Raw genomic sequence first — 95,434 nt, 5'->3', positions numbered from 1 at the left:
GCCGCCTGGGAAGCCGAGCGCAATCGCAACAGAGCCAAGGCGCATTGGCATTTCACCACCACGCAGGCTCGCTCCAAACTACGGCGGCTCTATCCTGCATGATCCCTGTGGCAAAGGACTAGGTCCACTGCCGCCGCCTGCGCGGTGCTTCTGCCGATACTCGCTCTCGGTGCCTGTGCGGATTACGTGAAGCGCAGCGACACGGTCACAGCGGCGGCCGGAGATGGATTGGCGCACAACAAGGTGGTGCAGATCGATGACCCCTGGCCTCCGAATTCGAGCAACACCCGCATTGCCGGGCACGGCCCGCGCGTGGACAAAGTGACGAAGCGTTATCTCAGCGGTGGCGCAGGCGCAGGCTCCTCGGCAGGCTCGATATCCATTGCTCCTCAGATTGCGCCGCCCGGTTCAGGAGATCCGCGCTCGGCGCAGTAGCAGGAACACGCGATGCAGGCGGCAGAGGCGTGAAGCCTCTGCCGGACCTGAAACTATCGTCTGGGCGATCGACTGACCCGGTCGGCATATGCAGCGGCAAGTCCAAGACGACCGACGAGTCGGCATGATTCATCGGAAAACCCGCGAGCACAGATAGCAAGCACAACGGAGCGAGCCAAAGCGGCCGCAAGCCGCGGAAGCACGGCCCCGCACAGGAAAGCGTTAGTGTTGCACGCTCAAGCCTAGCTACCCCGGTGGGCATGCGTATGATCGGCCGCGTCAGACAGGGTCAGGTATGCGGATCGGAATTGCACTCGGCTTGGGAGCTTTGCTCGCCACAGGAACAGCATGGGAAGCGGTGGATGCTGTTGCCCGCCCCCTCACAGCCATGTGTTCGGCCGTTTCCCACCCGGACCACCTCGAGGCCATCACCTCCGAGGGCGACCTTGTGTTGGCCTCCGAGGGCCACAGTCGGCTGGCCGGAATCAGGCTCCCGGACGACCCTACCTACCGGCAGCAGGCGCTCAACCATTTACGGGGACAGGCTGTTTACTCCGCACTGGTCGTTCCCCTCGGAAGCCGTGACCGGTGGGGTCGAAATCCTGTCCGCATCTTCGTCGCCAACAAGTCGGCTCCCATGGATCTCATCTCCGATCTGGTGGGTAAAGGGCTCGCCATCGTCGATCCCGGTGTCGATCCCGTCCTCTGCCAACCTGAATTGCTCGCTGTCGAGGCAACGGCGCGTGAACGACGCCTTGGTCTTTGGGCCGATGGCCGCTATAACCCCGTTCCTGTGGACCAGGCCGAGCGCTTGAAAGAGCGAATCGGCCGTTTCGTCATCGTCGAGGGGCGGGTTCGCAGCGTCGGCGAACGCAAACAGAGAACCTATTTGAATTTCGGGGGGCACTGGGCAGAAGACTTCACGATCATCATTCCTCGGAAAGCATGGACGCGAATGGCGGAGAGGGGCATTTCGGCGGCTTCGCTGAAAGGCAGAACCCTCAGGGCCCGAGGCGTTTTGCAGTCTTGGCAGGGCACCGCCCTTACCATTGATCTACCGGAGATGATCGAGCGCCTTGAGGACGGGCGTCCTTAAGGCGACAAGGAAGATGATGAACGCTTGGCCCGATGAGCAAGCATGCACGATAGACGTCACAGAGGTATGATCCGGATCGCTGCCGGCCTGATGCTCGCGGGCCTGGTCTCGGGCTGCTCGAGCTTCGGCGGAAACGGCTCCCTGCCGGCCAATGCGCCGCGGGTGCTCGGACCGGATCGGGACCGCGACCATATCCGCCTCGTAGCGGCCTTCGGCGGCGAAGGGCGGGCGCCTCAGCTGCAGCGCCTCCTGACTGATGCCGTGAACCGGCTCGTCATGGCGACCGACCGGCCGGACGAGTCGTATCAGGTCACGATCCTCAATTCGCCCGTGGTGAACGCCTTCGCCCTGCCGAACGGACGGCTCTATGTCACGCGGGGGCTGCTCGCCCTGGCGAACGATACGTCGGAGGTCGCGGCCGTGCTCTCGCACGAGATCGCCCATGTCACGCTCCGCCATGCCTCCCAGCGCAGCGAGCTGCAGGCCCGCTCGGAACTGATCGAGCGCGTGGCGGAGAACGTCCTGAACAACTCCCAGGAAGCGGCCGTGGTGCAGGACCAAGCCCGCTCGACGCTCGCGAGCTTCTCCCGCTCGCAGGAGCTCGAGGCGGATCAGACGGGTATCACCGTGCTCACCCGGGCAGGGTTCGACCCCTATGGCGCCCCCCGCTTCCTCACGGCTCTCGGCCGCTCGGCGAGCAGCAACAGCAATGCGGGGACGGATCTGGTGGCCTCCCATCCCAGCACCGCCGCGCGCGTCGCGAAGGCTCTCCAGGCCGCCCGGCGCGCCGGATCTCCGGGCATGGGCGAGACCGGGAGGCTCGAATACCTGACGGCGCTCGATGGCCTGGCCTACGGGGACGATCCTAGCGACGGCGTCGTGAAGGGCCGCCGCTTCATTCACGCCCGCCTCGGTGTCGCCTTCGAGGCGCCGGCTGGCTTCACCCTGGAGAACACCTCTCAGGCCGTTCTCGGCTCCTCGTCCGACGGCGAGCGCCGCCTGCTCTTCGATGCGGCGGACACGCCGGCCGGGCAGAGCCTGGAGGAGGTCCTGCGCTCCACCTGGACCGACACCATCGAGCCGGGCAGCCTGGTTACGAGCACCTTCAACGACCTCCCCGTCGTGACCGCCCTCTCCAACGGCAAGGAATGGACCTTCCGCCTGTCGGCCATTCGCATCGGCAACACGACCTACCGCCTCATCATGGCGGCCCGCAGCGGCGGCTCTGACCTGGAGGATATGTTCCAGCGGACCCTCCACAGCGTGCGCCAGGTGCAGCCGGAGGAAGCGCGCCGCATCCGCCCCCTCAAGCTCCAGATCGTCATGGCCCAGCGTGGCGACACGGCCCAGTCACTCGCCGCCCGCATGCCCGTCGATAAGGCCCTGGACCGTTTCCTGCTGCTCAACGGGCTTGATCGCAACGGTCCCCTGAAGGCCGGTGAGCGATACAAGATCGTCGTGGAATAGCCCGGTTTCATGAGAGCCGATTCCCTCAGGTGGAATCGGCTCTGTTCTTTGCCCGCTGCAGATTTCAGAGCACCAGATGCCAGAGTGGACACCGGTTTAGCCTGGGAAGATGGGCATCAATCGGCAGCTTAAAATGTCGGGCGTGGGGATGATTTCCCATCCGATGTTGAGGCGGTGAACCACATCCATTTCCCTGAAACATTCCTTAAAAGCAGTCAGGCGAGCCGGAGGCCGGCTCGCCTGACTGGATTCTCTAAGGGTCTCGAATTCCTTAGACGAAAGCGCCCGAGGCCTGAGGGTATTTATCCATCAGGGCCCGTTTGAGCTTCTCCAGGGCCCGGTTCTCGATCTGCCGAACGCGCTCCTTGGAGATCCCCAGGCGGTCGCCCAGGAATTCAAGGGTCACCTGCTCGTCGTCGAGACGGCGCGCCTGAAGGATGCGCAGCTCACGTTCATTGAGCACTTCGAGCGCCTGCTTGAGCCAGCGCACGCGACGCTCAGTGTCGATCACATCGCTCACGCTCTCATCCGGCAGCGGGCTCGTATCCACGAGGAACTCCATGCGCTCGGCCGAATTCGAAGGGTCGGCATCGAGCACCGGAGCGTTGAGAGACGTGTCGGGGGCCGAGAGGCGGGCATCCATGAGGGCCACGTCGGCCTTGGACACCCCGATGGCCTCCGCGATCTTCTCGTGCACGTCGGCGGAAATGCGCTCCTCCCCGCCACGGGTCAGGCGGGCGCGCAGTCGGCGCAGATTGAAGAAGAGGGCCTTCTGAGCGGAACTTGTTCCGCCGCGGACGATTGACCAGTTACGAAGGATATAGTCCTGGACGGACGCGCGGATCCACCACGTCGCGTAGGTCGAGAAACGGACTTCCCGCTCCGGCTCGAACCGGGCGGCGGCCTCCAGAAGGCCCACGTGCCCCTCTTGGACGAGATCCGCCATCGGCAGGCCATAATGGCGAAAACGGGCCGCCAGAGCGATGACGAGGCGCATATGCGCAGCGGTCAGTTGGTGAAGAGCGGTTTCATCGCCGTTGTCTTTCCAGCGCACGGCAAGAGCATGCTCCTCTTCCCTTTCGAGAAAAGGCGCATTCATGGCAGCGCGAACGAAACGACGACGAACGCCTGAGATTTCTCCCATTGTGTCCTCCCTTGGCACAGACACAACGGTCGAGGCGGGAAAAAGTTCACGCTCAACAGCCAAGTTTTGCGAAATAGATTCCAAAGCCGGGAAAACAAGGGCTTGCGGCCAAGAAAAAAGCCTGGCGCAAGGCCAGGCTTTTCAATGAGACTGAGGGGGCCGGACAGCCGGATCAGGCTGCCTCTTCCTGCATGTCGTCACCCTCGGCATCGGCATCCGCCTCGGCGCCCTTGGCGCGGCGGGGAGACTTGGCGAGGCTCTGCTCGATGAGCTTGAGGGCTTCCGTATCCGTAATCTTGTTCACCGCGGAGATCTCGCGCACGACGCGGTCGAGGGCGGATTCGTAGAGCTGACGCTCGCTGTAGGACTGCTCGGGCTGCGCCTCGGAGCGGTACAGATCGCGCACGACCTCGGTGACGGCGAGAAGGTCACCGGAATTGATCTTCGCCTCGTATTCCTGAGCGCGGCGCGACCACATGGTGCGCTTCACGCGGGCACGACCCGTCAGAACGTCCAGAGCCTTTTGAACCACTGCCGGTTCGGCGAGCTTACGCATCCCGACGCTGGCGGCCTTCGCGGTCGGCACGCGCAGGACCATCTTGTCCTTGTCGAAGGAGACCACGTAAAGCTCCAGCTTGAAGCCGGCGATTTCCTGCTCTTCGATGGCCGTGATGCGGCCGACGCCGTGAGCGGGATAAACAATGGCTTCACCGGATTTGAAACCCAGGCGCTGGGCGGACTTCTTAGCGGTTGTCATGCGAGAGAGGCCTCCTTGCATGGTCCCCTGCCCGGCTGGACACGGGGGCGGTGGCTCCACTGAGCAGGGACCCAGGGGAACAGGAATGAGTTGAGCGAGGACGGAACTTGACTATTCCGCTCGGCTCCCTGATGTAAGCCAGCAGCTAGAACACGCTCGTCCCGGACCCAAGGAAGTGTTGTCTCCCTCCGGTCAGGTTTCGTGCATCATTGCTTCAGTGTGTGAACCGACGCCCTGCTGGGACGGTGCACGGCTTGAGCGCAAGCGACGGCATTGGCAGACCCTATCACAGTCTGGCCCAAAAAGCAAAAATATTTCAAAGCGTAGCGTAAAGAAGCTCGACTTATGTCCCGGCTTTGGGCCTACCCCTTCGGCAGCTTTGCCTAGGAAAAGCGAGAATCTCAGACGTCAAAAAGCGGACCTCTTCGGTTCGTGAGGCCGCCCTGCTCCATCAATCGCCTTCGCCGGGATTGGGCGAGAAATACTGCTCGAACTTGCCGGCCACGCCGTCGAATTCCTTGGCGTCGGCCGGAGGATCCTTCTTCTGCGTGATGTTGGGCCAGCTCTTGGCCATATCGGCGTTGAGCTTCAGCCATTGCTCAAGACCGGGCTCCGCGTCGGGCTTGATCGCCTCCGCAGGGCATTCCGGCTCGCAGACGCCGCAATCGATGCACTCGTCCGGGTGAATGACGAGCATATTCTCGCCCTCGTAGAAACAATCCACCGGACACACCTCGACGCAGTCCATGTATTTGCACTTGATGCAATTTTCAGTGACGACGTAGGTCATGACGGTCCTTCGAGGGTCTATTCCAAAAAGCGCGAGACTGTCGCCGCTCTAGCTCTTGTCGCCTTCGCTGACAAGCACTCCGTCACCTTCATTGAGGTTGGCGTAGAGCTGCCTTGCTTCCGGCGCAGGCCCACGGCGCTCGCCGAGGCCTTCGACCCGCACCACCAGGGTCGTGCGGGCCAAGGCGATGGTGACCACGTCACCGATGGATAACGCCTTGGCGGCGTTGTCGATGCGCTGGCCGTTCACCCGGACGAACCCGCTCATCACGAGCTTGGCGGCCAGCGTCCGGGTTTTGGCAAAACGTGCGAACCAGAGCCACTTATCGAGCCGCTGCCGGTCCTCACGCATGGGCAAGCCTCACTTCTTGCTGTCTTCCAGCTGAGCCTTGAGGGCCATGAGCTTGGCGAACGGCGAATTCGGATCGGGCTGCTTCTCACGGCGCTCCTGCCCGCCGTCGCGGCGGTTCTCGGCGCGCTTGTCGGGACGCGGGCCGCGACGGTCGTCGGGCCGGGGTCCGCGCGGCGGACGGTTCTGCGGACGTCCACCCTCCCCTTGGGCCTCCCGGCGCGGACGCTCGCCCTTGCCTTCGCCATGGCGCGGGCGGCGCTCGCCGCGCTCGCCGCGGTTCCCGCGAGCCTCGCGGCCCTGACGGGCCTGACCGCCTTCGTGATGACGGCGATGCTGGCGCCAGACCTCGATCATCTCGGGCTCGGCCGGAGCCTGAGCCGTCTCTTCCGCAGCTCCCTCCGCCGGAGCCATCGCCTGCCCTTCGGGCGAAGCCACGGCCTCGGCTGCGCTGGCCTCGACGACCTCGGACGGGACAGATGCGTCGGGCGCCTCCACGGTCACGGCGCCGGCTTCCTCGGCCATGACCGGCGCTGCTTCCGTGGAAACCTCACCGCCCTCTGCGGCCTGCGGCATCGCAGCCGGCGCCACCAGCGGCACCGTGATGGCCGGGCCGGGGCGGCGCTCCATGGCATAGCCGAGCGACTTCAGGATCGTCGCGAAATCCTCGCCGGCGCAGCCGACCAGGGAGGTCATGGCCACGGTCGGGACGAAGCCTTCCCCATCGGCGGCGCCAGCAGGGGGCTCGCCAGGCGTGATGCCGGGACGATAGGCGATCGCCGGACGGATCAGGTCCGCCAGACGCTCAAGGATGTCGACGCGCACGGCGCGGCCGCCACAGACGCGGAACCCCGCGGCGCGGTAGAGACCGGGCGCGATCTCGGGATCGACCGGGATCGAAGTGCGGCCGGACTGGGCGAGATGGGCGATCTCGTCGATGCCCTTCTGGTCCAGGCCGCCGTTCTGGAGCGCCCAGAGCTGCGTCGCGAGAACCCGCGGGGCCGGCTTCAGAAGGGCCGGGAGATAAAGGTGATAGGCGCCGAAGCGAATGCCGGCCTTGCGCAGGGCGGCGCGGGCATCCTGATCGAGGCCACGCACCTCGTTGAGGACCTTGGCACGCTCCAGCACGCCGAGCGCCTCGCCGACCTGGAAGGCAATGCCCCGGGCGATCCCGTTCAGCTCGGCATTGGTTTCGAGATCGATCACCGGGCCGAGCAGGCGCACCACATAGGCCTTGAGCCAGGCGCGCAGGCGGGTGTCCACCTTGTCGCGGGCAGGCCCGGTGAGATGCTCGTCCGACAGGATCCGCACGCGCGGCTCGAACAGCTTGTCGCCGGTTTCCAGCTTGGCCACGGGATCGCCCATCCACCGGATCGTGCCGTCATTGGACAGCACGAGGGTGGTGTCGGGCGCCTCGGCGAACCGATCGGCCCGCGCCTCGATTTCGCCGGCCAGGGCCTTGCTGGCGGCATTGCGCAGGGTCTTGGCCTCCGTGGTATCGGCCTGGGGATCAGGCACGAAATGGAAGCCATGCAGATGGCCGATATGTTGCCCCTCGACAGTAACGTCGCCGGTGGTCGTGATTTCCGCTTCGAGCATCGTGTTCTCTCTCAAGCGCCGCATGAGAACGCTCGTCCGCCGGTCGATGAATCTTTGGGCGAGACGTTCATGAAGCGCATCCGATAGCTTGTCCTCTACCTGACGCGCAACACCCTGCCAATGCTCCGGATCCTTCAACCAGTCGGGACGGTTTGCGACGAAAGACCAAGTTCGCACCTGCGCGATGCGGTTGGACAGGGTGTCGATATCGCCATCCGTGCGGTCGGAAGCCGACAAATGACGGGCGAACCAGTCCGCCGGGACCGCCCCCTCCTTCATGAGGAATCGGTAGAGCTGGCCGACCAGATCCGCATGGGTCTGGGGCGAAACTTTTCGATAATCCGGCACCTGGCAGATCTGCCAGAGGCGCTCGACGGCATATTTCGTGCGGGCGAAGGCCTGAATGTCGTCGTCCCGGGCCAACAATTCGAGGGCCGCCAGGTCCTCGCCCATCGGGGCCCGCACGAGACCGTGCTCCCGCGGCTGCTGGCCGAGGGAATCCCGCAGACGCCCGAGGGTCGAGAAGTCGAGATCAGGATTGCGCCATTGCAGGATCCGGACCGGGTCGAAGGTGTGATTCTCCAAGGCCTCCACCGTCTCCGCATCGAAAGGAGGACAGCGGCCCGTGGAGCCGAAGGTGCCGTCGCGCATATAGCGCCCCGCGCGGCCGGCGATCTGGGCGAGCTCCGGGTTATAGAGCTTGCGGAAGCGGAAGCCGTCGAATTTCTTGTCGGACGCGAAGGCCACATGGTCCACGTCGAGGTTGAGCCCCATGCCGATGGCGTCCGTGGCGATCAGGTAATCCACATCGCCGTTCTGGTAGAGCTCGACCTGCGCGTTGCGGGTGCGGGGCGAAAGCGCCCCCAGGACCACCGCCGCGCCGCCGCTCTGGCGGCGGATCAGCTCCGCGATTCCGTAGACCTCCTCCGCCGAGAAGGCCACGATGGCGGAGCGGCGGGGCAGGCGCGAAACCTTCTTCTCGCCGGCGAAGGTGAGCTTCGAAAGGCGCGGGCGCGTGACCACGTGGACGCCTGGGATCAGCGTCTCGATGAGCGGGCGCATGGTCGAGGAGCCGATCAGCATCGTCTCCTCCCGCCCGCGCTGATTCAGGAGCCGGTCGGTGAACACATGGCCGCGGTCGAGGTCGGCGGCGAGCTGGATCTCGTCGATCGCCACGAAAGCCGCGTCGATGTCGCGGGGCATGGCCTCCACGGTGGAAATCCAGTAACGGGGCCGGTCCGGCTTGATCTTTTCCTCGCCGGTGATGAGGGCGACGTTGTGCGGACCGGCCTTCTCGACGACCCGGCCGTAGACCTCGCGCGCAAGCAGGCGCAGCGGCAGGCCGATCATGCCGCTGTCGTGCCCGAGCATGCGCTCGATGGCGAGATGGGTCTTGCCGGTATTGGTGGGCCCGAGCACGGCGGTGACGCCGCGCGCGCGCACTTGCGGAGGAAGGGAACGACGAACCATGCCTGAATGCGGGGTAATGTCGGATACGATCCCGAGTGAGAGGGACGAGACGCTCCCGCATCACGAGATGCAGGCAGCCTTCTCACGAAGCGGGCCTGGCCCGAGCGTCCGGCGGCAGGCTTCTCCTTATATGGGGCCCAGAGCCGGTTTCGCTACCGGCTTTTTCTGGAATTCTCCAGGATTCTTGAGAGCTTATTGACCGGCTCCGGCCCTGATGGGCTCCCGCCCCTTGGCCCCGCGCCTGGCCGCGGTCGCCGTGCCGTCGCCCTCCACCGACCAGCTCGCGGCCTCGAGCTCGCCCATGCCGAGCATGGTGCGAACGGCCACCTTGATCGGGAAGAGCACGCGGGGGCCCTCCACAGGCGCCAGCCACACGCTCATGTCCTTGTTCTCCTGCATGAACTTGATGGTGGAGCGCTGCGGACGATGGCCGGAGATCGGAACCCAGCGGGCATTGCAGACAAGGACCGGCCCCGAATAACCCGGGACATTGACGGCCTTCGTCCCCGAATAGGAGAGCACGATGTTCTGGCGCGAGGCCCCGTCGAAAACCGGGATGGTGCGGTTGCAATTGGCCTGATCGGTGAGGCTTTTTGACGCCACGGCGGGCATGATGAGGGCGCTCAGGGGATCGATGACCCCCTTCTTGTCGGCCTCTTTGACCGGGATCCGGTCCTCCTTCGGCTCCAGGGGCGGGACGATTTCGACCTCGGCAACATCGCCGCCGTCGAGCGCCATGCGCACGGTGCGCTGCTCGCCCGAGGACTTGGTGTTGACCGCGAAGCCGCGCGACTGAAGCTGAGATCCCGCGATCGTGCCGGAGGCCGTCCCCGCCCCCTTGCCGCCGGTGACCATCTTCACGAGCCCCGAGAGCTTCACGCTGCCCTGCACCTCGTATTTCGGCCCGGTGAAGGTCGACGAGAAGTCTGCCTTCCCTAGCGGCAGGCCCGCCAGGGAGAGATTGTAGTTCACCCTGAGCGTCTGGGCAGGCTGAGCCTCCGCCTGAGAGCCGATGAGGGTCAGACTCAAGGTCAACAGAGCTGAAGCGGTAAGGCGCATTGAGGTTTTCCCGGGGCTATCCCGTTAGTCTATTCTGTTGCATCGCATGAGATTCCGAATAAATCATGACCGCGGGCGCGCAAAAAAACGATCTGCGCTGCCGCACTATTCTTGACGCGGGGCCAGTTTTCGGCCTATAGCCCTGCACCTTCCAAGGACTTCTGGTGTCCGGCGGCGTGGGATCTGCGATGAGGCAAACCCGCGAATCGAAGCCGCGACCCTTATGACGATAGGATTGAACCCATGTCGCGCCGTTGCGAACTGACCGGCAAGGCCGTGCTGAGTGGCCATCTGGTGAGCCACTCGAACCGCAAGACGAAGCGGAAGTTCCTGCCGAACCTCTGCAACGTCACGCTCCAGTCTGAGACCCTGCAGCGCTCCGTGCGCCTGCGCGTGTCCGCCCATGCTCTGCGTTCCGTCGAGCATCGCGGCGGCCTCGACGCCTTTCTGGCGAAGGCCTCGGCCAACGAGCTGTCGACCACCGCCCTCGCTGTGAAGCGTGAGATCGAGAAGAAGCTCGCCGCTGCGAGCTGATTTCGACCTCTCCCCGTTTTCGACGCTGCGGGCGGCCTCACGGCCGCCCGTTTTGCGTTGCATTCGACGGGCCCAGCCTCGTTCCTCCACAAGGCCCTCTTCCCTTGTGAGACAGAAGACCAGGACCCTCAGGAGCCGGATGTCATGACCGCCCTCGACCGCCGTGACTTCACGATCGCCCTCGTTGCGATGACCATTGTCGTGCTGTCATCGAACATCCTCGTCCAGTATCCCTTCGAAGCCTGGGGACTGCAGGATTATTTCACCTGGGGTGCGTTTACCTATCCCTTCTCCTTCCTGGTGACGGAGCTGGCCAACCGCCGCTTCGGTCCGAAGGGGGCCCGGAAGGTCGTCTATGTGGGCTTCATTCTGGCGGTCTTGCTCTCGGTCATCCTGGCGACCCCGCGCATCGCCATTGCTTCGGGCAGCGCCTTCCTGACGGCGCAGTTGCTCGATATCAGCATCTTCTCGCGTCTGAGGAACAAGGCCTGGTGGCTGCCGCCCTTCGCCTCCTCCACGATCTCGGCGGCCGTCGACACGACGATCTTCTTCTCCTTCGCCTTCTATTGCGGCGCGGTGCCGGGCATCGGCCTGACGATCGATCAGATGCTGGCCCAGGTGGGCATCGCCGACCAGTGCATCGCACTTCCCTGGGTAACGCTGGGCCTTGCGGATTACGGCGTGAAGCTCGCGCTCTCGGTCTTCTCCATCCTGCCCTATGGCGTGGTGCTGCGCCTCATGAGCCCGGCCCTGGCGCAGCGCGCCCCGGCTTAGGCTCTTGTCCCGCCAGGGGGAGACGAGGGATGGCAGGGGCGCCGTCCCTCACGCCGTGAGGGAGAATTCCAGCAGCAGAGTTCGCTGCAGATTGGCGTTGAAGTTGTTGTCCGAGATCATCGAAACGACGGTCTCGCGCCCCTCCTGGTGAACCGCGAGCCCTTCCATGTTGTCGATCTGGTGCGACGCCTCGCTTTGATAGATCACCTCGCCATCCACACTCGCATCCGGTCTCAGGGCGGACGAGGCGACACGGCGCAGGCGGCACCCGAAGCCGCCGAACAGCGAGAAGCGGCGCTCCAGGACGAGCGCGTCGCCGGAATCGAGGAACGCCAGATCCGTCACGTCGTAACCGTCGCGGCGCGCCACCTCGAACGTGCCCTGCCGCGCGCCCGTGAGGATGAAGCCCCGGCCGCCTTCCGCGATGCCGACCAGAGCGCCGGCGAGGCCTGAACGCTGCGGCGCCACCGCGAGCGCTTCCAGCCCCCCATTGCTCGGAAGATCCTTGAGGTCCTTCGGCACCGCAACCGGAACCCCTTGCACGAGCGCACCGTCCCGATGGCGCTGGAAGCGAAGGACGGCGTGATGGCGCTCGACCCCGACGAACGCCACGTTGCCGGAGATCGCGAGGCTTTCCGTATCGTAGTAGCGGGAACGGCGCGCAGGCGTTCCGTCGCTGAGCAGCAAGGGCGCCATCGCCGCCTGGGAAAGGCCCGAGAGCCGCCCATCCGAGGTTTCGACGCGTGCTTTCAGGATCTGCGCGTTATCGGCCAGCGCCATGATCTCCTCGCCCTTCGGCGAACGCCACAGGCCGGAGAAGCCGCCGAACGCGGACACGTCCGATTTCAGGCTGAGCCCGGAGCGGAAGACCAGCGATCCGAACCGCGCACGGTCCGGATCGGTGTTGGACAGATGGCTGATCGGCTGCGCTGAGACCCTGATCGGGGTCACACTGCGAAATGCCTGCGGGCGCTGCGCAAGGGCTCCGCCCGCAGCCGTCGCTGCAGCCAAGGCGCCGCCGCCCACAAGCAGATTTCTGCGGGTGAGAAGCCTCACGCGTGGGTCCGACGACGGGGCGCTCCGCGCTGGGGCTGTGCATTTTCCTCGAACAGCTCCGCGAGCTTCTCGGTCATTACGCCGCCGAGTTCCTCCGCGTCGACGATGGTCACGGCGCGGCGGTAGTAGCGCGTCACGTCGTGGCCAATGCCAATGGCGATGAGCTCGACGGGCGAGCGGGTCTCGATCTCCTCGATGATGTAGCGCAGATGCCGCTCGAGGTAGTTGCCGGGATTGACCGAAAGCGTCGAGTCGTCCACGGGCGCGCCGTCGGAGATCACCATCAGGATGCGCCGCTGCTCGGGCCGGCCGAGCAGGCGCTTATGCGCCCAATCGAGCGCCTCGCCGTCGATGTTTTCCTTCAGCAGGCCCTCGCGCATCATCAGGCCCAGATTCTTGCGCGCACGCCGCCAGGGCGCATCCGCGGACTTGTAGATGATGTGGCGCAGATCGTTGAGGCGGCCGGGATTGGCGGGCTTGCCGCTCTGCAGCCACATCTCGCGGGACTGTCCGCCCTTCCAGGCGCGGGTGGTGAAGCCGAGGATTTCCACCTTGACGCCGCAGCGCTCGAGGGTGCGCGCGAGAATGTCGGCGCAGGTCGCGGCTACCGTGATCGGGCGTCCGCGCATAGAGCCTGAATTGTCGAGCAGCAGGGTCACTACCGTATCGCGGAAATTGGTGTCCTGCTCCTGCTTGAAGCTCAAAGGCTGGAACGGATCCATGATGATGCGCGGCAGGCGCACCGGATCAAGCGTCCCCTCCTCCAGGTCGAACTCCCAGGAGCGGTTCTGCTGCGCCATCAGGCGGCGCTGCAGGCGGTTGGCGAGACGCCCCACCACGCCCTGGAGATGCGCGAGCTGCTTGTCGAGATAGGCGCGAAGGCGCGTCAGCTCATCCGCGTCGCAGAGATCCTCTGCATGGATGACCTCATCGAACTTGTTCGTATAGGCCTTGTAGTCGGGCCCGCGCGCCTCGTTGGAGCGGGACGGCGGACGCCAGGACTCGCCGGCCTCGTCCGAATCCGCCTCGTCCGCTTCCTCGGGCAGTTCGCCGGACGGGCCGTCGGCCTCCTCGGTCGCGCCCTCCTCGATCTCGTCGCTCGAATCCTCGCTGACCTCGACCTCGGCGCGGTCGCCTTGGGATTCCTGCTCGGATTCGCCCTCGCCCTGCTGCTCCTGCTGCTCGGAATCGTTGTCTTCCTCGTTCTCCTCGTCCTCCTGATCGAGGGCTGCATCGTCGGCCATGTCGAGGGAGGAGAGCATCTCGCGGATGCCGCGCCCGAAATCGCGCTGGCTGTCGATGTTCTTCAAGAGCCCGTCGAGGTTCTTGCCCGCCCGCTCTTCGATGAAGCCGCGCCAGAGATCGACGATCTTGGCAGCGGCCGCGGGCGGCTTCTGGCCGGTTAGCCGCTCGCGCACCATGAGCGCCAGCGCATCCTCGATGGGCGCATCGGCGCGGTCGGTGATCTCTTCGTATTTGCCGCCGCGATGATACCGGTCCTCCAGCATCGCCGTGATGTTGGAGGAAATGCCGGCCATGCGGCGCGAGCCGATGGATTCCACGCGGGCCTGCTCCACCGCGTCGAATACGGCGCGGGCAGCCTGGCCCTCCGGGGCGAGCCGCCGGTGAAGAACGGAGTCGTGACAGGCAAGCCGCAGGGCCATGGAATCCGCGTTGCCGCGCAGAATGGCGACATCCTGCGGCGTGAGCCGCCGGGGCGGTTCCGGCAGGCGGGCCTTCTCCTGCCCCATGAGCATCGGGCGGTCGGACGCGAAGGCGACCTCCAGATCGGGCTTGCGGGCGATGGCCTTCATGGCCCCGGCGATGGAGCGCTTCAGCGGCTCCGCCGGCGCTTCCTTCTTCTCACCCGGCTTGCGGTTCGAGATGGACATCGCTTTCCTTCATCTGTCATCCCGGCCGGAGCATCGCGAAGAGCCGGGATCGCTAAAACCAGCGAAGCTCCCAAACGATCCCGGATCACGCAAGGCGCACCCGGGATGACGCATTACATTACGACAGCACCATGTTCACGGCGCTCTCCGGCAGTTCCTTGCCGAAGGAGCGCTGGTAGAATTCGGCCACGAGGGCGCGCTCCAGCTCGTCGCACTTGTTGAGGAAGGTGACGCGGAAGGCAAAGCCCGTATCGCCGAAGATCTCGGCGTTCTCGGCCCAGGTGATCACCGTGCGCGGGCTCATGACGGTGGAGAGATCCCCGTTCATGAAGGCGCTGCGGGTGAGGTCAGCCACGCGCACCATCTTGTTGACGACATCGCGCCCTTCCGGGCTGTCCTGGTAGTGCTTCGCCTTGGAGAGGACGATGTCCACCTCTTTGTCGTGAGGCAGGTAGTTGAGCGTGGTGACGATGGACCAGCGGTCCATCTGGCCCTGATTGATCTGCTGCGTGCCGTGATAGAGGCCCGACGTATCGCCCAGGCCTACCGTGTTGGCGGTGGCGAACAGGCGGAACGCGGGGTGAGGACGGATCACGCGCTTCTGGTCGAGCAGCGTGAGCTTGCCGGACTGCTCCAGCACGCGCTGGATCACGAACATCACGTCCGGGCGACCGGCGTCGTACTCGTCGAACACGAGGGCCACGTTGTGCTGAAGCGCCCAGGGGAGAATGCCGTCCTGGAAGGCGGTCACCTGCTTGCCGTCCTGGAGAACGATGGCGTCCTTGCCGACCAGGTCGATGCGGGAGACGTGGCTGTCCAGGTTCACGCGCACGCAAGGCCAGTTGAGGCGGGCGGCCACCTGCTCGATATGGGTGGACTTACCGGTGCCGTGATAGCCGGTGATCATCACGCGGCGGTTGCGCGCGAAGCCCGCCAGAATGGCCAGCGTCGTCTCCCGGTCGAAGAGGTAATCAGGATCGAGATCGGGCACATGCTCTTCCGCCTGGGAGAAGGCCGGCACTTCCAGATCCGAGTCGATGCCGAAGACCTGTCGCACGGATACTTTCATATCCGGCAGTAGGGTCGTTGTATCGGTTTGTGCCGTCATAGGGGCCTCTCGATCGGATAGGGGTTTCAGATACGTGCCATGGCTTCTTAAACTCCATGGCGATGCGGTGCAATTTCCTAAACGCCTAATGGGGCTGCGTGAAACGACAGCGTTTCAGCACAGACCGGCGCTTTTGAGGGTGTCATGCGCCTTGATGATGTCGCGAAGCCGCTCCTCGAAGGAGCGGTCCCCGCCATTGGCATCCGGATGGAAGCGTTTCACCAGGGACTTGTACTGGGCCTTGATGGCGGGTCCATCGGCCGTTTCGTCCAACCCTAAGATGTCCAGCGCGCGGCGGACCGCGCCCGTATAACGGGGGCGCCGAGGCTCGGATTGGGCTTTGCGGGTGCGCGCCTGGGTGAAGTCCTCTCCCCGGAGGATTCCCAAAGGGTCGAAATAGGCCCAGTCGCGCGTCTCCTGTGTCGGGGCCGCCTCCTCCGCCTTGCCGGATGCGTTCACGCCCATCGCCCAGGTGGGGCGATGACCGATGATCGCGTCCTTCTGATAGGCTGCGACGGCCGAATCGGACATGCCGGAAAAATAGTTGTAGGATGCGTTGTACTCGCGCACGTGCTGGAGGCAGAAGCGCCAATACTGGCCTTCTCGATCCCGGCCCTTGGGCGCGCGGTATTCACCCGACGCCTGGCAGCCAGGATGCTCGCAGGCAGGCCCCTTCGTCTCCCGCGGTTCCTCGCAGGAAGGCTTAATCCGGATTCGGTCGAAAAGTGGCGAGTTGAGATCCATGATTCAAACATTATGAGGGGCTTGAGGCCCTGAGCCAAGGCTTAAGCGCTTTTCGCCGCAGACCCGTTCAAAAAGGTTTATCAAGACGCATGACCCTTACAGACTGGATCACGCAAACTCTGCAGGAGCGCCTGCACCCGTCCCAACTGACCGTCACGGACGAGTCGGAGCAGCATCGCGGTCATGGCGGATGGCGGGAGGGAGGCGAAACTCACTTCAGGGTACATATCGTATCGGAAGCCTTTTCCGGCAAGAGCCGGGTCGAGCGCCACCGCCTCGTCAACGAGGTGCTGAAGGACGCCTTCGACAGGGGCCTGCACGCCCTGGCCGTTCATGCCAAGGCGCCCGGAGAATAAGGAAATCGGCTCGTCTCGTCATGTCCGGCCTTGTGCCGGACATGACGCGCAACGCAGGCCTTGGCGTCACTTGATCCGCTCGAGCACGCTCACGTAATTGGCGACAGCCGCGCCGCCCATGTTGAAGATGCCGCCCAGCACCGGGTTCCTGACCTGGATGCCGCCGGCCTCCTCGCAGAGCTGCATGGCGGACAGCGCGTGCATCGACACGCCCGTCGCCCCGATGGGGTGACCCTTGGCCTTGAGGCCGCCAGACGGGTTCACCGGCAGCTTGCCGTCGCGGTTCGTCCAGCCTTCCTTGACCGCGATCGCCCCCTGCCCGCGCGGCGTGAGGCCCATGGCCTCGTATTCGATGAGCTCAGCGATGGTGAAGCAGTCATGGGTTTCGACGAAGGACAGGTCAGAAAGCTGAATTCCTGCCTGATCCAGCGCGCGCCGCCACGCTTCCGCGCAGCCCTCGAACTGAACGATGTCGCGTTTCGACATGGGCAGGAAATCCTGCGCATGGGCCGTCGCGCGGAAAGCCACGGCGCGGCGCATGCGCAAAGCCGTTTCCGTATCCGCCAGCACGAGCGCCGCCGCGCCATCCGACACGAGTGAGCAGTCGGTCCGCTTGAGAGGACCTGCCACGAAGGGATTCTTGTCGCTCTCGGCGCGGCAGAAATCGAAGCCGAGATCCTTGCGCATCTGCGCATAGGGATTGTCCACGCCGTTTTTGTGGTTCTTGGCCGCGATCAGCGCCAGCGCATCGGACTGGTCGCCGTAGCGCTGGAAATACTGGCCCGCGATCTGGCCGAACACACCCGCGAAGCCTCCTTTCGTCTCACCATCCTCGGGCAGGTAGGAGGCTTTGAGCAGAATATTGCCGATCTCGGGGCCGGGCGTGCGGGTCATCTGCTCGACGCCCACGACCAGCACCGTCTTGGCGCGCTTGGCCTCGATGGTCTTGATGGCCTGGTGCACGGCCGCGGAGCCGGTGGCACAGGCATTCTCCACGCGGGTGGCGGGCTTGAAGCGGAACCTGTCGCTCGCCTGGAACACCAGGGAGGCCGTGAACTCCTGAGGCGAGAACCCGCCGTTGAAATGGCCGAGCACCACCTCGTCCACATCCTCGGGTCCGATTCCCGCATGCTCCAGCGCTTCGTTGGTCACGCGAACGATGAGGCTCTCGACGGTTTCGGCGTCGAGCTTGCCGAAGGGCGTATGGGCCCAACCGACGATGCAGGCGGTCATGGAGATCTCCTCGGGAATCTGGTGCCTCGGCATAAGGTGGAATGGTTCGGGCCTTTCGGCAAGCCGGCCTTGGCCCAGGGTGGAGAAGCCCTTGAATTCGAGCCGTTCTGAGCCTCCATAGAAGCCTTGGAACGAATCAACGGACACTCCCATGCGTCTTTGCGTCTTCTGCGGCTCCAGTGCGGGCCAGGACCCTGTCTATATCGAGACCGCCCGCCTGCTGGGCGAGGCCCTGGCGCGAAACGGCATCGAGCTCGTCTATGGCGGCGCCTCGGTCGGGCTGATGGGCGCTGTGGCGGATGCGGTGCTGGCCGAGGGCGGCCGCGTGATCGGCGTGATGCCGCAATCCCTCGTCGACAAGGAGATCGCCCATGCGGGCCTGAGCGATCTCCGGGTGGTCGGCTCGATGCACGAGCGAAAAGCCCTGATGGCCGAGCTGTCCGACGGCTTTATCGCCCTCCCGGGCGGCCTTGGCACCTTCGAGGAGCTCTTCGAGGTCTGGACCTGGGCCCAGCTCGGCTATCACAGAAAGCCGTGCGCCCTGCTCAACGCGGCCGGCTTCTACGACAAGCTGACGGATTTTCTCGATGACGTGGTGGAACGCGGCTTCGTCAAACCGATCCACCGCGCCATGCTGATCGTGCAGGAGGAACCGGCGGCCCTGATCGAGGGGATCCGCCGGTACGAGCCGCCGAAGGTCACGAAATGGATCAAGGCGGGCGAGCGTTGATTGAGATCGTCACGGCGCTCATTCGCGACGAGCATGGCCATGTGCTGCTCGTCCGCAAGCGCGGCACGGAAAGCTTCATGCAGCCGGGAGGCAAGCGCGAGCCCGGCGAGAGCGACGAAGCGGCGCTGATGCGGGAGGTGAGCGAGGAACTCGGCTGCAGCCTTGCTCCAGGCTCCGTGCAGCCGCTCGGCGTCTTCGAGGCCCCGGCCGCCAACGAGCCCGGTCAATGGGTGCGGGCCAAGGCCTACGCGGCCCGGATCGGGGGGCCCATCGCCTGCCGGGCCGAGATCGCCGAATATGCCTGGGTGGATCCGCGCGAGCCGGGCGGGCGGAAGCTCGCCCCGCTCACGCGGGACACGATCCTGCCGCTCGCCCTGTCCCTGGAGTGTCAGGCCTTGTAGGCACCCACCCCGTCCCCAAGAGCGGCATTGTTCGCCTCCCGGATCCTGGCGGCGGCCTCGTCATAGAGGAAGGGTAGGAAAGCGTAGCGCCGCCCCGCCGTGACCTGGGACACGGCGTGAAGGAGCGGAGCCGAGAACACGACGGCCCCGCCAGGCGGGGCTTTGTAGCTGCGCGATCCGTATTCGGGGAAGCTCACCTCGCCGCCCTCGAAATCGTCGTTGAGGTTGATCGATACGGCGAAGCGCCGGTGAGCCGTACCCCTGGTGGTGTTGTCCCGATGCGGACGGAAATGCCCACCATCCTCCGCCGCGTAACAAGCCACGATATAGCGCTCCATGCGGGTCGGGGTGAAGAAATGCACCTTCTCGATTTCGGGGTTCACGCGGCGCACGATGCGGCGCTGCAGCTGACCGATCAGCCCGGAATCCGTGATGGTGAAGTCTTTGCGCCGCTTGTGGCCCGGATCATGCGTCGGAACGGTCTTGCCGTCGACCTCCCGCATGAAGCCTGATTCCTCTCCCCCATGTGCCTGGTAAAGGCTGATGAGATGCCGGCAGAAGGCGGGCTCGAACACATCCGTTATGACGAGGATGGGTGCCGGGATCTCGAAACCGGCGAAACAATCGACCGGCGGCAGGGCTCGCAGATAAGCCATCAGCTCCTCGCGATCGCTGCCGTCACTCCTGAAGGGGAAGACGGCGCGGATGCGAAGGGTCGGATTGAGCACCATCCAGAACCGGCGCACCGAGACCTGGGTCGCGCCCGGCGCGGCATCGTGCGGAATGGCGCCGTAGAGCCGGCCGACGCTTCCGTCGAAGTCCCAGATATGCCGGATGCCTGGGAGGATCTGGCGGGCCCGCTGCTCCGCCAGATCCGACGGATCGAAGCTCACGCCGAACAGGGCGATCCTGTCATCGTCGAAGAGATGCCGGTGCGTTTCCTGAACGACCCGCAAGGCCTCGCGCCCGACTTCGTCCGACGCGGTCCCATAGAAGCAGAGAACGAGATAGCGCCCCGCGGCCGCCTCGAAATGGTATTGGGGATTGCTCGTCGAATGCTGCGTGAACCAGGGAGCGGGATCGCCGACCTGCAGGGCGCGATAGGTAGGCTTTACGGTTGCAGGGTCGGCAGAATCGTTCATGAAGAAACCTGCGAAATAATGTTTCTGTTATTTCATATCCTTTGCCCCCATGCGCCACAAGACGCTATCCACCGGGAAACAATGGCCGCGCTTGCTTGTTCTTTAAAGGGAGCGGCTCTTGCCACTCTCTTGCCACGGAGTTCGGTACAAAGAGCAGACCGGGATTGCGATGCACTGCCCTTACCTAGTCAAAGCCAAGGTTTGGGACTAACAATATAGCTCAGCTGGCAAGCGGGGCTTTCAGATCCCCTCTCCGAACGTTGCTTTACTCAAGGAGTCGTTCCTTATGAACGTTAGCCGAGCCCTTCGCGTGACTGCCTTTGCCGTTGCCGCCTTTCTGAGCGGTCAGGCTTTGGCCGCCGGCACCCCCGCCCTCGTGGTCGAGGTGGAGTCAGGGCGCGTCCTGCACGCGGAGCGGGCGACGGATCCGTGGTATCCGGCCTCCATCACCAAGCTCATGACGACCTATGTCGCCCTGGACAAGGTGCGCTCGGGCCAGCTGAGCATGGACACGCTGCTCACGGTGACGGACGGCGCCGCCGCGCTGCCGCCGTCCAAGATGGGCTTCAAGCCGGGCACCCAGATCCGCCTCGACAACGCTCTCAAGATCATGCTGGTGAAGTCGGCGAATGACGTCGCGGCCACCATTGCGGAGAATATCGGGGGCTCCATCGACGGCTTCGCGGCGCTCATGAACGCGCAGGCGCAACGGCTCGGAATGACGAACAGCCATTTCGTCAATCCGCACGGCCTGCCCGACGAGCGCAACCAGACGACCGCCCGGGACATGGCGATCCTTGCCCGGGCCTTGTTGCGGGAATTTCCCGAGGATCAGGACCTGTTCCATATCGGCGCGGTGCAGTTCGGCCGCCGGATCATGCGCAACACCAATGGTCTCATCGGACGTTATCCGGGTGCAGACGGCATGAAGACCGGCTTCATCTGCTCGTCCGGCTTCAACGTGGTGGCCACCGCCAGCCGCAACGGCCGGCACCTGATTACGGTCGTGCTCGGCGCGCCCTCCGCCAACGAGCGTACAATGCAGGCCGCCGAACTGTTCGACCGCGGCTTCAACAGCCGGGTGAACTTCACGAATCCTGAACTCACCGCTCTACCGACCTCGGCCAACACCACTCCGCCCGACATGCGCTCGGTGATCTGCGACCGTCGCGGGCCGATGCCGCAGGAGGAAGATGCCCCCGTCGTGGCCGAGGACACGTCGAACGTTCCCAATCTCTTCTCGTCCGATGTCATGGCCTTTGCCGGCGATACGCAGAAGCCTGTGCGCACCGTGCTCGGTCCCCGCACCGCCGTGCAGCCGGAGCGCGTCTGGATCGGCCTGAACCCGCCCTCGGAGGCGGAACTCGCCGCGCAGGCAGCGGCCGAAGAGGCGGCAGAACAGGCCCGTCAGAAGAAGAAGGCAGCCTCCTCCAAGAAGAATGCCAAGCAGGCGGCCAAGAAGCCGGATGTGACGCCCGTGATCGAGGAAGGCGACAAGGCCAAGTCCAAGGGCCGCGTGAGTGTCACCGTTAAGCCGGTGACGAGCCAGGACAAGAAGGCTCCCGCCAAGAAGGATCAGAAGGCGGAAGCCGCCTCGAAAGCCAAGTCGACGGCGAACTGACCCCCTCCCCAAAGAGTGACGCCCGGCCCCGCGCCGGGCGTTGTTCGTTAGAGCACTGGACACACGAGCGGACCCGACTTTCCGCCGAGGCTCGGACCTCTTGCATTCCCCGCCGATCCGCGCGAACGGTACTCATTCCACGAACCTCATCCTGGACATGACGCGCTCCGCTCACGCCTCCGGCCTCCTCCTCGCCATCGGCTCCGCCAGCCTCTACGGCTTCAACATCGTCTTCGCGCGTCTGGCTTCCTTTTCCGGCGCCAGCGGTTCGGCCATCGTGGTTTACCGCGTCTTCGTGATGCTGGCGCTCGTGGCCGTCGTGACGCTGATCGCGCGACGCTCGCTTGCCGTGGCCCGGGAAGAGCGGGGGTCGCTCCTTCTCCTCGGCGTCGCCAGTGCCCTGCAGGGCATCTGCTACCTGTCGTCCGTCGCCTTCATTCCGGTGACGGTCGCCGCGGTCGTCTTCTACACCTATCCGATCCTCATCGTCCTCATGAACCCGTTCGTGGAGAAGACGCCCCTCACGCCCGAGCTTCTCGGCGTGGTCGCGGTGGCAACCGCCGGTGTCTGCCTGGTCGTGGGGCCAGCCTTCACCGGCCTCGACTGGCGCGGACTGGCGCTCGCCTTCGGCGGCAGCATCGGAACGGCCATCCAGTTCTTCGCGGCGGCGCGGTGCTCCAGAACGGACGTGGTGGCGAAGGTGTTCTGGGTTCAGCTGATCGTGCTGCCCACCGCCATCCTCATCAGCCTCGCGGCGGGGCAGCTCGCGCCGCCGTCGGTCCTGGCGCTCGCTCCTTTCGCTGTCGCAATGACGATCGGCGGCTATGTCGGCGGCTTCGTGCTGCAGCTCCTGGCCCTCGGCCGCATTTCGGCGGTTGCGGCCGGCATCATCTTCTGCACGGAGCCCGTAGTCGCCTCCGTTGTGTCGGCGCTGATCCTGGACGAGGTCCTTTCTCCCGTGCAGATCGCAGGCGGCGCCCTTGTGCTCGCAGCCATCATCACCAACGTTCTTCTGGACCAGCGCCGGATGAAGAACGCACTTCCGATCCCGATTGCGGACTGAGCCATGACGAATGCTCCAATGACCCCGCCTCAACCGATTCCGCTGACGATCCTCACGGGCTTCCTGGGAGCGGGAAAGACCACCCTGCTCAACCGGATGCTCAAAGACCCGGCGCTCCAGGATACGGTCGTGATCATCAACGAGTTCGGAGAGATCGGCCTCGATCATCTGCTCGTGGAGACGATCGACGAGGGCATGGTGCTTCTGTCCGCGGGCTGCCTGTGCTGCACCGTAAGGGGCGATTTGATCGCAACGCTCGAGGACCTCCTGCGCAAACGCGACAACGGCCGCATCCTGCCCTTCCGGCGCGTGATCATCGAGACGACGGGGCTCGCCGACCCCGCGCCCATTCTCCACGCCGTCCTCTATCATCCGTATCTGTCCCTGCGCTACGCCGTGGAAGGCGTCGTGACGGTAATCGACGCAGTGAACGGCGAGCAAACCCTCGACGCGCACCGCGAAGCGGTGAAGCAGGCGGCCGTCGCGGAACGGATCGTCCTGACCAAGACGGATCTGGTTCAGGACAAGGCTGCCCTCGAAAGCCTGAGGGAAAGACTGCGTCAGCTCAACCCGGGCGCAGCCATTCTCGCGGGCGATGCGCCCGTGCAGGAGATCATCGCGGGCGGTCTCTTCGATATCGAGGGCAAGATCGCCGACGTGGCCGAGTGGCTGAAGACGGAGGCGGTGGAGGAAGCCGAGCTCGCGAGCCATGCCCATCAGCATGGACATCACCACCATGGCCATCACGGCCACCATCACGATGTGAACCGGCACGACGAGCGCATCCGGGCTTTCTGCCTCACCAGCGACCAGCCGATCCGCCAGGGCACGCTGGACATGTTCCTGGATCTGCTCCGCTCATCGCAAGGCGCGAAGCTCCTGCGCGTGAAAGGTCTTGTCGCGCTCGCCGAAGATCCGGAGCATCCCGTCGTCATTCACGGCGTGCAGCACGTGATCCATGTTCCTGCCATCCTGCCGCGCTGGCCGAGCGAGGACCGGCGCAGCCGCATCGTCTTCATCGTGGACGACCTGGAGCGCGAGACCGTGGAAAAGCTCTGGAACGCCTTTCTCGGGCGCCCCGCCATCGACCAGCCCGACGCGGCTGCGCTCTCGGACAATCCCTTGTCGCTGAGGCGCTAAATATCCGAGCGCTGCGCCAACAATGCACGGAGCGCACCACATAGGCTGTGATCGCATCCGTGACGATGCCGAGCCGTGCGAGCACCACAAACATGCATGAGGTCGCGGATATCGACGAAGGGTTTCATGCAGCGGACCGCCTTCACGCGAAATGAAAGAGGCCCGGTCACTGCCATGACCGGGCCCCGGGGTGTCTCAGTTCACTTTCCGCTGATCGGCAGCGGGAAGAAACTCTTCCGTGAAGACGCTCTCCACGGTCGGCTTCTGCTTGTAAGTAAAGGTGAGCCCGATCTGGTCGAGAGCCTTGGCGAAGCGCTCCTTGTCGATGCCGCCGAAGCCGTTCTCCTTCACCCACGGCGTGACCATGTTCTGCTCCAGCACCATTTTGAGGCGCTCGAGCTCCACGTCCTTCTTGGCGACGTCGTTGCGCTTGATGACCGAATCCACGGCGCTCGCCGGATCCTTTACCGTATCATGCACGCCCTTCATGATCGCGCGCAGAAGACCTTTCACGGCTTCGGGCTTCTCCTTCGCGAACTTCTCCGACACGATGATGGCGTTGCCGTAGAGGTCCACGCCGTAATCGCTCATGAGCAGGACGACGATGTCGTCGGCCGGAACGCCGCGGGACTTCAAATTGATATAGGAGGACATGGCGAAGCCGAACACGGCATCGACCTCGCCCTGCGCCAGCATCGGCTCGCGGACAGGAAAGCCCACATTCTCGAACTTCATGCTGGAATCGTCAATTTTGTTGACCGCCTTGAAGATCGGCCATTGCGCAAAGGCGCCATCCGCCGCCGGCGCGCCGAACGTCTTGCCCTGCAGGCTCGAGACCTCCTTGGAGATGCCGCGGCTCTTGCGGCCGATGATCGCGAAGGGCGGGCGATCGTACATCATCATGACCGCCTTGATGTCCGTGCCGGGGTTCTCGTCGCGGAAGCGCACCAGCGAGTTCACGTCGCCGAAGCCCGCATCGTAAGTGCCCGAAGCGACGCGGGAGATCGGCTCGCGGGAACCGGCCGCCGGGTCGATCGTGACATCCAGCCCCTCCGCCTTGAAATAGCCCTTGTCGAGGGCCACGGCGAAGGGAGCTGCCGGACCCTCCCAGCGCCAGTCGAGGGAAAACCGCACGGGCGTCTGCGCCTGCGCAGCGGCGGTGCCGAAAAGCACCACAGCACCGGCCAGAAGCCCCCTGACCCACTGCGCCTTAGTCGAACGTTCCGACACCATCACCATCACCCCTGTTCCGGCCCCGCGACCTGAAAGCCGACCTTGCCTGTTGGTGAACATGCAAGCAGATCGGTGCGCCGGGTCAAGTCCGTTGCCCGGGCAAGCCCGCCCCGAAGGCTCTCATCTGACGAAAAATTGAGCATTCCTTCCTGTCCGGGAGCCCTTGAAGGGTTGAGGCGCCGCCCCCATGTTGGCCGCTGTCGGTGACCGGGCCCCTCTGGCAGGCGAATGAAGCCCTGCGATGTCGGAACCGACGTGGTTCAACAACGGGTTCGGTCATATGCTCGAAGTCTTAGGCTTAAGCTGGCTCGGCACGCCTCTATGGATGTGGCTTGCCTTCCTTGGAATCGTCGTCGCTCTCCTCGTGCTCGACCTCGGCGTGCTGCATCGCAAGCACCATGAGATCGGCGTGCGCGAGAGCCTTCTCATGAGCGCCTTCTACATTACACTCGGCATCGCCTTCGGCGGCTGGGTGTGGTGGTATATCGGCCCCGACGCGGGCATGAACTACCTGACCGGCTTTGCGGTCGAAAAGGCGCTGGCGATGGACAACGTGTTCGTCATCGCCATGATCTTCTCCTTCTTCGCCGTGCCGCGGCTCTATCAGCACCGGGTGCTGTTCTGGGGAATCCTGGGCGTCATCGTCCTGCGTGCGCTGATGATCGGCTTCGGTGCGGCGGTGATCTCCCAGTTCTCGTGGGTGCTCTATCTCTTCGCCGCGTTTCTCATCGGCACGGGCGTGAAGATGCTCGTCTTCTCGGACACGGAATACGACATCGCGAAGAATCCGGTGATCGGCTTCATGCGGCGCCGCTTCAACGTCACGGACGAGCATCACGGCCAGCACTTCTTCGTGAGAATGCCGCATCCCAAGACCGGCAGGCCCGCGTGGTTCATGACGCCGCTCTTCATGGCGCTGGTGCTCGTCGAGATCGCGGACGTGATCTTCGCCGTAGACTCCGTCCCGGCCATCTTCGCCATCACGACGGACCCGTTCATCGTCTACACGTCGAACATCTTCGCGATCCTGGGGCTGCGCGCGCTCTACTTCGCACTTGCGGCCATGGTGCACCGCTTCCACTATCTGAAGTATGCGCTGGCCTTCGTGCTGATCTTCATCGGCTCGAAGATCTTCGTGGCCGATATGCTGGGCCTTGCGAAGATCCCGGCTCCGGTCTCGCTTGGGGTGACCTTCGCCATCCTGGCCGCAGGCGTGGGATGGAGCCTCTGGAAAACGCGCGACGAGGCTCCGGAGGGCGACCGGGTCACCGGCTGACACCGTCCGCATCATCCCCGGGCTTGTCCCGGGGATCCACGCCTTCCTGTCGCGCGGTTCACAAGACGTAGATGGCCGGACCCAATCCGGCCATGACGGCCAGAGCCCCCTCACACCGGCAGCATGCCGTCGCTCTTGACCTCTTCCATCACCGCATAGGTGCGGGTCTCCTTGACGCCCGGCAGCGCCAGAAGGATCTCGCCGAGGAAGTGGCGATAGGCTCCCATGTCGGCGACGCGCGTCTTGACCAGATAGTCGAATCCGCCCGCCACCATGTGGCATTCGAGCACCTCGGGCGCCCGTTTCACGGCTTCCGCGAATTTCTCGAAGACGTCCGGCGTGGTCTTGTCGAGAGAGACCTCCACGAAGACCAGGAGTTCCAGACCGAGCCGATGCGGGTCGAGCCTCGCCCCGAAGCCCGCGATATAGCCGTCCCGCTGCAGGCGCTTCACCCGGTCGCTGGTGGAGGTCGCCGAGAGGCCGACCTTCTCGGCGAGGTCCACCGTGGAAATCCTGCCGTCCTGCTGCAGGAGCTTCAGGATCTTCTTATCGGTCCGGTCGATTTCCGTCATTTACGCGCCCATATGCCAGTTTGACCACGTTCTTTAAGGCAAAACTTATAATATTGCCATCGAAACGCGGCCGTGGACCTCTTATATTCTGCGGAAACCTTCAGAGGCCCGTCATGACCTTCACCCCCAGCATTGCCCTCTCCTTCAATCCACCTTTCGCCGAGGACGATCAGGCGATGGCCGCCCGCCTTCTGGCGAGTTCCCGCCTGACCCCGGAACGGGAGCGCCGCGTCGACGAGCGCGCCACTCGCCTGATCGAGGCCATCCGCGCTAAGGGCGGCGGCCTCGGCGGCGTGGAGGAGATGCTCCGGGAATATGCCCTTTCCACCAAGGAGGGCCTGGCCCTGATGGTGCTGGCGGAAGCCTTGCTGCGGGTGCCCGATGCCGCCACGGCCGACAAGCTCATCGAGGACAAGCTCGGCCAGGCGGATTTCGCGGGCCACGAGGCGAAATCCGATGCCTTCCTGGTCTCGGCCTCGGCCTGGGCGCTCGGCATCACCGCTCGCGTGATCCAGCCGGGCGAGACGCCTGAGAGCATCCTGGGCCAGCTCACGAAGCGCATCGGCCTTCCCACCGTGCGCGCCGCCACCCGCCAAGCCATGCGTGTGATGGGCAATCACTTCGTTCTGGGTCAGACCATCGAAGAAGCCCTCAAGCGGGCCTCCTCCTCCAAGGGCCGCATCTATCGCTATTCCTTCGATATGCTGGGCGAGGGAGCCCGCACGGCGGAAGACGCGCGCCGCTACTTCGAGTCGTACGCCTCGGCCATCGACGCCATCGGCCGCTCGGCGGGCAACGAGCCGCTGCCGAACCGCCCGGGTATTTCCGTCAAGCTCTCGGCGCTGCACCCGCGCTACGAGGCGACGAGCCGCGACCGGGTGATGCGCGAGCTCGTTCCGCTTGTGATCCAGCTCGCGCAGAAGGCGAAGTCCTACGACCTCAACTTCACCATCGATGCCGAAGAGGCCGATCGGCTCGAACTCTCGCTGGAGGTGATCGAGGCCGTGGTCGCCGATCCGTCGCTGGCGGATTGGAAGGGCTTCGGGCTCGCCATTCAGGCTTATCAGAAGCGCGCAGGCTCCGTGATCGACGCAATCGCGGCCATCGCTGAGCGCTACGATCGCCAGATGATGGTGCGCCTCGTGAAGGGCGCCTACTGGGACACCGAGGTGAAGCGCGCTCAGGAGCGCGGGCTCGACGATTATCCGGTCTTCACCCGCAAGGCGATGACGGACCTGCACTATGTCGCCTGCGCCGAGAAGATGCTCAGCTTGCGCCCGCGCATCTATCCGCAATTCGCAACCCACAATGCCCTCACGGTGGCCTCGATTCTCGAACGCGCGGGCGGAACGGAAGGCTACGAGTTCCAGCGCCTGCACGGCATGGGCGAGGCGCTCTATGCGCGCCTTCTGGAAGACAATCCGGGCCTGGCCTGCCGCGCCTATGCGCCGGTCGGCGGCCACCGCGACCTGCTCGCCTATCTGGTGCGCCGCCTGCTCGAGAACGGCGCGAATTCCTCTTTCGTGTCCGTCGCGGCCGACCCGAACGTTCCGGTAGACGCCCTGCTCAAACGTCCGGCCGACATCATCGTCTCCGCCGATCAGGCCCGGCACCCGAAGCTGCCGCTGCCGCGTGATCTCTATGGATCGGAACGCGCCAATTCGAAGGGCGTCGAGTTCGGTCACCGCACGTCTCTCGAGGGATTGCTCGGTGAGATCCGACAAGCGTCCCAGCAGAGTTTCCGAGCCGAGCCGCTCCTCGACGGCAAGGCCGCTTCCGGCGAGACGCGCCCGGTCGTCAGCCCCATCGACGGCACGACGATCGTCGGCCAGGTGACGGAAGCGACCCCGGACGTCGCGGACCGCGCCATGGCCTTGGCCCGCGCGGGCTTCGGCCCCTGGAGCCGCACGGATGCGCAGACCCGCGCCAAGGCTCTGGAACGGGCAGCCGACCTTATGGAGGAGCGCCGCGGCGCGCTGCTGCATCTGCTGCAGACGGAAGCGGGCAAGACTCTCGACGATGCGCTCTCGGAAGTCCGCGAGGCGGTGGATTTCTGCCGCTATTATGCGGTCCAAGGCCGCACGCTCTTCGCCTCCGGCGAGGCGATGCCGGGCCCGACCGGCGAGAGCAACGTGCTTCGCCTTCGCGGGCGTGGCGTGTTCGTGGCGATCTCGCCCTGGAACTTCCCGCTCGCCATCTTCTTGGGACAGGTGAGCGCAGCTCTCATGGCCGGCAACGCGGTCGTTGCGAAGCCTGCCGAGCAGACGCCGCTGATCGCCGACATGGCAGTGCGCATCCTGCACGAGGCCGGCGTGGCCAAGACTGCCCTACACCTCGTTCCCGGCGATGGCCGTGTCGGCGCGCGCCTTGTCGAGCACAAAGACGTGGCTGGTGTCGTGTTCACCGGCTCCACGGAAGTGGCGCGCATCATCAACCGCACCCTGGCGAACAAGGATGCGGCCATCGTTCCTCTGATCGCAGAAACCGGCGGGATCAACGCAATGATCGTCGATGCGACGGCGTTGCCGGAGCAGGTGGCCGACGATGTGGTGATGTCGGCCTTCCGTTCGGCGGGCCAGCGGTGCTCGGCGCTGCGTCTGCTGTGCGTGCAGGAAGACGTGGCGGACCGCATGATCGAGATGATTGCAGGCAATGCCCGGGAGCTGAAACTCGGGGACCCGCGCGACGTGTCGGTCCATGTGGGTCCGGTGATAGACCGCGAGGCCAAGGACAAGCTCGACGCGCACATCGCGGCGATGACGACTGAGGCGAAGGTGCGCTATGCGGGTACGGCGCCCGCGACGGGGACCTTCGTCGCACCGCACATCTTCGAGCTCAACAGGCCTCACGATCTCGCCCAGGAGGTGTTCGGGCCCGTGCTGCACGTGGTGCGCTACAAGGCCAATCGCCTCGAGGACGTGATCCAGGCGATCGAGGGAACGGGATACGGACTGACCCTCGGCGTTCACTCGCGCATCGATGCCACGGTGGACCGCATCGTCAATGCGCTCTCGGTGGGCAACGTCTATGTCAACCGTAACATGATCGGCGCGGTGGTCGGCGTCCAGCCCTTCGGAGGTCATGGCCTGTCCGGGACCGGGCCGAAGGCGGGGGGGCCGCACTACCTTCTGCGTTTTGCGACGGAGCAGACCGTGACGATCAATACGGCCGCCGCCGGCGGCAACGCGAACCTGATCGCCATGGGTGAGTGATCGGGCGCTCTCGTCATCCCCGGCCTTGTGCCGGGGATCCACGCCTTCTGGTGCGATGCTTCAAAGGCGTAGATGGCCTGGTCAAGCCCGGCCATGACGATGCGCGTCAGCATTTACCTTGCAGCAAACGGGAAGCGCCGCACGGCCTCCCACGGTCCACCGAGATACCACCAGAGGTCCAGGCCGATCGCTGTCGCCTGGAAAGGCACGAACGCTTCGGACAGCTCCAGCAGCAGGGCTCTCGCCGTTCGTGGGTCGACGTTGTTCTGAACCGTCACATGCGGCTGATGTTTCTGACGGTCCTGTGGTGTGAGCCAACGCGTCCAAGTCGGTGCGAGGCTGCGACGCAGTTCCGCGAGATCGGGAGAGTGGAGGACGTAGGCAACACCACGCCCGAGGGAGCGCAGGCCTGTGACATCGACGGGAAAGCACCTCAGCGCCGCACATTCCTGCTCGATCCGTTGCTGGATCGCCTCGACCTGCTCCCCGGGCAGACGATGGAATAACGTCAGATGGGCCGGAATAAAGTTCCGCTCCGGAGGAAAGTAACGCCGCCTCTGCTCGTCGAAGAAGGCCGAGGAGCGCTCGTCGAGAGCGAGTGTCAGAATGAGCGGCGTAGCATAGGTCATGAAAAGAAAAACCCGGCTCAAAGCCGGGTTGTTTCAATTCAGTAGTTCAGCGCCGCCTTGGCTTCGCGCAATTGCGCGATGGTCGATTCGGCTGCGTGCTTGGCGGCAGGCTCCGAGGTAGAGTCCCAGATCATCTCCGCCTGGAGGATTTCCTTGTCCAGAACGTCCTGCGTCAGCTCTTCCTCGGGAAGAGCGCGCTCGGCCAGCACGGTCAGACCGTTCTGGTTCACGTCGGCAAAGCCGCCACGGACGAGAACCCGCTTGCCGTTGCCCGGGTTGCTCGTGATGACGAGGAAGCCGGTCTTGAGGGTCGTCATCGTCGGCGCGTGACCGGCGAGAACCGTCATATCGCCTTCGCTCGCAGGCAGGACAACCGCGTCGACGGAGCCTGAGAACAGCACGCGCTCGGGAGAGACGAGTTCGAAATTGAAGGTGGCCATCTGAGCTTCTCGTCATCCGTCCGCTCTCGATGGGAGCGGTCCGGGATCGTTGGAGACAGGCTGGAAAAGCGAGTCCCGGAGCGTGCAGGCACGCTCCGGGACGAGCCTTCGTTCAATTAAGCAGCTTCAGCCGCGAGGCGCTGGGCCTTCTCGACCGCTTCCTCGATGGTGCCGACCATGTAGAAGGCGGCCTCCGGGAGGTGATCGTACTGACCGTCGACGAGGCCCTTGAAGCCCTTGATGGTGTCTTCAAGCGCGACGAGCTTGCCGGGCGAGCCGGTGAACACTTCCGCCACGTGGAAGGGCTGCGACAGGAAGCGCTCGATCTTGCGGGCGCGGGCGACGGTGAGCTTGTCCTCTTCGGAGAGCTCGTCCATGCCCAGGATCGCGATGATGTCCTGGAGCGCCTTGTAGCGCTGCAGCACCTGCTGGACCTGACGGGCGACGTTGTAGTGCTCCTCGCCGACAATGGCGGCGGACAGCATGCGCGAGGTCGAGTCGAGCGGGTCCACGGCCGGGTAGATGCCCTTCTCGGCGATCGAACGCGACAGCACGGTCGTGGCGTCGAGGTGGGCGAAGGAGGTCGCCGGGGCGGGATCGGTCAGGTCGTCGGCGGGCACGTAGATGGCCTGCACCGAGGTGATCGAACCCTTGGTCGTGGTGGTGATACGCTCCTGCAGAGCGCCCATGTCGGTGGAGAGCGTCGGCTGATAGCCCACGGCCGAAGGAATACGGCCGAGAAGCGCCGACACCTCGGAGCCCGCCTGGGTGAAGCGGAAGATGTTGTCGACGAAGAACAGCACGTCCTGACCCTGGTCGCGGAAGTGCTCGGCGACGGTGAGACCCGTCAGAGCGACGCGGGCGCGGGCGCCCGGAGGCTCGTTCATCTGGCCGTACACGAGCGCGCACTTGGAGCCGGCGGCCGAGCCGTTGTTCTCGGCCGGGTTCACGTTCACGCGGGACTCGATCATCTCGTGATAGAGGTCGTTGCCCTCGCGGGTACGCTCGCCGACGCCGGCGAAGACGGAGTAGCCGCCGTGCGCCTTCGCGACGTTGTTGATGAGCTCCATGATCAGAACGGTCTTGCCGACGCCGGCGCCGCCGAAGAGGCCGATCTTACCGCCCTTGGCGTAGGGAGCGAGCAGGTCGACGACCTTGATGCCCGTCACGAGGATCTGACCCTCGGTGGACTGCTCGGCGTAAGAAGGAGCGGGCTGGTGGATGGCGCGCTGGGCTTCGCCGGTGATGGGGCCAGCCTCGTCCACCGGCTCGCCGATGACGTTCATGATGCGGCCGAGTGTGGCCGCGCCGACCGGAACCGAGATCGGAGCGCCGGTGTCGAAGACTTCCTGGCCGCGCACCAGACCTTCGGAGGTGTCCATGGCGATGCAGCGCACCGTGTTCTCGCCGAGCTGCTGCGAGACTTCGAGCACCAGGCGGTTACCCTGGTTGGTGGTCTCGAGAGCGTTGAGGATCTCGGGGAGATGGCCTTCGAACTGCACGTCGACGACGGCGCCGATGACCTGCGTGATGTGGCCGACATTCTTGCCGGCGGTAGCGGTGTTAGCCATGTGAGGCTCCTCTCGGATTCGTCAGAGCGCCTCGGCGCCCGAAATGATTTCGATCAGTTCCTTGGTGATCATCGCCTGACGCGACCGGTTGTAGGTCATCGTCTGCTTCTTGATCATCTCGCCCGCGTTGCGGGTCGCGTTGTCCATGGCGCTCATGCGGGCGCCCTGTTCGGAAGCGACGTTCTCCAGAAGCGCGCGGAAGATCTGCACGGTCAGATTGCGCGGCAGGAGCGTCGTCAGGATCTCGCCCTCGGCGGGCTCGTAATCGTAGACGGCGTCGGATGCAGTGCCGGTTGCCTCGATCTGAGCGGGAATGATCTGCTGCGCCGTCGGGATCTGCGCGATCACGGAGCGGAAGCGCGAGTAGAACAGGGTCGCCACGTCGAACTCGCCGGCTTCGAAGCGCGCGAGCACCTTCTGGGCGATCATGTCACCCTGTTCGAACCCGATCTGACGCACGGAGCGCAGGTCGATCAACTCGATGATCTGCTCGGCGAACTGACGACGCAGAATGTCGTAGCCCTTCTTGCCGACGCAGATGATCTTGACCGTCTTGCCTTCGGCGAGAAGCCGATTGGCATGGTCGCGAGCCAAACGCGCGATCGAGGAGTTGAACGCGCCGCACAGGCCGCGCTCGGCCGTGCAGACGATCAGGAGATGAACCCGATCGGCGCCCGTTCCGGCGAGCAGACGCGGCGTCTCGGGCCCGACCGTGATGCCGGACGCGAGATTGCCGAGCACCGTAGCCATACGCTCCGCGTAGGGACGCGCGGCCTCCGCCGCGGTCTGCGCGCGGCGCAGCTTCGCGGCGGCGACCATCTGCATGGCCTTGGTGATCTTCTGCGTCGCCTTGACCGAGGCGATGCGGTTACGAAGGTCTTTCAAGCTCGGCATCGAGCGGCCCTACCCTCTCCGGAATTCCGGCTGGATCTTACGAGAACGACTTGGCGAAGGTCTGGACGACGTCCTTGAGCTTCGCTTCGGTGTCGCTCGACAGGTCCTTGGAAGCGCGGATCGATTCCAGGATGTCGGCGTGCTTGCCGCGCAGGAGCGCCAGGAGACCGTCCTCGAAGGCGCGCACGCGGTTGAGCGGCAGGCTGTCGAGGTAGCCGTTGACGCCGGCGTAGATCACGGCGACCTGCTCTTCCATCTTCAGCGGCGAGAACTGCGGCTGCTTCAGGAGTTCGGTCAGACGCGAGCCGCGGTTCAGGAGGCGCTGCGTGGTGGCGTCGAGATCGGAGCCGAACTGAGCGAAGGCCGCCATCTCGCGGTACTGCGCCAGCTCGCCCTTGATCTTGCCAGCGACCTTCTTCATCGCCTTCGTCTGGGCCGAGGAGCCCACACGCGACACCGAGAGGCCGACGTTCACGGCCGGACGGATGCCCTGGTAGAACAGATCCGTCTCGAGGAAGATCTGGCCGTCGGTGATCGAGATCACGTTGGTCGGGATGTAGGCCGACACGTCGTTCGCCTGCGTCTCGATGATCGGCAGAGCGGTGAGCGAGCCCGCGCCCTGGCTGTCGTTCAGCTTCGCGGCGCGCTCCAGCAGGCGGGAGTGCAGATAGAACACGTCGCCCGGATAAGCCTCGCGGCCCGGAGGACGGCGCAGCAGCAACGACATCTGACGATAGGCGACGGCCTGCTTGGACAGGTCGTCATACACGATCACGGCATGCATGCCGTTGTCGCGGAAGAACTCGCCCATGGCGCAGCCGGCGAAGGGAGCCAGATACTGCATCGGCGCGGGATCCGAAGCGGTCGCGGCGACGATGATGGAATATTCCAGCGCGCCGTTCTCTTCCAGAGCCTTCACGAACTGGGCGACCGTGGAGCGCTTCTGGCCGATGGCCACATAGACACAGTACAGCTTTTGCGACTCGTCGTTGCCCTGGTTCAGCGGCTTCTGGTTCAGGATCGTGTCGAGCGCGATCGCGGTCTTGCCGGTCTGACGGTCACCGATGATCAGCTCGCGCTGGCCACGGCCGACCGGGATGAGGGCGTCGATGGCCTTGAGGCCGGTCGCCATCGGCTCGTGCACCGACTTGCGCGGGATGATGCCGGGAGCCTTCACGTCGACGCGGCGGCGCTCGGTGAACTCGATCGGGCCCTTGCCGTCGATCGGGTTACCCAGCGCGTCGACGACGCGGCCGAGGAGACCCTTGCCGACCGGCACGTCCACGATGGCGCCCGTGCGCTTCACGGTCTGGCCTTCGGCGATCTCGCGGTCGGAACCGAAGATCACGACGCCGACATTGTCGGTTTCGAGGTTGAGGGCCATGCCGCGCACGCCGCTCTCGAATTCGACCATCTCACCGGCCTGGACCTTGTCGAGGCCGTAGCAACGGGCAATACCGTCACCGACGGACAGGACCTGACCGACTTCGGTGACTTCAGCCTCGGTGCCGAAGTTCTTGATCTGCTCTTTGAGAATCGCGGAGATCTCAGCGGCTCGAATGTCCATCAGCGGACCTCTTTCATCGCTAGACGAATGGAATTGAGTTTGGTGCGCACCGAGGCATCCACCATGCGGGAGCCCATCTTCACGATGAGGCCGCCGATGAGGCTCGGGTCGATTTTGACGTCGACAGCGACGTCGGCCTTGGCGACGTCGCGCAGCGCCGCCTTGATTTCGTTGAGAACGGCGTCAGACGGCGTCTCGGCCAGGGTCACCTGGGCCCGAACGATCCCCTTCGCGTCGGACACGAAGCCCTGATACGCGCGGATCATGTCCGGAAGGGCGAAGAGGCGACGCTTGGAGGCCACCAGGCGGATAAAGTTGCCCACCAGGCCTGCGATGCCGGCCTTCGCGAGGATGGCATCCATCGCGCGGGACTGCTCTTCAGCCGTGAAAACAGGATTGCGGATCAGGCGCTGCAGGTCTTCGCTGCCCCGGATCATCTCTTCGAAGCGGCCGAGGTCGCCGGCGACGGCGTCCACGGCATTGGCCTCCCGAGCGAGCTCGAACAGCGCCGATGCATAGCGCAACGCTACGCCCGACAGGAGGGGTCCTTCTTGCGAACCGCTTTGCGCCACGTAATCGTCTCTCTCAAGTTACGGGTTTCTCACCGGCGAGCTTTGAAACAAGCTGTCGGGAAACCCGTCAGGTCGATGGAAGTGAGCCTTAGGCGGGACCGTCTCCGCCCACAGGCGGGGGTGCACTAGCATGGGTTTTCCCAGGACGCAAGGCGAGCTGAGCCAGGAGCGGCCTGTAAAAATTCGGTGAAGCCGTCCGTGAGCGCGGCTCCGAAGCGGAATGCGCTTGAGGGCAAGGTCAGAGCTCCAGGACGGCCACCTCGCAATTGCCGAGGTATTGGCCGGTGAGCCGGCTGAAGAAGGTGCCGTGCCCGACGACGGCGATCATCCGCTCCGGGCGGCCTTCGAGCCAGCTCCGGAACTGTTCGACCCGCCCCTCGAAGATGTGGCCGGGCTCGTAGACGAAGCCCCGCGGGTCCGGCTCGCCCTCGTTGTGCCACCAGACCTCGTCCAGATGATCGAAGGAAAGGTGCGGGAAGTCCTGACGCAGCAGGGCCGGCGCGCGCCCCACGTCGCAGCTGCTCTCCAGATGCTCCCTGTGAAGGCATTCCACATGGATCGGAGGTGCCGCCGGATGTTCGCCGAACAGCCCCAGTGTGGTCTGGATCGCCCGGGTGAGCGGCGTGGTGATGACGAGCTCGTAAGAGTACCGGCGCAGCTCCCGGGCCCGCTCCTGCACCTGACTGAGGCCGAGCTCGGTCAGCGGCGCATCGAAATGCAGCGGATCCTCGCCGGTCTCGGCGAAATGGGCGTTGAAGGTGGATTGGCCGTGACGGATGCAGTGAACGATCTTGGACATGGTCTCCTCTCGCTAAACCATCGGGTCTCAATGTGGAATCCACTTTTTCAGGTCCATCCGATGCTCTTTTTCAAGCCGGCACCGGGCCGAAAGCCGGGACCGCTTATCCGCTCGATACTCCGACCACAAGAGCGCCTCCCGATCGATCCGATTGAGATACTCCGTCGCAGATCTCCCTTTGCGCCCTTGAGAAGCTGAGGCCGGACGACACCATTAACGCATGGTTAACGCCAGGAGCCCCCCATGCGCCTGTTCGCCGGCTTCACCCTGCTCGCCTTGGGTTTGTTCTGGAGCTATCCTTTCCTGGCTCCGGTCTTGACCCCGGAGATCGCAAGGGCCGTGCGCTCGACCGTTGCATCTGCGCCGGCGATTCCGGAGCCCCCTGTCCTCGTGCTCGCGCCGACGGACGTCCGGGCGCAGCCCGGCGAGACCGCCCGCTGAGCCTTACAGAAAACTCTGGGGATCCACGTCGATAGAAACGCGGGTGTTGCCCTTGGCCTTGGGACAGCGGGCCATCCAGGAGCGCAGATAGCCCTGGAGATCGACCTCCCGCTCCGTCTTGACCAGCAGCCTGTAGCGATAACGCCCCCGGATCAGCGCGAGCGGCGCCTCGGCGGGCCCGAGCACCATGACTCCTGGGGGAGGCTCCGCCACCAGGGCCATGGCCCGGGCATGGGCCTCGGCGACCGCCCGGTCCTCCGCCGAGATGATCAGTGACGCGAGCCGCCCGAAGGGGGGCAGCCCCGCCATCTCGCGGACACGGGTCTCCTCCTCGTAGAATCGCTCCGCATCGCCGGAAACCAGGGCGGCGATCACCGGATGGTCCGGCTGCCATGTCTGGACGAGGGCCCTGCCCGGCTTCTCGCCGCGCCCGGCGCGGCCCGTCACCTGCTGCAGCATCTGGAAGGTCCGCTCGGCGGCGCGCGGATCGCCGGAGGTGAGGCCGATATCAGCGTCCAGCACGCCGACCAGGGTCATGAGCGGAAAGTTATGCCCCTTCGCGACGAGCTGCGTGCCGATGACGATGTCGACCTCCCCGGCCGCGATGGCGGCCAGCTCTGTCCGCAGCCGCTCGGTGCCGCCGGGAAAGTCGCTGGAGAGCACGATGGAACGCTTGTCGGGAAAGAGCTCGGCCACCTCCTCGGCGATCCGCTCCACGCCAGGGCCGCAGGGCACCAGCGAATCGATGCTGCCGCATTCCACGCAGGCCTGCGGCGTGCGCTCCACATGGCCGCAATGGTGGCACACGAGGGCGCGCCTGAAGCGGTGCTCCACGAGCCAGGCCGAGCAGTTCGGGCATTCGTAGCGGTGGGCGCAGGCACGGCAGAGGGTGAGCGGCGCATAGCCGCGCCTATTGAGGAAAAGCAGCGCCTGCTCGCCGCGTCCAAGGGTTTCCTCTACGGAGGCAACGAGCGTCGGCGAGAGCCAGCGCCCTTTCGGGACCTGCTCGCGACGCAGATCCACGGCGCGGATCTGCGGCATCGAGCGCCCGCCGAATCGCTCCGGCAGCTTGACGTGACGATAGCGCCCGCGTTCCACGTTCACCCGGCTCTCGATGGACGGCGTGGCCGAGGCCAGGACTACCGTGGCGTTGTCGATCTTGCCTCGCACCACCGCCATGTCGCGGGCGTGGTAATGCACGCCGTCATCCTGCTTGTAGGCGGTCTCGTGCTCCTCATCGACCACGATGAGCGAGAGATCGGCATAGGGCAGGAACAGGGCCGAGCGCGCGCCCGCCACCACCTTGACCTCGCCCGAGGCGATGGCAGCGTAAAGCCGCTCGCGCTTGCGGCCGGTGACGCCCGAATGCCAGGTCGCCGGCTTGACCCCGAAACGCGCGGCGAAACGGTCGAGGAACTGCGCGGTGAGAGCAATTTCCGGCATGAGGATGAGGGCCTGCCGGCCTGCCCGCACGGCCTCGGCCACGGCCTCGAAATAAACCTCCGTCTTGCCGGAGCCTGTCACGCCTTCGAGCAGGATGACGGGCGGGTGCTCCTCCCCCATGGCGGCGACGAGCTCCTTCGCGGCCTCGCCCTGGCCATCGGAGAGCGTGGTGTCGCCGAAATCAGGGTTGGGGAGTCCGGCCACCGGCTCTTGCAAAAGCGTCAGGGTTTCGAGGACGCCCTCATCGATGAGCCCGTCGATGACGCTGGCGCTGACGCCCGCAGCATGGGCAAGCTCGCTCTTGAGGCGTACGACACCGTCCTGCGCGACCTCGATGACCTTCTGCCGCGCGGGAGTCATGCGTTTGGGCCGGCTCTCGGTGAGCCTGACGCCCACGCGCACGACATCCGCGCGGTCCGGATCGGGAAATTTCAGGCTCATGGCGAGCGCGGAGCCCTTCGGCGACAGCGTGTACCAGGACACCCAGTCGATGAACTTGCGCATCTGAGGGGACAGATTCGGCCCTTCGAGAACCCCCGTCACCTTCTTGAAATTGGCGCCCTGCCCTTCGCGCAGCGACCAGACCACCCCTGCGACCTCCCGTGTCGCGAGCGGCACCTGCACCACATCGCCCTCCTCGAGAGCGAGGTCGTCCGGCACGGCATAGGAATAGGCCGTGTCCAGCGCCAGCGGGATGAGGACATCGGCGATCTTGGAGGCCATCAGGGAGAGACCATGTCCTTCGCGTTCATCGGGTCGAGATGCTTAGACCCGATTTTCCCTCTCGAAGGCAAGCATGGTCCAGCTCACGTCCTCGCGCCCCAGCATGTCGGCGAACTCGCCATTCCGCAGAAGAGCCAGGCCGGATGTGCCCGCCGCTGCGATCAGCGGGTCGATCGGAATGGAGAACATGCGGCGCCCCGGCGGCACTGGCCCCTTTCTCACGGTCATGAACAGCCGACCGCCTGGCGCGAGAAGAGCGGCTACGCGCGGAAGCGCCCTCTCCCGCTCCTCCTCGTCGAGATGCATCCACACCGCCGTCATCAGGATGAGATCGAAGCGAATATCCCCGGCATGAAGCCCTGCGAGATCGGGGAGCGCATCATCGGTCCATGTGATGGCGGGAGACGGATGGAGCCTTCGGGCGTGGGCACGCAGTTCCGCCGTGGGCTCTGCCGCATGAACGCGAAATCCCCTGGTGGCCAGCGCGGCCGCGTCTCGGCCGGTTCCCGCGCCGATGTCCAGGGCGCGGCCGCCCTGCGGAAGGAGGTCGAGAAGCGGGCGGTAAATGTCCTCGAACGTGATGCTCTCATAGGCTTCGACCAGCGAATCCGCGGCCTCGGCGTAGCCTGCTATTCCCGGCACGGGCGTATTCACGCTTTTCAAACATTTTCTCCGTCGTTTCCGATGCCTGACCGGGTGTTGTTTCGTTTCAGAACCCAGTGGAGGCGCCGTTTCATCTTTTGGCAAGGGGGAGCGGCCATATTTGCGCTCATGGCAACGGCACAGACGCAGACATCGGAGATCGACCTCGTCCTGCCCGGCGCGGAGGATACCCGCCGGGAGGTGATGGCATGGCTCAATTCCCTCGCCAAGGAGCGGCGGCTCTCGCCCAAGACCGTGGAGGCCTATGGCCGGGACCTGCGGCAGTTCGTGACCTTCCTCACGGAGCATCTGGGCGAGAAGCCGTCCATCAGGGGCATCCTCGGCCTGAAACCGCTCGATATCCGCTCGTTTCTCGCCGCCCGCCGCATGGAGGCGGTGGGGAGCCGCTCGCTCATGCGCCAGCTCGCGGCCCTGCGCTCCTTCGCGCGGCATCTCGAGCGGGAGGGCCATGGCACGGCCTCCGCCTTCGCGGCGATTCGCTCTCCCAAGGTGGACAAGAACCTGCCGCGCCCCCTCTCCGCCTCTTCCGCCGTGGCGGTGACGGACAAGGAGACGCGCGCCTCCGAGGCGCGCAAGCCCTGGATCCTGGCGCGCGACGCCGCCGTGCTGTCGCTCCTCTATGGCGCGGGCCTGCGCATTTCCGAGGCGCTCGGCCTTCAGCGCCGCGACGCGCCCGTGAACGGCGTCGATTCGATCACGGTGACGGGCAAGGGCGGCAAGATGCGCAGCGTTCCCGTGATTCCGCCGATCCAGCGGGCGGTGGAGGAGTACCTGCACCTTTGCCCCTATGCGATCCCGCCGGAGGGCCCGCTCTTCGTCGGCGCGCGCGGCGGACCGCTGTCGCCCCGCATCATTCAGCTCGCTGTGGAGGAATTGCGCGGCGCTCTGGGACTTCCCGACAGCGCGACGCCGCACGCCCTGCGCCATTCCTTCGCCACGCACCTTCTCGCCAAGGGGGGCGATCTGCGGGGGATCCAGGAGCTTCTGGGCCACGCCTCGCTCTCGACGACGCAGCTCTATACGAAGGTGGATGCGGCGCGGCTGATGGATGCCTTCAACGCGGCGCATCCGAGGGCGCGGGTGAAATAGCCTCCCGCGCTCTGCCATCGGTTTCTAGCGCATCGTGCGGAAAAGTGGATCCGGTTTTCGCTGCGCGGCCCGCTGGGTCCGCGCCCCACGATGCGCTCATCCAAGAAGGGAGCATCGGATCGATCCCAAAAGTGCAAATCCACTTTTGGGTCCGATGTTCTAGGGGGAAGACGGGGATGGCCGGAACGGGCCCGGCCATGACGCCGTGTGCGTGAAGCCCTACTCCGCCGCCACGACCGCCTCGGCCAGCAACTGGCGCGCGGCGGGGCCGATATCGCCCTTCGTCCAATGCGGGCGGCAGACGGAGACGTAGCGGCTTTCGCCGCCGACCTCGATCACGGGACCGGAGCGCACCGGCTCGCCGTTGGGGTCGAACTTCAGGATCATCGTGGCCTTGCGGCCGCAATGACAGAGCTGCTTGATTTCCTGAAAGTCGTCGGCCAGGGCCATCATCGTCTGGATCGCCTCGCTGAACAGCGTGCCGTACACGTTGTTCTTGAGGCCATAGGCCATGACCGGGATGCCGAGCTCATCGACGATCCAGGCGAGCTGGCGGACCTGGTCCGCCGTCATGAACTGCACCTCGTCGATGAGGACCGCCGTCACCTTCCTTCGGGCGTGCTCCGCCGCCACGATGGCGTCGACGGCCTCGTCCTTCCTCAGAACCGTCGCATCGGCTTCGATGCCGATGCGCGATTTCACCTTGCCGACGCCGAAGCGGTCGTCGATCGGGCTCGTGAACAACAGCACGTAGCCGCCGTTCTCGATGTAGTTGTGACGGACCTGCAGGAGATGCGTGGTCTTTCCTGCGTTCATCACCGAGTAGAGGAAGTGAAGTTTTGCCATGAATCCATATTACATATGGATGGCGCGCTTCTCCACCGCCAACGCCGCTTCCTTCACAGCTTCCGCGAGCGTCGGATGCGCGTGGCAGGTGCGGGCGATGTCCTCGGAGGAGGCCCCGAACTCCATGGCGATGGCGGCCTCGTGAATGAGGTTGCCGGCCTCGGGGCCGATGATGTGCACGCCGAGCACCTTGTCGGAGGAAGCATCCGCCAGGATCTTCACGAAACCGTCCGTAGTGCGGTTCACCTTGGCGCGGCCGTTCGCCGTGAAGGGGAACTTGCCGACATTGTACGCGACACCGGCGGCTTTCAGCTCTTCTTCCGTCTTGCCGACGGAGGCGACCTCGGGGAACGTGTAGACCACGCTCGGGATCACGTCGTAGTTCACGTGGCCAGCCTTGCCGGCGAGGATCTCGGCCACCGCGACGCCCTCGTCCTCCGCCTTGTGCGCGAGCATAGGGCCCGCAATCACGTCGCCGATGGCGTAGATGCCCGTGACGTTGGTGGCGAAATGCGCGTCGGTCTGAATACGGCCGCGGCTGTCGAGCTGGACGCCCACGCGGTCGAGGCCGAGGCCCTGCGTATAGGGCACGCGGCCCACGGCCACGAGCACCACGTCGGCCTCGATGGTCTCGGCCGCGCCGCCGGCGGCGGGCTCATAGGTGAGCGTCGCGCCCTTGGCGGTCTTCGCGACGCCGGTGACCTTCGCGCCGAGCTTGAACTGGAAGCCCTGCTTGGAGAGGATGCGCTGGAAGTTCTTGGCGACCTCGCCGTCCATGCCGGGCAGGATGCGGTCGAGATATTCCACCACGATGACCTCGGCGCCGAGGCGACGCCAGACGGAGCCGAGTTCGAGGCCGATCACGCCCGCGCCGATCACCACGAGGCGCTTCGGAACGTTGTCGAGTTCCAGCGCTCCGGTGGAGGAGACCACCACCTTCTCGTCGATCTCGATACCGGGCAGCCGCGTCACGTCAGAGCCCGTGGCGATGAGGATGTTCTTGGTCTGGAGGATCTGGTTGGAACCGTCCTCGCCCGTCACCTCCACCTGGCCGACGGCGGCGATGCGCGCCGTGCCGTGGAAGGCGTCGATCTTGTTCTTCTTCAGCAGGAACTCGACGCCCTTGGTGTTGCCGTCGACGCCCTCCTGCTTGAAAGACTGCATCGTCTTCAGGTCGAGCTTGGGCGCACCGACGCCGATGCCGAGTCCGGCGAAGTGGTCACGCGCGTCCTCGAACATGTGCGAGGCATGGAGCAGCGCCTTCGAGGGAATGCAGCCCACGTTGAGGCAGGTGCCGCCATGGGTCTTGCGCTTTTCGACGACGGCGGTCTTGAGGCCGAGCTGCGCGGCGCGGATGGCGGCCACGTAGCCGCCGGGGCCGGTGCCGATGACGATGAGATCGTAGGACATGGGAGTCATCCCCTTGAACGTCGTGGCCGGGCTTGTCCCGGCCGTCCACGTGTTTGGGACAGCCGCCCGGCTCAGAAGGCGTGGATGCCCGGCTCAGGGCCGGGCATGACGAGATATGTCGATTACAGGTCCAGGACGAGGCGAGCCGGATCCTCGAGAGCGTCCTTGACGCGCACGAGGAAAGTCACGGCTTCCTTGCCGTCCACGATGCGGTGATCGTAGGAGAGAGCCAGATACATCATCGGGCGCACGACCACCTGGCCGTTGCGGACCACCGGACGCTCCTCGATGCGGTGCATGCCGAGGATGCCCGATTGCGGCGCGTTGAGGATCGGCGTCGACATGAGCGAGCCGTAGATGCCGCCGTTGGTGATGGTGAAGGTGCCGCCCTGCATCTCGTCGATGCCGAGCTTGCCGTCACGGGCGCGGCGTCCGAAATCGGCGATGGTCTTCTCGATGCCGGCGACCGAGAGCAAATCCGCATCGCGCACCACCGGAACCACGAGGCCCTTCTCGGTGCCGACGGCGATGCCGATGTGGTAGTAGTTCTTGTAGACGAGGTCCTGGCCGTCGATCTCGGCATTCACCGCCGGAACGTCCTTCAGGGCCTGAATCACGGCCTTGGTGAAGAAGCCCATGAAACCGAGCTTCGTGCCGTGCTTCTTCTCGAACACGTCCTTGTACTGGCTGCGCAGGTTCATCACCGCGCTCATGTCCACGTCATTGAACGTGGTGAGCATGGCGGCGGTGTTCTGCGCGTCCTTCAGGCGGCGCGCGATGGTCTGGCGCAGCTTCGTCATGCGCACGCGCTCTTCGCGCTCGGCATCGACCGGAGCGGAGGGAGCACGCACGGAAACCGGAGCGGCAGGCGCGGGAGCGGCAGCGCCCGTGGCGATCGCAGCGAGCATGTCGCCCTTCGTCACGCGGCCGTCCTTGCCGGAGCCGGGAACGTTCGACGGGCTGACGCCGCTCTCCGCGGCCAGACGGGCCACGGCGGGACCGTGATCCTTAGCAGTTCCGGGAGCAGCCGGGGCCGGAGCTGAAACGGCGGGAGCCGGAGCAGCGGCCTTGGGAGCCTCGGCCTTCGGGGCAGCGGCGGGAGCGGCTGCTGCCGCAGCGCCGCCTTCGACGATGGAGCCGAGCACCGCGCCGGGCGAAACCGTCTCGCCGTCCTTGGCGACGATCTCGCCGAGGGTGCCGCTCGCGGGGGCATTGACCTCGAGGGTGACCTTGTCGGTCTCGAGTTCGAGAACGGGCTCGTCGGCCTTCACGGGATCGCCGGGCTTCTTGAACCAGCGGCCGATGGTGGCCTCTGAAACGGATTCGCCGAGGGTGGGTACGCGGATTTCGGTTGCCATGTTCGTTCTAGTCTTCTCGGGCGTGCCTGGGCACGGGGAATGGGTGAGAGCCTTCGCGGGGTTAAGCCGCGAAAGCCTCGTCGAGGAATGCCTGGAGCTGGGCCAGATGCTTGGACATCAGGCCGGTGGCGGTGGCGGCGGAGGCGGGGCGGCCCACATAGCGCGGACGGTCCACCTTGGAGCCTGCCGTCTTGAGCACCCATTCGAGATAGGGCTCGACGAAGGTCCAGGAGCCCATGTTCTTGGGCTCTTCCTGACACCACACCACGTCCGCCTTCTTGAAGCGCGAGAGCTCGGCCGCCAGCGACTTCGCCGGGAACGGATAGAGCTGCTCGACGCGCAGCAGGTAGACGTCGTCGATGCCCCGCTTCTCGCGCTCTTCGAGCAGGTCGTAATAGACCTTGCCCGTGCAGATCACGACGCGCCGGATCTTGTCGTCCTTCACCAGCTTGATGCCGTCACGGCCCGTCTGCGCGTCGTCCTGCAGGACGCGATGGAAGGACGTGCCCTCCGAGATCGTGGCGAGCGTCGAGGTGCAGCGCTTGTGGCGCAGCAGGCTCTTCGGCGTCATCAGGATCAGCGGCTTGCGGAAGTCGCGCTTCAGCTGACGGCGCAGGATGTGGAAGTAGTTGGCGGGCGTCGAGCAATAGGCCACCTGCATGTTGTCCTCGGCGCACATCTGGAGATAGCGCTCCAGACGGGCGGAAGAATGCTCGGGGCCCTGGCCCTCGTAGCCGTGCGGCAGAAGGCAGACGAGACCCGACATGCGCAGCCACTTGCGCTCGCCCGACGAGATGAACTGGTCGAACACCACCTGCGCGCCGTTGGCGAAGTCGCCGAACTGCGCTTCCCACAGGGTCAGCGCGTTGGGCTCGGAGAGGGTGTAGCCGTACTCGAAGCCCAGCACCGCCTCTTCCGAGAGCATCGAGTTGATGACCTCGTAGCGGGCCTGGTTCTCGCTGATGTGGTTGAGGTTGGTGTAGCGCTCCTCGTTCTCCTGGTCGGTGAGAACCGAGTGGCGCTGCGAGAAGGTGCCGCGCTCGCAATCCTGACCGGACAGGCGCACGCGATGGCCTTCGACGAGCAGCGAACCGAAGGCGAGCGCCTCGGCCATGGCCCAATCGATTCCCTCGCCGGTTTCCAGCATCTTCTTGCGGTTGTCGAGGAAGCGCTGGATCGTGCGGTGGACGTGGAAGCCCTCCGGAACCGTGGTCAGCGCCTTGCCGATCTGCTGCAGGGTCGCGGCGGACACGCCCGTCTTGCCGCGGCGCGGATCGTCCTGATCCTCGCGCACGGCCTTGAGGCCCGACCAGCGGCCGTCGAGCCAGTCGGCCTTGTTGGGCTTGTAATTGGACGCGATGTCGAACTCGGCGTCGAGCTTGGAGCGCCAGCTGTTCTTCATCTCCTCGAGGTCGGCCTCCGTGACGACTCCCTCGTCGAGGAGCTTCTTGGAATAGACCTCCGTGATCGACGGATGCGACCGGATCTTGCGGTACATCAGCGGCTGCGTGAACGACGGCTCGTCGCCTTCGTTGTGGCCGAAGCGGCGGTAGCAGAACATGTCGATGACGACGGGCTTCTGGAAGCGCTGACGGTACTCGGTCGCGACCTTCGCAGCGAACACCACCGCCTCCGGATCATCGCCGTTCACGTGGAAGATCGGCGCCTCGACCATCTTGGCCACGTCGGACGGGTACGGCGAGGAGCGCGAGAAGCGCGGATCCGTCGTGAAGCCGATCTGGTTGTTGATGATGAAGTGGATCGATCCGCCGGTACGGTGACCGCGCAGGCCGGACAGGCCCAGGCATTCCGCCACGACGCCCTGGCCCGCGAAGGCCGCGTCGCCGTGGATGAGGAGCGGCATCACCGCGGTGCGGTTGTCGGGCGTGCAGCCGTGCTGGTCCTGCTTGGCGCGAACCTTGCCGAGCACCACGGGATCGACGATCTCGAGGTGCGAGGGGTTGGCGGTGAGCGACAGGTGGACGTTGTTGCCGTCGAAGGTGCGATCCGAGGAAGCGCCGAGATGGTACTTCACGTCGCCGGAGCCCTCCACGTCGTCGGGCGCGAAGGAGCCGCCCTTGAATTCGTGGAACAGGGCGCGGTGCGGCTTGCCCATCACCTGCGTGAGAACGTTGAGACGGCCACGGTGGGCCATGCCGAGCACGATCTCCTGCACGCCGAGATTGCCGCCGCGCTTTATGATCTGCTCGAGCGCCGGAATGAGCGACTCGCTGCCATCGAGGCCGAAGCGCTTCGTGCCGGTGTATTTGAGATCGAGAAACTTCTCGAAGCCCTCGGCCTCCACGAGCTTGTTGAGGATGGCGCGCTTGCCTTCCTTCGTGAAGGTGATCTCCTTGTCGGGTCCCTCGATGCGCTCCTGGATCCAGGCCTTTTCGACCGGATCGGAGATGTGCATGAACTCGACGCCGAGGGTCTGGCAATAGGTGCGCTCGAGGATGGCGACGATCTCGCGGATCGTGCCGAACTCGAGGCCGAGCACGTTGTCGAGGAAGATCTTGCGATCCCAGTCGGCTTCCGTGAAGCCGTAATGGGACGGATGCAGCTCCTCGTCGCTCGGACGCGGGTTGATGCCGAGCGGGTCGAGCTTCGCATGAAGATGGCCGCGCACCCGGTAGGAGCGGATCAGCATGATGGCGCGCACGGAATCGCGGGTCGCCTGCTGCACGTCGGCCTGGCTGATCTCGGCGCCCTTGGCCTGAGCCTTCGCCTTGATCTTGTCGCCGACGGCCTTCTCGACCTGGGCCCAGTTGCCGTCGAGGGCGGAAATCAATTCGCCATTGGCGTGGATCGGCCAGTTCGGCTTCTCCCAGGAAGGACCCTTGGCCGCCTTCTCGACAGCCTGCTTGTCGTCCTTCAACGCGCCGAAGAACGCCTGCCACTCGGCATCGACCGAGGACGGATCCTTCTCATAGCGGGCTTGAAGCTCCTCGATATAGGACGCGTTGGCCCCATAGAGGAAAGCGGTGTTCAGGAAGTTTTCGTTGGCGTCTTGGCGTGCCATGGCAACCTACAATCCAGAAAGCTGATCGGCCGCCCCGACAGCGGGGCGGCCAGTTCTTGTTATTGACCCTTGAGAACCTCGACGAGCGTCTTGCCGAGGCGGGCTGGGGATGGCGACACGCGGATGCCCGCAGCTTCCATGGCGGCGATCTTGTCTTCCGCGCCGCCCTTGCCGCCGGAGATGATCGCGCCGGCATGGCCCATGCGGCGTCCGGGAGGCGCCGTCCGGCCGGCGATGAAGCCGACCATCGGCTTCTTGCGGCCCTTCTTGGCCTCACGGGCGATGAACTCGGCCGCCTCTTCCTCGGCCGAGCCGCCGATCTCGCCGATCATGATGATCGACTCGGTCTTGGGGTCGGAGAGGAACATGTCGAGCATGTCGATGAACTCGGTGCCCTTCACCGGGTCGCCGCCGATGCCGACGGCGGTGGTCTGGCCGAGGCCCTCGCTCGTGGTCTGGAACACGGCCTCATAGGTGAGCGTGCCGGAGCGCGACACGATGCCGACGGAGCCGGGCTTGAAGATGTTGGCCGGCATGATGCCGATCTTCGATTCACCGGCGGTGACGATGCCGGGGCAGTTCGGGCCGATGAGGCGCGACTTGGAGCCCGAGAGGGAGCGCTTCACCTTCACCATGTCCTGCACCGGGATGCCTTCCGTGATGCAGACGATGAGCGGGATCTCGGCGGCGATCGCCTCGCAGATGGCGTCGGCCGCGCCCGGCGGCGGGACATAGACCACGGATGCGTCGGCGCCGGTCGCCTCGCGGGCTTCCATCACCGTGTCGAAGACAGGGAGGCCGAGATGCGTGGAGCCGCCCTTACCGGGCGAGGTGCCGCCGACCATCTTGGTGCCGTAGGCGATGGCCTGCTCGGAGTGGAAGGTCCCGTTCTTGCCGGTGAAGCCCTGGCAGATGACCTTGGTGTTCTTGTCGATGAGGATGGACATCAGCTCGAAACCTTACTTTCCGCCGCGCACGGCGTTCACGATCTTCTGGGCGGCGTCGTCGAGGTCGTCCGCCGGGATCACGTTGAGGCCCGACTCGCGGATGATCTTCTTGCCCTCTTCGACGTTCGTGCCCTCGAGGCGCACCACCAGCGGAACCTGCAGGCCGACCGCCTTCACGGCGGCGAGAACGCCGCGGGCGATGACGTCGCACTTCATGATGCCGCCGAAGATGTTGACCAGGATGCCCTTCACGTTCGGGTCGGCGGTGATGATCTTGAACGCCGCCGTCACCTTCTCTTCCGAAGCGCCGCCGCCGACATCGAGGAAGTTCGCCGGCTCTTCGCCGTAGAGCTTGATGATGTCGAGGGTCGCCATGGCGAGGCCCGCGCCGTTGACCATGCAGCCGATGGTGCCGTCGAGAGCGATGTAGGCGAGGTCGTACTTGGAGGCCTCGATTTCCTTCTCGTCCTCTTCCGTGATGTCGCGCAGCGCGACCACGTCGGGGTGACGGTAGAGAGCGTTGCCGTCGAAGGAGATCTTGGCGTCGAGGCACTTCAGGTGACCGTCCTGCGTGACGATCAGCGGGTTGATCTCGAGCATCTCCATGTCCTTCGCGGTGAAGGCCTTGTAGAGCTTCGTGACCAGATCCTCGGCCTCCTTGGCGAGCGGGCCTTTGAGGCCGAGAGCCTTGGCGACCGTGCGGCCGTGATGGGGCATGATGCCGGTGGCCGGGTCGACCGAGAAGGTGACGATCTTCTCAGGGGTGTCGTGGGCGACCTGCTCGATGTCCATGCCGCCCTCGGTGGAGACGACGAAGGCGACCTGGCCCGTGGCGCGGTCGACGAGCATGGAGAGATAGAGCTCGCGCTCGATGTCGGAACCGTCCTCGATGTAGAGGCGGTTGACCTGCTTGCCGGCTTCGCCGGTCTGCACGGTGACGAGGGTCTTGCCGAGCATCTGCTGGGCGAATTGCTTCACCTCGTCGACGGACTTGGCGAGACGCACGCCGCCCTTCTCGCCCGCGTCGGCTTCCTTGAACTTGCCCTTGCCGCGGCCGCCCGCGTGGATCTGGGACTTCACGACCCAGAGAGGGCCGCCGAGCTGCTTTGCAGCGGCTTCCGCCTCGTCGGCGGAGAAGATGGCGACGCCATTGGAGACCGGCAGGCCGAACTCCCGGAGAATGGCTTTGCCCTGGTATTCGTGGATATTCATGTGTTTTCCTCTCCGTCATGCTCAGGGCTTGCCCCGGCATCCACGCCTTCGCGGCGTGGCGGTTGAAGACGTGGATGGCCGGCACGAGGCCGGCCATGACGTACGGTGTTTACGCGAGCGACGGATTGATCTGCTTGCAGGCGTCCACGAGGCCCTGCACGGACGCCACGGACTTCTCGAACATCGCCTTCTCTTCGCCCGAGAACTCGACCTCGACGACGCGCTCGACGCCGTTCTCGCCGATCACGATCGGCACGCCGACGAACATGTCCTTCACGCCGTACTGGCCGTTCAGGTAAGCGGCGCAGGGCAGAACGCGCTTCTTGTCCTTCAGGTAGCTCTCGGCCATGGCGATGGCGGAAGCGGCCGGAGCGTAGAAGGCCGATCCGGTCTTGAGCAGGTTGACGATCTCGCCGCCGCCCTTGCGGGTGCGCTCGACCATGGCGTCGAGCTTCTCCTGCGAGGTCCAGCCCATCTTCACGAGGTCGGGCAGCGGGATGCCGGCCACCGTGGAGTAGCGCACGAGCGGCACCATGTCGTCGCCGTGGCCGCCGAGCACGAAGGCGGTCACGTCCTCGACCGACACGTTGAATTCCTCGGCGAGGAAGTGGCGGAAGCGGGCGCTGTCGAGAACGCCGGCCATGCCGACGATCTTCTCAGGCTTCACGCCCGAGAACTTCTGGAGAGCCCAGACCATGGCGTCGAGCGGGTTGGTGATGCAGATGACGAAGGCGTTCGGAGCATATTGCTTGATGCCGTTGCCGACCGCTTCCATGACCTTCAGGTTGATGCCGATCAGGTCGTCGCGGCTCATGCCGGGCTTACGCGGCACGCCGGCGGTGACGATGATCACGTCGGCGCCTTCGATGGCGGCATAGTCGTTGGCGCCCTTGTACTTGGCGTCGAAGCCGTCGACCGGCGCGGATTCCGCAATGTCGAGACCTTTGCCCTGGGGGATGCCTTCCGCGATGTCGAAGAGAACGACGTCGCCGAGTTCCTTCAAGCCGACGAGATGGGCGAGCGTTCCGCCGATCTGGCCTGCACCGATGAGCGCGATCTTTTTCCGGGCCATGGTCTGTCCTTGGATGTTGGTAAGGCTAGCGCCTTATAAAAGGTGGCGCTCTTTGACACCAGAAATGGGGACGCTTCAAGCCAGCAAAAGGTTAACGGGTTACACTTTAGGGCATCCGGGAGCTGCACACCGTCCCGAACGCGCGAAATAAAGTCGTGGTTTCAACAGCTTATCGCCACCTATGTGCGGCAATATTTCCTGTTACATTTTTTGCAAAATGTAACTCAAGCTAGATCGTGCCGATCTCCAGGGACCTGAGGACGACCCTGACCATCGCGGCCAGACGCTGGTCCAGGATGTCCTGCGGCACGTCCGCATCGAGGCGCACGGTCAGGGGATTGATGAAGCGATAGACCGCGTCGCTGATGAAATGAAGCGCCCTTTCCCGGTCCCGCGGATCGAATTTGCCCGTGACGATGCCCTCGTCCAGCACCCGCTCGATGAGAACCCTCATCCGGGCACGGTGCTTGCGGACGAGGGCCCTGGAGGTTTCGGTGGCGGAGCAATAGACATTGAAGAGGTGGCGGTCCTCCTTCAGCAGCTCCCGATGCGTGTGGGCCCAGGCCTGGATCAGCCGCTCCAGCTTGTCGTCGGCCGGATCGGGCGAATCCGCGATGTCGGCGATGATCGCCTCCATCCGCCGCAGCCACTGCCCCGCGATCGCGTCGATGAGCGCCGCTTTCGAGGCGAAGTAGCGGTAGACATTGGCATGGGTCATGCCGGCGGCGTCGGCGATGCCCACCACGGTGACCTGCTTGGGCCCGTGCCGGCGCAGCTGCTCGGCTGCGATATTGAGAAGCTGTACGTCCACCGGCACCGTATGGCGCGCGTTCTTCATGATGTCCGGCCTGGATGCGGGAGGATCGGAGGCGATCATCGCCGGATCGGTCCTCACCCCTTGGGAATGCCCCGGCAGCGATAGCATCGCGACACAGCCCGCGCCAGACCGGACTGAGCTTGACGCCCCCTGCCCCCGGCGCGCCTATTATGGAGGCGTTGCGATACGCTCTCCGATAGGACCCGGCATGACCAAGCCTGTGCCAAGACATCGCCGATCCCTATTCAACCTGCTGGGCCCGGGGCTCATCACGGGCGCGGCCGACGACGACCCCAGCGGGATCGCCACCTATTCTCAGGCCGGCGCCCAGACGGGCTTCGGCCTGCTCTGGACGGTGTTTCTGACGACGCCCTTCATGGCGGCCATTCAGATCATCAGCGCCCGGATCGGCGCGGTGACAGGACGCGGGATCGTCGCGAATGCCCGGACCATCTACCCGCGTCCTCTCGTGATGGGGCTGGTCGCCCTGCTCTGCGGCGCCAACATCATCAACATCGCAGCGGACCTCGCGGCCATGGGCGAGGCTCTCCAGATGCTGATCGGCGGCCCCGCCCACGTCTATGCCGCCGCCTTCGGCCTCTTCTGCCTCGTGCTCGAAGTCTTCATCTCCTACCGGCGCTACGCCCCCTATCTGAAATTCCTGACCCTCGTCCTCTTCGCCTATGTGGCGGCGGCCTTCAGCGTCCATGTGCGCTGGGGCGAGGTTCTGGCGGCGACCCTTCTGCCGCATCTCTCGTCCGATGCGGATTACTGGTTCCTCGTGGTCGCCATTCTGGGCACCACCATCAGCCCCTATCTCTTCTTCTGGCAGGCGGCCGAGGAGGTGGAGGAAGACAACCTGAAGCATCTCAGGAGCTTCTCGCGCTCGCCGCAAAGGGCGAAGGCGCGGCTCACCGACATCAGCATCGACACCTGGATCGGGATGGCTTTGTCGAACGCCGTCGCGTTCTTCATCATCGTGACGACCGCAGCGACCCTGCATGCCAGCGGCGTTACCGATATCCAGACCGCCTCACAGGCCGCCGAGGCCCTGCGGCCGATTGCAGGTCCCTTCACCTTCTTCGTGTTCGCCGCGGGAATCATCGGGACCGGCCTGCTCGCCGTGCCGGTTCTCGGGGGCTCCGCCGCCTACGCGGTGGCCGATGCCTTCGGCTGGCGAAGCAGCCTCGAACTGAACGTGCTCGAAGCGCGCGGCTTCTACCTCATCCTCGGCGGCGCGGCATGCTTGGGCATCCTGCTGGCCTTATCCGGCATCGATCCGATCAAGCTGCTGCTCTGGAGCGCCGTGATCAACGGCATCGCGGCCGCCCCCATCATGGGAATGATGATGGGCATCGTCACCAGCAGGCGCGTGCTGGGCGATTATACGGTCAAGACCTGGCTCGCCTGGACGGGATGGGGCGCGACCCTGCTCATGGGGCTGACCGTCATCGCCCTCATAGCCAGCCTGTTTCTCGGCTGACGGAACTCAGGTCTCGACCAGGCCTTCCGAACTGCCCGATTCCTCGCGCCCGTGGGGAAGCGAGAGATATTCCTCCGAGCGCATCTCGATGAGGCGCGAGACCGTGCGGTCGAATTCGAACGCCTCGCGCCCCGTATCGGCCTGATAAAGCTCGTGGGCCTCCGCCTCGGCGGAAGCGAGCAGCTTCACGCGGGCGTCGTAGAGCGCATCCACGAGCATGATGAACCGCTTGGCCTCGTTGCGGCGCTCGAACGTCATCCTGGGGATGTTCTCGAGAATGATCGTCTCGTATTCGTCGGCGATGGCGAGGTAATCGGCTGCGCCGAGCGGCTTCGAGCAGAGATCCTCGAAGGAGAACCGCGCCACGCCGGAGGCGGCCTGCGGCACCTCGACGGGATGGCCCTTGACGGTGAGCGTCGCAGGCTTGCCCTGCTCGCGGCCCGTAAGGCTTTTGAAGGCATGGGAGAGCGCCGCATGGGACCGCTCGTCGGCAGGCGTGTAGAAGACCGGGCTGCCCGCGAGCTTTTCCAGCCGGAAATCCGTGCGGGATTCGAGCTTCACGATCGTCATCCGCTCCTGCAGCAGCGCGATGAAAGGCAGGAACAGAGCCCGGTTGAGGCCACCCTCGTAGAGGTGCTGCGGCTCCACATTGGAGGTGGCGATCACCACGACCCCGTGGGCGAAGAGCGCCGTGAACAGGCGGCCCAGGATCATCGCATCGGCGATGTCGGTGACGGTGAATTCGTCGAAGCAGAGAACCCAGGCCTCCTCGGCCAGGGCATCGGCGACGGGAGCGATGGGGTCGTCCCCCTTGACGGCCCCCGTCTTCAGCTTTTGCCGGAAGTCGTGGATGCGTTCATGCACATCGGCCATGAAGGCATGGAAATGGACCCGGCGCTTGCGCCTGACCGGCAGCGCCTCGAAGAACAGGTCCATGAGCATGGTCTTGCCGCGCCCGACCGAGCCCCAGACATAGAGGCCTTTCGGCGGGGCCGGATTCTTCTTGCTGAAGAGCCAGCCCAGGGCGCTGGGCTTGCGGGCGAGGCGATAGCCGCCGAGGCTGCCCGCCAGCGCCTCGAGCTGCCGCAGGAGTTTCACCTGCGCGGGATCGCGCTCGATCGCGCCTGAGGCGACGAGCGCATCGTAGCGGGCGGTGATGGATTGCGGCGGGTGGAAATCGGTATCGGTCACGGGTCAACCGATACCGTTCACTTGACGCAAGGGCAATGTGATTATCGCGACAGCGACAGAGGCGCGCCGGACTTGGCGAGCACGCCCGAGAGGCCGGACGAGGAGCCGCGCAGGCGCGCCGCCACGGAGCCGCCGGTCTGATAGAGGTAAACCTCGCCGTCGCGGTAGTCCCAGGCGTTCACCTTCGAAAGATCCTGATTGGAGCAGCCTGAGGCGGAGGCCCGATAGAGATCGAGCGCGGGAGTGCTCGACAGCTGGATGCGGCACGCTTTTCCGGAGGCGTCCCGCGCGCTCCAGTTGCCCACCATGGCCGTGCGGCTGGCGGGGGCAGCGGGGGCCGGTGCTGCGGCCGGAGGCAGGCCGGCGACATCGGTGCCGGGGGCCGGGGCCAGGCCGGAACCCAGGGGAGCGGGCGCGCCGGCGATCGGCGGGAGCGCCTGGCCTTCGATGGGGGCGAGGGGCGCGGATTCGACGGGGCCGGACGGGACCGCCTCGATCGGCGCCGGCGACACGGGCGCCGCGGATGCGCTGCCCATCCCCGGTCCGCCGAAGCGCGTGGAGGAGCATGCACCGAGCGCCAGCACGGCGCAAAGGGTAGCGGTCAGAGCATAGGCACGTCGGGTCATGTCGATCATGGCAGCAGGAGCTTCTCGTGACTTAGGGATTGAATCTCAAGGAACGATCGTGGCAGGTCTCGTGAAATGGCAGAGATCAGGGCCGAGTCAAGCCGAGACGGTCGCGCAGGAGCTTGAGCGCACTGATTTGCCCAGTGGTCGGCTCGCCGTCCGCTTCCGCCACCCGTTTCGCCATGTCGAGGATATCCTCCCGTTGCGGCATTTCGAGAGTGGCCAACCACAGTTTCGCGAACCTCAAGGAGAGGGTGTTGGGATCCGTGGCATGCCCCGCCACCCATCTTGCAAAGGTGAAAGCCTCGTCGATCTGGGTCAAGCCCATCACGTGCTGCATCTCGGCTTTGATGGCCTGTTCCGCCGCCTGGCTGAGGCTTCCACGCTCGGAAGCCAAGGCGATCAGCATGGCCGCCGCCGCCGCGGCCGGATCGTCCACCGCTTCGATGGGCGAGCTTTCCGCTTTCCTGCGGAATTGCTTGCGTCTGTAGGCCCCCCTCAGGCGCTGGGCGGCATCGACGGCTTCCCCGGCCGCATGGCCCATGTCGCGAAGGCGGTACATCCAGAAGGCGGCGGCGCCGAGCGCCCCGAGAATGGCGAGAAGAACGGGCATGAAAAAACTCCGGAAATGGCCAGAGGGTCACTTCCGGAGTGTTATAATAAAACATTCGTGCCGCGCTAGGCTTTTCGTCTGATCAGACGACCCGCGCCACCATCATCTTCTTCACCTCGGCGATGGCCTTCGCCGGGTTAAGGCCCTTCGGGCAGGTGTTGGCGCAGTTCATGATCGTGTGGCAGCGATAGAGCCGGAAAGGATCATGCAGGTTGTCGAGACGCTCGCCGGTGGCCTCGTCGCGGCTGTCGATGAGCCAGCGATAGGCCTGAAGCAGGGCTGCCGGGCCCAGGAAGCGGTCGCCGTTCCACCAATAGCTCGGGCACGAGGTGGTGCAGCAGGCGCAGAGAATGCACTCGTAGAGGCCGTCGAGCTTGGAGCGCTCCTCGGGCGTCTGGCGCCATTCCGTCTCGGGCTGCGCGGTCTCCGTCTGCAGCCAGGGCTGGATGGAGGCGTGCTGGGCGAAGAAGCTCGTGAGGTCGGGCACCAGATCCTTCAGCACCGGCATGTGCGGCAGCGGATAGATCTTGATCGAATCCGACTCGCAATCCTCGATGCCGAGCGTGCAGGCCAGCGTGTTCTTGCCCATGATGTTCATGGCGCAGGACCCGCAGATGCCTTCGCGGCAGGAGCGGCGGAAGGTCAGGGTCGAGTCGACGTTGTTCTTGATCCAGAGCAGCGCGTCGAGGACCATCGGGCCGCAATCGTCGCGGTCGATGTAGTAGGTATCGATGCGCGGATTGGCGCCGTCGTCCGGGTTCCAGCGGTAGATGCGGAACTCCTGGAGATTGGCGGCCCCAGCCGGCTTCGGCCAGGACTTGCCTTCGGTGTACTGGGAATTCTTGGGAAGCGTGAATTGGGCCATTAGGACTTACCTTGCCTCTACTTCGTCATGCCCGGCCTCGTGCCGGGTATCCGCGCCTTTGCTCCGCTTTGGCGTGGTGAGACGTGGATGGCCGGGGCGAGCCCGGCCATGACGGGGGTCGTTAGTACACGCGAGCCTTCGGCTCGATGTACTGGATGTCGTTCGACATGGTGTAGGTGTGCACCGGACGGTAATCGAGGGTCACCTTGTGGGTGGTGTCGTCGAGCCATGCCAGCGTGTGCTTCATCCAGTTCTTGTCGTCGCGCTCGGTGAAGTCCTCGCGGGCGTGGGCGCCGCGGGATTCCTCGCGGTTGGCCGCGCCTTCCATGGTGACGACCGCCTGCCCGATGAGGTTGTCGAACTCGAGCGTCTCGAGAAGGTCGGTGTTCCAGATGAGCGAACGATCCGTGACCTTGACGTCGGCAGCGGCGTTCCAGACGTCGTGGATGAGCTTCTTGCCCTCTTCGAGAACGTCGCCGGTGCGGAACACCGCGCAGTTGTTCTGCATGGTCTTCTGCATCTGGAGACGCAGCTGCGCGGTCGGGGTCGAGCCATTGGCGTAGCGGAACTTGTCGAGGCGCGAGAGCGCGAGCTCGTCGGCGCCCTTGGGCAGGTCCGCGTGGCGCGCGTTCGGCTCCAGGATCTCGGCGCAGCGCAGGCCGGCCGCGCGGCCGAACACCACGAGGTCGATGAGCGAGTTCGAGCCCAGGCGGTTCGCGCCATGCACGGACACGCAGGCCGCTTCGCCGAGCGCCATGAGGCCGGGCACCACCGTGTCGGGGTTGCCGTTCTTCAGGGTCAGCACTTCGCCGTGATAGTTCGTCGGGATGCCGCCCATGTTGTAGTGCACGGTCGGCAGAACCGGGATCGGCTCCTTCGTCACGTCCACGCCCGCGAAGATCTTCGCGCTTTCCGAGATGCCGGGCAGGCGCTCGTGCAGGATCTTCGGGTCGAGGTGATCGAGGTGGAGATAGATGTGGTCCTTGTTCTTGCCCACGCCGCGGCCGGCGCGGATCTCCATGGTCATCGCGCGGGACACGACGTCACGGGAGGCAAGGTCCTTGGCGGAGGGCGCGTAGCGCTCCATGAAGCGCTCGCCTTCCGAGTTGGTGAGGTAGCCGCCCTCGCCGCGCGCGCCCTCGGTGATGAGGCAGCCCGCGCCGTAGATGCCGGTCGGGTGGAACTGCACGAACTCCATGTCCTGCAGCGGCAGGCCCGCGCGCAGCACCATGGCATTGCCGTCGCCCGTGCAGGTATGGGCCGAGGTCGCGGAGAAATACGCGCGTCCGTAGCCGCCGGTGGCGAGGATCGTCATGTGGGCGCGGAACCGGTGGATCTCGCCGGTCGACTGGTCGAGAGCCACCACGCCGATGCAGCGGCCGTCCGAGTCCATCATCAGGTCGAGGGCGAAGTACTCGATGAAGAAGTTGGTCTGGTGCTTCACCGCCTGGCCGTAGAGCGTATGCAGGATCGCATGGCCCGTGCGGTCGGCGGCGGCGCAGGTCCGCTGCGCGGTGCCCTTGCCGAAATCGGTGGTCATGCCGCCGAAGGGACGCTGGTAGATCTTGCCTTCCGCCGTGCGGGAGAAAGGGACGCCCCAGTGCTCCAGCTCATAGACAGCGGCCGGAGCGTTGCGCACCAGATACTCGATGGCGTCCTGGTCGCCGAGCCAGTCCGACCCCTTCACGGTGTCGTACATGTGCCAGCGCCAGTCGTCGGGCCCCATGTTGCCGAGCGAGGCGGAGATGCCGCCCTGCGCCGCGACCGTGTGCGAGCGGGTGGGGAACACCTTGGTGATGCAGGCGGTGCGGAGACCCGCCTGCGAGCAGCCGACGGTGGCGCGAAGACCCGCGCCGCCCGCGCCCACGACCACCACGTCGAAGGTGTGGTCGACGATGTTGTAGGCCTTGCCGTTGATGGCTGCGCCGTTCGTTGCTTGAGCCATGAGAGTATTCCTTAAACCAGGATGCGGCCGAGGCTGACCTTGAGGATGGCATAAAGGCACGCCACGCCGACGATCACCGCGTAGAAGTTGTTCGCGATGAGAGCGGCGATCTTGGTGCCCTTCTCGTGCACGTAATCCTCGATGATGATCTGCATGCCCAGCCGCATGTGGTTCGCGACCGAGATCACGGCGAGGATGAGGATGATCGCTACCAGCGGATGCGACACGATGGCGATGGCCTCCTGATAGGAGGGCGAGGCCGCCAGCGCCGCGACGATGATCACGAAGGAAATAATGAGCGGGATGTTCGACACCGCCGTGACGCGGTGGATCCACCAATGCTCGACGCCGTGCCCGGACGCGCCGAGGCCCTTCACGCGGGCGAGCGGGGTGCGCATGGAAACGCGGGTATCAGCCCTGTTGTCGGCCATGGCTCTCTCCTTAGAACACGAGGAACGCGATGACCCAGATCGCGACGGTGAGCACGATCGAGCCGACGAGGGTGAAGCGGGCCATGTTGATGCGCTGGACGGCTTCCATGCCGTAGCCGAAATCCCACACCAGATGGCGCACGCCGCCGAGCATGTGGTGCATCAGCACCCAGGTATAGCCGAAGAGGATCAGATAACCGATCGGAGATCCGAAGAACCCCTGTACGGCGTCGAAGGCCGTGGGGCCGGAGGCCAGGGCCACGAGCCAGATCGCGAAAAGCGCGATGCCGGCATAAAGGGCAATGCCCGTGGCGCGGTGGAAGACGGACATGGCCATCGTCCAGCTCCACCGGTAAATCTGAAGATGCGGGGACAAGGGCCGCGGGGCCACTTTCGCCTCAGCCATAGCTTTCACTCCTGATCGGCGAGATGATCGCCCTAAAGTTCGGAATGGTTCGTATCGGAAGCGCGGGAACACCGCAATGCGCCTTCCGCCCAAGATGGTTACAAGAGGCACACTTCGTCAGTGACGAAGATGCACCGGGCTCGCATAACGCGCAATTTTTAATTATTCTTATCTCCCTTCGCGAATGACGAAGGATACCTATGCAATTCGACCTCACCGATCTGAGCCTGTTCCGCCATGTGGTCGAGGCGGGCAGCATCACCCACGGAGCCGAGCGAGCCCATCTGGCGCTGGCCGCCGCGAGCACTCGCATCCGCAACATGGAGAAGTCGCTGGGGGCCCCTCTCCTTGTGCGCACCCGCGCCGGGGTCACGCCGACCCCCGCCGGCAGAACCCTGCTCCAGCACGCCCGCACGCTCCTGGCGCAGGCCGAGAGGCTGAAGGAGGATCTCGGCACCTATACGGGCGGATTGGCGGGCCAGATCCGGATTCTCTCCAACACCAATGCGCTGACCGAGTTCCTGCCCGAGGCCCTCGGGGCCTTTCTGGCCCAGCATCCGCAGGTCTCCATCGACCTGGAGGAGCGCCTGAGCGACGAGATCGTGGGGCTGATCGCCGAGGGCGTGGGCGATATCGGAATCGTCGCGGGGACGGTGGAGACCGGCCAGCTCGAGACCTATCCCTTCCGCAGCGACCGCTTCGTGCTCGTGGTCCCGAAGGGACACCCCCTCGCCTCCCGGTCGAGCATCGCCTTCGCCGAGGTGTTGGACCACGATTTCGTGGGCCTCGACCGGGCGAGCGCCCTTCAGCGCTTTCTGTCGAGCAAGGCCAGCCGGATCGGAAAGCCCCTGCGCCTGAGGGTCCAGCTGCGCAGCTTCGATGCCGTCTGCCGCATGGTGGAGGCCGGAGTAGGCCTCGGCATCGTGCCCGAAACCACTGCCCAGCCCGCCACCCGCACCATGGCGATCCAGAGCGTCGTTCTGGATGATCCCTGGGCCGCCCGCGATCTCACCCTCTGCATCCGCTCGCTCAAGGACCTGCCGCCCTCGGCCCGGCAGCTGGCGGAGCACCTGCGGCGAAGGGCCTAGGACGCGCCCTTGCATCGAACTCGCCGCGAACGCTCCGAGCCCGATCACGAGTTTGGGAATTCATCTCCTCTTCTCCTGCCTTCAAAACGCCGCAGGACGGCGAAGATCCTTAGCGCGGCAGCAGTGTCCTGCACCTGCTGAAACAAGCACGGGAGGATCGAATGAACAGAACGACACCGATATGGCCGATGATGGGCCTTCTCGCGGCCCTGCCCATCGGCGCGCACGCCCAGAGCACCGGCACTTCCGCCGACACCACCTTCTTCGTCACCAGCGTGGGCTCGGGCAAGGGCGCGGATCTCGGCGGCCTGGAAGGAGCCGACCGGCATTGCCAGTCTCTGGCCGAGACGGCCGGCATTCGCGGCAAGGTCTGGCGCGCCTATCTGTCCACCCAGGCCTCGGGCGGCGCGGCCGCCGTCAATGCGCGCGACCGCATCGGGAAAGGGCCGTGGCAGAACGCCAAGGGCGTCGTGATCGCCAAGGACGTGGCGGACCTGCACAGTGAGAACAACAACCTCAACAAGCAGACCGCCCTCACCGAGAAGGGCGAGACGGTCAAGGGACGGGGCGACACGCCGAACGAGCACGATATGCTCACCGGGTCCCAGCCGGACGGCACCGCCTTTCCGGGTTCCCAGGACATGACCTGCGGCAACTGGACGAAGAGCGGCGCGGACGGCTCCGCCATGCTGGGGCACCATGACCGCATGGGAACCGACCCGGGGCCTCCAGGGCGATCCTGGAATTCGTCGCACCCCTCTCGCGGATGCAGCCAGGACGCGCTGAAGAGCACCGGCGGCGCAGGCCTGTTCTATTGCTTCGCGGCGAACTGATCAGGCCGCGAAATCGACCGCCGGCATCGCGAGGCCGCGGCGCAGGCAGGCGGCCTCCAGGGTGTTGCGCAGCAGGCAGGCGATGGTCATGGGGCCGACGCCGCCGGGGACCGGCGTGATGGCGGAGGCCACCTGCGCCGCTTCCGCATAGGCCACGTCGCCGACGACCTTGGTCTTGCCCTCTCCGGCGGCCGGGTTCGGCACCCGGTTGATGCCGACGTCGATCACGATGGCGCCGGGCTTGACCCAATCGCCCCGCACCATCTCGGGCCGCCCGACGGCGGCGACCAGGATATCGGCCGCGCGGCAGACCTCAGGAAGGTCGCGGGTCTTGGAATGGGCCACCGTCACCGTGCAGCTCTGGGCGATCAGCAGCTGCGCCATGGGCTTGCCGACGATGTTGGAGCGGCCCACCACCACGGCGTCGAGGCCGCCGAGATCGCGGCGCACGGACTGGATGAGCAGCAGGCATCCCAAGGGCGTGCAGGAGACGAGACCGGGCACGCCGGTCATGAGCTTGCCCGCGTTGATCGGGTGGAAGCCGTCCACGTCCTTCGCCGGATCGATGGCCTCGATCACCTTCTGCGCATCGATCTGCTTCGGGAGCGGCAGCTGAACGAGAATGCCGTCCACCGCCGGATCGGCGTTGAGCCGGGCGACGAGCGCCAGCAGTTCCGCCTCGGGGGTGGAGGCGGGGAGCACGTGCTCGAAGGAGCGCATGCCCACTTCCACGGTCTGGCGGGCCTTGTTCTTCACATAGAGCTGGCTCGCCGGATCCTCGCCCACGATCACGACGGCCAGCCCCGGAGTCACGCCCCGGCCCGAGAGATCCTTCACCGCATCCGCGATGCGGGCGCGAAGGCCCTGGGCATAGGCTTTTCCGTCGATGATCGTGGCGGTCATGGAGTCAGTCCTGTCAAAGCGGCGAGATCCTTGGCAAGGGTCTGCCCCTCGCCGGAAATCAGTAATGTCTTCAGCCGGGCGGTCGCGCCCGCCTCGAGGCTCACCGCGGAGGCCGGCAGCCTCAACGTCTTGGCGAGCAGGCGCCTCACGGCCTCGTTGGCCGCTCCGTCCTCCGGCGCGGCCCTCACCCGGACCTTCAGGACCGGCTTGCCGTCGGAGAGCGCCTCCACCCCGTCCACCGCATCGCGTCCCCCTTTCGGCGTCACGCGGACGCGGACCTCGAGACCGTCGGGCCGGATGCGCCAGGGCAGGCTCAAGCCCTCCCTCCCGCTAGAAGACGTAGGGCAGGATGTAGTAGCGGATGGCCCGGTCCACCAGCATGATCAGCAGGATCAGGATGACCGGCGAGATGTCCACGCCGCCGAGATTGGGCATGATGTTGCGGATCGGCCGCAGGGCAGGCTCCGTCACCGCATCCAGGAACTTCCAGATGGAGCGGACGAACTCGCTGCGGGTGTTGACCACGTTGAACGCCACCAGCCAGCTCAGGATCGCCGAGGCGATGATCAGGTAGGTGTAGAGCTGCAGGGCAACCAGGATGACTTCGAACAGAGCGCGCATGGGAAACCTGTCGGGATCGGGCGCTGCTCATGTAACCTCCCAAGCGGGGCTGAACAACCCGGCGGCCCCTCAAAAACGGCCCTCTCCCCCAAAAGGCGACCTCCGAGCGCTCTCTCACCGATTGACAGACCGAAGCGAGGAGGCATAAAACTCGGCCCGCTTGGTCTGATGAAGCGACCGGGGCTGTAGCTCAGATGGGAGAGCGCTGCAATCGCACTGCAGAGGTCAGGGGTTCGAATCCCCTCAGCTCCACCAAGACCTCATGAATCTCTCTTCCCGCCTGCCATCCATCATCCTCATCGAGGACGCATCATTGCGCCCTCCTCGGCTGCTATGGGCTTGATCCACATGGAGAATTGAGGCCTGCGGGTTGCATGAGCGGGCAGCCGCCCACTCATGCAGGACGTCCCGTCAGCGCGAAGAGACGCGGCTCATGAACCGGCACAAGGCGGTCAGATCGGCTTCGTAGCCGTCGGGGGATGCGAGCACGCCGGCGCATGTCTTTCGAAGCCGCTGCTTTTCGGCATCGCTCATCCTGTTCCATTCAGCGGCCATGCGGCCCGGCACGGCCGGATTCGCATCTGGTCCCTGTGCAGTGCCCGGTCGGCTGGGAGATTCGCCATGAAATGTGGCGACCTCGTGCGGACCAGCCTGGGTCCCGGACGCACGAGTGCCTGGCCTTGTCGACGCGACGGGACAGTTCCCACACGGCAGGAATCGCGGCGTTTTCCGCGTGCGTGATGGGCGTCACGTGCGTGATGGGCGTCAATGGCCTTGTCGGCGCGTTTCCCCGCCCCTGATCGCGTCATCGACAGGATCGGGCGGCTTCCTCAGCCCTGCGCTTCGGGTGCCGTTACGTGAGCGCCCTTCCTCCGTCGCTTTTTCTCGCGTGTCACCAGCCGGAAGAACAGGGGCACGAACAGGATGGCGAGGAAGGTCGCTGCGAGCATGCCGCCAATGACGCCCGTGCCGACCGAGTGGCGGCTGGCCGAGCCCGCGCCCGTCGAGATGGCGAGCGGCACGACGCCGAGGATGAAGGCGAGCGACGTCATCACGATGGGGCGAAAGCGCAGCCGCGCCGCTTCAAGAGCGGCGTCGAAGACGGAAGCGCCCTCACGGTAGCGCTCGGCCGCGAACTCGACGATGAGGATCGCGTTCTTGGCGGAGAGCCCAATCAGTGTGACCAGGCCGACCTGGAAGTAGATGTCGTTCTCGATGCCGCGCAGCCAGATCGCCAGGATCGCTCCGAAGACCGCGAACGGCACCGCCGTGATGACGGCGAAGGGCAGCGACCAGCGTTCGTATTGCGCGGCGAGGATGAGGAACACCATCACGAGGCCGAGCAGGAATCCCTGCGATCCGGTTCCGGCCGATTGCAGCTCCTGATACGCGGAGCCCGTCCAGCCGATCGAGTAATCCGAGGAGAGGGTCTGCGCCACCACCTGCTCCATGGCGGCGATCGCCTGGCCGGACGAAAATCCGGGAGCCGGATTGCCCTGGATCTTGGCCGCCGGAAACACATTGAAGCGATCGACCACGTCCGGCCCCGAGATGCGCGTGCTGGTCACGAGAACGTTGAGCGGAATCATGGCGCCGCTGCCGGAGCGCACGAAGACGTGCCGCAGGTCGTCGGGCGATTGCCGAAACGCAGGCTCCGAGGAGAGGCTCACCCGGTAGGTGCGGCCGAACAGGCTGAAATCGTTCACGTAGAGGCTGCCGAAGGTGCTCTGCATCGTGTCGAAGATCGCCGTGATCGGCACGCCGAGCGCCTTCGCCTTGTCGCGATCCACGTTGATCCGGTATTGCGGCACGCCCGTGTTGAAGGTGGTGGACACGCCCGCGAGCTCGGGGCGCCGGTTGGCGGCCTGAACCACGCTCTGGGCGGCCTGCGCGAGATTCTCCAGGCTGCCGCCGGAGCGGTCCTGCAGGTAGAACTCGAAGCCTCCCGTGGTGCTCAGGCCTATGATCGGCGGCGGGTTGAAGCCGATCACGATCCCGTCGCGGAAGTCGGCGTTGAGGGACGCGAAGGAGGGCGCGAGATTGCGCGCGTCGAGCCGCGGATCGGTGCGCTCGGACCAGTCCTTGAGCGTGACGAAGGATACGCCCGCATTGGTCTTCTGCGCGCCCGACAGGAAATCGTAGCCCGCGAGGGTCACCACGTCGGCGACGGCGGGATTCTGCGTGAGGCCCTCCGTCACCTTGCCTGTGACGGCGAGGGTGCGGTCGAGGGATGCCGCGGGCGGCAGCATCGTCACGACGAAGACGGTCCCGAGATCCTCCGCGGGCACGAGGCCGCCGGGGACGCGCTCGAACAGCCACCAGGTCGCGCCGAACATGAGCGCGATGATCGCCAGGGCCGCCACCGCGTGGCGCAGGAAGAACGCGGTAGCCGACGTGAAGGCGCGCGTCACCGCGTCGAAACCGCGGTTGAAGACGCGGAACGGACGCCAGGGCTCCCGATGTCCCGGCTTGAGCAGAAGCGCGCAGAGCGCGGGCGTCAGCGTCAGCGCGACGATGCCGGAGATCACCACCGACACGGCGATCGTGACCGCGAATTGCCGGTAGAGCTCGCCCGCCAGCCCGCCGAGGAAGGAGACGGGAATGAACACCGCGCAGAGCACGAGCACCACGGCGATCACCGGCCCGCTCACCTCGCGCATCGCCTGGATGGCGGCCTCGCGCGGCGGCTTGCCTTCCGTCGTCATGATGCGCTCGACGTTCTCGAGCACGATGATGGCGTCATCCACCACGATGCCGATGGCGAGGATGAGCCCGAAGAGGGTCAGCAGATTGATCGAGAAGCCGAGCGCATACATGCCCGCGAAGGTGCCGATGATGGAGACCGGAACCGCGAGCAGCGGAATCAGCGTCGCGCGCCAGTTCTGCAGGAAGAGGAAGACCACGATCACCACCAGCACGATGGCCTCGATGAAGGTGCGGATCACCTCGTCGATGGAGACCTCGATGAAGGTCGTGGTGTTGAAGGGCACGTCGTAGCGCAGCCCGTCGGGAAAGCGCTGCGCGAGCCGCGCCATCGTGGCGTTGACGGCGGCGGAAACCTCCAGTGCGTTGGCGTCGGGCTGGAGATAGATGCCGATCGGCACCGTCGGCGCACCGTTGAGCGTCGCCACGGTGGAATAGTTCAGGGAGCCGAGCTCCACCCGCGCCACGTCCTTGAGCCGCAAGGCTCCGCCGTTCTCGTCCGAGCGCAGGATGATCTGCTCGAACTCGCGCGGATCCGCGAGACGTCCCTGCGTCGTGACCGAATAGGTGAAGGTCTGGCGGCCGGGCATCGGCTCCTCGCCGAAGCGGCCGGCGGCGAACTGGGCGTTCTGGTCGCGGATGGCCGCCGCGATGTCGCCGGGCGTGAGATTGTACTGGGCGACCTTGTCGGGCCTGAGCCAGATGCGCATTGAGTAATCCGACGCGCCGAAGAGCGAGGCGTCGCCGACGCCGGGCGTGCGGCGCAACTCGTCGATGACGTTCACCAGGGCGTAATTGGAGATGTAGATCGTGTCGTAGCGCCGGTCGGGCGAGGACAGGGCGACGATCTGCAGGATCGAGGACGACCGTTTCGTGACCGTCACGCCCTGCCGCCGCACCTCCTCGGGCAGCACCGCATTCGCGCGCTGGACGCGGTTGTTGACGTTGATCGTGGCCTGATCCGCATCGGTGCCGGTCTGAAAGTACACGGACAGACTCATGGTGCCGGAGCCCGTCGAGGTCGATTGCATGTAGATCATGTTCTCGACGCCGTTGACCTGCTGCTCCAGGGGAGCCGCGACCGTCTCGGCGATGGTCTCGGCGCTCGCTCCCGGATACGTGGCGGAGACCACCACCTGGGGCGGCACGATTTCGGGATATTGCGCCACGGGCAGGATCCGCATGGCGATCAGGCCCACGAGCACGATCACGATGGACAGGACGGAGGCGAAGATCGGGCGGTCGATGAAGAATTTCGAGATCATGGCCGCGTCCCCGTTGCGCGGGAGCCCGCAGCCGCCGCGCCGGCCGTCTCCGCGGCTGCCATGACCACCGGCCGGACGGCCTGTCCGGGACGCACCCGGATCACGCCGTCGACCACCACCTTGTCGCCCCCGCTCAGGCCTTCGCGCACCACCCAGCCCGCCGGAACCTCGGGCCCCAAGCGGATCGGCCGGACCTGGGCGACGTCGTTCTCGCCGAGCACGTAGACCATCGGGCCCTGCGGCCCCTGGCTGACCGCCTGCTGCGGGATCACGATGGAATCGGGCAGCGTGATGCCGGTGATCCGCACGCGCACGAACTGGCCGGGAAGCAGGACGCCGTCGGGATTGGGGAAGATGGCCCGCGCCTGGACCGTCCCGGTCTGCAGGTCGACCCGCTGGGCCGCCGTGTCGATCCTGCCGGGCTGCGGATAGGACGATTCCTGCGCGAAGCGCAGCTCGACCTTCAGCTCCTTTTCCGAAATCGGCTTGTCCCGCCGCTCGTTGAGGGCCTGGAAGGCGCGCCATTCCGCGTCGGGAATGGAGAAGTTCACATAGGCCGGATCGAGCTGCGAGATCGTGGTCAGCAGGGTCTGCTGCGCCTGGATGAGAGCGCCGACCGGAGGAGATTGAAGCGCCGTTGTGCCGGTCGCGGGCGCGGTCACCGTGGTATAGCTCAGGTTCAGCTGCGCGTTGCGGACTTCCGCTTCTGCGAGCTGCACGCCGGCCTGCGCCTGATCCCGCTGCGAGCGGGCGTCTTCAAGCTGCACGTCCGTCGAGACTCCGCGTCGGGCAAGCGGCTCGACGCGCTCGAAATTCTGCTGGGCCTGATACAGGGCGGCCTGCGCCTGCTTCAGCTGCGCCTCGGCCCGGCTCACGGCTACCTCGTAGGTGGCCGGATCGATCCGGAAGAGCACCTGGCCCTCGGTGACCTTCGCGCCCTCCTCGAAGGTGCGCTCGAGCAGGAGTCCACCGACCCGCGGGCGCACCTCCACGTCGCGAAAGCCCGCCACGCGCCCGGCATATTCGACCGGATACGGCACATCGGCGGGCTGAACCGTGACGATTCCGACCTGGGGCGGGGGCATCGCGGCAGCGGAAGCGGTTTGGGGCGCGGGCGCTTCCCCGGACGAGCGGAACAGGAGGACGTAGAGGCCAGCCGCCAGAGCCAGACCGAGAATCGCGATCAGAAGAATGCGCTTGGCCATGGTGCTCTCCGGCGCGACCGGATCGGACATGCCGGAGAACGGCCGCCTCGGTCCTGCTATCCAACGGCGGACAAGGGCTCTGGTTCGACTCTCAAGCTTGAAAGAGCAAAGCGGATCGCGGCCGGTGAAAGTGCGGGCCTGACATTCTCCCCGTCATGCCCGGCCTTGGGCCGGGTATCCACGCCTTCGACCCGGTGTGTTTCTCAAGACGTGGATGCCCGCGACGAGCGCGGGCATGACGGGAGAGGACCATGACGAGAGAGGCTACGATGAGAGACGTTTCACGTCCGATGCATCACCCGAACTGGTTCATCGTGTTGTGCGCGCCGCCCGCTTTAAGCGCGGCCTCGCCGGCGAAATACTCCTTGTGGTCGTCGCCGATGTCGGAGCCCGCCATGTTCTGATGCTTCACGCAGGCGATGCCCTGGCGGATCTCCTGGCGCTGCACGTTGCGGACATAGCCCAGCATGCCCTCGCGGCCGAAATATTCCTTCGCGAGGTTGTCGGTGGAGAGCGCCGCCGTGTGATAGGTCGGCAGCGTGATGAGATGGTGGAAGATGCCCGCTCGCCGGGAGCCCTCCGCCTGGAAGGTGCGGATGCGCTCGTCGGCCTCCTTGGCAAGCTCGGTCTCGTCGTAATCAACGCTCATGAGCTTCGCGCGGTCGTAGGACGAAACGTCCCTTCCGGCCTTCTCCCAGGCATCGTAGACCTGCTGGCGGAAATTGATGGTCCAGTTGAAGGACGGCGAGTTGTTGTAGACGAGCTTCGCATTCGGAATGACCTCGCGGATGCGGTCGACCATGCCGGCGATCTGCTCCACATGCGGCTTCTCGGTTTCGATCCACAGAAGGTCGGCGCCGTTCTTGAGGGCGGTGATGCAGTCGAGCACGCAGCGGTCCTCGCCCGTGCCGGGGCGGAACTGGAAGAGGTTGCTCGCGAGCCGCTTCGGACGCATCAGCGTGCCGTTCCGGTTGATGACCACATCGCCGTTGACGCAGGTCTCGGGCGTGATCTCCTCGCAATCCAGGAAGCTGTTGTAGAGGTCGCCGATGTCGCCGGGCTCGCGGCTGAAGGCGATCTGCTTCGTCAGGCCCGCGCCGAGGGAATCCGTGCGCGCCACGATGAGGCCGTCATCGACGCCGAGCTCGAGGAAGGCGTAGCGCACGGCGCGCAGCTTGGCGATGAAGTCCTCGTGCGGAACGGTGACCTTGCCGTCCTGGTGGCCGCATTGCTTCTCGTCCGACACCTGGTTCTCGATCTGGAGGCAGCACGCGCCCGCCTCGATCATCTTCCTGGCGAGGAGATACGTCGCTTCCGCGTTGCCGAACCCTGCGTCGATGTCGGCGATGATCGGCACGACATGGGTCTGATGATTGTCGATGGCGTTGAGAAGCTCACGCTCGCGGATCGAATTGCCGCTTTTGCGCGCCGCGTCGAGATCGCGGAACAGGAGCCCGAGCTCGCGCGCGTCGGCCTGGCGCAGGAAGGTGTAGAGCTCCTCGATCAGGGCGGGCACGCTGGTCTTCTCGTGCATCGACTGGTCGGGCAGCGGCCCGAACTCGGAGCGCAGGGCGGCGACCATCCAGCCGGAGAGATAGAGATAACGACGCTGCGTGGAGCCGAAATGCTTCTTGATCGAGATCATCTTCTGCTGGCCGATGAAGCCGTGCCAGCAGCCGAGCGACTGCGTGTAGAGGGACGGATCGGCATCGTAGGCCGCCATGTCCTCGCGCATGATCTTCGCGGTGTAGCGCGCGATGTCGAGACCGGTGCGGAAGCGGTTCTGCAGGCGCATGCGCGCCACCGATTCCGGATCGATGCCGCTCCAGGTGCCGGCCTCCTCGATCATGCGGTGTGCCTGTGCGATCTGATCTTGATAAGCCACGGTCGTGTTCCTCGGTTTTCAGATGGGTTGAACGAGGAACTATCCGGCGCGTTCGCGCGCCGGAAGGCGCGTAAAGGTCCAGGTGTGAAGCTTTACAAAAGGGGCTCTGTCACGTTGTCAATGATTGACACATCGCCCGCGAGGCTTCGCGATTGAATTCCTTGGGTTATTGGAATGCGAGCCCTTCTGCGGCCCGTCGTTCCGGAGACACATACGCCTTAAGTCTATGCCTTCAGAGACGAAAGCCGTGTCGTTCGCGAGTGCGGAACGCGGCCGGTCCAAGTGCCGCGCCGCCTGTGCCGGACGGTGTAAAGACCTTACAACCGGTCTTCTCTCGTCATGGCCGGGCTTGACCCGGCCATCCACGTCTTCGCGAACCGCATCGCGTTGAAGGCGTGGATCCCCGGCTCAAGGCCGGGGATGACGTGGATGGAAAGACGACGGGAGAAGAGGCCCGACCCTACCACCTCTTCGCCCCTGTCTTTGCGGCGCACGGGAACGGCGAAGCCTCCCGCTGTGTTGATGCTCTGCATCGTCTCACGCATCCGGGAGCGCCCGCCATGCCAACCGTCATCGCCATCGAAGCCAAGCCCCTCGGCATCGGCGACATCAACAGCGAGTTTCACCACCTCTACCTCGTGAAGACGGTCACCGACAGCCACGGCCGCGTCCTGTCGGAGAAAGAGATCCGGGGCAGCTTCGAACCGGACGGCAGCCTCGGGACGCTCGCCGATGTGAATCTGGCGACCTCTCCCGACCGACGCGGCTCGGACACGCCGCAGGAGCGGCACCGCACCGTGCTGGATCTCGGCGGCCGCAATGCCGAGGATGTGTGGAGCGTGATGGTCCAGCATGCCCGGAACATCGATGCCGCGCATCTGCCCTACAGCTTCGACATCTACCGGCAGGCGCCTGGTGGCGACCTCAACAGCAATTCGGTGGCGGCCTCGGTGCTGCACAGCGTCGGCATCGACTGGGCCACCCATTACCCGGTCGGCATCCGCCCCGGGGAAGCGCCGCTCTATGGCCAGCTCCAGTACATGGACGTGAACGACGCCCTGTTCGGAACCGCGCGCCGGGACATCATGTTCGGCGGCGTCGGTAACGACAGGCTCTACGGCAGGGGCGGAAACGACAGCCTCTACGGCGAGAGCGGCAACGACAGGCTCTACGGATCCAGCGGCAACGACGCCTTGAGGGGCGGAACCGGCGATGACCGTCTCTATGGCGGGACGGGCCGGGACACGCTGCGCGGCGACGCGGGCAAGGACGCCTTCGTGTTCGACACGCGGCCGGATCCCGTGACGAACCGCGATACCATCGCGGATTTCTCGGTCGCGGACGATACGCTCTGGCTCGACAACGCCGTTTTCACGGCGCTCGGAGCGGCGGGTCGCCTGAAGTCGACGATGTTCTGGACCGGCACGGCCGCGCACGACGCCACCGACCGCATCGTCTACGATTCGTCCCACGGGGTGCTCTATTACGATCCGGACGGCACGGGCGGCGCGGGTCAGGTCGCCGTCACCAAGATTTCGGCGGGGCTCAAGATGACCTATGCCGACATCCTCGTCGTCTAATCGCGCTCCGCATCCCGATCCTCTGCGGCGGGCCGCGGGCTCGGACGGGTGACGATGTAGAGCCCGACGCTGCCCATCACGGCAGCGAGGATGAACGGCACGGAGGGATTGTCCACCAGCCAGACGCTCACCGCGTAGGACAGCGCGAGCGTCAGGAGCGCATAGACCTTCGCGCGCGGGGGAATGGCGCGCTGGTCGCGCCAGGTGGTCAGAAGCGCGCCGAAGCGGGGATGCCGGTAAAGCCTCTCGGCGAGGGCCGGGTTGGAGCGCGCGAAGCACCACGCGGCCAGAATCACGAACGGCGTCGTCGGCAAAAGCGGCAGCACGATGCCGATGATGCCGAGCGCGAGGCTCGCATAGCCGAGGGCGAGGTGAAACCTGCGCATGCTGTCCTTATGCCGTTGTCCTGCGCGGGATGGAACGCGCCGCGTTTCACGTTGTCAGCCCAGGAGGGCCTGCTCCACGCCCGCCGCGATGTCCAGAAGCCTGTGGTCCGCGCCGTTTTGCGCCATCAGCATGAGGCCGACGGGACGCTCGCAGCCTCCCAAGGGCAGCGACACCGCCGTCAGGTCGAACTGGTTGGCGACCTGCGTGTTGCGCAGGATCAGCCCGTCCGTCTCGTTGTAGAGCCTGTCGTCGGCCTCGAGCGGCGCGATCAGGGGCGCCGTGATGGCCGTCGTGGGCAGGGCGAGCACGTCGACGGGCGCAAGACGCCGGTCCATGGCCCCGATCAGGGCGCGGCGGCGGCACATCATGCGCAGATAGACATGGGCCGGAACCGCGTGGCTTCGCGCGAGCCAGTAATGGACGCGCGGGTCGATCTCGTCCGCACGGCTCTCGAGCCAGTCCGCATGAATCTCCGCGGCCTCGATGGACGCGATGGAGGCGGCTTCCGTCGTCTCCCGCATGGCGAGGAGAAGATCGTCGATGGGATGATCGGCGATGCGCGCGCCGGCCGCCGAGAGACGGCTCAGCGCCCGCTCGAAGGCCTCCTCCACCAGGGCCTCGCTGCGCGAGAACAGGCGCCCGCGCGGAACGCCGATCCGCAATCCGGCGAGCGGAAATGGCTCCGGCGCGTGCGGCTCCTCTCCCGCCATCACCGCGTCGGCGAAGGCGCAGTCGCGCACGGAGCGCGCGAGCGGGCCGATGGAATCGAGGCTCGGCGAGAGGGGGAACGCGCCGTCGAGAGGCACGCGCCCCGTCGTCGGCTTGAAGCCCACGACGCCGTTGAGCGCCGCCGGAATGCGCACCGAGCCACCGGTATCGCTGCCGATGGAAATCTCCGACGTGCCCTCCGCCACGGCGACCCCCGCGCCCGAGGACGAGCCTCCGGGAATCCGCAAGGGATCCACCGCGTTGCCGGGCGTGCCGTAATGGGGATTGAGCCCGAGCCCCGAGAAGGCGAACTCCACCATGCTGGTCTTGCCTAAGATCACCGCGCCCGCCCGGCGCAGGCGGCGCACGACGGCCGCGTCCTGCGCGGCGGGTTCGGCCTCGCGCAGCACGAGGGAGCCCGCGGTGGTCGCCTCCCCGGCCACGTCGAACAGATCCTTGATCGACACGAGCGCGCCGTCGAGCGGGCCTAGGGAAATCCCCGCCTGCCTGCGGGCGTCCGCAGCATCGGCGGCGGCCCGCGCCGCTTCGGGATAGAGCCTCGTGAACACGCGCTCGTCTTCGGCCCGGGCCGTCAGCCGCGCCAGGATCATCTCGAGCTTGTCTCGCGCCGTCATCATGGAAGAATCCCGATTGGACATACCGTAGGTCTGCAACTCTTGGGAGAGGCGGGAAAGAGTCAAGATCCCCGGCGCTCCCGCCGCCTCGTGTCACGAGGCGTACCGCTCGGCCTCGTCGTCCGCCTGGGCCTGCTCGGCCATCACGTTCTTGACCGGGAAGGTGATGACGCAGCGGATCCCCTCGGGCTGGAAATCGAGCTTGATCTCGCCGCCGAGCTGCTGCGCGAGGCCGCGCTGAATGAGCTTGGTGCCGAAACCCTGGCGCTTGGGCTGCGTCACGGGCGGCCCTCCGCTCTCGACCCATTCCACGATCAGCACGGGCGGGCTCAACGAGAGCGCGGTCGCCCACATGACGCTCACCTTGCCCTCCGGCACCGTGAGGCTCCCGTATTTCGTGGCGTTGGTCGCCAGCTCATGGATGGCGAGCCCCAGCGCCAGAACGGCGCTCGGCTGCAGATTGACCCTCGGACCGCGCAGGCGGATGCGCTGGCGCATGGTGTCCTGGTAGGGATCGAGCTCGCTTCTCAGCACGTCCTCCAGCAGGGCGCCCTGCCATTGGGTGGCGGTGAGCAGATCGTGCGTCTTGGCCAGGCCCTGCACGCGCCCGACGAAGGCGTCCCACGCGCCCGGATCGCCCTGTTCCGCGGCGCGGCGCGTCATCGAGGCGACCGATTGCACGGTGGCCAGCGTGTTCTTGACCCGGTGATTGAGCTCATGCAGCAGAAGTCCGCGGCGCTCCTCGGCGAGGCGCCGCTCCGTGATGTCCTGCGAAACGCCGACGAGCGAAAGGTTCCCGTCCGGCCCGACGCGCACCCGACCGCTGATGCGGATCCAGTGCTCGCTGTGATCCGGCCAGACGGCACGGTACTCGACATCGAGGTCGGACCGGGTTTCGAGCGTCTCGGCCACGGCTTCGGCCTGCCGGGCGCGATCCTCCGGATGGATGCTGGCCAGCAGGTCATCGTAGGAGAACGACTCGTCGGGGCTGCGGCCGAAATGGGCGCGGCATTGGGGCGACACGACGAAGTTTCCGGTCGACGGCGTGTATTCCCATGAGCCCAGACGGCCCGCATTGAGCGCCAGGCGCAGGCGCGCCTCGCTGTCGGCGATCCGGGCCAGAGCCTCCTCCCGGTGCCGTTCCTGCTCGCGGATGTCGGACGACGCGTCGGTCAGGGCTTTCTGGATCGCGTCGAATTCGAGCACATGGGTGGTTGCCCCGGTCACCTCGCGCCCGGTCCCGAGCGCCTGCGCCGCGGTGACGAGCTGGTCGACCGGCTTGGCGACCAGACGCGAGAGGATCGCGGCCAGGATCACGCCCAGGAGGATGCATCCGGCGAGGATGAAAAGCCAGAACAGGGAGCGCTGGAACGACGCCGCGAGCTCCGTCACCGGCACGCTCACGACAAAGGTCCAGCCATAGGCGGGCGACTTGCTGAAATAGGCGCGGGCAGGAATGCCTTCGAGCGTCACGCTCGACACATTGCCCTCGGAGGACATGGCCGATGCATCGCGGATGTTCGGGCCGGCAAGCTGGCCGATGAAGCGATCGGGCGAGCGGGAGCGCGCGACGATCCGTCCGCTGCGGTCGAGCACGGCCGCGTTCCAGTTCGGGTCGATGCGCTGATCCGCGATGAGGCGCTGGAAGGTTTCGGGGCCGATGGCCGCCGAGAGAACATAAATCACCTTATCGTCGATGACGACCGGCAGGTCGATCGTGATCAGGGGCTGCCCCGTGAGGGCGCCGACGTAAAGATCGGACAATTGCGCCTTGCGGGTCTCCCGCACCTTCCGCAGGGCGACGCCGCGCGGGCTGTCAGGCAAGGGCGAGCCATAGGCCACGCGGGTGTTGAACAGCACTTTGCCGTCCATGTCGATCAGCGCGATCCAGGATGGGCTGGCGAGGCCGGCTTCCCGGGCCTGCTTGTGGAAGGCGGCGAAATCCCCTTGAGCGATCGAGGGAGACAGGGCGAGCACCCGCAGGGCCATCTCGTTCTTCTCGATCTCGCGGTCGAGGGAGAGGCTCAGGGCCCGCGCGGTTTCCTGAAGGCGGAGATCCGCGGATTCGCGCTCGGCGCGATAGCCCGAACGGAACCCCGCCGCGGCGATGAGGACGGCCGGCAGCGTGAGAACGAACACGAGCGCCCAGAGAATCTGGCGCAGCGAGGTGCGGGATCCGTCGAGAGGGTTGAACCGGAGTGGAATTGGTCCCGATGCAGGACCGTCGTTCTCCCGCATGTCAGCCGACTTCTTGAACTCGCATGAGGACCCGCACGAGCACCCCCGGATCGTCAGCGGGCCATTCCACGCGCGCATCGAGCTGCCGCGCCAGGCCTTTCAGCACCGTCCCGGAAGCGCCCTCCCGCGCCGCCTTCTTCTCCTCGAGGCTGAAGGCGTCGTCCGACAACTGGAACAGCAGGTGGCCGTCACGCACATGCATGGCGAGCTTCAGCTTGCCGTGCCGTTCCCTGTAGGCGTGGGTCAGCGCGTTCACGACGATCTCGTTGAAGAGAAGCGCCATGGGTGCGGCCTTGGCCGCCTCGACCTCGACGGCCTCGACGTCGAATTCCGGCACGATCGCGACACCCGCGACGGATGCCGTGAGCTCCTCGCACAGCCCGCGGGCGAAGCTGGTCACGTCGAACCGGGACGATCCGTTTCCGTCGTAGAGGTCGCGATGGGCCGCGCCGAGGGCCTGAAGCCGCTCGCGCATCCGCTCCAGCACCTTGCCGGTCGCCTCGTCCTCGGCATGGCGGATCTCGATCCCGATCAACGACAGAAGAAGCTGCAGGTTGTTCTTCACACGGTGGTCGAGTTCGTGCAGGAGCGTCGTGCGCTCGTCGAGGAGCTTCTGCAGGGCCTCCTGGGCCTCGCGCTTCTCGGCCCGCTCGCGCGCCTCCGCGAGCGCCCGGAGCACCGTGACGGGAAGCCGGTCCAGCCGGTCCTTGAGCACGTAATCCGTCGCCCCCCGCTTGAGCGCCTCGACGGCCACCTCCTCGCCGAGCGCGCCGGAGACGAACACGAAGGGCAGCTCCGGACGATACTCCCGCACCAGAGCGAGGGCGTGCAGCCCGTCGAAGCCGGGCAGGAGGTAATCGGCCAGCACGAGATCCCACGGGCGGTCATGGAGCATCCTGGCGAAATCCGCCTCCAGGACGACCCGCTCGACGGAAGCCGTCAGGCCCGCTGCCAGCAGCGCCTCCGTCACCAGCTCGGCATCGAGTGCGCTGTCCTCCAGGAGGAGGACGCGGAGCATTCGGTTGGACTGGAGGGGAGCCGCCTGAGCCATCGACGCCCCTAGGAATCGGCCCGCCGCGGCGGCGGCTCGTTGAGAATGGCCCAGAAGACGCCGAGATCCTGGATCGCATCGAAGAACTCGCGGAACCCCACGGGCTTCACCACGAAGGCGTTGACGCCGAGCTCGTAGCTGCGGATCAGGTCGCTCTCCTCCCGCGAGGAGGTGAGCATCACCACCGGCGTCTGCTTCAGGTGCGGATCGGCCTTCACCTTCTCCAGCACCTCGAGCCCGTCGATCTTCGGCAGCTTGAGGTCGAGCAGCACCACGGCCGGATCGCTGGTGTTGCGATTGGCGTGCACGCCGCGCCGATTGAGGAAATCGAGCGCCTCCTCGCCATCGCGGACGACGACGACCTCGTTGGCGAGCTGGCTCTGCTCCAGGGCGGCCAGGGTCAGCTCCAGATCCTTCGGATTGTCCTCAACCAGCAGGATCGGTTTCAATTCCGGCATTACGCCGCTCCTTCACTCTCGGGCAGGGCGACATAGAACGTCGCGCCCTTGTCCAACTCAGCCTCCGCCCAGCTGCGGCCCCCGTGTCTTTCAACAATGCGGCGAACATTGGCCAGCCCGATCCCGGTTCCCTCGTAATCCTCGATCCGGTGCAGGCGCTGGAACACGCCGAACAGCTTGTCGACGTATTTCATATCGAACCCGACACCGTTGTCGCGCACGAAGAAGACGATCTCCCCGTTATCCCGGTAGGAACCCACTTCGATACGGGAAGTGTCCCGCCTTCGAGAATATTTGACGGCGTTATCCAAAAGATTCTCAAAAACCAGCCGGATCAGCACCGGATCGGCCACGACGGGATGCAGATCGCCGATCGTCCATTCGATGCGGCGTTCGCCCGTCTCCATGGAGAGCTTCTGGCGGGTTTCCTCCACCATCGCCCTGACGTCGACCCGGCGCGGCTTGAGCGCCGTGCGGCCCATCTGCGAGAAGCGGAGCAGGTTGTCGACGAGGGTGCCGGCCGTATAGGCGGCATCGATGATCGTATCGATGTAACGCTTGCCGCGCTCTGAGAGGTCGGCCCATTCCTGTTTCTTGAGGAGCTCGGAATAACCGACGATGTGGCGGAACGGCGCGCGCAGATCGTGAGAGACCGAATAGGAGAAGGCTTCGAGCTCCTTGTTCGACCGGCGCAGCTCGTCGGCGAGGGCCGCCAGCTCCTCGGCGCGGCGGAGCACGATGCCGACGATGGCATTGCGCAATTCCTTCACGGCCTCGATCTCGCTGCGATCCCACTCGGCCGAGCGCCCGCGCACCGTCTCCTTCCAGATCTCGAAGGAGCGCCGGGGATGAAGCCTGAGCGTGCCGGCCTCCTCCCGCACGGGCTTCTCCGGATTGCCGCCCCATTTGACCGTCTCGACGATCTCGGGGCGGAACCACAGGATATAGCTCGAACGCATCTTCGAGATGGAGATGGAGAGAAGACCGCTCGCCTTGTCCGCATAGGCCCGCGCCGCGGGAAAGATATCCGGCAGACGATCCGTGGCGAACACGTCCTCCTGGTGGTGCTCGGTGAGCCACTCGTAGAGCGCCTTGACCTCGGCTTCGTCGGGCGTCTCGCCCATGCGCCAGCAATGCTCGTCCGTGAGGATGGCCACGCCATGCGCGCCCGCCAGCAGCATCAGGTCGTCGGGATGATGGACGAGGCCGTCGATGAAGACGTTCTCCCCCGCCATGTAGGCGAGAAGGCGCGCCTGGATCGCGCCGAGCCGCATCCGGGAATCCGCCAGCGCCGTGTTCTCCCGCGCTTCGAGCTGCAGGGAAAAGATCTGGGTGAGAAAGTCGCAGGCATTGCGCACCGGCAGCGAGACGCGCCGGGGCTCGCTGTTGTGGCAGGAGATCAGACCCCAGAGCGCGCCGCCGCGCAGGATCGAGATCGACATAGAGGCCGGCGTGCCCATGTTGCGCATGTATTCGAGATGCACGGGCGAGACGCTGCGCAGCACCGAGTCGCTCAAGTCGAGCGGCGCGGGATCGTGGGACCGGATCGGAACGGGCGTGTAGTTCGCATCGGGAATGATGCGCAGCCGGTTGCGGCGGTAGAGCTCCCGCGCCTGCGCCGGAATGTCGGAGGCGGGAAAGCGCAGGTCGAGATAGGACGGCAGGGCTTCGTTGCGGTCCTCGGCGATCACGGTGCCGTTCCACTGCTCGTCGAAGCGGTAGATCAGCACCCGGTCGAAGCCGGTCATGCGGCGGATGTCCTCCGCCGCGAGATGACAGAGGCGATCGATGGTGGAAGCCCCGTGCAGTTCCTCCACGAAGCGGCGCAGGGTGGGATAAAGCGTTTCGATGCTGGACACCGCGCCTTGCGGCACGGCCTCCAGTTCGAGAACCACATGGTCGCTCGAACGGGAGATCACGGCGTCATAGGCCGCTTCGCCGCTGCCATCCGGCAGCATGATCGTGCGGATGTAATGGGCCGTCCCCGCGGGCATGGGCCGCGCGAGATCGGCCTCCAGCCGCGCGGCGATATCGGGAAGCGCTGCGCGAAGGGGCTTCTTGAGAAGCGAATCCGGATCGACGCCGAGCACGGACGCGGCATTGGCGCTCGCATGGGTCATGATCATGTCGGCCTGGGAGAAGGCGAACAGGATGCCGTGAGGCTGGATGCTGCCGGGAATGTGGATCGGCTCCCGCTCGCAGGCGGTGAGGTCGATCTCCTGCTCGATGATCTGCGGCGCTCGGCTGCTCATTGGACCTCACAAAGCCAGTCATGCATGACGTCAAAGGTTTCTTGCGCGGTCGCGACGATGACATCGTCGGTCGCGGGTGAGGACGCTTCGAGGAGCACCGCCCCGAACTGCCGCCACATGGCGGCGATATCCCGCCCGTAGCTCCTGAAATAGGCGCAGCCCGTCTGCGCATCCAAACCGAGCTTGCGCTCCACCTCGCGCGCGATGATCGCGCCGCCGAGCGTCGAGCCCTCGACCACGTACATGCTGCCGAGCACGGCGGCGGACGACGGCATGGGCATGAGAGGATCGCATTGCGGGAGACGGATGATCTCGCGCTCGTCGAGACCGAGCGCGACGAGATCCTTGGCCAGGAGCTTTGTCTTGCAGCGCTTCTCGAAGAAACCCCTGTCGTGAGCCGCCGCGCCCGCGGCCTTCTCCCACGCGGCGTGGAAGCCGTAGAAGCGGATCAGCAGGTTCGTGTAGCCGTCGCGGCTGGCGATCCGGCGATCGAGATCCATCGCCGTCTCGATGCGCTCGTGCGCGGGTCCGGTTTCGAGCTTGAGCCGTTCGAGCAGCGTCATGACACCTCATCCAGGGAGCGGCCCAGCTTTCTGGCGGCGATCCGTTCCACGAGTCCCAGCCCGTCGTGGATCAGAACCGCCAGCAACGCAACCACCAAGCCGCCCTGGAGGACGAAAGCGATATTGTTCGACTGCAGGCCCGCGATGATCACCTCGCCGAGCCCCTTGGCGGCCACGGTCGAGCCGATGGTCGCGGTGCCCAGGCTGATGATGACCGACACGCGAATGCCCGCGAGTATCACCGGAAAGGCGAGCGGAAGCTCGACCTGCATGAGGCGCTGGCGCGCGTTCATTCCCATGCCGCGCGCGGCGTCGAGCGCTTGCGCGGGAACCTGCGTCAATCCCGTCAGCGTGTTCTCGAAGATCGGCAGCAGGCCGTAGAGGAACAGCGCGATGAAGGTGGGCTCCTCGCCGAAGCCGACGAGCGGCACGGCGATGGCGAGGACGGCGATGGGCGGAAAGGTCTGCCCGATATTCACGAGGCTGCGCGAGAGCGGAAGAAACTCGGCTCCCGAGGGACGGGTGACGAAGATTCCGAGCGCCACCGCGAGAAGCGTGCTGGCCACCGTCGCGAGACACACCGTGCGCAGATGCTGCAGGGTCAGCATAAGCAGGCTGCCCTGATTGTAGATGGCCGGAGCGCCGCGGGTGATCAGAGGCTCGAAGAGAAACGCGAAGGCCTGCGGCATGGTGATGAAGGCCAGGAGCAGGAGCAGCGCGATCAGCCGGACGAGGTTGGGCAGCGTCATGGCGGCCGTCCGTGCTGCAGGATGCCGCCGACGCTCACCTGGCCGACGATCGCCCCCGAGGCATCCGCGACCGGCAGCGCCTTGCGTCCCGTCCAGACGAGGCGCGAGAGCGCATCATGCAGGCTGTCGGACACCCTGATCGGCTCGCCTTCGGCGCATCCGGGCTCGAGGGCGTCGCGCACCTTCGTCAGGGAGAGGAGGCGGAAGGGTCGATCCGCCGTTCCCACGAGGCGCTCCACGAAATCGTCGGCGGGATGCATCAGGAGTTCGGCGGGCGTCGCATATTGCAGAAGGCGGGCCTGATCCATGACGGCGATGCGGTCGCCGAGATGGAAGGCTTCGTTCAGATCGTGAGTGACGAGGACGATCGTGGTCCCGAGCCGCCGCTGGATCGCCAGCAGATCGTCCTGGGCCTTGGAGCGGATCACCGCGTCGAGGGCGCCGAAGGGCTCGTCCATCAGCAGCAGCGCGGGCCGCGCGGCGAGCGCCCGCGCCACGCCGACGCGCTGCTGCTGGCCGCCCGACAATTCATGCGGGAACTTCCCCGCGAATTCCGCCGGATCGAGCTGGAACAGGTCGAGCAGTTCATCGACGCGCTGCGCGATCTTCCTGCGGTCCCACCGCAGCAGGCGCGGCACGATGGCGATGTTGTCGGCGACATTGCGATGCGGGAACAGGCCGTAGCCCTGGATGACGTAGCCGATGCGGTGCCGCAATTCGTCTTCGGGAATCGCGCGGGTGTCCTCGCCGTCGATCAGAACGCGCCCCGCGCTCGGCTCGACGAGGCGGTTGATCATGCGCAGCAGGGTCGACTTGCCCGCGCCCGACGTGCCGACCACGACCGTGACCGTTCCCTCCTCCACCGAGAGCGACACGTCGTCGACCACGATCGTCGGGCCATAGCGCTTGGAGAGGTGATCGATCTCGATCATGCCAGCGCCCCCTTCGAGAGATCGACGAGCGCATCGAGAACGATGGAGGCGGCGAAGGACAGGGCGACCGTCGGAATGGCGCCCAGGAGCACGAGGTCGATGGCCGTCTGGCCGATGCCCTGGAAGACGAAGGTGCCGAAGCCCCCTCCCCCGATCAGCGCCGCCACCGTGGCGAGGCCGAGATTCTGCACCAGCACGATGCGGATGCCCGCGAGGATCACCGGAAGGGCGAGCGGAAGCTCGACCTGCACCAGCCGCTGCCGGGCCGACATGCCCATGCCGCGCGCCGCGTCGACGGCGGTGGCCGGCACTCCGTTGAGCCCGGCGAGCGTGTTCGCGACGATCGGCAGCAATGCGTAGAGGAACAGCGCGATGAAAGCCGGAGCGGCCCCGATCCCCCTGATCCCCAACGCTGCGGCGAGCGGAACGCTGGCCGCCAGCGCGCCGAGGGGCGCCATGAGAAGTCCGAACAGGGCGATGCTCGGAATCGTCTGCACGATTCCCAAACTCTGCATCGTCACGGCCCGCAACGTCTTCTGACGGTGCGCCGCGACACCGAGCGGAATGCCGACGAGGCACGCGGCGGCCATCGAGCCGAAGGCGAGCAGGAGATGCTGGCGCGCCTCGCGCCAGAAGCTGTCGGCGCGGGTATGATATTCCTTGAGGATCGACAGGTTCTCCCAGACGCCGGAGAACAGCAGAAACGCCAGGACACTCACGCCCACGGCCAGAGCTACGAGCCGTCCGTATGGGCCGAGCCGCATGCGCGCGAGCGCATCGATGGCGAGAAGCGAGAACGAGAGGGTCAGCAGCCAGAACCCCACCGAAGGCGAGACGCGGGCGAAGGTGTTGTCCGCCGGCGTCAGGTAGCCCGCGGAGAGGCCGAGCGACGGGAGAAGGAGGGCGAGGCCGATCACGGCCGAGCCCAGGCGGCCGAGAGGATCCCGCACGAAGACGGCGCCGACCGCGACGCCGAGCGTCACGAGAGCGAGAGCCCCCGCCACGGCGAAGGGAAGCGCCTCGATCAGGAGGCGCGACTCGCCGGACGCGATGCGGGTGGCGCGATAAGTGGCGAACGGAGACGCGAAGAGCGCGACGCCGTTGAGAACGGCGATCACGACTCCCAAACGGTCGAGGGAAAGCGCTGGGCGTGGCGGAGCCATTCCGAACGTGCCCGTTCTGGATGTCGCGGAACTCACGTTGAACTCTGGTCTTTCCTTGGCCACCCTGCCGTCTGCATCGCGCGAACGGTTCGGCGCCTTACTTGGTGAGGCCTTTGGATTTCAGATAGTCGGCCGCGACGGCTTTCGCCGCCTCGCCGCCCACCTGCACGCGGGCGTTCAGCTTCTGGAGGGTGGTGAGGTCGAGCGAGGCGAAGACGGGCTTGAGAATGTCGGCGATCTTCGGATTGTCCTTCAGGACCGCCTCGCGAATGATAGGCGCGGGCGCATAGACGGGCTGCACCCCCTTGTCGTCCTCCAGCACCACGAGGCCGGACGGCGCGATGCCGCCGTCGGTGCCGTAGACCATGGCGGCGTTGGCGCCGCTGGTTTTCTCGGCGGCCGCCTTGATCGTCGCCGCCGTGTCGCCGCCGGAGAGCACGATGAGCTGCTCGGGCTTCAGGGTGAAGCCGTAGACCTTCTGGAACGACGGCAGGGCCGCTTCCGAATTCACGAACTCGGCGGAGGCCGCGAGCTTCACCTCGCCGCCGCCCGAAACCCATTTTCCGAAATCGGTGAGCGTCTTGAGCTTGTTGGCCTCCGTCACGTCCCGCCGCAGCGCGATGGCCCAGGTGTTGTTGGCGGGCGCGGGATCGAGCCAGACGATCTTGTTCGCCTCGTAATCCAGCTTCTTGGCGGTCTCGTAGCCCTTCGCGGCATCCTTCCAGACCGGATCGTCCGCCTTGTTGAAGAAGAAGCCCGCATTGCCCGTGTATTCGGGATAGATGTCGATCTCGCCCGCGGTGATCGCCTTGCGCACCACCGGCGTCGCGCCGAGCTGGATGCGGTCCTGGGTCTTGATGCCATTGGCCTCGAGGGCCAGCAGGATCATGTTGCCGAGCACCGACCCTTCCGTATCGATCTTCGACGAGACGACGACATCGGCCTTGGCCGGGCTCAACGCCGTCAGGCCCAGGGCCAGGGCGGCGACAACACTCTTCAGAACAGGCGTCATGGTTCCCCCTCAGCGGCTGCACACGCGTCAGGATATTCTAGGTCACGCCCGTCATTTAAGCAGGGGGAGAGCTCCGAGTCCCTCCCCCTGCGATAAAAACTTCGTGTCGTATCGACCTCCCCTATCGTCGGGCGAGGCCGGAGCGGATGACGTCCGGCGCAGAGATCCACAGGCGGATCAGGCGCTTAAGCCCAGCGGCGGCTCCTGGGCGATGGTGAAGCGCACCTGCGCCTGCGGGCGGTGATCCTCGGACAGGACGCGCCAGGCGCGCTCGGCCTCGGTGCGGCTCTCGAAGGGACCGACGACGCGCTCGGTGCCCTGAACCAGGGATTCGCATGCGCAGGAGGTGTACTCACCGCCCACCACCCAGAAACGAGATTGTTGCATGGCCGTTCTCCGTTGTGACCTGTGGGGCCTCGCCCCTTTTTGAGTTTACATCCGTTGACAAAGCGCCTCCCGAACCCACAAACTCAGTGCATCGGCGAGGCATCTGACAGGTATAATTCCCAAAGAAGTCTTTGTTTCAATGCCTGATTTCGAAAGAAAGGTGGCATTGTAAATCCCCGACACCATCGGTTCGGTAAACTTGTAAAAAGATTTACAAATGGATGAGAGCAGAAAACTCTTCGTCGGTCCCCGCCTCAAGCGCCTGCGCCGCGACCTCAACCTGAGCCAGGCCCGGATGGCGGAGGAGCTCGGGCTCTCGCCCAGCTATCTCAACCTGATGGAGCGCAACCAGCGCCCGATCACCGCGCAGGTGCTCATCCGTCTCGCGCATGCCTATTCCCTCGACCCGCGCGAATTCGCCAACGACGATCACGAGCGCACGGTCTCGGAGCTGGAGGAGATCTTCGCCGATCCGCTCTTCCGCAACGCGCCCGTGTCCCGCATCGAGCTGCGCGAGACCATCGAGAACGCACCCTCCCTCGTGGATGCGGTGAACCGCCTCTATCGCGCCTATCAGGCCATGCGCGGCGCGCGCGAGGCCATCACGCCCAACCTCGCCGACCGGGACCGGGCCGAGGACGCGCCGCAGGTCAACCCGGTCGACCGGGTGCGCGAGCTGATTCACGACGCCAAGAACCATTTTCCGGAACTGGACGAGGCGGCCGAGGCCCTGGCGTCCGATCTCGCCGTCACGGGGCACGAGCCGTTCTTCGCCATCGCGGAGCGGCTGCGCACCAAGCACGGAATCCGCGTGCGCGTCATGCCCATCGACGTGATGTCGGACAATCTGCGGCGCTACGATCACCACCGCCGCCAGCTCCTGATCTCCGAGCTCGTCGACCCGTCCGGCCGCACCTTCCAGGCCGCCTACCAGCTCGCTTTCGCAGAAATGCGCGCGACCATCGACGCCCTCGCGGCCAAGCTCGAGCCTAGCGACGGCCCGGCGCGGCGGCTGCTGCGCGTCTCCTTCGGCAATTACTTCGCCGGCGCGCTCATGATGCCCTACGGCAAGTTCCATGCGGCGGCGGAGGCCCTCGGCTACGATGTCGAGGTGCTGGGCGCCCGCTTCGGGGCGAGCTTCGAGCAGGTGGCGCACCGCCTCACCACGCTCGCGCGCCCCGGAGCGCGCGGCATCCCGTTCTTCCTCGTGCGCGCGGACGCGGCGGGCAACGTGTCGAAGCGCTTCTCGTCGGGCCGTTTCCCCTTCTCGCAATTCGGCGGCACGTGTCCGCTGTGGAACCTGCACTCCACCTTCAAGACGCCGGGACAGGTGGCGACTCAGATCGTCGAGCTGCCCGACGGCTCGCGCTGGTTCTCCGTGGCCCGCGCGGTCAAGCGCGCCTCCAATCCCTGGGGCATGCCCGACCCGCAATTCGTGGTGGGCCTCGGCTGCGAGGTGAAATACGCCCATCGCCTCGTCTATGCGCGCGGCCTCGACTTCGCCGCCGCCGACGCGACTCCCATCGGCATCAATTGCCGCCTGTGCGAGCGCGTCGCCTGCCCGCAGCGCGCGGCGCCGCCGATGATGCACGCGCTCATCGTCGACGAGATGCGGCGCGGTATCTCGCCCTTCGAGTTCGACGCGACTTAAAGCATCGGACCCAAAAGTGGATTTGCACTTTTGGGGCAGATCCGATGCTTTCTCCTGAGACGAGAGCATCGTTCGGCGCGGACCCAGCGGGCCGCGCCAGCGAAAACCGGGTCCACTTTTCCGCACGATGCTCTAGGTCATCGGACCGACGTAGCCTCCTCCGTCATCCCCGGCCTTGCGCCGGGGATCCACGTCTTTACGCCGCCGAGGCTCCCAAGACGTGGGTGGCCGTGACGAGCACGGCCATGACGACGGAAAGCCGTGGTGGCCGAACGATGCCCTAGATATCGGCCCCCGAGGTCGCCAGGGACGGCTCACCCAGCCAATGGTCGAGGAACCGGTCGATCCAGCGCGAGACATGCGGATCGTACTGGAAGCGCCCGTCGAGCTGGCGGACGCGGTCCTGGGCGCCGGGGGCGGACAGGCGCTCCTCCGCGACGACGGTCCAGCGGCAGATCATGGCGTGGGTGACCTCCGGGTGGAACTGGAGGCCGAAGGCCTTGCCGCCGACCTGGATGGCCTGGGTCGGGAAATCGTCGCCGGTGGCCAGGGTCTCGGCGCCCGAGGGGCAATCGAATCCCTCCCGGTGCCAGTGATAGACATGGCTCGGCCAGGGCACGCCCCAGATGTCGCTCAGGCGATCTCCGGCCGCGGTCGGCACGAGGGGATAATAGCCGATCTCGGCGCGCCCTTCCGGGTGCTGCCAGACACCGGCCCCCAAGTGCCTGGCCAGCATCTGAGCCCCCAGGCAGAGGCCCAGGAAGGGCTTGTTCTCCTTCAGCGGAACGCCGATCCAGTCGATTTCCGCCTTGATGAAGTCATCCGGGTCGTTGGCGCTCATGGGGCCGCCGAAGATCACCGCGCCCGCATGGTCGGCGAGGGTCCGAGGCAGCGGATCGCCGAGGCGCGGGCGGCGGATGTCGAGCCGGTGCCCGCGCTCCGCGAGCAGGCGCCCGACCCGTCCCGGAGTCGAATGCTCCTGGTGCAGGACGATGAGGACCGGGGCCTTCGCGCCTTGACTAGCCACGATCCTGCTCCGCGACGAGAGCCTTCGGGCGCCGGGAGAGGCGCGGATGGGGACACACGAGGACAAATCGACCGGACATGCCCCCATTATTCGGGAGAAGTCACGGTCCGCGCAAGGCTCAAGGCGACATCCTCGGGCGAGTTCTCACCGGCCCGAGCCCGTCGAGATCGCGCGCGGCGGCATCCCGCGCCGGTTTTTCCTCGATGGCGCCCTCGGCACTGAGCGCCAGGAGTTTCGCCGTGGCCAGGGACCGGAGGACCGGGATCACCCCTCAGGCCAGGATCGCCCCTAAGGCGAAGAGTCGCACGAGCACTGTGACGAGCCTGGAGGTAACCATTGCTTTACCCAACGAAGTCAGGCCCTTCGGGACCTAGGCAACCGAGGGCGGCTGCACTAAGATCAACTCGGCTATAAAGCTTCGGGACTCCGAAGGGATGCCGTCGGCTTTTGCACCGTTGTGCAAGGATGATAGAACCCTCTGATTCCCGGTCCGGCCTTCGTCGGCGCCAGGACCCATTCCGGTGCGGCGAATGTCGATCCTGCGGCGCCTTGCGTGAAAGAAAGTAAAGACGTGACCGAAAGCCTGACGAGCGAAGGGGATCTGAACGGCCTGCGCATCCTCGTGGTGGAGGACGAAGCGGCGATCTCCCTGCTGTTGGAGGACATGCTGCTCGACTTCGGCTGCGAGGTGATCGGCCCGGCCGCGCGGCTTTCCGCGGCCCTCGATGCGGTCGCCCGGGAGCAGGTCGATCTGGCCATCCTCGACGTGAACGTGGCGGGCGAGCCGATCTATCCCGTGGCCGAGGCCCTGGCCCAGCGCTCGATCCCCTTCGTCTTCTCGACGGGGTACGGCAGCGCGGGCATCCGCGACTCCTTCCGCGACCGCCCGGTCCTGCAGAAGCCCTTCGCTCAGAACGACCTGAAGCAGAAGCTGATCATGGCGCGGGGCAAAGGCGCCTCCTGAGGGCACCTCTCTCCCGGCCACTGACAATCCCGGCTGTTTCCTCAGGGGAATACGGCATGTGCCATTGAGCACAGAAGGCGTCGTCTGATTCGGCTTTGATCCTGCTGCTTTCCTGTTAAGCTTGATCCGAACCGAACCAAAGTCGCCCCCATCACCGCCATGGCCGGACCGCTCAAATTCCTTGCTGCCGCAAGCTCTCTCGTCCTGTGCCTGGCCGAGGCGCATGCCCAATCGCCCGTTCCCAGGCCGCTTCCCGTCGCAGGCTCGATCGTCGCGGCCAAGGGCGGGGAGGAGATGCGCTTCGTCCGCGAGGACCTGTGGCGGGCGGCGCCCATCCGGCAGGACGTGATCGGCGGCGACGTGCTGCGCACCAACGCCATCGGCAACCTGGCCATCCTGTTCGCGGACCGGACCCAGATCCGCGTCGGCCGCAACTCGACGCTGACGGTGAACGACATCGCCGGCGGCCCCAACGACACGACCACGCTCGGCCTCGAGGCCGGCCAGATCTGGGCCCGCGCCGCGCGCGGCGGATCGGGCGTCGACGTGAAGACCCCCGCCGCGGTGGCCGCCATCCGCGGCACCGACTGGTCGCTCTCCGTCGAGGGCGGACGCACGTCCCTCATGGTGCTCGAAGGCGTCGTGGAGCTGCGCAACGCGCAGGGCTCCGTCACCGTGCGCCAGGGCGAGGGCGCGGTGGCGTCCATCGGACAGGCGCCGACGAAATTCGTGCTCACGAACTCCGAAGACCGCGAGCAGATGCTCTTCTACCTGAGCCTGCGCGACACCTTCGCCTCGATGCCGGTCTCCCCGCTGACGGGCCCTACCCTGCGGGCGGAGCGCGCGCGCTCCGCCGCCATCCCGCCCGAGCGGCGCGGCGCGGAGGATTGGCTGAGCCTCGCCGAAACCGCTCTGTCCTTCGACGGACGCGCCGCGGCCGCGCAGGCTCTCGCTGAAGCCCGCGCCAAGGGCCTGAGCGGCGCCCGGCGCGCCCGCGCGGATCTCGTGGAGGCCACCCTTCTCGGGGCGCAGCATCGCTGGCCGGAAGCCGCCGCCGCCTTCGCGAGGGCCGAGCGCGGCGTCGATTCCAAGCGCCGCGTGATCGCGTCCTACGGCCGCTACATCGCGCAATCGCTGGCGGATCCGAAGCGGGTCTATCCGGAGCCGAAAGGTTTTCACGACGATCCGCTCGCCGTGCTGGCCCATGCCTATGTGGTGGCCTTCCGCGAGGACCTGAACGCCGCCGCCGAGGTGCTGAAGGACGCCGAAAAGCGCTTTCCCAACGATACGCGCCTCGCGGTCATGTCGGCCCAGGTCTCCTATGCCCTGAACAGGCGCGAGGCGATGCGCGCCTCCATCGCCCGGGCCAAGGCGCTCGATCCGGACGATCCGGAGGTGATCGCCGCCGACAGCAACATCCGCGGCGACATCGACGGCGAGGTGAATGCGGCCGTCGAGGCCCTGCGCGCAGCGGCGGCCGTCGCGCCGGGAAACGCCAATGTGTGGAACAGCCTCGGGCTGTTCGAATCCGATCGCGACCGCCCCCTGGCGGCGGAAGAAGCCCTGCGCCGGGCCATCGCGGAGGATCCGCAAAGCCCCGTCTCCTACGCCAATCTGGCGATCCTCCTGCTCGACCAGAACCGCGTCGAGGAGGCGGGCGCCCTCATCGACAAGGCGCTCGCCCTCGATCCCGGCTTCCACGTCGCCTATACCGCGCGGGGCCGCTATCTCCTGCAGAAGGGCGAGACCGACAAGGCGATCGAGGCCATTCTCGCCGGCACCGCGGCCAATCCCGCCTGGTCCCAGGGCCTGCTCATCGCCGCGGCCGCCTATTACCAGGACGGCGACGACGAGCTCGCCCGGCAGGCCCTCGACAACGCGGACCGTCTCGATCCCAACGATCCCGTGGTGTCGAGCGCGCGCACGGCGATCGCCATCGATCAGTACCAGGCGGACGAGGCCGTGCTCGCGGCGCGCGAGACGCTGCGCCGCTACCGCCAGCGCGGCGGCGATTTCGCCGGTCTCGCCGTCAACAAGGACGGCGGCTCCTATCCGGCCCAGGCCTACCGTTTCCTGAATCTGAACGAGTGGTCGCGGTTCTACGGCGACCGTGTGTTCGATCCGTTCAACGCCTCGAGCTATTTCGACCAGGCCGCGGTCGACAGGCCGCGCCTGTTCACGGAGCGGCCCGACGTCTCCACCATCGAGACGGGCGTGGGCGTGGACCTCACGGCGCTCAACCTGACGCTCCAGGGCCTGTTCTTCGATCCCCTCGCCGTCTCCGGCCGCATCGGGCGGCTCGACCTGATCCGCCGTCCGTTCCTCGATGTCGAGATCGGCGGCGGCCTGCTCTCCCATCGCGGCGAGATCGGCTGGCAGGCGGAAGCGAACGTCCAGGGCTATGCCAACGAGCCGCTCCCCACCTCCTTCGCCCTGACGGCCGGACGGGCGCGGACGGATGCGGGCGCGAGCATCGACAGGCAGGAGGCCACCAACGGCTCTCTCTTCATCGGCTCGGCCCCTTCGGCGGCGGATCGCTTCGTGCTGTTCGGCGCGGCCTCGGACCTGGAGCCCGGGATCGCCACGGTCCGAACGCCGACGAACGTCTTCGAGGGCGCGCAGGACACGACCTCCGTGCTCGGCGGCGCGGGATGGAGCCACAGCTTCAGCGACAGGAACGTTCTGACGGCCGCTGTCTTCGGTCAGCGCGGCTTCGACAAACGCTTTTCGAGCGCGGCGAGCGCCGAACTGCCCGGCTTCATCATCGGCGGCACGCAATGGCAGCGCGCCCGCCTCGAAGGCGTCTCCGCCGCCCTGTCCCACACGCTGGGCTTCGGCGATTTCACGCTTCGCACCGGTCTGGAGGCCCAGCGCGGGCGCACGTCGAGCGATGTCGAAGGCCTGGCGTACCTCTACGATGTAACCACCGGCGAGACCACATCCGCGCCCATCACCGAGCAATCCGACACCACGTTCAAGGCGAGCCGCCTCTACGCCGATCTCTTCTGGCGCCCGTCCGACCGGTTCGAAGCGCAGGCCGGCATTCAGCGCACGTCCCTGGAGACCGATGTCAGCGACGACAGCATGGTCTCCCCGCGCATCGGCGTCGGCATCTCGCCCATCGAGGGCCATTGGCTGCGGGCGGCCTATCGCAGCGACGGCCTCATGCCGCTCGCCTACACCCTTTCCCCGGTGACGACGGTCGGCCTCGTGCCGTACGCGCTTCCGATCGACTATTCGGGGAAGGTCGATACGCTCGCCCTCCGCTGGGACGCGGAATGGTCTCCCTACCTCTTCACCGCCCTCGAATATCAGCGGCAGGATGCCGAGGATCTCGGCATCGGCGTGCCGAACACCTTCGACGCCATCGCGGTCGAGAAAGCGCGCATCGAGCGGCTGGCGGCGACGGCCAATCTCTGGCTCACGCACGGCTTCGGCGTGTTCGCCACGCTCGGCACGCAATCGACGGAGGTGCGCTCCGGAATCGGGCGCGGAACCGACCTGCCGCTGGTTCCCGGCCATTTCGCCCGCGCGGGCGTCACCTTCGTCCATCCGAGCCGGCTCAAGCTCACGATGGCGGCCACCTATGTGGGTGACGTCACGGACAGCCTCGTGGGCGAACGTCTCGACGATTACTGGACGGCGGACGCCTCCCTCACGTGGGAAACGCCGGACCGGCGGCTGCTCGTGGGGCTGAGCGTCCTCAACATGTTCGACGAGGCCTTCGACGTGGCGCGGGATATTCCGGGGCCGGGACGCACCATCGCGGCCAGCCTGAAGGCGCGGTTCTGACGGTGAGCAGCCCCGCCTCCGCCATGCGCAGGCAGGACGGGGAGCCGCTCTGGCGGCACTTCGTCATGGCGGGCCTCGTCGCCGCGCTCCTGGCGCCGCTCGTCTTCTTCCCGCCCTTCACCCTCATCGAGGCGAAGCTCTTCGACTTTCTCTCGATCATCGCCCCGCCCCGCCCTCACCCCTCCAGCGTGGAGGTGGTGGCCATCGACGAACCGTCCTTTTCCGAGATCGGGCAGCGCTGGCCCTGGTCGCGGGAGCTGCATGCGCGCCTCGTCGAGCGCCTGCGTGCCGCTGGCGCCAGGGTCATCGGCATCGACATCATCTTCGCCGAACCCTCGACGGAGGACGCCGACCGACGTCTGGCGGGAGCCCTCGGGCCCGATGTGGTGCTGGCCGCCGACGACGTGCTGACGAAGCTCGATCACGGCGTCCAGACGACGCGCGTCAATCCCATCGACCCGTTTCTCGACGCGGGCGCGGTTCCGGGCGTCGCATCCGTCGATCCCGACCCGGACGTGTATCTCCGCCGCATGCCCACGCAGCCGGACGGCTTCGCGGCGGAGATCCTGCGTCTGGCCGGGGAGCCGGCGCAGCCTCCGCCCGAGGGAGCCCTGATCCAGCATTTCGGCCCCGCCCGCACCTATCCGACCGCCTCCTATTACCAGGCGCTCGACCCGGAGGAGTTTCTTCAGCCCGGGCGCTTCAAGGACAAGATCGTCCTCGTGGGCCTGAGCCTGAAGGCGGCGACCTCCGCGAGCGCCGGGACGCCGGATGCCTTTCCCACCGCCTTCACGCTGACGACGGGCGAGCTCACGCCCGGCGTGGAGGTGCAGGCGACCATCCTCGACAACCTGCGCCACGACCTCTTCGTCGTCCCTGTCCCACGCATCGCGGTGCTGGGCTTTCTCGTGGCGGCCGCCCTCGCCGCGGCCGCCCTGTCGAGCCGCGGCGTGACCTGGCTCACCGGACTGGCCGCCCTGTCCGTGGTGACGCTGCTCTTCGCGGGCGCATGGCTCGCCCTGCGCTTCGGGCGCGTGTGGATACCGCCGGCTCTTCCCGCCGCCGCGTCGCTCGCGGTCTTCGGCGCGCGCTTCGGGCTCGACTACGCCCGCGAGCGGCAGCTGCGCCGGGCCGTGTCGGAGGCCTTCTCGCGTTATCTCTCGCCCGAGCTCGTCGCGCAGCTCGCCCGCGATCCGGGCGCGCTCAAGCTCGGGGGCGAGCGCCGCAACCTCTCGATCCTGTTCTGCGACGTGCGCGGCTTCACCAGTCTGTCGGAAAGGCTCAAGGACCAGCCGGAGCGCCTGACGGGTCTCATCAACCGCCTCCTCGATCCGCTCTCGGAAGCCGTGCTCGCTGAGGGCGGCACCATCGACAAATACATGGGCGATTGCATCATGGCGTTCTGGAACGCGCCTCTGCCGAGCCCCGACCACCCGCGGCGCGCGGTGCGCGCGGCGATGCGCATGATGGAAGCCGTGACCGTGCTGAACGCCGCCCTGCGACAGGAGGAGGGAGAGCATGCGCCGCAATTCGCGGTCGGGATCGGCATCAACACGGGCGATTGCGTGGTGGGCAACGTGGGCTCCCGCTGGCGCTACGATTATTCGGTGCTCGGCGATGCGGTGAACCTCGCCTCGCGCCTGGAGAGCCTGTCGAAGGAATACGCCGTCTCCCTGATCCTCGGCCCCGCGACCGCCGACGCCGTGCGCGACGATTACGTGTTGATCGAGCTCGATCGCATCGCGGTGCGCGGGCGCGCGACGGAATCGGCCATCTTCACCGCCGTGGCGCCGGCTTCGCAGCGGCACGATGCGGCGGTCGCGGACCTCGCGCGGCTCCACGCCCAGGCTCTCGACTGCATGCGCGAGGGACGCCCGAACGAAGCGCTCGGACTGGTCGTGCGCTGCCAGTCGCTCGCTCCTTCGATGGCGGGCTATTACCGCACGCTCATGCGCAAAATCGGCCACATGGCGCGATGACGCGGCCGCCGCTCCTGCAAGCGATTTGCAAGTGAATTGAAAGGCTTGCGCTCGGAGGTTCTGTCACTATAACGACGGCTCGCCCGTCCTGCCGCCCCGTTTGTGATGCCTGCCATGAATCGTATTCAAAAGCTCGCCATCGGCAGCATCTTCATCGGAGTGCTGGTCTTTGCGCTCAAATACGTCGCCTATCATCTGACGGGGAGTATCGCGCTCTACTCGGATGCGCTGGAGAGCATCATCAATGTCGTGACGGCGATCGCGGCCTTCATGGCCGTTCGCATGAGCGCGACGCCCGCCGACGCCAATCACCCTTACGGCCACCACAAGGTGGAATATTTCTCCGCCGTTCTCGAGGGCGTGCTGATCATCGTCGCGGCGCTGATGATTCTGCGCGAGGCCTATTTCGGTTTCCTCTCGCCCAAGATGCTCGAAGCGCCAGGCCTGGGTTTCGCCGCCAACGCGGTGGCGAGCGTCATCAACGGCATCTGGGCATGGATCCTGATCAACCGGGGCCGCCGCCTGCGCTCGCCCGCTCTCGCCGCCGATGGGCGTCATCTCATGACGGACGTGTTCACCTCCGTGGGCGTTCTCGCGGGCCTCGTCTTCGTGCCCGTGACCGGATGGACCTGGCTCGACCCGGTTCTCGCGGCCTTCGTCGCGGTCAACATTCTCTGGTCCGGCTGGGGCCTGATCAAGGAGAGCGTCGGCGGGCTCATGGACGAAGCGCTGCCCGAGACGACCCTCTCGCGCGTCCGGGAGATCATCTCCGGCAACGCGGCGGGCGCCATCGAGGCGCATGACCTGCGCACGCGGCACGCGGGCCGGATGACCTTCATCGATTTTCACCTCGTCGTGCCCGGCACCATGAGCGTGACGGACGCCCATGACATCTGCGACCGCCTGGAGCGTGCGCTGAAGGATGAGATCGAGGACGCGTTGATCACCATCCACGTGGAGCCCGACAACAAGGCGAAGCACGCGGGCATCGTGGTTCTCTGACACACCCGTTCAGGCGCAACGTCCGACGGCGTGCGGCATAATATCCTTTGCCGTGAGGATGAAACGCCCGCGAAATCCCCAAGCAAGCCTCGCCAACTAGGTCCTCATCGATTCGCGAATGCGCGCGCCGTGGCGATGCCGGCGCGACGATGAGGATGAACATGTCTCGAAACACTTTGACTGCACGCTCGAAATGGGCGGGCGCCCTCAGCGGCGTGGCCGGCCGCTTCTACGCCGGAATGGCCGTCGGCATTCTGGCTCTCGTGGCTCTGGCGATCTTCGGGTCGATGACGATCTCGACGATCCTGCTGGAGCGAAAGAAGGAAGAGCTCAAGCATCTGACGGAAGCGGCCATGACCGTCCTGGCAGATTACGAGAAGCGTGCGACCTTGGGCCAGATGACCGTCGACGAGGCCCAGAAGCGCGCGTTCGACACCATTCGCGCCCTTCGCTATTCGGGCTCCGAATATTTCATGGTCTACGACTATGAGCACATCCTGCGGGTGCATCCGATCAATCCCAACACGGAGGGCCTGGACCGCTCCGAACTTCGGGACACCAACGGCTTCCAGCACGTCAAGGGCATGGTTGCGGCTGCGCGATCGGGCGGCGGCTTCGTTCCCTATTTCTATCCGAAGCCGGGGCAGACGGAGGCCTCTCCCAAACTGACCTACGCGGCTCCTTTCGAGAAATGGCGCCTCGTGGTGGCGACGGGCGTCTACATCGATGACCTCGAAGCCGCCGCAGCCGATTACCGCAACCAGTTTCTGGGGTTCGTCGCGCTCGCGGCCGTGGTTCTGATCGCCATCGCGTTCGGCCTGGGGCGCAGCATCTCCCGTCCGATCCAGAAACTCGTCGCCAATATGCGCGGCCTCGCCGGCGGCGATCTGAACGTCACGATCGAGGGCACCGCCCGCCGCGACGAAATCGGCGTGATGGCCAAGGCCGTCGAGGTCTTCAAGGAGAATGCGGTGGAGGCGCGCCGTCTTGCGGCCGAGCAGGAGGCGGACAGCCAGGCCAAGATGCGCCGGGCGCAGGCGCTCGACGCGCTCACGCAGCGCTTCGAGAGCAAGG

At 65.8% G+C, this 95,434-nt stretch carries 83 protein-coding genes and 1 tRNA gene; 26 read left to right on the top strand and 58 right to left on the bottom strand.

What is annotated here, in order from left to right; translation table 11 throughout:
* Positions 1-186 precede the first annotated feature (186 nt).
* The 3 genes from ACS5Q0_RS18360 to ACS5Q0_RS18350 all read left to right on the top strand — a co-directional run bounded on the left by ACS5Q0_RS18360 (position 187) and on the right by ACS5Q0_RS18350 (position 2,998).
* The gene (locus ACS5Q0_RS18360) at positions 187-435 is read left to right on the top strand and encodes a hypothetical protein (RefSeq protein WP_473128094.1); all 249 of its coding nucleotides are present in this window, start codon (positions 187-189) and stop codon (positions 433-435) included.
* Between the two features lie 295 nt (positions 436-730).
* On the top strand, positions 731-1,531 hold the full coding sequence (locus tag ACS5Q0_RS18355; RefSeq protein ID WP_473128093.1) for a thermonuclease family protein: 801 nt from the start codon (positions 731-733) through the stop codon (positions 1,529-1,531).
* A gap of 42 nt (positions 1,532-1,573) precedes the next feature.
* Positions 1,574-2,998, top strand: a complete 1,425-nt coding sequence (locus ACS5Q0_RS18350) for a M48 family metalloprotease (RefSeq protein WP_473128092.1) — start codon at positions 1,574-1,576, stop codon at positions 2,996-2,998.
* A 271-nt stretch (positions 2,999-3,269) separates the two neighbouring features.
* Here ACS5Q0_RS18350 and ACS5Q0_RS18345 read toward each other — a convergent pair whose 3' ends face one another.
* The 6 genes from ACS5Q0_RS18345 to ACS5Q0_RS18320 form a co-directional block, all read right to left on the bottom strand.
* On the bottom strand, positions 3,270-4,142 hold the full coding sequence (locus ACS5Q0_RS18345; RefSeq protein ID WP_473128091.1) for an RNA polymerase factor sigma-32: 873 nt from the start codon (positions 4,140-4,142) through the stop codon (positions 3,270-3,272).
* Positions 4,143-4,314: 172 nt separating this feature from the next.
* Complete coding sequence (locus tag ACS5Q0_RS18340; protein WP_473128090.1) at positions 4,315-4,899, bottom strand: CarD family transcriptional regulator; 585 nt, start codon at positions 4,897-4,899, stop codon at positions 4,315-4,317.
* Positions 4,900-5,350: 451 nt separating this feature from the next.
* Positions 5,351-5,689, bottom strand: a complete 339-nt coding sequence (gene fdxA / locus ACS5Q0_RS18335) for a ferredoxin FdxA (RefSeq protein WP_473128089.1) — start codon at positions 5,687-5,689, stop codon at positions 5,351-5,353.
* Between the two features lie 48 nt (positions 5,690-5,737).
* Positions 5,738-6,040 carry an RNA-binding S4 domain-containing protein gene (locus tag ACS5Q0_RS18330; protein ID WP_473128088.1) on the bottom strand — a complete coding sequence of 101 codons (303 nt, stop codon included), beginning with the start codon at positions 6,038-6,040 and terminating at the stop codon, positions 5,738-5,740.
* A gap of 9 nt (positions 6,041-6,049) precedes the next feature.
* Positions 6,050-9,106, bottom strand: a complete 3,057-nt coding sequence (locus ACS5Q0_RS18325; protein ID WP_473128087.1) for a helicase-related protein — start codon at positions 9,104-9,106, stop codon at positions 6,050-6,052.
* A 192-nt stretch (positions 9,107-9,298) separates the two neighbouring features.
* On the bottom strand, positions 9,299-10,165 hold the full coding sequence (locus ACS5Q0_RS18320; RefSeq protein WP_473128086.1) for a DUF3108 domain-containing protein: 867 nt from the start codon (positions 10,163-10,165) through the stop codon (positions 9,299-9,301).
* Between the two features lie 243 nt (positions 10,166-10,408).
* Between ACS5Q0_RS18320 and rpmB the strand changes: the two genes are divergently transcribed.
* Together rpmB and ACS5Q0_RS18310 are read left to right on the top strand one after the other, a co-directional pair.
* Complete coding sequence (gene rpmB, locus ACS5Q0_RS18315) at positions 10,409-10,699, top strand: 50S ribosomal protein L28 (RefSeq protein WP_473128085.1); 291 nt, start codon at positions 10,409-10,411, stop codon at positions 10,697-10,699.
* 144 nt (positions 10,700-10,843) lie between these two features.
* Positions 10,844-11,473 carry a queuosine precursor transporter gene (locus ACS5Q0_RS18310; protein ID WP_473128084.1) on the top strand — a complete coding sequence of 210 codons (630 nt, stop codon included), beginning with the start codon at positions 10,844-10,846 and terminating at the stop codon, positions 11,471-11,473.
* Positions 11,474-11,521: 48 nt separating this feature from the next.
* Here ACS5Q0_RS18310 and ACS5Q0_RS18305 read toward each other — a convergent pair whose 3' ends face one another.
* The 4 genes from ACS5Q0_RS18305 to ACS5Q0_RS18290 all read right to left on the bottom strand — a co-directional run bounded on the left by ACS5Q0_RS18305 (position 11,522) and on the right by ACS5Q0_RS18290 (position 16,273).
* Entirely contained in the window at positions 11,522-12,529 is a 1,008-nt protein-coding gene (locus ACS5Q0_RS18305; RefSeq protein WP_473128083.1) for an esterase-like activity of phytase family protein, read from the bottom strand.
* Complete coding sequence (cobT, locus tag ACS5Q0_RS18300; RefSeq protein WP_473128082.1) at positions 12,526-14,421, bottom strand: cobaltochelatase subunit CobT; 1,896 nt, start codon at positions 14,419-14,421, stop codon at positions 12,526-12,528. The genes ACS5Q0_RS18305 and cobT overlap by 4 nt, the downstream gene beginning before the upstream one ends.
* 118 nt (positions 14,422-14,539) lie before the next feature.
* Entirely contained in the window at positions 14,540-15,529 is a 990-nt protein-coding gene (gene cobS / locus ACS5Q0_RS18295) for a cobaltochelatase subunit CobS (protein ID WP_473128081.1), read from the bottom strand.
* Positions 15,530-15,643: 114 nt separating this feature from the next.
* The gene (locus ACS5Q0_RS18290) at positions 15,644-16,273 is read right to left on the bottom strand and encodes a J domain-containing protein (RefSeq protein WP_473128080.1); all 630 of its coding nucleotides are present in this window, start codon (positions 16,271-16,273) and stop codon (positions 15,644-15,646) included.
* A gap of 89 nt (positions 16,274-16,362) precedes the next feature.
* Here ACS5Q0_RS18290 and ACS5Q0_RS18285 point away from each other — a divergent pair, with 89 nt between their 5' ends.
* On the top strand, positions 16,363-16,629 hold the full coding sequence (locus ACS5Q0_RS18285; protein ID WP_473128079.1) for a BolA family protein: 267 nt from the start codon (positions 16,363-16,365) through the stop codon (positions 16,627-16,629).
* A 66-nt stretch (positions 16,630-16,695) separates the two neighbouring features.
* Here the strand turns inward: ACS5Q0_RS18285 and ACS5Q0_RS18280 are convergent, their stop codons facing one another.
* Positions 16,696-17,862, bottom strand: coding sequence for an acetyl-CoA acetyltransferase (locus tag ACS5Q0_RS18280; protein ID WP_473128078.1), 1,167 nt, complete (start codon positions 17,860-17,862; stop codon positions 16,696-16,698).
* Positions 17,863-18,013: 151 nt separating this feature from the next.
* Between ACS5Q0_RS18280 and ACS5Q0_RS18275 the strand changes: the two genes are divergently transcribed.
* Positions 18,014-18,592: an LOG family protein gene (locus ACS5Q0_RS18275; protein WP_473128077.1), complete on the top strand. Its 579-nt coding sequence runs from the start codon at positions 18,014-18,016 to the stop codon at positions 18,590-18,592.
* Entirely contained in the window at positions 18,589-18,993 is a 405-nt protein-coding gene (locus ACS5Q0_RS18270) for an NUDIX hydrolase (protein WP_473128076.1), read from the top strand. Before ACS5Q0_RS18275 ends, ACS5Q0_RS18270 begins: the two co-directional genes overlap by 4 nt.
* Here the strand turns inward: ACS5Q0_RS18270 and ACS5Q0_RS18265 are convergent.
* The gene (locus tag ACS5Q0_RS18265) at positions 18,981-20,135 is read right to left on the bottom strand and encodes a 2OG-Fe(II) oxygenase (protein ID WP_473128075.1); all 1,155 of its coding nucleotides are present in this window, start codon (positions 20,133-20,135) and stop codon (positions 18,981-18,983) included. The two genes, ACS5Q0_RS18270 and ACS5Q0_RS18265, sit on opposite strands and share 13 nt — an antisense overlap.
* Positions 20,136-20,421: 286 nt before the next feature.
* Here ACS5Q0_RS18265 and ACS5Q0_RS18260 point away from each other — a divergent pair, with 286 nt between their 5' ends.
* The 3 genes from ACS5Q0_RS18260 (at position 20,422) to ACS5Q0_RS18250 (ending at position 23,959) form a co-directional block, all read left to right on the top strand.
* Positions 20,422-21,756: a D-alanyl-D-alanine carboxypeptidase family protein gene (locus tag ACS5Q0_RS18260; RefSeq protein ID WP_473128074.1), complete on the top strand. Its 1,335-nt coding sequence runs from the start codon at positions 20,422-20,424 to the stop codon at positions 21,754-21,756.
* A 157-nt stretch (positions 21,757-21,913) separates the two neighbouring features.
* The gene (locus ACS5Q0_RS18255; protein WP_473128073.1) at positions 21,914-22,819 is read left to right on the top strand and encodes a DMT family transporter; all 906 of its coding nucleotides are present in this window, start codon (positions 21,914-21,916) and stop codon (positions 22,817-22,819) included.
* Positions 22,820-22,822: 3 nt separating this feature from the next.
* Positions 22,823-23,959, top strand: coding sequence for a CobW family GTP-binding protein (locus tag ACS5Q0_RS18250; protein ID WP_473128072.1), 1,137 nt, complete (start codon positions 22,823-22,825; stop codon positions 23,957-23,959).
* Positions 23,960-24,154: 195 nt separating this feature from the next.
* Here ACS5Q0_RS18250 and ACS5Q0_RS18245 read toward each other — a convergent pair whose 3' ends face one another.
* Positions 24,155-25,192 carry an ABC transporter substrate-binding protein gene (locus ACS5Q0_RS18245; RefSeq protein ID WP_473128071.1) on the bottom strand — a complete coding sequence of 346 codons (1,038 nt, stop codon included), beginning with the start codon at positions 25,190-25,192 and terminating at the stop codon, positions 24,155-24,157.
* 241 nt (positions 25,193-25,433) lie between these two features.
* On the opposite strand from ACS5Q0_RS18245, the gene ACS5Q0_RS18240 reads away from it, so the two are divergent.
* The gene (locus ACS5Q0_RS18240; protein ID WP_473128070.1) at positions 25,434-26,468 is read left to right on the top strand and encodes a TerC family protein; all 1,035 of its coding nucleotides are present in this window, start codon (positions 25,434-25,436) and stop codon (positions 26,466-26,468) included.
* Positions 26,469-26,578: 110 nt separating this feature from the next.
* Here the strand turns inward: ACS5Q0_RS18240 and ACS5Q0_RS18235 are convergent, their stop codons facing one another.
* Complete coding sequence (locus ACS5Q0_RS18235; RefSeq protein WP_473128069.1) at positions 26,579-27,040, bottom strand: Lrp/AsnC ligand binding domain-containing protein; 462 nt, start codon at positions 27,038-27,040, stop codon at positions 26,579-26,581.
* A gap of 113 nt (positions 27,041-27,153) precedes the next feature.
* Here ACS5Q0_RS18235 and putA point away from each other — a divergent pair, with 113 nt between their 5' ends.
* The gene (putA, locus tag ACS5Q0_RS18230; RefSeq protein ID WP_473128068.1) at positions 27,154-30,252 is read left to right on the top strand and encodes a bifunctional proline dehydrogenase/L-glutamate gamma-semialdehyde dehydrogenase PutA; all 3,099 of its coding nucleotides are present in this window, start codon (positions 27,154-27,156) and stop codon (positions 30,250-30,252) included.
* A gap of 113 nt (positions 30,253-30,365) precedes the next feature.
* On the opposite strand, the gene ACS5Q0_RS18225 is transcribed toward putA, so the two are convergent.
* From ACS5Q0_RS18225 to ACS5Q0_RS18195, 7 genes are all read right to left on the bottom strand, one after another.
* The gene (locus tag ACS5Q0_RS18225) at positions 30,366-30,881 is read right to left on the bottom strand and encodes a 2'-5' RNA ligase family protein (protein ID WP_473128067.1); all 516 of its coding nucleotides are present in this window, start codon (positions 30,879-30,881) and stop codon (positions 30,366-30,368) included.
* Between the two features lie 38 nt (positions 30,882-30,919).
* On the bottom strand, positions 30,920-31,321 hold the full coding sequence (locus ACS5Q0_RS18220; protein ID WP_473128066.1) for a F0F1 ATP synthase subunit epsilon: 402 nt from the start codon (positions 31,319-31,321) through the stop codon (positions 30,920-30,922).
* Positions 31,322-31,437: 116 nt separating this feature from the next.
* Positions 31,438-32,892 (bottom strand): F0F1 ATP synthase subunit beta, encoded by a 1,455-nt coding sequence (atpD, locus tag ACS5Q0_RS18215; protein ID WP_473128065.1) that lies wholly within the window; start codon positions 32,890-32,892, stop codon positions 31,438-31,440.
* Between the two features lie 21 nt (positions 32,893-32,913).
* Positions 32,914-33,786, bottom strand: coding sequence for a F0F1 ATP synthase subunit gamma (locus ACS5Q0_RS18210; protein WP_473128064.1), 873 nt, complete (start codon positions 33,784-33,786; stop codon positions 32,914-32,916).
* Between the two features lie 37 nt (positions 33,787-33,823).
* Positions 33,824-35,353: a F0F1 ATP synthase subunit alpha gene (gene atpA, locus ACS5Q0_RS18205; protein WP_473128063.1), complete on the bottom strand. Its 1,530-nt coding sequence runs from the start codon at positions 35,351-35,353 to the stop codon at positions 33,824-33,826.
* Entirely contained in the window at positions 35,353-35,925 is a 573-nt protein-coding gene (locus ACS5Q0_RS18200; protein ID WP_473128062.1) for a F0F1 ATP synthase subunit delta, read from the bottom strand. Before ACS5Q0_RS18200 ends, atpA begins: the two co-directional genes overlap by 1 nt.
* Before the next feature lie 238 nt (positions 35,926-36,163).
* Positions 36,164-36,724 carry a histidine phosphatase family protein gene (locus ACS5Q0_RS18195; protein ID WP_473128061.1) on the bottom strand — a complete coding sequence of 187 codons (561 nt, stop codon included), beginning with the start codon at positions 36,722-36,724 and terminating at the stop codon, positions 36,164-36,166.
* A gap of 243 nt (positions 36,725-36,967) precedes the next feature.
* Between ACS5Q0_RS18195 and ACS5Q0_RS18190 the strand changes: the two genes are divergently transcribed.
* Positions 36,968-37,165 carry a hypothetical protein gene (locus tag ACS5Q0_RS18190; protein ID WP_473128060.1) on the top strand — a complete coding sequence of 66 codons (198 nt, stop codon included), beginning with the start codon at positions 36,968-36,970 and terminating at the stop codon, positions 37,163-37,165.
* Between the two features lie 3 nt (positions 37,166-37,168).
* Here the strand turns inward: ACS5Q0_RS18190 and ACS5Q0_RS18185 are convergent, their stop codons facing one another.
* Both ACS5Q0_RS18185 and ACS5Q0_RS18180 read right to left on the bottom strand, forming a co-directional pair.
* A complete protein-coding gene (locus ACS5Q0_RS18185) occupies positions 37,169-39,331 on the bottom strand; it encodes a primosomal protein N' (RefSeq protein WP_473128059.1) in 2,163 nt (720 codons plus the stop codon).
* Positions 39,332-39,373: 42 nt separating this feature from the next.
* Positions 39,374-39,985 carry a class I SAM-dependent methyltransferase gene (locus ACS5Q0_RS18180; protein ID WP_473128096.1) on the bottom strand — a complete coding sequence of 204 codons (612 nt, stop codon included), beginning with the start codon at positions 39,983-39,985 and terminating at the stop codon, positions 39,374-39,376.
* Positions 39,986-40,102: 117 nt separating this feature from the next.
* On the opposite strand from ACS5Q0_RS18180, the gene ACS5Q0_RS18175 reads away from it, so the two are divergent.
* Entirely contained in the window at positions 40,103-41,083 is a 981-nt protein-coding gene (locus ACS5Q0_RS18175) for a tyrosine recombinase XerC (protein WP_473128058.1), read from the top strand.
* Between the two features lie 219 nt (positions 41,084-41,302).
* Here ACS5Q0_RS18175 and ACS5Q0_RS18170 read toward each other — a convergent pair whose 3' ends face one another.
* The 8 genes from ACS5Q0_RS18170 to ACS5Q0_RS18135 all read right to left on the bottom strand — a co-directional run bounded on the left by ACS5Q0_RS18170 (position 41,303) and on the right by ACS5Q0_RS18135 (position 51,827).
* Positions 41,303-41,929 carry a thymidine kinase gene (locus ACS5Q0_RS18170; protein WP_473128057.1) on the bottom strand — a complete coding sequence of 209 codons (627 nt, stop codon included), beginning with the start codon at positions 41,927-41,929 and terminating at the stop codon, positions 41,303-41,305.
* Positions 41,930-41,938: 9 nt separating this feature from the next.
* Positions 41,939-43,339 carry a dihydrolipoyl dehydrogenase gene (gene lpdA, locus ACS5Q0_RS18165; RefSeq protein ID WP_473128056.1) on the bottom strand — a complete coding sequence of 467 codons (1,401 nt, stop codon included), beginning with the start codon at positions 43,337-43,339 and terminating at the stop codon, positions 41,939-41,941.
* Between the two features lie 122 nt (positions 43,340-43,461).
* Entirely contained in the window at positions 43,462-44,697 is a 1,236-nt protein-coding gene (gene odhB / locus ACS5Q0_RS18160) for a 2-oxoglutarate dehydrogenase complex dihydrolipoyllysine-residue succinyltransferase (RefSeq protein ID WP_473128055.1), read from the bottom strand.
* A gap of 61 nt (positions 44,698-44,758) precedes the next feature.
* Positions 44,759-47,719 (bottom strand): 2-oxoglutarate dehydrogenase E1 component, encoded by a 2,961-nt coding sequence (locus ACS5Q0_RS18155; protein ID WP_473128054.1) that lies wholly within the window; start codon positions 47,717-47,719, stop codon positions 44,759-44,761.
* 59 nt (positions 47,720-47,778) lie between these two features.
* Positions 47,779-48,666 carry a succinate--CoA ligase subunit alpha gene (gene sucD, locus ACS5Q0_RS18150; RefSeq protein WP_370435847.1) on the bottom strand — a complete coding sequence of 296 codons (888 nt, stop codon included), beginning with the start codon at positions 48,664-48,666 and terminating at the stop codon, positions 47,779-47,781.
* Between the two features lie 12 nt (positions 48,667-48,678).
* Positions 48,679-49,878, bottom strand: a complete 1,200-nt coding sequence (gene sucC, locus ACS5Q0_RS18145; RefSeq protein WP_473128053.1) for an ADP-forming succinate--CoA ligase subunit beta — start codon at positions 49,876-49,878, stop codon at positions 48,679-48,681.
* A gap of 109 nt (positions 49,879-49,987) precedes the next feature.
* Positions 49,988-50,950, bottom strand: a complete 963-nt coding sequence (gene mdh / locus ACS5Q0_RS18140) for a malate dehydrogenase (protein WP_473128052.1) — start codon at positions 50,948-50,950, stop codon at positions 49,988-49,990.
* A 229-nt stretch (positions 50,951-51,179) separates the two neighbouring features.
* Positions 51,180-51,827, bottom strand: a complete 648-nt coding sequence (locus ACS5Q0_RS18135) for a TetR/AcrR family transcriptional regulator (protein WP_473128051.1) — start codon at positions 51,825-51,827, stop codon at positions 51,180-51,182.
* A 148-nt stretch (positions 51,828-51,975) separates the two neighbouring features.
* Here ACS5Q0_RS18135 and ACS5Q0_RS18130 point away from each other — a divergent pair, with 148 nt between their 5' ends.
* Entirely contained in the window at positions 51,976-53,250 is a 1,275-nt protein-coding gene (locus ACS5Q0_RS18130) for an NRAMP family divalent metal transporter (RefSeq protein ID WP_473128050.1), read from the top strand.
* A gap of 6 nt (positions 53,251-53,256) precedes the next feature.
* Here ACS5Q0_RS18130 and zapE read toward each other — a convergent pair whose 3' ends face one another.
* The 7 genes from zapE to sdhC all read right to left on the bottom strand — a co-directional run bounded on the left by zapE (position 53,257) and on the right by sdhC (position 59,327).
* Positions 53,257-54,441: a cell division protein ZapE gene (zapE, locus tag ACS5Q0_RS18125; protein WP_473128049.1), complete on the bottom strand. Its 1,185-nt coding sequence runs from the start codon at positions 54,439-54,441 to the stop codon at positions 53,257-53,259.
* Positions 54,442-54,482: 41 nt separating this feature from the next.
* Complete coding sequence (locus ACS5Q0_RS18120) at positions 54,483-55,076, bottom strand: AprI/Inh family metalloprotease inhibitor (RefSeq protein ID WP_473128048.1); 594 nt, start codon at positions 55,074-55,076, stop codon at positions 54,483-54,485.
* Positions 55,077-55,152: 76 nt separating this feature from the next.
* Positions 55,153-55,680: a hypothetical protein gene (locus tag ACS5Q0_RS18115; RefSeq protein WP_473128047.1), complete on the bottom strand. Its 528-nt coding sequence runs from the start codon at positions 55,678-55,680 to the stop codon at positions 55,153-55,155.
* Between the two features lie 82 nt (positions 55,681-55,762).
* Positions 55,763-56,545 carry a succinate dehydrogenase iron-sulfur subunit gene (locus ACS5Q0_RS18110; protein ID WP_473128046.1) on the bottom strand — a complete coding sequence of 261 codons (783 nt, stop codon included), beginning with the start codon at positions 56,543-56,545 and terminating at the stop codon, positions 55,763-55,765.
* A gap of 121 nt (positions 56,546-56,666) precedes the next feature.
* The gene (sdhA, locus tag ACS5Q0_RS18105) at positions 56,667-58,490 is read right to left on the bottom strand and encodes a succinate dehydrogenase flavoprotein subunit (protein WP_473128045.1); all 1,824 of its coding nucleotides are present in this window, start codon (positions 58,488-58,490) and stop codon (positions 56,667-56,669) included.
* Between the two features lie 11 nt (positions 58,491-58,501).
* On the bottom strand, positions 58,502-58,921 hold the full coding sequence (sdhD, locus tag ACS5Q0_RS18100; RefSeq protein WP_473128044.1) for a succinate dehydrogenase, hydrophobic membrane anchor protein: 420 nt from the start codon (positions 58,919-58,921) through the stop codon (positions 58,502-58,504).
* A gap of 10 nt (positions 58,922-58,931) precedes the next feature.
* Positions 58,932-59,327, bottom strand: a complete 396-nt coding sequence (gene sdhC, locus ACS5Q0_RS18095) for a succinate dehydrogenase, cytochrome b556 subunit (protein WP_473128043.1) — start codon at positions 59,325-59,327, stop codon at positions 58,932-58,934.
* Between the two features lie 200 nt (positions 59,328-59,527).
* Between sdhC and ACS5Q0_RS18090 the strand changes: the two genes are divergently transcribed.
* Both ACS5Q0_RS18090 and ACS5Q0_RS18085 read left to right on the top strand, forming a co-directional pair.
* On the top strand, positions 59,528-60,415 hold the full coding sequence (locus ACS5Q0_RS18090) for a LysR family transcriptional regulator (RefSeq protein WP_473128042.1): 888 nt from the start codon (positions 59,528-59,530) through the stop codon (positions 60,413-60,415).
* 161 nt (positions 60,416-60,576) lie between these two features.
* Positions 60,577-61,248: a hypothetical protein gene (locus ACS5Q0_RS18085; RefSeq protein ID WP_473128041.1), complete on the top strand. Its 672-nt coding sequence runs from the start codon at positions 60,577-60,579 to the stop codon at positions 61,246-61,248.
* Here the strand turns inward: ACS5Q0_RS18085 and folD are convergent, their stop codons facing one another.
* The 3 genes from folD to ACS5Q0_RS18070 are packed head-to-tail and all read right to left on the bottom strand — an operon-like array spanning position 61,249 to position 62,772.
* Positions 61,249-62,151 (bottom strand): bifunctional methylenetetrahydrofolate dehydrogenase/methenyltetrahydrofolate cyclohydrolase FolD, encoded by a 903-nt coding sequence (gene folD / locus ACS5Q0_RS18080; protein WP_473128040.1) that lies wholly within the window; start codon positions 62,149-62,151, stop codon positions 61,249-61,251.
* A complete protein-coding gene (locus tag ACS5Q0_RS18075) occupies positions 62,148-62,468 on the bottom strand; it encodes a DUF167 family protein (protein WP_473128039.1) in 321 nt (106 codons plus the stop codon). The genes folD and ACS5Q0_RS18075 overlap by 4 nt, the downstream gene beginning before the upstream one ends.
* Positions 62,469-62,481: 13 nt before the next feature.
* Complete coding sequence (locus ACS5Q0_RS18070; RefSeq protein ID WP_473128038.1) at positions 62,482-62,772, bottom strand: YggT family protein; 291 nt, start codon at positions 62,770-62,772, stop codon at positions 62,482-62,484.
* A 179-nt stretch (positions 62,773-62,951) separates the two neighbouring features.
* Between ACS5Q0_RS18070 and ACS5Q0_RS18065 the strand changes: the two genes are divergently transcribed.
* A tRNA-Ala gene (locus ACS5Q0_RS18065) sits at positions 62,952-63,027 on the top strand.
* 156 nt (positions 63,028-63,183) lie between these two features.
* Here the strand turns inward: ACS5Q0_RS18065 and ACS5Q0_RS18060 are convergent.
* From ACS5Q0_RS18060 to ACS5Q0_RS18045, 4 genes are all read right to left on the bottom strand, one after another.
* On the bottom strand, positions 63,184-63,306 hold the full coding sequence (locus ACS5Q0_RS18060; RefSeq protein ID WP_473128037.1) for a hypothetical protein: 123 nt from the start codon (positions 63,304-63,306) through the stop codon (positions 63,184-63,186).
* Positions 63,307-63,602: 296 nt separating this feature from the next.
* Positions 63,603-66,737, bottom strand: a complete 3,135-nt coding sequence (locus ACS5Q0_RS18055; protein WP_473128095.1) for an efflux RND transporter permease subunit — start codon at positions 66,735-66,737, stop codon at positions 63,603-63,605.
* On the bottom strand, positions 66,737-67,945 hold the full coding sequence (locus ACS5Q0_RS18050; RefSeq protein ID WP_473128036.1) for an efflux RND transporter periplasmic adaptor subunit: 1,209 nt from the start codon (positions 67,943-67,945) through the stop codon (positions 66,737-66,739). Before ACS5Q0_RS18050 ends, ACS5Q0_RS18055 begins: the two co-directional genes overlap by 1 nt.
* Before the next feature lie 295 nt (positions 67,946-68,240).
* Positions 68,241-69,830, bottom strand: coding sequence for an isocitrate lyase (locus ACS5Q0_RS18045; protein WP_473128035.1), 1,590 nt, complete (start codon positions 69,828-69,830; stop codon positions 68,241-68,243).
* Positions 69,831-70,390: 560 nt separating this feature from the next.
* Here ACS5Q0_RS18045 and ACS5Q0_RS18040 point away from each other — a divergent pair.
* Positions 70,391-71,410: a hypothetical protein gene (locus tag ACS5Q0_RS18040; RefSeq protein ID WP_473128034.1), complete on the top strand. Its 1,020-nt coding sequence runs from the start codon at positions 70,391-70,393 to the stop codon at positions 71,408-71,410.
* On the opposite strand, the gene ACS5Q0_RS18035 is transcribed toward ACS5Q0_RS18040, so the two are convergent.
* From ACS5Q0_RS18035 to ACS5Q0_RS17980, 12 genes are all read right to left on the bottom strand, one after another.
* The gene (locus tag ACS5Q0_RS18035; protein ID WP_473128033.1) at positions 71,407-71,796 is read right to left on the bottom strand and encodes a YbaN family protein; all 390 of its coding nucleotides are present in this window, start codon (positions 71,794-71,796) and stop codon (positions 71,407-71,409) included. The two genes, ACS5Q0_RS18040 and ACS5Q0_RS18035, sit on opposite strands and share 4 nt — an antisense overlap.
* A 54-nt stretch (positions 71,797-71,850) precedes the next feature.
* Positions 71,851-73,143: an amidase gene (locus ACS5Q0_RS18030; protein ID WP_473128032.1), complete on the bottom strand. Its 1,293-nt coding sequence runs from the start codon at positions 73,141-73,143 to the stop codon at positions 71,851-71,853.
* Positions 73,144-73,233: 90 nt separating this feature from the next.
* Positions 73,234-75,378, bottom strand: coding sequence for a sensor histidine kinase (locus ACS5Q0_RS18025; protein WP_473128031.1), 2,145 nt, complete (start codon positions 75,376-75,378; stop codon positions 73,234-73,236).
* A 1-nt stretch (position 75,379) separates the two neighbouring features.
* Positions 75,380-76,429 carry a sensor histidine kinase gene (locus tag ACS5Q0_RS18020; protein ID WP_473128030.1) on the bottom strand — a complete coding sequence of 350 codons (1,050 nt, stop codon included), beginning with the start codon at positions 76,427-76,429 and terminating at the stop codon, positions 75,380-75,382.
* An 8-nt stretch (positions 76,430-76,437) separates the two neighbouring features.
* Positions 76,438-76,887, bottom strand: a complete 450-nt coding sequence (locus tag ACS5Q0_RS18015) for a response regulator (protein WP_473128029.1) — start codon at positions 76,885-76,887, stop codon at positions 76,438-76,440.
* Positions 76,887-79,139, bottom strand: coding sequence for an ATP-binding protein (locus ACS5Q0_RS18010; protein ID WP_473128028.1), 2,253 nt, complete (start codon positions 79,137-79,139; stop codon positions 76,887-76,889). The genes ACS5Q0_RS18015 and ACS5Q0_RS18010 overlap by 1 nt, the downstream gene beginning before the upstream one ends.
* Entirely contained in the window at positions 79,136-79,702 is a 567-nt protein-coding gene (locus ACS5Q0_RS18005; protein WP_473128027.1) for a biliverdin-producing heme oxygenase, read from the bottom strand. Before ACS5Q0_RS18005 ends, ACS5Q0_RS18010 begins: the two co-directional genes overlap by 4 nt.
* On the bottom strand, positions 79,699-80,451 hold the full coding sequence (locus ACS5Q0_RS18000) for an ABC transporter permease (RefSeq protein WP_473128026.1): 753 nt from the start codon (positions 80,449-80,451) through the stop codon (positions 79,699-79,701). Before ACS5Q0_RS18000 ends, ACS5Q0_RS18005 begins: the two co-directional genes overlap by 4 nt.
* Positions 80,448-81,383 (bottom strand): ABC transporter ATP-binding protein, encoded by a 936-nt coding sequence (locus tag ACS5Q0_RS17995; RefSeq protein WP_473128025.1) that lies wholly within the window; start codon positions 81,381-81,383, stop codon positions 80,448-80,450. Before ACS5Q0_RS17995 ends, ACS5Q0_RS18000 begins: the two co-directional genes overlap by 4 nt.
* The gene (locus ACS5Q0_RS17990) at positions 81,380-82,546 is read right to left on the bottom strand and encodes an ABC transporter permease (RefSeq protein WP_473128024.1); all 1,167 of its coding nucleotides are present in this window, start codon (positions 82,544-82,546) and stop codon (positions 81,380-81,382) included. The genes ACS5Q0_RS17995 and ACS5Q0_RS17990 overlap by 4 nt, the downstream gene beginning before the upstream one ends.
* Positions 82,547-82,643: 97 nt before the next feature.
* On the bottom strand, positions 82,644-83,558 hold the full coding sequence (gene osmF, locus ACS5Q0_RS17985; RefSeq protein ID WP_473128023.1) for a glycine betaine ABC transporter substrate-binding protein OsmF: 915 nt from the start codon (positions 83,556-83,558) through the stop codon (positions 82,644-82,646).
* Positions 83,559-83,735: 177 nt separating this feature from the next.
* Entirely contained in the window at positions 83,736-83,945 is a 210-nt protein-coding gene (locus ACS5Q0_RS17980; RefSeq protein WP_473128022.1) for a DUF4170 domain-containing protein, read from the bottom strand.
* A gap of 217 nt (positions 83,946-84,162) precedes the next feature.
* Here ACS5Q0_RS17980 and ACS5Q0_RS17975 point away from each other — a divergent pair, with 217 nt between their 5' ends.
* Positions 84,163-85,596: a helix-turn-helix domain-containing protein gene (locus ACS5Q0_RS17975; protein ID WP_473128021.1), complete on the top strand. Its 1,434-nt coding sequence runs from the start codon at positions 84,163-84,165 to the stop codon at positions 85,594-85,596.
* 280 nt (positions 85,597-85,876) lie between these two features.
* Here the strand turns inward: ACS5Q0_RS17975 and ACS5Q0_RS17970 are convergent, their stop codons facing one another.
* Entirely contained in the window at positions 85,877-86,623 is a 747-nt protein-coding gene (locus ACS5Q0_RS17970; RefSeq protein WP_473128020.1) for a glutamine amidotransferase, read from the bottom strand.
* A 571-nt stretch (positions 86,624-87,194) separates the two neighbouring features.
* On the opposite strand from ACS5Q0_RS17970, the gene ACS5Q0_RS17965 reads away from it, so the two are divergent.
* The 5 genes from ACS5Q0_RS17965 to ACS5Q0_RS17945 form a co-directional block, all read left to right on the top strand.
* Positions 87,195-87,587: a response regulator gene (locus tag ACS5Q0_RS17965; RefSeq protein ID WP_473128019.1), complete on the top strand. Its 393-nt coding sequence runs from the start codon at positions 87,195-87,197 to the stop codon at positions 87,585-87,587.
* Between the two features lie 159 nt (positions 87,588-87,746).
* Positions 87,747-91,379, top strand: coding sequence for a FecR domain-containing protein (locus tag ACS5Q0_RS17960; protein WP_473128018.1), 3,633 nt, complete (start codon positions 87,747-87,749; stop codon positions 91,377-91,379).
* Between the two features lie 2 nt (positions 91,380-91,381).
* Positions 91,382-93,358, top strand: coding sequence for a CHASE2 domain-containing protein (locus tag ACS5Q0_RS17955; RefSeq protein WP_473128017.1), 1,977 nt, complete (start codon positions 91,382-91,384; stop codon positions 93,356-93,358).
* A gap of 114 nt (positions 93,359-93,472) precedes the next feature.
* Positions 93,473-94,360: a cation diffusion facilitator family transporter gene (locus tag ACS5Q0_RS17950; protein WP_473128016.1), complete on the top strand. Its 888-nt coding sequence runs from the start codon at positions 93,473-93,475 to the stop codon at positions 94,358-94,360.
* 161 nt (positions 94,361-94,521) lie between these two features.
* Positions 94,522-95,434, top strand: a 913-nt coding sequence (locus tag ACS5Q0_RS17945) for a cache domain-containing protein (protein WP_473128015.1), incomplete at its 3' end; no start/stop codon positions are given.

The organism is Microvirga sp. HS2 (assembly GCF_055792805.1).
This window is presented reverse-complemented; position numbering and strand designations above follow the sequence as displayed.

What these genes read in the sequence shown, in the direction of transcription:
- sdhA (WP_473128045.1), bottom strand. Translation starts at nt 58,490, where the DNA reads ATGGCTCAAGCAACGAACGGCGCAGCCATCAACGGCAAGGCCTACAAC.
- ACS5Q0_RS18135 (WP_473128051.1), bottom strand. Translation starts at nt 51,827, where the DNA reads ATGATCGCCTCCGATCCTCCCGCATCCAGGCCGGACATCATGAAGAAC.
- ACS5Q0_RS18260 (WP_473128074.1), top strand. Translation starts at nt 20,422, where the DNA reads ATGAACGTTAGCCGAGCCCTTCGCGTGACTGCCTTTGCCGTTGCCGCC.
- ACS5Q0_RS18255 (WP_473128073.1), top strand. Translation starts at nt 21,914, where the DNA reads ATGACGCGCTCCGCTCACGCCTCCGGCCTCCTCCTCGCCATCGGCTCC.
- ACS5Q0_RS18265 (WP_473128075.1), bottom strand. Translation starts at nt 20,135, where the DNA reads ATGAACGATTCTGCCGACCCTGCAACCGTAAAGCCTACCTATCGCGCC.
- ACS5Q0_RS17980 (WP_473128022.1), bottom strand. Translation starts at nt 83,945, where the DNA reads ATGCAACAATCTCGTTTCTGGGTGGTGGGCGGTGAGTACACCTCCTGC.
- sucC (WP_473128053.1), bottom strand. Translation starts at nt 49,878, where the DNA reads ATGAATATCCACGAATACCAGGGCAAAGCCATTCTCCGGGAGTTCGGC.
- sdhD (WP_473128044.1), bottom strand. Translation starts at nt 58,921, where the DNA reads ATGGCCGACAACAGGGCTGATACCCGCGTTTCCATGCGCACCCCGCTC.
- ACS5Q0_RS18235 (WP_473128069.1), bottom strand. Translation starts at nt 27,040, where the DNA reads ATGACGGAAATCGACCGGACCGATAAGAAGATCCTGAAGCTCCTGCAG.
- atpA (WP_473128063.1), bottom strand. Translation starts at nt 35,353, where the DNA reads ATGGACATTCGAGCCGCTGAGATCTCCGCGATTCTCAAAGAGCAGATC.
- ACS5Q0_RS18285 (WP_473128079.1), top strand. Translation starts at nt 16,363, where the DNA reads ATGACCCTTACAGACTGGATCACGCAAACTCTGCAGGAGCGCCTGCAC.
- ACS5Q0_RS18220 (WP_473128066.1), bottom strand. Translation starts at nt 31,321, where the DNA reads ATGGCCACCTTCAATTTCGAACTCGTCTCTCCCGAGCGCGTGCTGTTC.
- ACS5Q0_RS18070 (WP_473128038.1), bottom strand. Translation starts at nt 62,772, where the DNA reads ATGCGCGCTCTGTTCGAAGTCATCCTGGTTGCCCTGCAGCTCTACACC.
- ACS5Q0_RS18060 (WP_473128037.1), bottom strand. Translation starts at nt 63,306, where the DNA reads ATGAGCGATGCCGAAAAGCAGCGGCTTCGAAAGACATGCGCCGGCGTG.
- ACS5Q0_RS18000 (WP_473128026.1), bottom strand. Translation starts at nt 80,451, where the DNA reads ATGACGCTGCCCAACCTCGTCCGGCTGATCGCGCTGCTCCTGCTCCTG.
- ACS5Q0_RS18050 (WP_473128036.1), bottom strand. Translation starts at nt 67,945, where the DNA reads ATGGCCAAGCGCATTCTTCTGATCGCGATTCTCGGTCTGGCTCTGGCG.
- sucD (WP_370435847.1), bottom strand. Translation starts at nt 48,666, where the DNA reads ATGTCCATCCTCATCGACAAGAACACCAAGGTCATCTGCCAGGGCTTC.
- ACS5Q0_RS18350 (WP_473128092.1), top strand. Translation starts at nt 1,574, where the DNA reads ATGCACGATAGACGTCACAGAGGTATGATCCGGATCGCTGCCGGCCTG.
- ACS5Q0_RS18325 (WP_473128087.1), bottom strand. Translation starts at nt 9,106, where the DNA reads ATGGTTCGTCGTTCCCTTCCTCCGCAAGTGCGCGCGCGCGGCGTCACC.
- ACS5Q0_RS18250 (WP_473128072.1), top strand. Translation starts at nt 22,823, where the DNA reads ATGACGAATGCTCCAATGACCCCGCCTCAACCGATTCCGCTGACGATC.
- ACS5Q0_RS18155 (WP_473128054.1), bottom strand. Translation starts at nt 47,719, where the DNA reads ATGGCACGCCAAGACGCCAACGAAAACTTCCTGAACACCGCTTTCCTC.
- ACS5Q0_RS18225 (WP_473128067.1), bottom strand. Translation starts at nt 30,881, where the DNA reads ATGACCTATGCTACGCCGCTCATTCTGACACTCGCTCTCGACGAGCGC.
- odhB (WP_473128055.1), bottom strand. Translation starts at nt 44,697, where the DNA reads ATGGCAACCGAAATCCGCGTACCCACCCTCGGCGAATCCGTTTCAGAG.
- putA (WP_473128068.1), top strand. Translation starts at nt 27,154, where the DNA reads ATGACCTTCACCCCCAGCATTGCCCTCTCCTTCAATCCACCTTTCGCC.
- ACS5Q0_RS18170 (WP_473128057.1), bottom strand. Translation starts at nt 41,929, where the DNA reads ATGGCAAAACTTCACTTCCTCTACTCGGTGATGAACGCAGGAAAGACC.
- ACS5Q0_RS18320 (WP_473128086.1), bottom strand. Translation starts at nt 10,165, where the DNA reads ATGCGCCTTACCGCTTCAGCTCTGTTGACCTTGAGTCTGACCCTCATC.
- ACS5Q0_RS17990 (WP_473128024.1), bottom strand. Translation starts at nt 82,546, where the DNA reads ATGGCTCCGCCACGCCCAGCGCTTTCCCTCGACCGTTTGGGAGTCGTG.
- ACS5Q0_RS18210 (WP_473128064.1), bottom strand. Translation starts at nt 33,786, where the DNA reads ATGCCGAGCTTGAAAGACCTTCGTAACCGCATCGCCTCGGTCAAGGCG.
- ACS5Q0_RS18005 (WP_473128027.1), bottom strand. Translation starts at nt 79,702, where the DNA reads ATGACGCTGCTCGAACGGCTCAAGCTCGAAACCGGACCCGCGCACGAG.
- ACS5Q0_RS18110 (WP_473128046.1), bottom strand. Translation starts at nt 56,545, where the DNA reads ATGGCCCAATTCACGCTTCCCAAGAATTCCCAGTACACCGAAGGCAAG.
- ACS5Q0_RS18010 (WP_473128028.1), bottom strand. Translation starts at nt 79,139, where the DNA reads ATGAGCAGCCGAGCGCCGCAGATCATCGAGCAGGAGATCGACCTCACC.
- sdhC (WP_473128043.1), bottom strand. Translation starts at nt 59,327, where the DNA reads ATGGCTGAGGCGAAAGTGGCCCCGCGGCCCTTGTCCCCGCATCTTCAG.
- ACS5Q0_RS18115 (WP_473128047.1), bottom strand. Translation starts at nt 55,680, where the DNA reads ATGCCCGTTCTTCTCGCCATTCTCGGGGCGCTCGGCGCCGCCGCCTTC.
- ACS5Q0_RS18275 (WP_473128077.1), top strand. Translation starts at nt 18,014, where the DNA reads ATGCGTCTTTGCGTCTTCTGCGGCTCCAGTGCGGGCCAGGACCCTGTC.
- osmF (WP_473128023.1), bottom strand. Translation starts at nt 83,558, where the DNA reads ATGACGCCTGTTCTGAAGAGTGTTGTCGCCGCCCTGGCCCTGGGCCTG.
- ACS5Q0_RS18040 (WP_473128034.1), top strand. Translation starts at nt 70,391, where the DNA reads ATGCCAACCGTCATCGCCATCGAAGCCAAGCCCCTCGGCATCGGCGAC.
- ACS5Q0_RS18120 (WP_473128048.1), bottom strand. Translation starts at nt 55,076, where the DNA reads ATGATCGACATGACCCGACGTGCCTATGCTCTGACCGCTACCCTTTGC.
- ACS5Q0_RS18340 (WP_473128090.1), bottom strand. Translation starts at nt 4,899, where the DNA reads ATGACAACCGCTAAGAAGTCCGCCCAGCGCCTGGGTTTCAAATCCGGT.
- ACS5Q0_RS18015 (WP_473128029.1), bottom strand. Translation starts at nt 76,887, where the DNA reads ATGCCGGAATTGAAACCGATCCTGCTGGTTGAGGACAATCCGAAGGAT.
- ACS5Q0_RS17950 (WP_473128016.1), top strand. Translation starts at nt 93,473, where the DNA reads ATGAATCGTATTCAAAAGCTCGCCATCGGCAGCATCTTCATCGGAGTG.
- ACS5Q0_RS18020 (WP_473128030.1), bottom strand. Translation starts at nt 76,429, where the DNA reads ATGGCTCAGGCGGCTCCCCTCCAGTCCAACCGAATGCTCCGCGTCCTC.
- folD (WP_473128040.1), bottom strand. Translation starts at nt 62,151, where the DNA reads ATGACCGCCACGATCATCGACGGAAAAGCCTATGCCCAGGGCCTTCGC.
- mdh (WP_473128052.1), bottom strand. Translation starts at nt 50,950, where the DNA reads ATGGCCCGGAAAAAGATCGCGCTCATCGGTGCAGGCCAGATCGGCGGA.
- ACS5Q0_RS18030 (WP_473128032.1), bottom strand. Translation starts at nt 73,143, where the DNA reads ATGATGACGGCGCGAGACAAGCTCGAGATGATCCTGGCGCGGCTGACG.
- ACS5Q0_RS18290 (WP_473128080.1), bottom strand. Translation starts at nt 16,273, where the DNA reads ATGGATCTCAACTCGCCACTTTTCGACCGAATCCGGATTAAGCCTTCC.
- ACS5Q0_RS18130 (WP_473128050.1), top strand. Translation starts at nt 51,976, where the DNA reads ATGACCAAGCCTGTGCCAAGACATCGCCGATCCCTATTCAACCTGCTG.
- ACS5Q0_RS18240 (WP_473128070.1), top strand. Translation starts at nt 25,434, where the DNA reads ATGTCGGAACCGACGTGGTTCAACAACGGGTTCGGTCATATGCTCGAA.
- ACS5Q0_RS17995 (WP_473128025.1), bottom strand. Translation starts at nt 81,383, where the DNA reads ATGATCGAGATCGATCACCTCTCCAAGCGCTATGGCCCGACGATCGTG.
- atpD (WP_473128065.1), bottom strand. Translation starts at nt 32,892, where the DNA reads ATGGCTAACACCGCTACCGCCGGCAAGAATGTCGGCCACATCACGCAG.
- ACS5Q0_RS18280 (WP_473128078.1), bottom strand. Translation starts at nt 17,862, where the DNA reads ATGACCGCCTGCATCGTCGGTTGGGCCCATACGCCCTTCGGCAAGCTC.
- ACS5Q0_RS18195 (WP_473128061.1), bottom strand. Translation starts at nt 36,724, where the DNA reads ATGTCCAAGATCGTTCACTGCATCCGTCACGGCCAATCCACCTTCAAC.
- ACS5Q0_RS18355 (WP_473128093.1), top strand. Translation starts at nt 731, where the DNA reads ATGCGGATCGGAATTGCACTCGGCTTGGGAGCTTTGCTCGCCACAGGA.
- ACS5Q0_RS18085 (WP_473128041.1), top strand. Translation starts at nt 60,577, where the DNA reads ATGAACAGAACGACACCGATATGGCCGATGATGGGCCTTCTCGCGGCC.
- ACS5Q0_RS18190 (WP_473128060.1), top strand. Translation starts at nt 36,968, where the DNA reads ATGCGCCTGTTCGCCGGCTTCACCCTGCTCGCCTTGGGTTTGTTCTGG.
- ACS5Q0_RS18090 (WP_473128042.1), top strand. Translation starts at nt 59,528, where the DNA reads ATGCAATTCGACCTCACCGATCTGAGCCTGTTCCGCCATGTGGTCGAG.
- ACS5Q0_RS18185 (WP_473128059.1), bottom strand. Translation starts at nt 39,331, where the DNA reads ATGGCCTCCAAGATCGCCGATGTCCTCATCCCGCTGGCGCTGGACACG.
- cobT (WP_473128082.1), bottom strand. Translation starts at nt 14,421, where the DNA reads ATGTCCATCTCGAACCGCAAGCCGGGTGAGAAGAAGGAAGCGCCGGCG.
- rpmB (WP_473128085.1), top strand. Translation starts at nt 10,409, where the DNA reads ATGTCGCGCCGTTGCGAACTGACCGGCAAGGCCGTGCTGAGTGGCCAT.
- ACS5Q0_RS18025 (WP_473128031.1), bottom strand. Translation starts at nt 75,378, where the DNA reads ATGCGGGAGAACGACGGTCCTGCATCGGGACCAATTCCACTCCGGTTC.
- ACS5Q0_RS17960 (WP_473128018.1), top strand. Translation starts at nt 87,747, where the DNA reads ATGGCCGGACCGCTCAAATTCCTTGCTGCCGCAAGCTCTCTCGTCCTG.
- ACS5Q0_RS18345 (WP_473128091.1), bottom strand. Translation starts at nt 4,142, where the DNA reads ATGGGAGAAATCTCAGGCGTTCGTCGTCGTTTCGTTCGCGCTGCCATG.
- ACS5Q0_RS18035 (WP_473128033.1), bottom strand. Translation starts at nt 71,796, where the DNA reads ATGCGCAGGTTTCACCTCGCCCTCGGCTATGCGAGCCTCGCGCTCGGC.
- ACS5Q0_RS18310 (WP_473128084.1), top strand. Translation starts at nt 10,844, where the DNA reads ATGACCGCCCTCGACCGCCGTGACTTCACGATCGCCCTCGTTGCGATG.
- cobS (WP_473128081.1), bottom strand. Translation starts at nt 15,529, where the DNA reads ATGACGGCACAAACCGATACAACGACCCTACTGCCGGATATGAAAGTA.
- ACS5Q0_RS18330 (WP_473128088.1), bottom strand. Translation starts at nt 6,040, where the DNA reads ATGCGTGAGGACCGGCAGCGGCTCGATAAGTGGCTCTGGTTCGCACGT.
- ACS5Q0_RS18175 (WP_473128058.1), top strand. Translation starts at nt 40,103, where the DNA reads ATGGCAACGGCACAGACGCAGACATCGGAGATCGACCTCGTCCTGCCC.
- ACS5Q0_RS18245 (WP_473128071.1), bottom strand. Translation starts at nt 25,192, where the DNA reads ATGGTGTCGGAACGTTCGACTAAGGCGCAGTGGGTCAGGGGGCTTCTG.
- fdxA (WP_473128089.1), bottom strand. Translation starts at nt 5,689, where the DNA reads ATGACCTACGTCGTCACTGAAAATTGCATCAAGTGCAAATACATGGAC.
- ACS5Q0_RS17975 (WP_473128021.1), top strand. Translation starts at nt 84,163, where the DNA reads ATGGATGAGAGCAGAAAACTCTTCGTCGGTCCCCGCCTCAAGCGCCTG.
- lpdA (WP_473128056.1), bottom strand. Translation starts at nt 43,339, where the DNA reads ATGTCCTACGATCTCATCGTCATCGGCACCGGCCCCGGCGGCTACGTG.